Origin of the sequence: Dyadobacter subterraneus (genome assembly GCF_015221875.1) — a bacterium.
Lineage (GTDB): Bacteria > Bacteroidota > Bacteroidia > Cytophagales > Spirosomataceae > Dyadobacter > Dyadobacter subterraneus.
Genome location: NZ_JACYGY010000001.1, coordinates 115,343 through 230,685, shown reverse-complemented (window position 1 = coordinate 230,685; position 115,343 = coordinate 115,343). Strand labels below are relative to the sequence as shown.

General features: G+C 39.4%; 116 protein-coding genes (1 of these 116 cut by a window edge). 57 read left to right on the top strand and 59 right to left on the bottom strand.

What is annotated here, in order from left to right:
- Both IEE83_RS01055 and IEE83_RS01050 read left to right on the top strand, forming a co-directional pair.
- Positions 1-56: the final stretch of a Gfo/Idh/MocA family protein gene (locus IEE83_RS01055; protein ID WP_194123243.1), read on the top strand. The gene continues 1,213 nt to the left of window position 1, outside the view; the window shows 56 of its 1,269 coding nt (coding positions 1,214-1,269); the start codon falls outside the window, past its left edge; its stop codon occupies positions 54-56.
- Positions 25-1,014 carry a sugar phosphate isomerase/epimerase family protein gene (locus tag IEE83_RS01050; protein WP_228101619.1) on the top strand — a complete coding sequence of 330 codons (990 nt, stop codon included), beginning with the start codon at positions 25-27 and terminating at the stop codon, positions 1,012-1,014. The genes IEE83_RS01055 and IEE83_RS01050 overlap by 32 nt, the downstream gene beginning before the upstream one ends.
- A gap of 295 nt (positions 1,015-1,309) precedes the next feature.
- On the opposite strand, the gene IEE83_RS01045 is transcribed toward IEE83_RS01050, so the two are convergent.
- Entirely contained in the window at positions 1,310-1,756 is a 447-nt protein-coding gene (locus tag IEE83_RS01045) for a hypothetical protein (RefSeq protein WP_194118794.1), read from the bottom strand.
- Between the two features lie 244 nt (positions 1,757-2,000).
- Here IEE83_RS01045 and IEE83_RS01040 point away from each other — a divergent pair, with 244 nt between their 5' ends.
- From IEE83_RS01040 to IEE83_RS01030, 3 genes are all read left to right on the top strand, one after another.
- Positions 2,001-3,236 (top strand): nucleoside recognition domain-containing protein, encoded by a 1,236-nt coding sequence (locus IEE83_RS01040; protein ID WP_194118793.1) that lies wholly within the window; start codon positions 2,001-2,003, stop codon positions 3,234-3,236.
- Positions 3,237-3,347: 111 nt separating this feature from the next.
- Positions 3,348-4,844, top strand: a complete 1,497-nt coding sequence (locus IEE83_RS01035; RefSeq protein ID WP_194118792.1) for a TolC family protein — start codon at positions 3,348-3,350, stop codon at positions 4,842-4,844.
- A gap of 97 nt (positions 4,845-4,941) precedes the next feature.
- Positions 4,942-6,348, top strand: a complete 1,407-nt coding sequence (locus IEE83_RS01030) for an efflux RND transporter periplasmic adaptor subunit (protein WP_194118791.1) — start codon at positions 4,942-4,944, stop codon at positions 6,346-6,348.
- A gap of 156 nt (positions 6,349-6,504) precedes the next feature.
- Here IEE83_RS01030 and IEE83_RS01025 read toward each other — a convergent pair whose 3' ends face one another.
- Entirely contained in the window at positions 6,505-6,990 is a 486-nt protein-coding gene (locus tag IEE83_RS01025; protein ID WP_194118790.1) for a DUF456 domain-containing protein, read from the bottom strand.
- A gap of 220 nt (positions 6,991-7,210) precedes the next feature.
- Here IEE83_RS01025 and IEE83_RS01020 point away from each other — a divergent pair, with 220 nt between their 5' ends.
- Positions 7,211-8,428, top strand: coding sequence for a saccharopine dehydrogenase family protein (locus IEE83_RS01020; RefSeq protein WP_194118789.1), 1,218 nt, complete (start codon positions 7,211-7,213; stop codon positions 8,426-8,428).
- Between the two features lie 144 nt (positions 8,429-8,572).
- Here the strand turns inward: IEE83_RS01020 and folB are convergent, their stop codons facing one another.
- The 3 genes from folB to IEE83_RS01005 all read right to left on the bottom strand — a co-directional run bounded on the left by folB (position 8,573) and on the right by IEE83_RS01005 (position 10,954).
- Complete coding sequence (gene folB, locus IEE83_RS01015) at positions 8,573-8,923, bottom strand: dihydroneopterin aldolase (protein WP_194118788.1); 351 nt, start codon at positions 8,921-8,923, stop codon at positions 8,573-8,575.
- A gap of 6 nt (positions 8,924-8,929) precedes the next feature.
- Positions 8,930-9,949 carry a DivIVA domain-containing protein gene (locus IEE83_RS01010; RefSeq protein WP_194118787.1) on the bottom strand — a complete coding sequence of 340 codons (1,020 nt, stop codon included), beginning with the start codon at positions 9,947-9,949 and terminating at the stop codon, positions 8,930-8,932.
- 102 nt (positions 9,950-10,051) lie between these two features.
- Positions 10,052-10,954, bottom strand: coding sequence for a WD40 repeat domain-containing protein (locus IEE83_RS01005; RefSeq protein ID WP_194118786.1), 903 nt, complete (start codon positions 10,952-10,954; stop codon positions 10,052-10,054).
- A 221-nt stretch (positions 10,955-11,175) separates the two neighbouring features.
- Here IEE83_RS01005 and IEE83_RS01000 point away from each other — a divergent pair, with 221 nt between their 5' ends.
- Complete coding sequence (locus IEE83_RS01000; RefSeq protein ID WP_194118785.1) at positions 11,176-11,811, top strand: 4'-phosphopantetheinyl transferase family protein; 636 nt, start codon at positions 11,176-11,178, stop codon at positions 11,809-11,811.
- Here IEE83_RS01000 and IEE83_RS00995 read toward each other — a convergent pair.
- Positions 11,808-12,662 carry a transglutaminase-like domain-containing protein gene (locus IEE83_RS00995; RefSeq protein WP_194118784.1) on the bottom strand — a complete coding sequence of 285 codons (855 nt, stop codon included), beginning with the start codon at positions 12,660-12,662 and terminating at the stop codon, positions 11,808-11,810. The two genes, IEE83_RS01000 and IEE83_RS00995, sit on opposite strands and share 4 nt — an antisense overlap.
- Before the next feature lie 213 nt (positions 12,663-12,875).
- On the opposite strand from IEE83_RS00995, the gene galE reads away from it, so the two are divergent.
- The 7 genes from galE to IEE83_RS00960 all read left to right on the top strand — a co-directional run bounded on the left by galE (position 12,876) and on the right by IEE83_RS00960 (position 19,845).
- Positions 12,876-13,895, top strand: a complete 1,020-nt coding sequence (gene galE / locus IEE83_RS00990) for a UDP-glucose 4-epimerase GalE (protein WP_194118783.1) — start codon at positions 12,876-12,878, stop codon at positions 13,893-13,895.
- On the top strand, positions 13,892-14,947 hold the full coding sequence (gene rfbB / locus IEE83_RS00985; protein WP_194118782.1) for a dTDP-glucose 4,6-dehydratase: 1,056 nt from the start codon (positions 13,892-13,894) through the stop codon (positions 14,945-14,947). Before galE ends, rfbB begins: the two co-directional genes overlap by 4 nt.
- A gap of 72 nt (positions 14,948-15,019) precedes the next feature.
- Positions 15,020-15,886, top strand: coding sequence for a glucose-1-phosphate thymidylyltransferase RfbA (gene rfbA / locus IEE83_RS00980; RefSeq protein ID WP_194118781.1), 867 nt, complete (start codon positions 15,020-15,022; stop codon positions 15,884-15,886).
- A gap of 93 nt (positions 15,887-15,979) precedes the next feature.
- On the top strand, positions 15,980-16,624 hold the full coding sequence (locus tag IEE83_RS00975) for an O-methyltransferase (RefSeq protein WP_194118780.1): 645 nt from the start codon (positions 15,980-15,982) through the stop codon (positions 16,622-16,624).
- 34 nt (positions 16,625-16,658) lie between these two features.
- Positions 16,659-18,914 (top strand): LysM peptidoglycan-binding domain-containing protein, encoded by a 2,256-nt coding sequence (locus IEE83_RS00970; RefSeq protein ID WP_194118779.1) that lies wholly within the window; start codon positions 16,659-16,661, stop codon positions 18,912-18,914.
- Between the two features lie 15 nt (positions 18,915-18,929).
- Positions 18,930-19,514 (top strand): DUF3109 family protein, encoded by a 585-nt coding sequence (locus IEE83_RS00965; RefSeq protein WP_194118778.1) that lies wholly within the window; start codon positions 18,930-18,932, stop codon positions 19,512-19,514.
- On the top strand, positions 19,483-19,845 hold the full coding sequence (locus tag IEE83_RS00960; protein WP_194118777.1) for an MGMT family protein: 363 nt from the start codon (positions 19,483-19,485) through the stop codon (positions 19,843-19,845). The genes IEE83_RS00965 and IEE83_RS00960 overlap by 32 nt, the downstream gene beginning before the upstream one ends.
- 68 nt (positions 19,846-19,913) lie before the next feature.
- On the opposite strand, the gene IEE83_RS00955 is transcribed toward IEE83_RS00960, so the two are convergent.
- The 5 genes from IEE83_RS00955 to IEE83_RS00935 all read right to left on the bottom strand — a co-directional run bounded on the left by IEE83_RS00955 (position 19,914) and on the right by IEE83_RS00935 (position 24,285).
- Positions 19,914-20,321, bottom strand: coding sequence for a T9SS type A sorting domain-containing protein (locus IEE83_RS00955; RefSeq protein ID WP_194118776.1), 408 nt, complete (start codon positions 20,319-20,321; stop codon positions 19,914-19,916).
- Between the two features lie 462 nt (positions 20,322-20,783).
- Positions 20,784-21,188, bottom strand: a complete 405-nt coding sequence (locus IEE83_RS00950) for a T9SS type A sorting domain-containing protein (protein WP_194118775.1) — start codon at positions 21,186-21,188, stop codon at positions 20,784-20,786.
- A 223-nt stretch (positions 21,189-21,411) separates the two neighbouring features.
- A complete protein-coding gene (locus IEE83_RS00945) occupies positions 21,412-21,990 on the bottom strand; it encodes a hypothetical protein (RefSeq protein ID WP_194118774.1) in 579 nt (192 codons plus the stop codon).
- Positions 21,991-22,234: 244 nt separating this feature from the next.
- Positions 22,235-22,723, bottom strand: coding sequence for a GtrA family protein (locus IEE83_RS00940; protein WP_194118773.1), 489 nt, complete (start codon positions 22,721-22,723; stop codon positions 22,235-22,237).
- 104 nt (positions 22,724-22,827) lie between these two features.
- Positions 22,828-24,285: a sodium:solute symporter gene (locus IEE83_RS00935; protein ID WP_194118772.1), complete on the bottom strand. Its 1,458-nt coding sequence runs from the start codon at positions 24,283-24,285 to the stop codon at positions 22,828-22,830.
- Between the two features lie 107 nt (positions 24,286-24,392).
- Here IEE83_RS00935 and IEE83_RS00930 point away from each other — a divergent pair, with 107 nt between their 5' ends.
- The 3 genes from IEE83_RS00930 to IEE83_RS00920 are packed head-to-tail and all read left to right on the top strand — an operon-like array spanning position 24,393 to position 26,054.
- Entirely contained in the window at positions 24,393-24,668 is a 276-nt protein-coding gene (locus IEE83_RS00930) for an ATP-dependent Clp protease adaptor ClpS (protein WP_194118771.1), read from the top strand.
- A 34-nt stretch (positions 24,669-24,702) separates the two neighbouring features.
- Positions 24,703-25,317 carry a recombination mediator RecR gene (recR, locus tag IEE83_RS00925; RefSeq protein ID WP_194118770.1) on the top strand — a complete coding sequence of 205 codons (615 nt, stop codon included), beginning with the start codon at positions 24,703-24,705 and terminating at the stop codon, positions 25,315-25,317.
- Positions 25,318-25,343: 26 nt separating this feature from the next.
- A complete protein-coding gene (locus tag IEE83_RS00920; protein ID WP_194118769.1) occupies positions 25,344-26,054 on the top strand; it encodes a superoxide dismutase in 711 nt (236 codons plus the stop codon).
- A gap of 66 nt (positions 26,055-26,120) precedes the next feature.
- On the opposite strand, the gene IEE83_RS00915 is transcribed toward IEE83_RS00920, so the two are convergent.
- A complete protein-coding gene (locus IEE83_RS00915; RefSeq protein WP_194118768.1) occupies positions 26,121-27,467 on the bottom strand; it encodes a tetratricopeptide repeat protein in 1,347 nt (448 codons plus the stop codon).
- Positions 27,468-27,668: 201 nt separating this feature from the next.
- On the opposite strand from IEE83_RS00915, the gene IEE83_RS00910 reads away from it, so the two are divergent.
- On the top strand, positions 27,669-28,211 hold the full coding sequence (locus tag IEE83_RS00910) for a TlpA family protein disulfide reductase (RefSeq protein ID WP_194118767.1): 543 nt from the start codon (positions 27,669-27,671) through the stop codon (positions 28,209-28,211).
- Positions 28,212-28,277: 66 nt separating this feature from the next.
- On the opposite strand, the gene azu is transcribed toward IEE83_RS00910, so the two are convergent.
- Entirely contained in the window at positions 28,278-28,772 is a 495-nt protein-coding gene (azu, locus tag IEE83_RS00905; RefSeq protein WP_194118766.1) for an azurin, read from the bottom strand.
- Between the two features lie 102 nt (positions 28,773-28,874).
- A complete protein-coding gene (locus IEE83_RS00900; RefSeq protein ID WP_194118765.1) occupies positions 28,875-29,477 on the bottom strand; it encodes a hypothetical protein in 603 nt (200 codons plus the stop codon).
- A gap of 104 nt (positions 29,478-29,581) precedes the next feature.
- Between IEE83_RS00900 and sucD the strand changes: the two genes are divergently transcribed.
- From sucD to porN, 8 genes are all read left to right on the top strand, one after another.
- On the top strand, positions 29,582-30,460 hold the full coding sequence (gene sucD, locus IEE83_RS00895) for a succinate--CoA ligase subunit alpha (RefSeq protein WP_194118764.1): 879 nt from the start codon (positions 29,582-29,584) through the stop codon (positions 30,458-30,460).
- A gap of 61 nt (positions 30,461-30,521) precedes the next feature.
- Complete coding sequence (locus IEE83_RS00890) at positions 30,522-31,703, top strand: DUF4271 domain-containing protein (protein WP_194118763.1); 1,182 nt, start codon at positions 30,522-30,524, stop codon at positions 31,701-31,703.
- A 42-nt stretch (positions 31,704-31,745) separates the two neighbouring features.
- On the top strand, positions 31,746-32,528 hold the full coding sequence (locus tag IEE83_RS00885) for a uroporphyrinogen-III synthase (RefSeq protein ID WP_137340421.1): 783 nt from the start codon (positions 31,746-31,748) through the stop codon (positions 32,526-32,528).
- 132 nt (positions 32,529-32,660) lie between these two features.
- Positions 32,661-33,638 (top strand): PorP/SprF family type IX secretion system membrane protein, encoded by a 978-nt coding sequence (locus IEE83_RS00880; protein ID WP_194118762.1) that lies wholly within the window; start codon positions 32,661-32,663, stop codon positions 33,636-33,638.
- Positions 33,639-34,004: 366 nt separating this feature from the next.
- Positions 34,005-35,075 (top strand): T9SS ring complex lipoprotein PorK/GldK, encoded by a 1,071-nt coding sequence (porK, locus tag IEE83_RS00875; RefSeq protein WP_194118761.1) that lies wholly within the window; start codon positions 34,005-34,007, stop codon positions 35,073-35,075.
- 115 nt (positions 35,076-35,190) lie between these two features.
- A complete protein-coding gene (gene porL, locus IEE83_RS00870) occupies positions 35,191-36,009 on the top strand; it encodes a type IX secretion system motor protein PorL/GldL (RefSeq protein WP_194118760.1) in 819 nt (272 codons plus the stop codon).
- Positions 36,010-36,105: 96 nt separating this feature from the next.
- Positions 36,106-37,698, top strand: coding sequence for a type IX secretion system motor protein PorM/GldM (porM, locus tag IEE83_RS00865; protein WP_194118759.1), 1,593 nt, complete (start codon positions 36,106-36,108; stop codon positions 37,696-37,698).
- 50 nt (positions 37,699-37,748) lie between these two features.
- Positions 37,749-38,795 (top strand): type IX secretion system ring subunit PorN/GldN, encoded by a 1,047-nt coding sequence (porN, locus tag IEE83_RS00860; protein ID WP_194123241.1) that lies wholly within the window; start codon positions 37,749-37,751, stop codon positions 38,793-38,795.
- Between the two features lie 248 nt (positions 38,796-39,043).
- Here porN and IEE83_RS33235 read toward each other — a convergent pair whose 3' ends face one another.
- Both IEE83_RS33235 and IEE83_RS00850 read right to left on the bottom strand, forming a co-directional pair.
- Positions 39,044-39,646 carry a hypothetical protein gene (locus tag IEE83_RS33235; protein ID WP_262893213.1) on the bottom strand — a complete coding sequence of 201 codons (603 nt, stop codon included), beginning with the start codon at positions 39,644-39,646 and terminating at the stop codon, positions 39,044-39,046.
- A gap of 142 nt (positions 39,647-39,788) precedes the next feature.
- Positions 39,789-40,451, bottom strand: coding sequence for a DUF4230 domain-containing protein (locus IEE83_RS00850; RefSeq protein ID WP_310588459.1), 663 nt, complete (start codon positions 40,449-40,451; stop codon positions 39,789-39,791).
- Between the two features lie 50 nt (positions 40,452-40,501).
- Between IEE83_RS00850 and miaA the strand changes: the two genes are divergently transcribed.
- A complete protein-coding gene (gene miaA / locus IEE83_RS00845; RefSeq protein ID WP_194118757.1) occupies positions 40,502-41,416 on the top strand; it encodes a tRNA (adenosine(37)-N6)-dimethylallyltransferase MiaA in 915 nt (304 codons plus the stop codon).
- A gap of 56 nt (positions 41,417-41,472) precedes the next feature.
- Here miaA and IEE83_RS00840 read toward each other — a convergent pair whose 3' ends face one another.
- The 4 genes from IEE83_RS00840 to IEE83_RS00825 all read right to left on the bottom strand — a co-directional run bounded on the left by IEE83_RS00840 (position 41,473) and on the right by IEE83_RS00825 (position 45,123).
- On the bottom strand, positions 41,473-41,778 hold the full coding sequence (locus IEE83_RS00840) for a rhodanese-like domain-containing protein (RefSeq protein ID WP_194118756.1): 306 nt from the start codon (positions 41,776-41,778) through the stop codon (positions 41,473-41,475).
- Positions 41,779-41,804: 26 nt separating this feature from the next.
- Entirely contained in the window at positions 41,805-43,685 is a 1,881-nt protein-coding gene (locus IEE83_RS00835) for a T9SS type A sorting domain-containing protein (protein ID WP_194118755.1), read from the bottom strand.
- Positions 43,663-44,460 carry a PASTA domain-containing protein gene (locus IEE83_RS00830; protein WP_194118754.1) on the bottom strand — a complete coding sequence of 266 codons (798 nt, stop codon included), beginning with the start codon at positions 44,458-44,460 and terminating at the stop codon, positions 43,663-43,665. Before IEE83_RS00830 ends, IEE83_RS00835 begins: the two co-directional genes overlap by 23 nt.
- Positions 44,461-44,529: 69 nt before the next feature.
- On the bottom strand, positions 44,530-45,123 hold the full coding sequence (locus IEE83_RS00825) for a riboflavin synthase (protein WP_194118753.1): 594 nt from the start codon (positions 45,121-45,123) through the stop codon (positions 44,530-44,532).
- A gap of 209 nt (positions 45,124-45,332) precedes the next feature.
- On the opposite strand from IEE83_RS00825, the gene hisB reads away from it, so the two are divergent.
- From hisB to IEE83_RS00805, 4 genes are all read left to right on the top strand, one after another.
- Complete coding sequence (hisB, locus tag IEE83_RS00820; RefSeq protein WP_194118752.1) at positions 45,333-46,457, top strand: bifunctional histidinol-phosphatase/imidazoleglycerol-phosphate dehydratase HisB; 1,125 nt, start codon at positions 45,333-45,335, stop codon at positions 46,455-46,457.
- A gap of 355 nt (positions 46,458-46,812) precedes the next feature.
- Positions 46,813-47,091 (top strand): hypothetical protein, encoded by a 279-nt coding sequence (locus IEE83_RS00815; RefSeq protein ID WP_228101618.1) that lies wholly within the window; start codon positions 46,813-46,815, stop codon positions 47,089-47,091.
- A 130-nt stretch (positions 47,092-47,221) separates the two neighbouring features.
- A complete protein-coding gene (gene can / locus IEE83_RS00810; RefSeq protein WP_194118750.1) occupies positions 47,222-47,875 on the top strand; it encodes a carbonate dehydratase in 654 nt (217 codons plus the stop codon).
- Between the two features lie 35 nt (positions 47,876-47,910).
- The gene (locus IEE83_RS00805) at positions 47,911-49,488 is read left to right on the top strand and encodes a SulP family inorganic anion transporter (RefSeq protein WP_194118749.1); all 1,578 of its coding nucleotides are present in this window, start codon (positions 47,911-47,913) and stop codon (positions 49,486-49,488) included.
- 91 nt (positions 49,489-49,579) lie between these two features.
- Here the strand turns inward: IEE83_RS00805 and IEE83_RS00800 are convergent, their stop codons facing one another.
- From IEE83_RS00800 to IEE83_RS00760, 9 genes are all read right to left on the bottom strand, one after another.
- Positions 49,580-50,056: a hypothetical protein gene (locus IEE83_RS00800; protein WP_228101617.1), complete on the bottom strand. Its 477-nt coding sequence runs from the start codon at positions 50,054-50,056 to the stop codon at positions 49,580-49,582.
- Between the two features lie 19 nt (positions 50,057-50,075).
- Positions 50,076-50,516 (bottom strand): hypothetical protein, encoded by a 441-nt coding sequence (locus IEE83_RS00795; RefSeq protein WP_194118748.1) that lies wholly within the window; start codon positions 50,514-50,516, stop codon positions 50,076-50,078.
- A 55-nt stretch (positions 50,517-50,571) separates the two neighbouring features.
- Entirely contained in the window at positions 50,572-51,114 is a 543-nt protein-coding gene (locus IEE83_RS00790) for an RNA polymerase sigma factor (protein WP_194118747.1), read from the bottom strand.
- A 237-nt stretch (positions 51,115-51,351) separates the two neighbouring features.
- Positions 51,352-52,308: a transketolase family protein gene (locus IEE83_RS00785; RefSeq protein ID WP_194118746.1), complete on the bottom strand. Its 957-nt coding sequence runs from the start codon at positions 52,306-52,308 to the stop codon at positions 51,352-51,354.
- A gap of 63 nt (positions 52,309-52,371) precedes the next feature.
- Positions 52,372-52,959 (bottom strand): Uma2 family endonuclease, encoded by a 588-nt coding sequence (locus IEE83_RS00780; RefSeq protein WP_194118745.1) that lies wholly within the window; start codon positions 52,957-52,959, stop codon positions 52,372-52,374.
- Positions 52,960-52,976: 17 nt separating this feature from the next.
- On the bottom strand, positions 52,977-53,834 hold the full coding sequence (locus IEE83_RS00775) for a transketolase (protein ID WP_194118744.1): 858 nt from the start codon (positions 53,832-53,834) through the stop codon (positions 52,977-52,979).
- A 121-nt stretch (positions 53,835-53,955) separates the two neighbouring features.
- Positions 53,956-54,414 carry a thioredoxin-dependent thiol peroxidase gene (bcp, locus tag IEE83_RS00770; protein ID WP_194118743.1) on the bottom strand — a complete coding sequence of 153 codons (459 nt, stop codon included), beginning with the start codon at positions 54,412-54,414 and terminating at the stop codon, positions 53,956-53,958.
- Positions 54,415-54,417: 3 nt separating this feature from the next.
- Positions 54,418-56,370 carry a M23 family metallopeptidase gene (locus IEE83_RS00765; RefSeq protein WP_194118742.1) on the bottom strand — a complete coding sequence of 651 codons (1,953 nt, stop codon included), beginning with the start codon at positions 56,368-56,370 and terminating at the stop codon, positions 54,418-54,420.
- 30 nt (positions 56,371-56,400) lie between these two features.
- Entirely contained in the window at positions 56,401-57,012 is a 612-nt protein-coding gene (locus IEE83_RS00760; protein ID WP_194118741.1) for a fumarylacetoacetate hydrolase family protein, read from the bottom strand.
- A 262-nt stretch (positions 57,013-57,274) separates the two neighbouring features.
- Between IEE83_RS00760 and IEE83_RS00755 the strand changes: the two genes are divergently transcribed.
- The 3 genes from IEE83_RS00755 (at position 57,275) to IEE83_RS00745 (ending at position 60,920) form a co-directional block, all read left to right on the top strand.
- Entirely contained in the window at positions 57,275-57,913 is a 639-nt protein-coding gene (locus tag IEE83_RS00755) for a C40 family peptidase (protein ID WP_194118740.1), read from the top strand.
- A 128-nt stretch (positions 57,914-58,041) separates the two neighbouring features.
- Positions 58,042-59,262 (top strand): hypothetical protein, encoded by a 1,221-nt coding sequence (locus IEE83_RS00750; protein ID WP_194118739.1) that lies wholly within the window; start codon positions 58,042-58,044, stop codon positions 59,260-59,262.
- Positions 59,259-60,920, top strand: coding sequence for a DUF8832 domain-containing protein (locus IEE83_RS00745; protein ID WP_194118738.1), 1,662 nt, complete (start codon positions 59,259-59,261; stop codon positions 60,918-60,920). The genes IEE83_RS00750 and IEE83_RS00745 overlap by 4 nt, the downstream gene beginning before the upstream one ends.
- A gap of 217 nt (positions 60,921-61,137) precedes the next feature.
- Here IEE83_RS00745 and IEE83_RS00740 read toward each other — a convergent pair whose 3' ends face one another.
- A complete protein-coding gene (locus tag IEE83_RS00740) occupies positions 61,138-61,797 on the bottom strand; it encodes an HAD family hydrolase (RefSeq protein ID WP_194118737.1) in 660 nt (219 codons plus the stop codon).
- A gap of 345 nt (positions 61,798-62,142) precedes the next feature.
- On the opposite strand from IEE83_RS00740, the gene IEE83_RS00735 reads away from it, so the two are divergent.
- The 4 genes from IEE83_RS00735 to IEE83_RS00720 all read left to right on the top strand — a co-directional run bounded on the left by IEE83_RS00735 (position 62,143) and on the right by IEE83_RS00720 (position 64,959).
- On the top strand, positions 62,143-62,595 hold the full coding sequence (locus IEE83_RS00735) for an RNA polymerase sigma factor (RefSeq protein WP_194118736.1): 453 nt from the start codon (positions 62,143-62,145) through the stop codon (positions 62,593-62,595).
- Positions 62,596-62,607: 12 nt separating this feature from the next.
- Positions 62,608-63,087: a hypothetical protein gene (locus IEE83_RS00730; protein WP_194118735.1), complete on the top strand. Its 480-nt coding sequence runs from the start codon at positions 62,608-62,610 to the stop codon at positions 63,085-63,087.
- A gap of 203 nt (positions 63,088-63,290) precedes the next feature.
- On the top strand, positions 63,291-63,779 hold the full coding sequence (gene ispF, locus IEE83_RS00725) for a 2-C-methyl-D-erythritol 2,4-cyclodiphosphate synthase (protein WP_194118734.1): 489 nt from the start codon (positions 63,291-63,293) through the stop codon (positions 63,777-63,779).
- A gap of 37 nt (positions 63,780-63,816) precedes the next feature.
- A complete protein-coding gene (locus IEE83_RS00720; RefSeq protein WP_194118733.1) occupies positions 63,817-64,959 on the top strand; it encodes an amidohydrolase family protein in 1,143 nt (380 codons plus the stop codon).
- A gap of 76 nt (positions 64,960-65,035) precedes the next feature.
- Here IEE83_RS00720 and IEE83_RS00715 read toward each other — a convergent pair whose 3' ends face one another.
- Positions 65,036-66,154 (bottom strand): tetratricopeptide repeat protein, encoded by a 1,119-nt coding sequence (locus IEE83_RS00715; RefSeq protein ID WP_194118732.1) that lies wholly within the window; start codon positions 66,152-66,154, stop codon positions 65,036-65,038.
- 147 nt (positions 66,155-66,301) lie between these two features.
- Between IEE83_RS00715 and IEE83_RS00710 the strand changes: the two genes are divergently transcribed.
- Both IEE83_RS00710 and IEE83_RS00705 read left to right on the top strand, forming a co-directional pair.
- Positions 66,302-67,546, top strand: coding sequence for a M16 family metallopeptidase (locus tag IEE83_RS00710; protein ID WP_194118731.1), 1,245 nt, complete (start codon positions 66,302-66,304; stop codon positions 67,544-67,546).
- Between the two features lie 83 nt (positions 67,547-67,629).
- Entirely contained in the window at positions 67,630-67,950 is a 321-nt protein-coding gene (locus IEE83_RS00705) for a hypothetical protein (RefSeq protein WP_194118730.1), read from the top strand.
- A 363-nt stretch (positions 67,951-68,313) separates the two neighbouring features.
- Here IEE83_RS00705 and IEE83_RS00700 read toward each other — a convergent pair whose 3' ends face one another.
- The 3 genes from IEE83_RS00700 to IEE83_RS00690 all read right to left on the bottom strand — a co-directional run bounded on the left by IEE83_RS00700 (position 68,314) and on the right by IEE83_RS00690 (position 72,089).
- Complete coding sequence (locus IEE83_RS00700; RefSeq protein ID WP_194118729.1) at positions 68,314-69,240, bottom strand: glycoside hydrolase family protein; 927 nt, start codon at positions 69,238-69,240, stop codon at positions 68,314-68,316.
- A 30-nt stretch (positions 69,241-69,270) separates the two neighbouring features.
- Positions 69,271-70,590 carry a purple acid phosphatase family protein gene (locus tag IEE83_RS00695; RefSeq protein WP_194118728.1) on the bottom strand — a complete coding sequence of 440 codons (1,320 nt, stop codon included), beginning with the start codon at positions 70,588-70,590 and terminating at the stop codon, positions 69,271-69,273.
- A gap of 209 nt (positions 70,591-70,799) precedes the next feature.
- Complete coding sequence (locus IEE83_RS00690) at positions 70,800-72,089, bottom strand: M16 family metallopeptidase (RefSeq protein WP_194118727.1); 1,290 nt, start codon at positions 72,087-72,089, stop codon at positions 70,800-70,802.
- 185 nt (positions 72,090-72,274) lie between these two features.
- On the opposite strand from IEE83_RS00690, the gene IEE83_RS00685 reads away from it, so the two are divergent.
- The gene (locus IEE83_RS00685; RefSeq protein ID WP_194118726.1) at positions 72,275-73,270 is read left to right on the top strand and encodes a glycosyltransferase family 9 protein; all 996 of its coding nucleotides are present in this window, start codon (positions 72,275-72,277) and stop codon (positions 73,268-73,270) included.
- A 39-nt stretch (positions 73,271-73,309) separates the two neighbouring features.
- Here IEE83_RS00685 and IEE83_RS00680 read toward each other — a convergent pair whose 3' ends face one another.
- The 13 genes from IEE83_RS00680 to IEE83_RS00620 form a co-directional block, all read right to left on the bottom strand.
- Positions 73,310-74,716: a tetratricopeptide repeat protein gene (locus tag IEE83_RS00680; protein ID WP_194118725.1), complete on the bottom strand. Its 1,407-nt coding sequence runs from the start codon at positions 74,714-74,716 to the stop codon at positions 73,310-73,312.
- A 77-nt stretch (positions 74,717-74,793) separates the two neighbouring features.
- Positions 74,794-75,792 carry an NAD-dependent epimerase/dehydratase family protein gene (locus IEE83_RS00675; RefSeq protein ID WP_194118724.1) on the bottom strand — a complete coding sequence of 333 codons (999 nt, stop codon included), beginning with the start codon at positions 75,790-75,792 and terminating at the stop codon, positions 74,794-74,796.
- A gap of 15 nt (positions 75,793-75,807) precedes the next feature.
- On the bottom strand, positions 75,808-76,299 hold the full coding sequence (locus tag IEE83_RS00670) for a hypothetical protein (RefSeq protein ID WP_194118723.1): 492 nt from the start codon (positions 76,297-76,299) through the stop codon (positions 75,808-75,810).
- On the bottom strand, positions 76,292-77,353 hold the full coding sequence (locus IEE83_RS00665) for an AAA family ATPase (RefSeq protein ID WP_310588457.1): 1,062 nt from the start codon (positions 77,351-77,353) through the stop codon (positions 76,292-76,294). The genes IEE83_RS00670 and IEE83_RS00665 overlap by 8 nt, the downstream gene beginning before the upstream one ends.
- Before the next feature lie 144 nt (positions 77,354-77,497).
- Complete coding sequence (locus IEE83_RS00660) at positions 77,498-78,067, bottom strand: carboxymuconolactone decarboxylase family protein (RefSeq protein ID WP_194118721.1); 570 nt, start codon at positions 78,065-78,067, stop codon at positions 77,498-77,500.
- A gap of 106 nt (positions 78,068-78,173) precedes the next feature.
- Positions 78,174-79,322 (bottom strand): DUF3179 domain-containing (seleno)protein, encoded by a 1,149-nt coding sequence (locus tag IEE83_RS00655; RefSeq protein WP_194118720.1) that lies wholly within the window; start codon positions 79,320-79,322, stop codon positions 78,174-78,176.
- 86 nt (positions 79,323-79,408) lie between these two features.
- Positions 79,409-80,656, bottom strand: a complete 1,248-nt coding sequence (locus tag IEE83_RS00650) for an MFS transporter (protein ID WP_194118719.1) — start codon at positions 80,654-80,656, stop codon at positions 79,409-79,411.
- A gap of 18 nt (positions 80,657-80,674) precedes the next feature.
- The gene (locus IEE83_RS00645) at positions 80,675-83,446 is read right to left on the bottom strand and encodes a TonB-dependent receptor (RefSeq protein ID WP_194118718.1); all 2,772 of its coding nucleotides are present in this window, start codon (positions 83,444-83,446) and stop codon (positions 80,675-80,677) included.
- A 25-nt stretch (positions 83,447-83,471) separates the two neighbouring features.
- Positions 83,472-84,032, bottom strand: a complete 561-nt coding sequence (locus IEE83_RS00640; RefSeq protein ID WP_194118717.1) for a carboxymuconolactone decarboxylase family protein — start codon at positions 84,030-84,032, stop codon at positions 83,472-83,474.
- A gap of 40 nt (positions 84,033-84,072) precedes the next feature.
- Positions 84,073-84,612, bottom strand: a complete 540-nt coding sequence (locus tag IEE83_RS00635; RefSeq protein ID WP_194118716.1) for a carboxymuconolactone decarboxylase family protein — start codon at positions 84,610-84,612, stop codon at positions 84,073-84,075.
- A gap of 221 nt (positions 84,613-84,833) precedes the next feature.
- Positions 84,834-85,340, bottom strand: coding sequence for a hypothetical protein (locus IEE83_RS00630; RefSeq protein ID WP_194118715.1), 507 nt, complete (start codon positions 85,338-85,340; stop codon positions 84,834-84,836).
- A gap of 198 nt (positions 85,341-85,538) precedes the next feature.
- Positions 85,539-85,739, bottom strand: coding sequence for a helix-turn-helix transcriptional regulator (locus IEE83_RS00625; RefSeq protein WP_194118714.1), 201 nt, complete (start codon positions 85,737-85,739; stop codon positions 85,539-85,541).
- A complete protein-coding gene (locus IEE83_RS00620) occupies positions 85,736-86,137 on the bottom strand; it encodes a hypothetical protein (protein WP_194118713.1) in 402 nt (133 codons plus the stop codon). Before IEE83_RS00620 ends, IEE83_RS00625 begins: the two co-directional genes overlap by 4 nt.
- Before the next feature lie 364 nt (positions 86,138-86,501).
- On the opposite strand from IEE83_RS00620, the gene metG reads away from it, so the two are divergent.
- Complete coding sequence (metG, locus tag IEE83_RS00615) at positions 86,502-88,574, top strand: methionine--tRNA ligase (RefSeq protein ID WP_194118712.1); 2,073 nt, start codon at positions 86,502-86,504, stop codon at positions 88,572-88,574.
- A 99-nt stretch (positions 88,575-88,673) separates the two neighbouring features.
- On the opposite strand, the gene IEE83_RS00610 is transcribed toward metG, so the two are convergent.
- The 3 genes from IEE83_RS00610 to IEE83_RS00600 form a co-directional block, all read right to left on the bottom strand.
- Complete coding sequence (locus IEE83_RS00610; protein WP_194118711.1) at positions 88,674-89,009, bottom strand: hypothetical protein; 336 nt, start codon at positions 89,007-89,009, stop codon at positions 88,674-88,676.
- A gap of 189 nt (positions 89,010-89,198) precedes the next feature.
- Positions 89,199-89,603, bottom strand: a complete 405-nt coding sequence (locus IEE83_RS00605) for an Hsp20/alpha crystallin family protein (RefSeq protein ID WP_194118710.1) — start codon at positions 89,601-89,603, stop codon at positions 89,199-89,201.
- A 328-nt stretch (positions 89,604-89,931) separates the two neighbouring features.
- Complete coding sequence (locus IEE83_RS00600; protein WP_194118709.1) at positions 89,932-90,207, bottom strand: Rdx family protein; 276 nt, start codon at positions 90,205-90,207, stop codon at positions 89,932-89,934.
- Positions 90,208-90,719: 512 nt separating this feature from the next.
- On the opposite strand from IEE83_RS00600, the gene IEE83_RS00595 reads away from it, so the two are divergent.
- The 5 genes from IEE83_RS00595 to IEE83_RS00575 all read left to right on the top strand — a co-directional run bounded on the left by IEE83_RS00595 (position 90,720) and on the right by IEE83_RS00575 (position 94,204).
- Positions 90,720-91,109: a hypothetical protein gene (locus IEE83_RS00595; RefSeq protein WP_194118708.1), complete on the top strand. Its 390-nt coding sequence runs from the start codon at positions 90,720-90,722 to the stop codon at positions 91,107-91,109.
- A gap of 186 nt (positions 91,110-91,295) precedes the next feature.
- Positions 91,296-91,826, top strand: a complete 531-nt coding sequence (locus tag IEE83_RS00590; protein ID WP_228101616.1) for a hypothetical protein — start codon at positions 91,296-91,298, stop codon at positions 91,824-91,826.
- A complete protein-coding gene (locus IEE83_RS00585) occupies positions 91,813-92,673 on the top strand; it encodes a sensor histidine kinase (RefSeq protein WP_194118707.1) in 861 nt (286 codons plus the stop codon). Before IEE83_RS00590 ends, IEE83_RS00585 begins: the two co-directional genes overlap by 14 nt.
- Before the next feature lie 12 nt (positions 92,674-92,685).
- The gene (locus tag IEE83_RS00580; RefSeq protein ID WP_194118706.1) at positions 92,686-93,333 is read left to right on the top strand and encodes a response regulator transcription factor; all 648 of its coding nucleotides are present in this window, start codon (positions 92,686-92,688) and stop codon (positions 93,331-93,333) included.
- Positions 93,334-93,523: 190 nt separating this feature from the next.
- On the top strand, positions 93,524-94,204 hold the full coding sequence (locus tag IEE83_RS00575) for a type 1 glutamine amidotransferase domain-containing protein (protein WP_194118705.1): 681 nt from the start codon (positions 93,524-93,526) through the stop codon (positions 94,202-94,204).
- Between the two features lie 42 nt (positions 94,205-94,246).
- Here the strand turns inward: IEE83_RS00575 and rfbC are convergent, their stop codons facing one another.
- Positions 94,247-94,789, bottom strand: a complete 543-nt coding sequence (rfbC, locus tag IEE83_RS00570) for a dTDP-4-dehydrorhamnose 3,5-epimerase (RefSeq protein ID WP_194118704.1) — start codon at positions 94,787-94,789, stop codon at positions 94,247-94,249.
- Positions 94,790-94,898: 109 nt separating this feature from the next.
- Here rfbC and pyrF point away from each other — a divergent pair, with 109 nt between their 5' ends.
- Together pyrF and lysA are read left to right on the top strand one after the other, a co-directional pair.
- The gene (gene pyrF / locus IEE83_RS00565) at positions 94,899-95,726 is read left to right on the top strand and encodes an orotidine-5'-phosphate decarboxylase (protein WP_194118703.1); all 828 of its coding nucleotides are present in this window, start codon (positions 94,899-94,901) and stop codon (positions 95,724-95,726) included.
- A gap of 48 nt (positions 95,727-95,774) precedes the next feature.
- Entirely contained in the window at positions 95,775-97,010 is a 1,236-nt protein-coding gene (lysA, locus tag IEE83_RS00560; RefSeq protein WP_194118702.1) for a diaminopimelate decarboxylase, read from the top strand.
- 113 nt (positions 97,011-97,123) lie between these two features.
- On the opposite strand, the gene IEE83_RS00555 is transcribed toward lysA, so the two are convergent.
- The 5 genes from IEE83_RS00555 to IEE83_RS00535 form a co-directional block, all read right to left on the bottom strand.
- Positions 97,124-98,506, bottom strand: a complete 1,383-nt coding sequence (locus tag IEE83_RS00555; RefSeq protein ID WP_194118701.1) for an aldehyde dehydrogenase family protein — start codon at positions 98,504-98,506, stop codon at positions 97,124-97,126.
- A 30-nt stretch (positions 98,507-98,536) separates the two neighbouring features.
- On the bottom strand, positions 98,537-99,310 hold the full coding sequence (locus IEE83_RS00550; RefSeq protein WP_194118700.1) for a glucose 1-dehydrogenase: 774 nt from the start codon (positions 99,308-99,310) through the stop codon (positions 98,537-98,539).
- 304 nt (positions 99,311-99,614) lie between these two features.
- Positions 99,615-100,994 (bottom strand): glutamine synthetase family protein, encoded by a 1,380-nt coding sequence (locus IEE83_RS00545; RefSeq protein ID WP_194118699.1) that lies wholly within the window; start codon positions 100,992-100,994, stop codon positions 99,615-99,617.
- A gap of 13 nt (positions 100,995-101,007) precedes the next feature.
- Positions 101,008-101,631, bottom strand: coding sequence for a DUF4230 domain-containing protein (locus tag IEE83_RS00540; protein WP_194118698.1), 624 nt, complete (start codon positions 101,629-101,631; stop codon positions 101,008-101,010).
- Between the two features lie 47 nt (positions 101,632-101,678).
- A complete protein-coding gene (locus IEE83_RS00535; RefSeq protein ID WP_194118697.1) occupies positions 101,679-102,686 on the bottom strand; it encodes a bile acid:sodium symporter family protein in 1,008 nt (335 codons plus the stop codon).
- Positions 102,687-102,878: 192 nt separating this feature from the next.
- Here IEE83_RS00535 and IEE83_RS00530 point away from each other — a divergent pair, with 192 nt between their 5' ends.
- The gene (locus tag IEE83_RS00530; RefSeq protein ID WP_194118696.1) at positions 102,879-104,081 is read left to right on the top strand and encodes a hypothetical protein; all 1,203 of its coding nucleotides are present in this window, start codon (positions 102,879-102,881) and stop codon (positions 104,079-104,081) included.
- 8 nt (positions 104,082-104,089) lie between these two features.
- Positions 104,090-104,911: a glycoside hydrolase family 16 protein gene (locus tag IEE83_RS00525; RefSeq protein WP_194118695.1), complete on the top strand. Its 822-nt coding sequence runs from the start codon at positions 104,090-104,092 to the stop codon at positions 104,909-104,911.
- Positions 104,912-104,966: 55 nt separating this feature from the next.
- Here the strand turns inward: IEE83_RS00525 and can (IEE83_RS00520) are convergent, their stop codons facing one another.
- Entirely contained in the window at positions 104,967-105,599 is a 633-nt protein-coding gene (gene can / locus IEE83_RS00520) for a carbonate dehydratase (RefSeq protein ID WP_194118694.1), read from the bottom strand.
- A 360-nt stretch (positions 105,600-105,959) separates the two neighbouring features.
- Here can (IEE83_RS00520) and ileS point away from each other — a divergent pair, with 360 nt between their 5' ends.
- The 5 genes from ileS (at position 105,960) to IEE83_RS00495 (ending at position 111,768) form a co-directional block, all read left to right on the top strand.
- Entirely contained in the window at positions 105,960-109,391 is a 3,432-nt protein-coding gene (gene ileS, locus IEE83_RS00515; RefSeq protein WP_194118693.1) for an isoleucine--tRNA ligase, read from the top strand.
- Positions 109,392-109,632: 241 nt separating this feature from the next.
- Entirely contained in the window at positions 109,633-110,085 is a 453-nt protein-coding gene (locus IEE83_RS00510) for a DUF6934 family protein (protein ID WP_194118692.1), read from the top strand.
- Between the two features lie 11 nt (positions 110,086-110,096).
- Positions 110,097-110,282, top strand: coding sequence for a hypothetical protein (locus tag IEE83_RS00505; RefSeq protein ID WP_194118691.1), 186 nt, complete (start codon positions 110,097-110,099; stop codon positions 110,280-110,282).
- 26 nt (positions 110,283-110,308) lie between these two features.
- Positions 110,309-111,088, top strand: coding sequence for a 3-hydroxyacyl-CoA dehydrogenase (locus IEE83_RS00500; protein WP_194118690.1), 780 nt, complete (start codon positions 110,309-110,311; stop codon positions 111,086-111,088).
- 524 nt (positions 111,089-111,612) lie between these two features.
- Entirely contained in the window at positions 111,613-111,768 is a 156-nt protein-coding gene (locus IEE83_RS00495; RefSeq protein ID WP_194118689.1) for a hypothetical protein, read from the top strand.
- On the opposite strand, the gene IEE83_RS00490 is transcribed toward IEE83_RS00495, so the two are convergent.
- The gene (locus IEE83_RS00490) at positions 111,765-112,514 is read right to left on the bottom strand and encodes a DeoR/GlpR family DNA-binding transcription regulator (protein WP_194118688.1); all 750 of its coding nucleotides are present in this window, start codon (positions 112,512-112,514) and stop codon (positions 111,765-111,767) included. The genes IEE83_RS00495 and IEE83_RS00490 overlap by 4 nt on opposite strands.
- A gap of 117 nt (positions 112,515-112,631) precedes the next feature.
- Between IEE83_RS00490 and IEE83_RS00485 the strand changes: the two genes are divergently transcribed.
- Complete coding sequence (locus IEE83_RS00485; protein WP_194118687.1) at positions 112,632-113,171, top strand: 5' nucleotidase, NT5C type; 540 nt, start codon at positions 112,632-112,634, stop codon at positions 113,169-113,171.
- 85 nt (positions 113,172-113,256) lie between these two features.
- On the opposite strand, the gene uvrB is transcribed toward IEE83_RS00485, so the two are convergent.
- A complete protein-coding gene (gene uvrB / locus IEE83_RS00480) occupies positions 113,257-115,275 on the bottom strand; it encodes an excinuclease ABC subunit UvrB (RefSeq protein ID WP_194118686.1) in 2,019 nt (672 codons plus the stop codon).
- Positions 115,276-115,343: the final 68 nt, after the last annotated feature.

The window sequence follows — 115,343 nt, the reverse complement described above, 5'->3', positions numbered from 1 at the left end:
ACATGAAGCCTCCAATCGTTGAAGTTGCGAAACCTGGTATCACTGCTTTCTCTTGATATCAGTATGGATAGAAGAGATTTCCTTAAAAATACGGCTTTTGCGACGGCTGCCTCCACGGGCGCTGTAATGGGAATCGGTGCAATGACTGACGTTGTTGCATCTCCTTCCAACATTATTCTTCCTGAACAAATCAGTTCAGCCCCTGTTGCCAAAGCGATGATCAAAAAAAGCTTGAAATGGGGTATGGTAAAGGAAGATATGTCTGTAATGGACAAATTTAAAATGTTAAAAGATATAGGGTATGATGGCGTAGAGCTGGATTCTCCTAATGATCTTAACATGAAGGAGATTTTGGCTGCCAGAGATAAAACAGGACTTGAACTTCCGGGAACGGTTAATTCGAAGCACTGGAAATTGCCTTTGTCGGATCCTGATCCAAAGAAACGTGCTGAGTGTGTGAAATCGATTGAGCAGGCTTTGTATGATACGAAACAATATGGCGGAACTACGGTTTTGGTTGTTCCGGGTGTGGTAAATGCAGAAGTTTCCTATTCCGAAGCTTACGAACGTTCACGCGCTGAACTAACCAAATTGTTGCCAATCGCTGAAAAGACCGGCGTGAAAATTGCTCTGGAAAATGTCTGGAATCAATTTTTGCTCAGTCCGATGGAAGCTGCAAAATATGTTGACGATTTCAAACACCCTATGATCGGCTGGTATTTTGACGTAGGAAATGTGCTGCGTTACAGCTGGCCGGTTTCCTGGATTGAAGCTTTGGATAAACGTATTTTAAAGATTGATTTAAAAGAATTCAGTTTCAAAAAACAGAATGACCTTGGTCTTTGGAAGGGTTTCGATGTTGAATTCTTTGAAGGAGACTGTAACTGGCCGGAAGTTAATAAGGCTTTGCAGAAAGTCGGATATTCTGGCTGGGCATCTGCCGAAGTTAGCGGCGGCGACCGGAAAAGGTTGCAGACGATAAAGGATTTTATGGATAAGATTTTTGCGGCGTAAATTGTAGGGGCGCCCCTAGTGGGCACCCTTTTTCAGCAAAGCAATCATTCCGGGCAACCGTTGGGGCAATCCCTCGTGGTTGCCCTCTTTCTTTATCCGGGATACCTTTTTACTATCCGAAAATTATCCTTATCCGGTTTTTCGGCTTTATTTTCTTGGGGATGCTTTTCGGAGTTTTCCGGGCGACCACGAGGGGCGCCCCTACCATTTCCAAAACCAATATTATCGAAACATTTTGGATTTATTTTCCCAGGGATGCTTTTCGGGGTTTTCCGCGCGACCACGAGGGGCGCCCCTATCGCATGCTATAACTCTTCGTTTGACGGATTTTTAATTCGTCACCGATTATTTCTACACGCTTTAATTCTTTGAACACGTTTTCTTTATCCATAAAACCGATCACACAGGTCAACGGCTCTTTTCCTTTTTGCACTTCAACTTTGGGTTCAATTCCAAAATTTGGGATAACCAAATCATCCTCAGCTTCCAGCTCTTTGTATTTTACTTTAATTTTATATTTGAATGTTTGATCTGTTTCAAAAAGACTTACCGCAAATTTCCAGTCATTCAATCCGTCTTTATCTTTCACCGGTTCAGTATAACTTGACACAGCTTCCGGTTTCACTGCTTTCCTAACTTCTGAAATTTCAGTAGCCGAATCACTGCTATTTTCACCAGATTCATTCTTTTTGTTACAAGCCAATAATGCAAGCACGAAAAACAGGTAATAATACTTATTCATATTAGTGATGAAAGATAATGTTGTAAAAAGTGGAAGATAGGAAATCGTCTTTTAAAAGTAATTAGTAACCTGATGAATATTTCATTAATATTCAAAATTTGAATCAGTCCATAAAAATCTTTATCACCTCCATATCCGTTTACAGCTGAATAACTGCAATCTCAGGAATTTGCATTATTTTAGACCCTAATAAAAATCCCAACCAGCGTACCATAACCCTGTCGACTAACTTTTACCTCAACACATGGCCCTTAATTATATTTTCATTGCTTTTTTTACAATTGCTTTTGTCGTTGCGTTCGCTAAATTCCTTCTCTTCGGTGATGCAGAAACTTTAAAGCTCGTTGTGGAAGGTATTTTAAGTTCGTCAAAAGTAGCTGTGATGGATATTGCTTTGCCTCTCGCAGGAGTAATGACATTTTTTCTGGGGATATTAAATGTAGGCGAAAAAGCCGGAGCGATTAATATTCTGGCCAGGATTATCGGTCCCTTTTTTAGCAAATTATTTCCTGAAATTCCGAAAAATCATCCGGCAAACGGGCAAATGATTATGAACTTCGGAGCGAATATGCTGGGTTTGGATAATGCGGCGACGCCTTTTGGTTTGAAAGCCATGCAAAGTCTTCAGGATTTAAATCCAAGTAAAGACACCGCTTCCAATGCGCAGATTATGTTTTTAGTTCTGCATACTTCGGGGCTTCAGCTTATTCCGCTGAGCATTATCGCGCAACGCGCCATTCTGGGAGCTACTGATCCTTCTGATGTTTTTATTCCCTGTGTTGTAGGTACATATATAACTACGGTCATCGCTTTGATTATTACAGCAGCCTGGCAAAAAATTAATCTTTTTAACAAAACAGTAATACTTGGTTTAGGTGGTGTAACAACGGTTCTTGCTCTCTTATTATGGTATTTATCAAGTTTACCAAAAGAGCAAATTGAAACAATTTCCGTCGTTTTTGGAAATTCGGTACTGCTTTTTCTTATCACGTCATTTCTTCTCGGAGCACTTTATAAAAAAGTAAATGTCTTTGAAGTTTTTATTGATGGAGCAAAACTGGGTTTTGAAACTTCTGTCAAAATAATGCCTTATCTGGTAGGAATGCTTGTTGCGATCAGTGCTTTTCGTACTTGCGGCGCTATGGATTATTTGATAAACGGACTTCGGTATATAGTAATCAGTTCCGGGATCAATAGTGATTTCACAGATGCACTTCCCGTGGCCTTAATGAAGCCTTTAAGCGGCAGCGGCGCCCGTGCTTTGATGATCGAAGGTATGACTAAATTCGGCCCGGATTCTTTTGTTGGACGACTAGGTTGCATTTTTCAGGGATCAGCCGACACAACACTTTATATAGTAGCACTTTACTTCGGATCTGTCGGGATTAAAAACTCCCGTTATGCCATTGTTGTAGGCCTCATTGCCGATTTAGTCGGTGTGATTGCTGGCATCTGGCTGGGATATTTATTTTTTCACTAAAATTATTTATTGTAAAATACCCATTTACCTACTTATGCAACCGTCCGTACTAAATGGATGGTTGTTTTTTGTAGCATCATGTAATATTGAACATCTAACACAGAATAACATATGATGAATTCGTTACCAAAATCCGCATTCCTTGCGTTTATGTTTTGTGGACTTGTCTTGTTTCAATCTGCTTATGGACAAACGAATGTTCCAAAAAAAGCGGACAATACATATTCTCTTGAAGATTGTATCCGCATTGCTTTGGAAACAAATCCGCAGGTTAAGCAGTCTGAAATTCAGGTTCAGCGCGATAACAACATTCATGAGCAATCACGCTGGCAGCGTTGGCCGAGCTTGAGTTTTAATGCCGCGCAAGGTTTTAACTCGGGTCGGAACATCGACCCCTTTACCAACCAGTTTGTTCAGCAAAATATTAGCCAAAACCAGTTTCAGCTCGGTTCAAGTGTAATTTTGTTCAGCGGATTTCAGTTGAAAAATACGGTGAAACGCAACGAAATCAATATCATGGCAAGCCAGAAAGATCTGGATGCTGCCAGAAATGATATTATGCTGAATGTTGCACTTTCTTACTTGCAGGTAATCAGTAATGAAGAATTAATCGGTGTGGCGCAGCGCCAGGTCGACGCGTCTAACTTACAGGTCGGCCGCACACAGAAACTTGTGGAAGCAGGTACCCTGGCCGAAAGTAATTTGTTTGATTTAAAAGCACAGCTTGCCAATGACGAATTGACGCTTGTTAATGCGCAAAATAATCTGGAAACGGCAAAACTTAATTTGAAACAACTAATGAATATGCCAGGAAGCGATCCGATTAATTTGATAAAAATACCGGTTGCTGATCCAAATCTTCGTGCTTACGACGCTACAATCCAACAAATTTATGAAACTGCCATGAGCAATCTCCCTCAGATGAAAGCAGCAGAATTACGCACCGAAGCGGCCAAGAAAAACATTGAAATCATCCGTGGCAGCGCAATGCCAACATTAAGCTTGAACGGCGGGATCAATACTACATTTTCGAGTGTGGCTCCAAAAGAGAGATTTATTTCTGACGGCTCACCTAGTCAAACGCAGACTGTAACATCTACAACGGATTATATTATCGTAAATGATCAGCAGTTTCCAATTGTGCAAACCGTTTCAACACCCGGAGGATCACTCAGACATTTCGGATACCTGGATCAGCTTAATTTCAACAGAAACTCTTCTATTAATTTAAGTTTAAGAATTCCTATTTTTACAAATTTCCAGGTTCGTTATAATGTTGCAAATGCCAAATTGCAACAGCAAACTACTGAATATCAGGCGCAGCAAGTTCAGCTTACGATTCGTAAAAATGTTGAACAGGCTTATATTGATATGAATAATGCAGCCAAACGTTATTCTGCAACGGCCAATCAGGTTAGAGCCTTAACCGAAGCTTTCCGCATATCTCAGGTTCGTTTTGATGTAGGCGCTATCAATTCAGTTGAATACAATATTGCAAAAGCCAACCTTGACCGCGCGAATGGAAATCTTATCCAGACAAAATACGATTACGTTTTCCGCACAAAAATCCTCGATTTTTATATGAACAGACCACTGTCTGATTTTTAAATAAAAATTGAAACCTGTCTTAAAAAAGATAAAAAAATAATCATAGCAGAACTTCTGCTGGCCTGAAAAATAAATAACCGTAAACCAACAACGAATTATGGCGCGTAAATCTTCAAATCGAATATGGTGGATTGTAGGAGGTATTGTAGTACTTCTTGTTGCCGGATTATTCGGAGCAAAACAGGCAGGATATATCGGACAGCCGAAACCTGTCGAGGTAGAATTTACAAAGGTCAAACGCGCAGACATTATTGAGCGTGTAAGTGCATCCGGAAAAGTTCAGCCGGAGGTAGAAGTAAAATTAAGTCCGGACGTATCCGGTGAAATTACCAACCTTTATGTAGCGGAAGGCGATTCTGTTGTGAAAGGACAGTTGCTTTTGAAAATCCGCCCGGATAATTATGAATCCTTAATGGCCCGCGCACAGGCCGCAGTAAATTCCAGCAAGGCAAATCATGAACAAACCAAGGCATTGGTTTTACAGGCTGAAGCTAAATTATCCCAGTCAAAAACAATTTACGAACGGAATAAAAAACTTTTCAACGATAAAGTAATTTCTGCATCCGATTTTGAACAATTCAGTTCTAATTATGATGTGGCAAAACAAGATCTTGAATCTTCAAAAGCAAACGTTTCTGCGGCTTTATATAATATCAAAAGTGCAGAGGCAAGTTTACGTGATGCTGCCGAAAACTTACGTAAAACAACCATTTTTGCTCCTGTGAGCGGAATTATTTCCTTGTTGAACGTGGAAGTTGGAGAACGCGTCGTTGGAACTTCGCAAATGGCAGGAACTGAAATGATGCGTATTGCCAATTTAAGTAATATGGAAGTTCGCGTGAATGTTAACGAAAATGATATCGTCCGCGTTACCTTAGGCGATACTGCGGAAATTGACGTTGACGCTTACAGTTCGTCAGGACGCAAATTCAAAGGAATTGTAAAAGAAATTGCCAACACCGCCGCCGGTCTTGCCTCATCAACCACAACATCCGCAGCGAGCACTTCCACCGATGCTGTAACAGAATTTGAGGTTAAAGTTAAGATTTTGAATACGTCGTTCAGCGATCTTATGTCTAGCCGCAGCAAAAGATCTTACCCGTTCAAACCTGGTATGACGGCGTCAGTAGAAATTATCACAAACAGAAAAGATAAAGTTATTTCGGTACCGATAGCAGCAGTGACTACCCGAAACAATAAACCGGCTGAGGACGACAAAGATCCAAAACCAGAAGGTACCGAGCCGGAAAAACCAAAAGGACAAAAAGAAGAAGCGGTTAAAGAGGTTGTTTTTGTGGCTGTAAATGGAAAAGCTGAGATGCGTGAAGTAAAAACCGGAATTAGTGATTTTGAAAATATTGAGGTATTGTCGGGATTAAAAGAAGGTGATGAAATTATCTCCGGACCCTATATCGTTGTGTCCAAAACACTAAAAACAGGAGACTTAGTAGAAAAAAAGAAAGAAGAAGTGAAAAAAGATGAGAAAAAATCAAATGAAAACTAGAACGCATGCGTTACAAATATGTAATAAGTTCGATTTAGTTTAGGTTAAAAAAGAAATCCTTGCGGCTTTGCTGCAAGGATTTTTTATTTAATCTATGATTTTGAAACGCAATTAAGGTTTTTGCAGAATAATCAACAAAGATTACTACGTTATTTTCTATCCTATATTCTTCCAAAGTTCGGCTACTGCAAAACCAATCATAACCAGACAAAGCAAAACCTGGATTACGATACCGGTCAAAAATCCGACGAAAGAACCTAACGCTGATTTCAGAGCAGCATTTATTTTAGCTCCTCCTATTAATTCTCCCAGTAAAGCTCCAAGAAATGTTCCGATGAAAATACCGATTGCCGGAACAAAAAGAAAACCAGCCAGTAAGCCAAGTGTTGCACCAATAGCTCCATACCGCGTCCCTCCAATTTTTTTCGTTCCCCAAACAGGAATGTAATAATCCAGGACACCAATAACTAAGGTGATAAATCCCAAAGTATAAAGTGTTGTATGACTAAATTCAGCGAATTTACTGATATGTAATAAAACAAGCCCGGTAAAACTTAAAGCCGGTCCGGGCAGTGGCAGAATTGCTCCGGCAAGACCTGTAAACAAACATGCAATCCCGGCAACAAGCAGCAAAATATCCATGACTCCGATGTTAAATTAACAATGAATTAACAAAAAAACATTTGGCCGTCCTATCTTTGCAAATTGAAAAGACGATTAAGTTAACAGAAAGCTTTCAGCCTATTGTTTGAAATTAATCGTCTGCAATTGTGAACAAGTGATAGCTGGCATTCATTTTATTAAGATGCTGGTAAAGAATCACTCATTCAATCATTCACGCAATCATTCATTAAAAAAACAAATGTCCAAAGTTCTTATTATTGGTGCCGGCGGCGTCGGAAGTGTGGTGGCGCACAAATGTGCACTGAACAGCCAGGTGTTTACAAGCATTATGCTTGCAAGTCGCACAAAATCAAAATGCGATAAAATTGCAGCAGAAATTAAAGAAATGCATGGTGTTGACATCGAAACGGCGCAGGTTGATGCTGATATCGTTGCAGAAACTGTAATGCTCATCAAACGCTTCCAGCCAAAATTGCTGATCAACGTTGCACTTCCTTACCAGGATCTGACCATTATGGAAGCTTGTCTTGCGACTGGCGTTCATTATCTGGATACGGCCAATTACGAACCAAAAGATGTTGCCAAATTTGAATATAGCTGGCAATGGGCATATCAGCAACGCTTTAAAGAAGCTGGTTTGATGGCTTTGCTTGGTTGTGGTTTTGACCCGGGCGTTACGCAGGTATTTACTTCGTACGCCAACAAACACTATTTCGATGAAATGCATTATCTGGACATTATCGACTGTAATGCCGGCGATCATGGAAAAGCATTTGCAACGAATTTCAATCCTGAAATCAATATTCGTGAAATTACCCAACCAGGTCGTTATTGGGAAAATGGAGAATGGGTTGAAATTGAGGCTATGTCAATTCACAAACCAATTGAATACCCAGGCATCGGACCAAAAGAAAGTTATGTACTTTACCATGAGGAACTTGAATCGCTGGTAAAAAACTTCCCGACTTTAAAACGTGCACGTTTCTGGATGACATTTGGACAAGCTTACATTACGCACTTAAACGTGCTTGAAAATGTAGGAATGACCAGTATCAAACCGATCAAATTTAACGGTATGGATATTGTTCCGCTTGAATTTTTGAAAGCAGTACTTCCTGCTCCTGATTCATTGGGCGAAAATTATTCAGGACAAACTTCAATCGGTTGCCAGATTAAAGGAACAAAGGACGGTGAAGAAACCACCTACTACGTTTGGAATAACTGCGATCACGCTGAATGTTACAAAGAAGTTCACGCGCAGGCAGTAAGTTATACAACAGGCGTTCCGGCCATGATCGGTGCGATGCTTATGCTGACAAATGAAGAATGGATGAAGCCGGGTGTCTGGAATTGCGAAGAGTTGAATCCGGATCCATTTATGGCACTCTTGAATACCCAAGGTTTGCCATGGAACGAAAGAATCAACATCCCGCTCCCACACGAATATCCGGCGTGATAAATATATAAGTGAAGAACAAATTCTAAAACCAGAAAAGCCAACTCAAAAAGTTGGCTTTTCTTTTATAAAAACTATTTTATACCCAATCAATTTCAAATTCCAATCATTAACAATTAACCCTTAACAATTAACCATTAAAAGCTATCCTTCCATTGTAATCGTCGCCCTCGTACAAACCCCACCAATCGGCGGATTGAATTTGGAAACCCTTACTGTCACCTTCTGTACATCCGGATAATGTTCTCTTACACTTGCGATTACCTTAAAACCAATATGCTCCAATAATTTCGCGGGTTCCTGCATCACTTTTGCGGCAATCTGGTACAATGTTTCATAATTGACCGTCGCACTTAATTTATCTTTGACCGCCGCCTCAATAAAATCAGTATTGATGGTGATGTCCAGCGCGTATTTGTTACCAATTCTTTGTTCTTCCGGGTAGTAGCCGTGATAGGCGAAAAACTCCAGGCCTTCTAATGATATCGTACCCAATGTAAATTATATTTGGTCAAAGAATGATCCGCCTGTACTTTTTGGCAAAACTGGTTCCTGAGGTTTCTCTCTAAATGTATTTACAGCTTCGCGCTGCGTATTTTCACGAGGTCTTGTTTCACGTTCATTTTCACGTGTTTCGCGTGATTTTCTCAATTCAGCAAGAGCCTCGGTTGCTGCATCTGCTGCGCTTAAATCCTCTTCTTTAACAGTTGGTACCGAAATTTCTTCTATCTCTTCAACAACTGCCTCAACCTCTACCTGTTTTAAAACGGTGACCGGCTCTTCTTCGACAATCTCTTCTTCAACCAAAAACGGTTCTTCCGCTTCTGGTGTTGAAACAATTTCAAATGCTACTTCTGGTGTCTCATCTTTCAGAATAACTGCTGCTTCCTGAACCTCAGGTTCTGATTTTTCAACTTCACTAGGAAAAGTTAGCTTTTTAGGAATCTCGATTTCGGCAACATGCTGCTTAATTTCTTCCATCTTGTTCAAGACAGATTCCTTATCGTATTTATTCTCAAATCTTTCAACCGTTTCAATTGTATTATTGGCAAGTGAAGAAAGCTGCACGACAAGATTATCCCTGAAATTTTCAATTGCACGGAAATCACGTTCCTGATTTTTTATTTCAACCGCAAAATCCTCTTTGAATTTTTTAAGTCGGTTTTCAGTTTCCAGAATGATCTGATTCGTTCTTTGCTCCGCTTCCGCTATCAGCGAATCCGCTCTTTCTTTGGATTCCTCAACCCTTTTATCAGCAGATTCAATGGCTTCTTTTTCAATCTGCTTACTAACATCCTCTGCCGACTTTAATGTGCGAAACAGCGTGGATTCGATATCTTTTAACTTGCTAAGTTCTTTTTCTGCATAATCCAACTGCATTTTCAGCATGCTGTTTTCACTGGAAAAGCGCTCCCATTCCTGCGACAATGAGTTGAGAAATGCATCAACTTCATCGGGATTGTAACCTCTGAAAATCTTTTCAAACGTATGTTTACGTATGTCTATTGCTGAAATTTTCATGATGGATATATGCTTTTAAATTTAAATCGTAACGGTCGTCTAAGATAAAGACATATGACCAACATTTCAAAGTATTTAACTGAATTACACTTTTAAACCATATTAAATGGCTACTTCCCATACCGAAATCATTCGATCGTCACTGCAGGATACCAACTGATTTTCAAAGCTTGTCCAGAGCAATTTGTTCACCGAAGTGGCGTGCCCGGCCAAACGGGAGCGGTCTATTATTTTTTTCAGCCTGAATGTTTCTGAATCCCAAAGTTTAATGGATTTGTCCATACTGCACGTTGCAAAATGTTTTCCATCCGGACTGAAAGTGATATTGTTAACTGCATACATATGCGCAGCTACATCTGTTACAGCCTCATATTGGTTTCGAACATCCCAGATTTTGATGTGCGCATCCCTTCCGGTTGTAAAAAGAAAATTCCCATCCGGAGAATATTGAACGGAAAAAACCGAATTAGTGTGTGCAGAAATTGTTTTTTTTAATTTGAACCCTTCAAAATCAAAAATGTGAACATTCCAGTCACTATCTCCAACAGCAAATTCTCTCGTAACCGGATTTATTGAAATAGACCTCACACTATTTGTAGCAACCTTGATATGTTTTTGAACAGAAAGCGAGGGAACATCCATTACCTCAATCACACCATCGCCCAATGCAAGCAGTGCTTTATTCTCCCAGATTTTTATATCGAAAATCGCCGAAGCCGTAACTTTTGATGCATATTCAATTTTATTATTGGCAATATCAAGAACCTGAATTCCTTCAAAATTTTGTCCGATCCACAAAAAATTACTGGTCACGTCCAGACAAAGTGAATAAACTGAAACACCCGCTTTTGCAACCAGTTTCCCCATATCCGGTTTTTTCAGATCCCAGTGGATAACGAATCCATCACCGCCGGAAGAGTAAAATCCATGATCTGTATTATCTGAAATAATTGTATAAACGCTGTCGCGATGACCGGAAAAAGTGTCTACTTTGCGAATTATCATTGTGCGAAGCTTTTGGCTGTTAGCTATGAGCACTTAGCTTTTGCCATTAGCATTAATAGTAAAAAAAACAGTAACCTGCTTTTGTAAATTTATATAAAAATTAAGACGTCTTTTGTAAAAATTAAACAGTTTCAACCACTGTATTTACAATATAATAATCGTTTGAGCCACACTAAAAGCTAAATGCTAACAGCTGACCGCTCGATTTAAACACAAATTATATGCCGCTCGTTCATTCCGAAAAGATTGAAGAGAATAGTACTTTACTACTCTGGAAACTGACAGAAACTGAATCTGAATTACACGAAAGCCTTGGCTCTTTGTTTAATCTGGACGATCTGGAGACAATTTCTCATCCGCAGAAAAGACGCGAATGGCTGGCCAGCCGCATACTTATCAAGATTCTTGTTGAACGATTCGGATTCTTGTATGAAGGTACCCATAAGGATGAACATGGAAAAGCATTTCTTGTCAACAACGCTTCACATATTTCTATCACCCATACTTTCGATTACGTCGCCGCTGTGATTAATGCATCCGCACCTGTTGGCATCGATATGGAAAAAACCGATAACAAACTTCAAAGGACTTCCGGAAAATTCCTTTCTCCGCCTGAATTTGAACATGCAGGCAATCATCTGGAAGTTCTTTGCATGTACTGGTGCGCAAAAGAAGCGATTTACAAATTGTATGGAAAAAAGAAAATCAGCTTCAAAAATTCAATTTATATCAAACCGTTTGATAAGTCTGAATTGATTTTGGATGGAATTTTATCTGATGACGACGAAGATCTCAAAGTCAACTCCAATATCCACATTCGCTGGTTCGAAGATTATTGTCTGGCAGTTTCAGTTTAGATACTATCGTCGCCGAAGCTTTCCAAAGTTGATTTCAGAATATTTTCAATTTCCTTAATCTTCTCCTGTTCTCCTGTTTTTTCGTAAGATAAAATCAGGTTACGCAATACCCGCTGAATGATTTCCAGATTGGTACAGGGATTGTAAAAAATATCTTTCGGTTTGATATTTAACTGAGCGATATAATGATCAATATCAGTCTTTGAAAAAATAATTCCGCGATTGAAAACATTGATATAAAACTGTGTATTATGGCTTTTGTAAGTCAAAACAAACAGATTTGGAAGATTCACTCCATAAACCGGCAAACCGAGTTTACGCGCAATCAGCAAATAAATCACACATAAAGTAATTGGATTGCCCCGGCGGTTTTCCAAAACCACATTGATCATCGAATTTGAAGGCGAATGAAAACTTTTCGTATTCGCAGCAAAATTCATTGACCCAAAAAATATGCTATTGATCCGCTTGATCTGATCAATCGGATTCATTTCTTCTTGAAACTGGATCCAGATGTCATAGTAAAGCTGTTCAACAATCGTTTTAAGATTGTCGAGCGAAAGTTCAGGATAATGATAGGTGGACAAAATCCACATACCTTCCATCAAATCCAGACCGCCGCCGTTTTTCCATGACTGCAATCTCTCGTTCATAATGCTCAATTGGAGCTCATGAATTAGTTCTTCTATTTTACGCTGAAGATTCGGGTTAAAGCTTTCTTCCCATTCTGTTTCCAGAAAAGGAATCACATTTCCACCTAATGATAAGATCTTCCCCTCAACGTGCTGAGTTACTTCATGATCTTCATCATCAAGTAAAGATATCAGCGCCTTTATTTCTCTCTTGTTCATTTTCTGTCGAATCTGCTTTTAACAACCAACGGATAAATAAAAACATTTTTTTTTTATGGACGTCAAATTTTCTACTTTTGCCCGGAAAAAAATTGTATTTTGAAGAGATATTTCACAGTTGATATCGCTTCAAAATTCGGTTTTGGAAGTACAAAAAGAAACTTTTAGATATAATTTTCATACTTACCACAAATTTCTTTTAAGATCATTCCTATGAAAATTCTTGTTACCGGCGGAGCGGGCTTTATTGGTTCACATACCGTTGTTGAACTGCATGAAGCCGGTTTTGAGCCTGTTATTCTTGACAATCTTTACAATTCAAATCGCGAAGTACTCAACGGAATTAAAGGCATTACGGGCAAAGATTTCCCCTTTTATGAAATTGACTGTAATGATATTGAAAAAGTAAGAGCTGTATTTGAAAAAGAAAAATTTGACGGTGTAATTCATTTCGCAGCCTACAAGGCGGTGGGAGAATCAGTTGAAAAACCGTTAAATTATTATGAAAATAATATTATTTCCTTGCTTGTCTTATTAAAGGTAATGAAGGAATTCAACGTTGACAAATTTGTTTTCTCTTCTTCCTGCACCGTTTACGGTCAGCCCGATGCCTTGCCTGTGACGGAAAGTACGCCTCGCAAACCTGCCAATTCTCCATACGGAAATACCAAAGCAATTGCCGAAGACATTATTCGTGATCACGTTCATTCTGCTCCGGGTATCAAAGCAATTTCCCTCCGTTATTTCAACCCCATCGGAGCGCATAAAACTTCTCTGATTGGTGAATTACCAAACGGCGTTCCGAGCAACCTGGTTCCTTTCATCACGCAAACAGCCGCTGGACTTCGTGAGTCATTAACGGTTTTTGGCAGTGATTATGATACGCCGGACGGAACTTGTGTACGCGATTTTATTCACGTAGTGGATTTGGCAAAAGCACATTTGAAAGCGTTACAATTGCTTGACGAACAAACAGACGGTAATTATTACGATGTTTTCAACGTAGGAACAGGACAGGGTTATACTGTTTTGGAACTTATCAATACATTTGAAAAAGTAAGCGGCGAAAAACTTAATTATTCTATCGGACCGCGGAGAGCTGGTGACGTGGAAAAAATTTATGCACAATCAGACAAAGTAAATTCTGTCATGAAATGGACTGCTGAAAAAACAATGGCAGATGCACTTCTTGACGCATGGAATTGGCAACTAAAAATCACACCAAAAAAATGAAAAAGATCTTAATTACCGGAGGTGCCGGCTTCATTGGCTCTCACGTCGTTCGCCGTTTTGTAGTTCACCATCCTGAATACCATATTTATAATCTGGATGCCCTGACTTACGCAGGAAATCTTGAAAATCTTCGTGATATTGAAAATGCACCAAATTACACTTTTGTAAAAGGTGATATTGTTGATGCGGAATTTATTGACAAGTTAATTTCAGAAACTGATTTTCACGGAATTATCCACCTTGCCGCAGAAAGTCATGTTGACCGTTCGATCTCTGATCCAATGTCATTTGTAATGACCAATGTAGTTGGAACTGTGAATCTTTTGAACGCTGCGAAAAAAGCATGGAAAGAAAATCTGGCTGATCATCGGTTTTATCACGTTTCTACGGATGAAGTATATGGTGAATTGCATGATCCGGGTACTTTCTTTACTGAAACGACAAGCTACGATCCGCGTTCTCCATATTCTGCTTCAAAAGCATCTTCTGATCACTTTGTAAGAGCATACCAGAATACTTATAATCTTCCGGTTGTTATTTCTAACTGTTCAAATAATTATGGCCCGAATCATTTCCCGGAAAAGCTGATTCCGTTGATGATCCACAACATTATTCAAAATAAACCGCTTCCAGTTTATGGAAAAGGCGAAAATGTTCGTGACTGGCTTTTTGTTGAAGATCACGCGATTGCGATTGATACCATTTTCCACAAAGGGAAAAATGGCGAAACATATAACATCGGCGGACACAACGAGTGGAAAAACCTTGACCTGGTTTTATTGCTTTGCCGCGTAATGGATAAAAAATTGGGTCGTGAAGAAGGTGAGACTGAAAAATTAATCACTTACGTTACTGACCGCGCCGGACACGATCTTCGTTATGCTATCGATGCTACGAAACTTTCGGAAGAACTTGGATGGAAACCTTCATTGCAGTTTGAAGAAGGCCTGGAAAGAACTGTAACCTGGTATCTTGACAATCAGGAATGGTTGAATAATGTTACCTCAGGCGAATACCAAAAATATTACGACGGAATGTACTCCACCAGATAGTTCGTATGTTTGGGCGATTGTCTTTTTTGACACTCGCCTAAAAAACAACTATACAAACATTAAAGAAGTAAAATGAAAGGAATTATTTTAGCTGGTGGATCCGGTACAAGACTTCATCCACTTACGTTGGCGGTGAGTAAGCAGCTTATGCCTGTTTATGACAAACCGATGATTTACTATCCGTTATCAATTTTAATGCTGGCCGGAATCAAAGAAATCCTGATCATTTCTACACCACACGATTTGCCTCATTTTGAGAAATTGTTAGGTGACGGAAGTCGTTTGGGATGTTCAATTTCTTATGCCGTTCAGCCAAGCCCGGATGGACTGGCGCAGGCGTTTATTATTGGCGAAGAATTTATCGGAAAAGAAAAAGTAGCACTTATTCTGGGCGATAACATTTTTTACGGATCAGGACTTTCGCAATTACTACAATCCAACAATAACCCTGAAGGCGGTGTTATTTTCGCTTACCAGGTTCAGGATCCTGAGCGTTATGGTGTTGTTGAATTTGATAAAGATTTCAATGCTTTGTCAATTGAAGAAAAACCGGATGTACCTAAGTCAAATTATGCAGTTCCCGGTTTGTATTTTTATGACAATCAGGTGGTTGAAATTGCAAAAAGCATACCTCCCTCCCCACGTGGAGAATTGGAAATTACGGATGTAAACCGTGTTTATCTTGAAAAAAACCAGTTGAAGGTGGGCGTTCTGAACAGAGGAACTGCCTGGCTTGATACCGGAACTTTCCAGTCTTTAATGCAAGCGGGACAATTTGTTCAGGTTATTGAAGAACGTCAGGGTTTGAAAGTGGGCTGTATTGAAGAAATCGCCTATCGTATGGGCTTCATTAATGTTGAACAGCTGCGTGAAATTGCCAAACCATTGGTTAAAAGTGGTTATGGAAAATATCTTTTAGGCCTTGTGGCCAATCTTTAAATATTGAAAAAAGCAGTTGTTGGCGGGTTATAAGAGTAAATAATTCAATAACAGCTGCTTTTCAATTTGTAATCCTTAAAATTCATTCAACAAATGAAGTTTCTGGCGGAAGAAATAGAATTGTATTCCGAAACTCATACTGAGAATGAAAACGAATTGCTAAAATCTCTTAACCGGGAGACACACGCTAACGTACTCAATCCCCGTATGCTTTCCGGGCATTTGCAAGGGCGGTTTTTATCCATGATTTCCCGCATGATTTGCCCTGAGAAAATTTTGGAAATAGGTACTTACACAGGTTATTCAGCGCTCTGCCTGTGTGAGGGATTAAAAACCGGGGGAAAACTTATTACCCTCGATATTAATGAAGAGCTTGAAACCCTTACCCAACGTTATTTTGATCAGTCCGAATTCAGTAATCAGATCGATTACAGAATTGGCAATGCGCTGGATATTATCCCGACGTTGACAGACACTTTTGATCTGGTGTTTATGGATGCTGATAAAATCAATTACATGAACTATTTTAACCTTTGTATTGACAAAGTCAGGCCGGGAGGATTTATCCTTGCCGACAATGTTTTGTGGAGTGGAAAAGTAGTGGACAAGGAATTAAAGAAAATAGATAAGGATACTCAAGCGTTATTGGATTTCAACAACATGGTTCATGAGGATGAACGCGTTTCCAATATCCTGCTGCCCATCCGTGACGGACTCATGATCCTTCAAAAACTATAACTCGCAAATCTAACAAGCCAAGCTTTCATCATTTATGAACAAAATTTCCAGCACATACTTAAAAATAACCACACTGGTTTTCTTCTCGTTTGTTTTTCAAATTCAACTGGCAGGAGCTCAAAGCAATTCGCCGGAAATTCCATCGAGTATTATGTTTGGGGGAATTACGGTAAAATTTGACAGAAGCGCGCAAAACCTGATTGAGGAAGATATCAAAAGCCTGATGTCAAACAAGAAGTTCTGGGAAGAAAAAATGGACCGGGCAATACTATATTTCCCGATTGTGGAAAGTATTCTGATGGACGAAGAAGTTCCTATTGATTTCAAATATCTGGCCGTTCAGGAAAGTTCCTTCAAGCCTGATGTTGTTTCAAGTTCCAATGCAGTTGGTTTCTGGCAATTTAAACCTGAAACAGCACAGGAATTAAATCTTCGTGTTGATAAAGACGTTGATGAAAGAAAAAATATCAGTTCTTCAACACACGCAGCTGCGTGGTATCTGAAGAAAAATAACCAACAATTAAACAACTGGGTTTCTTCACTTTATTCTTATTATCAAGGTGTAGGTGGTGTTAAAAAACTGGTTCCGGCAAACTGGTCGTATGCGAGAGAAGTTACTTTGAACGGAAAAACGGATCGTTACATGCTTCGCTTTTTTGCACATAAAATTGCATTGGAAGCTGGTATTGAAAGATATCGCACGACCAATTCCATGGTTCTGATTGAATCAGAATATGGTAAAGGAAAAACATTTTCTGAAATTTCAAGTGAATTGGGAATTCAGGAAAGAGATTTAAAAAGTTATAACCGCTGGGTAAGCGATGAAAGAATTCCTACTGACAGAGAATATCTTGTAACCTTGCCGGTACCTTCAAACTTAGTTGCTTCGGTACGTTCCAAATTATCGCTGCCTGCACAAAGTCAAGTTGTTTTGGCTTCATCTTCATCGGCAACATCGGCTTCCAACGCAATTCCTGACGAAACAGGTTTTCCGATTTTGAAAAAATCAAATGCAAAATCCGGCGACAAAAACGGATATGCCTTTTATGAAATAAATGGTTTGCCTGGTATTGAAGCGAAAGCCGGAGATGATGCAAAAAGTATCGCCAAAGCGGGAAATTTAAGAAGACCGAGATTTTTGAAATACAATGATATGTCGGTTGATATGCCGATTATTCCTGGAAATGTTTATTACCTGGCTCGTAAAAACAAGAAAGCCGCTACGCCATTTCACACAGCAAAAACAGGTGATTCATGGCAAAGTATTTCTCAGCAATATGGTCTGAGATTGGTTAATCTTTTAAAATATAACCGTACGATCAGCAAAACCTATCCGCTTCAAACCGGACAAGTTGTTTGGCTGAACAAAAAACGTCCGAAGAAAACACCAATTGAAATTATCACGCCGAAACCAGGTGACAAAACGGTTACTGATCCAATCATTGCTTCAACTCCGGCACAGCCTCAGTCGGGCAATAATATTCCTGCAAATGCTTCCGGAAGAAAAAAATATACGCCGGTTTTGGTTGATAAAAATCAGAGCAGTATCGCAAAGGAAGATCAGAATTTTCAACCTGGGGTAGTACCAAACGTTCCATCACCATCAACCGTTGAAATTCCGGCCGTAGCAGCTGCTCCATCTGGAAATACAAATGACAGAGTTGTGATTATTACACAGGATGGAAGTGATGGCTCTTTCAAACAGGCACAGGAACCAAAAGCAGTTCCAAGTAAACCTGCTGCAAAACCTGCCGCTGGCAAGGCTGTGGCTAAAAGAACGGATAGTAATCCATTCTCAACACCATCGGAAAATGCGTCACGTACGCCTGCCAATACACAGCCGGCAGCTTTTGATAATCCTTTGCCGCCTGTTAAGGAGAAACCTGCCGTTACCGCAGTTAAGGAAACCACAAATTTTCACACAGTTCAGGCTGGACAGACGTTTTACAGCATTTCCAGAATGTATAATTTATCTGTAAAAGAGCTGCTTGCGATCAATCATTTGAATGATATTGTAAAATTAAGTGTTGGCCAAAAACTGATTGTTGGAAAAGAAGCAGCGACTGTTTCGGAAAGTGAAACGAACAAAGTTTCCGGAAATACAAAAGCCATAGCAGAAGAGCGTGCACCGCAGCGTTCAGGGGTAACAACTCATACGGTAGCGCCAGGCGAAACACTTTTCCGGATTTCCCAGAATTATCATGTTGGGATTGAAGAACTTCAAAAACTTAACAAATTGTCCGGAAATACTGTTATCGTAGGTCAGAAACTAAAAATACCACAACAATAATAAACAAAAAACAAAGTGATACTCATTGACAATACCTGCATCAGCGACGATATTGAAGACCAGCTTTTTGTCTGTAATTTGGACAAATGTATGGGCGCGTGCTGCGTGGAGGGAGATTCGGGCGCTCCGCTGGATCCCGAAGAATTACCTATTCTGGAAAGTATTTACAAGCATGTAGAGCCATATCTGACCGAGGAAGGTAAAAGAGTAATTGAAACCGAAGGTACTTATACAACCGATTTTGATGGTGATTATGTAACACCGGTCATCAATGGAAGAGAATGTGCTTACGCAATTTACGATGAAAGAAAGATACTGAAATGCGGAATTGAGCAGGCTTATAACGACGGAAAAATCGATTATAAAAAACCGATTTCCTGTCACTTGTATCCAATCCGTGTTACAAAATATGAGCAATATCACGCGCTGAATTATGACCGCTGGGAAATTTGCAGTCCGGCTTGCAGTTTCGGACAAGAACTTGGCGTTCCGCTTTATCAGTTTTTAAAAGAACCTTTAATTCGCGCTTACGGGCCGAAATGGTATAAGGAACTAACGCAGGAAATCGATGAGCGCAAAGAAGCAAGAAACAACATATAGTCCGGCGACTAATGATTTTTTCGGGAATGTTTATGATGTCGTTCGTTTAATTCCAAAAGGGCGCGTTACTTCATATGGTGCAATTGCTGCTTATCTGGGCTCCAAAAGAGGTGCAAGAATGGTTGGATGGGCTCTTGGCAATGGCTACACCCAAAATGATCTTCCTGCCCATCGCGTTGTAAACAGAAACGGTCTATTAAGTGCGAAACTTCAATTTGGAACGCCTACCGCTATGCAGGAAAAACTTGAAAGTGAAGGTGTGCAAGTGAAAGACGATAAGGTCCAGGATTGGCATAATAAATTCTGGGATCCTGAAAAAGAATTATCCTGAGTATCAAAATATTCAGACATAAAAAAATCCCGGCCATTTCTGGCCGGGATTTTTTTATGTCTGTTGTTTTACAAAACCACCTCTTTGTTATTAGAAGTTTCGATTTCCAATTTTTTGATAATTTTATTGTCCTTGTTATACAGTTCGAAGTGATACGTTCCGTCTTCCATTCTTTCCACATCAAAAACGCGACGGTATGGGCGATCTTCGTTTTTCTTTAATACTTCCTGATAAACAATATTTCCTTTGCTATCTCTCAATAATACATTTACAGAAGCTTCCGGAATTTTGTCGATAGCTAATTTTACTTTGTTTGTATTGGCTAATTTGTACAGAGAGGCGTCAAATGTTGCTACGGATGCTTTTACTTTTTTGTCAGTTTTCTCCGCCTTATTTTCTTTGGCGTAAGAGAATGATACAAGAGAAAAAGCTAGTGTCAAAGACAAAACGAATTTGGTAATTGCTGAAATTTTCATGGCTGTAATTTTTAAAATTTGATTATTTATTTAACATGGTTACCTGACTACTAAAAAAGCCCGTGCCAAATAAAATTTCGCTATGCCAAATAAAAATATTATCAAACAAACGTTTGATAATCAATAGTTTATGTAAAATTAAAATCACATTTCAAAATTTAAAAAGTGTTCATTAACGAACAAAATATTCCGATACTGAACATTTTGGACTTATTTGGAATATTGTGCCGATTTCACAATAATTTCTCCTGCGTATGAGCCCCATGAGGTTACATTATTTTTTTGAAGTTTAGGTTAGATAAAGATCTAAAATCAAGAAAATTAAATTTCTTACACGTTAAAATCGTATCAGACAGATACACTGTTTTCTTCGATAACATCATTTCAAAATCGCATAGGCATCATAACAAAAAAGCTCTGCCTGGGATGGCAGAGCTTTTTGTAATTAAGAAAATTGTCTGTTTACAAAACCACAACTTTGTTACTAGAAGTGGCTATTTCAAGTTTTTTAGTGATTTTACGGTCTTTGTTATATAGTTCAAAATAATAAGTACCATCTTCCATTCCTTCAAGATTAAAGACGCGACGGTATTGGTGGTTATTATCTTTCAGAGCCTCCTCATAAATGATATCCCCATTGGTATTTCTTAGAATTACATTAACAGTAGCATCTGGCACTTTATCAATGGCAAGATTTACTTTGTTTGAATTCGATACTTTGTAAATCGACGCGTCGAAAGCAACTGCGGATGATTTGGTTTTTTTGTCAAGTTTTTCACCTTCATTTTCTTTGGCGTATGAAAATGAAACAAGAGAAAAAGCAAGTGTCAATGACAAAACGAATTTGGAAACTGCTGAAATTTTCATGGCTATAATATTTAAAATTTGAATGTTTATTTAACATTGTTATTTATCAATTAAAAAAGTCCGTGCCAAATAAAATTCGGTGTGCCATTCAATGCCAACAAAATCACATCTATCTAACTATCAATATTTTATATGAAAACCAAATAAATCATATCGAACAACCGGTGTTCATAACCGAACATAATTTTCCGATTCCGAACAATCCGGACGAATTAGCAACTATTCAGATTTTGGTTTTACCTCCGCTTTCATTGGCGATTCTTTGTATTTGCGGTAAGCGGCTGGCGGGGATAAGATGTTTATAGTCCCAAAAAGCGGAAACACAGACAATTTTCCATTGCCCATTTATTTTTTCCATCAGTCTTACTTCTTTACTATGGTGGAAATTTTTTTCAGGTTTGTCGCTGTTAAATTGATCCCAGGTAAGATAAGCAACATTGTCACCATAGAATTTATACTTCATATTTTTTCGTTCCACCTTGGGATGGCTGGAAACAGGCTCGGGATTTTCCGAAATGTATTTACCGATTTGTTTATTGATATCGTTCCAGCCGACATTGGAGTCAAAAGTTCCGTCATCGTTGCTCCATGCCTGAAATGCGTAATCGGTTTGGGCATAATTTGATTTCCATGCCTCATAATCTCTGGCGAAAAAGGATTCGGTTTCCTTTTCGATCGTAGCCGTTATGGCTTTCTTTTCATTTTCAAGATTGTTTTCCTTTTCGGAATTATCTTTTTTCGGAGTTTCGTAACACGCAGCGCACATAAAAGCTGCAATGAGCATTAATGATACTGTTTTCATGATCCAGAAGTTTAAACTTGTTTAACTAAGGTTCTCTTATTCTCTTCATTCGAATTCAAATATTTTGTAAAATAAACTTACTTTTTATCACCGTTTACTGGAAGAAAGTTACATTATTAATAGAATTAAAACAAGATAAAAATTACCTATTTCAACTAAATAAATAAAAATATACAGCACAGAATCTCTCCATTCACAGTTTTTAGAACTGCGGGATTAGTTTTGAATGAAGAAGGATGATTTCTTACTTGCTCAGCAAACTTTTCAGCCTGTCGTAAAAGCCTGTATCCTGGAAAGTAAATCTTTTGTGAAGAATATAATTGCTCATAAAACTGATTCCCATACAGGTTAACTGGCTGAATAATTTATTGACATCAACCAGTTTAACAGAATAAGGTATTCGCAATTTATATTGTCCGACCAGTTTTAATGAAAGCTGAAATAAGGCATCGGAACCATAAACCGTTATACAAAATGAAAGAGCTGCGACCAAAGCGAATTTGATCATCTCTCTTTTACTCTTTGTTTTGTTTTTGGTATTAAAGGCAAATATTTTGGTCAGAAAAAAGCCGGCGACAAAAGCGACCAGATATCCCACCGTCAAAGATTGTAAGTAAGTGATAGTAAACCAATCCTGCGCCAGTGTGCCAATAACCAACTGTATCAGAACGCCTGCGGCCGCTACGAGAAAATAGGCGAAGATATCGCGCAGGTTTAATAAGTCATTTTTCATAGTATGTGTTTTACCGAAATTTTATTTTCAAACCGTATTAAAAAAATAGGATCGACTGAAAGCTAAACTATCAGTCAATCCCATTTTTTAAATTTCGCTCCAAACTAAGCCAATTTTTTTGCCTTTTTATCGGTCAGAATCCAAAGTCCAATAAAAGTGATCAAGCCGTTAATGATCAATCTTTCAAAACCAAACTTGTATCCGTTAAACCATTCTTCTGAATGATTATTGATATAATAAGTTAAAATCGGAGCGACGATACAAACAAAAGGAACATAACGATCCATTACCGGCCTTTTCAGATACAGACCAAAAGTAAATAACCCCAGCAAAGGACCATAAGTATAACCTGCCAGATCGAAAATTGCCGTGATCACTTCTTTATTATTCATCCGGTTAAAAATCAGAATAACAATGTAGAACAATACAGAAAATCCGATGTGAACCCAGAACTTGATACTAGAACGTTTTTCTTCCGGTTTTTTCTCAATTTCCATAAAATCGATACAAAAGGCTGTTGTAAGAGCTGTAAGCGCAGAATCTGAACTGGCGTAAGTTGCGGCGGTGATACCTAACAGGAAAGTAATACCAACAGCTAACCCTAAATGGTTAAGCGCAAGCATCGGATAAAACTCATCCGTTCTGGCCGTAGCAGGAATTCCTTTCGCTGCTGCATATACGTAAAGCAACGCCCCAAGAGACAAAAACAGAAAATTGACAACAACTAAAACGGCTGTAAACCAGAACATATTCTTCTGCGCTTCGCCGATATTTTTACAGGTTAAGTTCTTCTGCATCAGATCCTGATCCATTCCTGTCATCACAATTGCAATGAACACACCGGCAAAAAATTGCTTCCAGAAGTTTTTAGAATCATTAAAATCCCAATAAAATACTTTGGAATATCCGCTGCTCTGCACCGTATTCCAGACATCCGAAAGTCCATGCAGATTTAATTCCTGTGAAACCAGAACGATTGTCAGGATAACTGCGGTAATCAGGAAAAAGGTTTGAAGTGTGTCCGTAACGATGATCGTTTTCACCCCTCCTTTGAAAGTATAAATCCAGATCAAAAGAATTGTAATGGCCACTGCAACTTCAAAAGGAACGCCAAGCGGCTTGAATAATGCCAGTTGTAAAACCTGTGCTGCTACGTACAAACGAACAGCCGAACCGACCGTTCTTGACAAAAGAAAAAACGCCGAACCTGTTTTATAAGACCAAAATCCGAAACGCTGTTCCAGATACGAATAAATGGAAATTAAATTCAATCGGTAATAAAGTGGCATTAATACGGTACCAATAATTATGTATCCGAGAATATATCCGATAACTACCTGAAAATATGAAAACTGGATATTGGCAACGGCTCCCGGGACAGAAATAAATGTAACGCCGGATAAAGAAGTACCGATCATCCCGAAGGCAACCAGATACCAGGGTGATTGTCTGTTGGCGGTAAAAAAAGTATTAGTATCGGCTCCGCGAGAGGTGTAAACCGACACCGTAATCAGCATTGCGAAATAGACAACGAGAATAATTAAAGAAATGTAGGGATTCATTCACCTGTGGGTTTTAAGAAAGCATGAATAATAAAAGAGGTGATAAAAGACTTCGAATAATCTCCACTTTTGATTAGATTTGCTAAACAAACAGAAATTTGGTTGTTATGCAAGTGCTAATAGAAACAGATACAGAAATTCTCGAAAAAACGGTTGAGACCGATTTGATGAAGCTGGTCGTTTATAATGATGATATAAATACATTTGACTGGGTTATAGATACTTTGATTGAGGTTTGTAAACATACCAACGAGCAAGCCGAACAGTGTACCCTGATCATCCATTTTAAAGGAAAATGTTCCGTAAAAGAGGGCGAATTTGAAGAACTTGCCGGCATGAGGAATGAAATTTGCAGGAGAGGTATTTCAGCAGAGATTCATTAATTTAAAAATCGGCGGTTACTTACTTTATTGCTACATGAATTATCCGTCCCGTCTTATTGAGGATGCAGTCAGTGAAATTTCCCGGCTTCCTGGAATCGGAAAGAAAACAGCGCTCCGCCTTGCCTTGCACTTATTAAAACGTGACGAGCAGCAAACGCGCGGACTTTCAGAAGCGCTTTTAAAAATGCGGACGCAAACCTGCTACTGCGTTCAGTGCCATAATATTTCAGATGAAGAATTTTGCAATATCTGCAAGAATCCTAAACGTGATTCTTCGATAATCTGTGTCGTTGTGGATACCAGGGATGTTTTGGCCATTGAAGCTACAAGTCAGTTCAAAGGTTTGTATCATGTTTTGGGTGGAATTATTTCACCTCTCGAAGGAATTGGTCCGTCTGATCTCAACATTGATTCGCTTATAAAAAGGATAGAAAATTCTCCGCAGGATGAGCGTGTGCAGGAAATTATTCTTGCGCTGAGCCCGACGATGGAAGGCGATACAACTGCTTTTTATTTACAGAAAAAACTAAAACCCAGCGAAGTTAAGGTAAGTACCATTGCCCGTGGAATTCCCATAGGTGGTGATCTTGAATACGCTGACGAAATAACACTTGGTCGCAGTATCGTTAGCCGGGTGGCTTACGATTGAAATGTTTATCTAAAAATCAAAGTATCATGAATAGAACAGATTTTTTGCGCACATTAGCCGGAGGCTCTTTGGCGGTTGGCGCACTTGCTGATTTTGCATTTGCAGAAACTTCATCAGGAATATTATTGGAAACTGCCCCTTTCAAACAGGCTCCGCTACCTTACGATTTCGCAGCGCTTGAACCGAGTATAGATAAATTGACGATGGAAATACATTACGGCAAACACCACGCCGCTTATGTAAAAAACTTGAATGATGCTATAAAAGGCACAGAATACGAAAAGAAATCACTTGAAGAAATTGTAAAAACTGCCGGAAAAGCACCAGCTGCAATCCGTAACAATGCAGGCGGACACTGGAACCACACTTTCTTCTGGGAAGTAATGGGTGCCGGAAAAGGCGGTGTTCCAAAAGGTGCTGTTGCTGATGCGATTAACGCACAATTCGGTTCTTTCGATAAATTTAAAGAAGCATTTGGTAAAGCTGCAACGACCCGTTTCGGATCTGGCTGGGCTTGGTTGACTGCAAATGGCGGCAAGCTTGCTATCAGTTCCACTGCAAACCAGGACAATCCGATTATGGATATTGCAGAAGTAAAAGGAACACCAATTTTAGGATTAGATGTTTGGGAACACGCATATTATCTGCACTATCAAAACAAACGCCCTGATTACATCGCTGCATTCTGGAATGTAGTAAACTGGGATAAGGTTGCTGAAAACCTCAAAAAGGCTTAATTTTTAGTTATTAATGGTTAATTGTTAATGGCTGATCATTAACAATTAACCATTAATAACTAACCATTAATTACAATAAGTGCTGATTACCTTGTAAGAAGGCATATAACCCAATTCCCCTGCTCTGCTCAAATCAAGGCAACCTTCATTTACCTGTCCAAGGCTGTGTTTGATAATTCCTCTGATATAATATGCTTCCGGGAAATTTGATTTTAGTTTTATTGAGCTTGAAAAATCCAGCACCGCACCCATTTGTTCTCCAATTGATGATTTTATCAATCCTCTTGAAAAATAAGCATCTGCGTAAGTTGGGTTTAATTCCACTGCCGTACTGATATCAATTAACGCTCCTTTACTATCACCACTTTTTGACTTACTCACACCACGGATATAATACGCTTCCGAACGCTCGGTTGTCAGGTCATCAATTTTGACATGTTCTTTCACTTGATTACGCAATTCGTCCAGAACACTTTTCGTTATTTTTCCTTCGTAAACGATCTTTTTAGGATCTGAAACATACAGGTTTTTTATTTCAATCGCTTTTGTAAGATCGACAACTGCACCACGCTGGTCATTTAATTTTGTTTTGGAAAAACCTCTTCCATAATAAGCTTCGTAATTTTCCGGTTCAAGCTGCAACGTTTTATCATAATCAGAAATGGCGCCCTGAAAATCCTCAATTTTGTTTTTGGCAAAACCTCTTTTGTCATAATACGAACTTTCATTCGGGCTTAATTCTATTGCTTTGGTAAAATCAGCTGCTGCACCGGCGAAATCATTTAATTCAATTTTAGCATTACCCCTACCCGCATACGCTCCTGCACGTTTAGGACTCATTTCGATCACTTTGGTAAAATCGGCAAGACTTCCTGCATATTCATGTAAACGCTGTTTGCAGTTTCCACGTGCATATAATGCGGCCACATCACCCGGATCAAGTGTAAGCGATTTGTCCAGATCGGCCATGGCGCTACGGTGATTTTCCAGTTTGGCATAACTTACTCCACGGTTGTAATAAGATTTTGCATCTTCCGGACTTAATTCAATTGCTCTGGTGTAGTCCTGAATTGCCGCCCTGTAATCATCCTGCATACTTTTACTTACACCACGACTTTGATAATAAAGTGCCTCTTTGGGATTAATTTCAATCGCACGGTCATAATCCAGGATTGCTCCACGGTGATCTTTCAGATTGGCTTTTGCCAAGCCCCTATTGAAATAACTCGGTGCATGTTCAGGATTGATCGAAACCACAACACTATAAGCCTGAAGTGCGCCGGCAAAATCACTTGCACGGGCTTTGGTATTTCCTTCTTCAAAATATTCGGCTGCTGAACGTTGTGCAAAGGTTTGAGAAGGCAAAATCAAAACTGTAAAAAGAAGAGAAAGAAGGACTTGTTTAACTTTCATGAATGTATAGTTTTTCAATAGATTACGGATTTATAATGTTAATATTGATATAAAAGTATTCAAATTATGACTGCGATTTGCAAACAAGTTCTCTATTTTTTGCAGCCTTGCATAGAATTAATATCTAACATAATATAACTACTTTTACAGATAGAAAAATTTCTAACATTCGTTGTATCAATATTATTACGCATAAGAATTATGACCAGCACACCCAAAAAGTTTCTAATCTTCGGTTTATCCATACTAGCTTTCGTTGCCATTTATTTTGTTGTTTTTGCTCCAAAAACTGATATTCCGGCAAACCAGATTGAGGGAGCTACATCAGAAGTTCCATCCTCCGTTTACTTGCCTTCCGTCACAGATCTGAAAGGAAATGCTGTTACGATGGATGAGAATAAACTTATTTTTCTGAACGTATGGGCGACCTGGTGCGGACCGTGTAATATGGAAATGCCTGGAATTCAGACTTTATACAACAAATATAAAAACAACAAAAAAGTTGATTTCTTTATCGTTTCTGATGAAGATGCCGAAACGGTTAATCCTTTTATCGCACGCAAAGGATACCAGCTTCCTTTTTATCAATTTGCCGGACCATATCCACCTGCGTTGGATGGAAATGCAATTCCGAGAACCTACATTATTTATAAAGGAAAAATCCTGACGCAGGAAATCGGAGCTTCTCAATGGGACACGCCGGAAATAAACAGTTTGATCGAAAAACAGCTGGCTGAAATTTAACAATATGCATAAAAAAAACGGTCTGGAAATTCCAGACCGTTTTTTTTATGCATTAACTTCTAATGATTACTCAACGATGAAAGTACCTTTCATCAAAGCATAATGACCAGGGAAGCTGCAAATGTAAGTGTAAGTTCCTTTTTTAGGAGCTGTAAATTCTATGGTATCACTTTCTCCGCCACCAACTAATTTAGTGTGAGCAATGATGCTAGCCTCTTCCGACTTAGGAATATATTCTGTTTCTCTTGCAGCAGCAGCTTTTGAAGCAAACGCAGCGATATCTGTACCAGGTTTTAGCAAAACAAAGTTGTGACCCATTGCAGCTTTGGCCAATTTACCAGAGTGCGTAAGTGTCAATTTAATTTTTTGTCCGGCTTTAACTTTAACTTCCTTAACGTCATATTGCATAGCATCACTACCTTTAATTTCGATAGTTTTTACTTGCTTAACATCGCGTACTTCGGTAGTACCAAGTGATTTCGCCTGTGACGGGCTAACAGAAACCGCTCCGAAAGCCAAAACTGCGGCAAGAAGCAAGGCGCTGGACTTAATCATTTTCATATTAGGATATGGATAAACTTTGTTTATTGAAATTTAACTGGCGCAAGTTAGTATACAGAACAATAAAAAAAGAATGCATTAACAATTGTTTGGAATAAAATCTCAGAAAAGAATTTTATACTGGTCCTGAGCCGCCCGGCCAACGCAGATTATTGATAAAACTATGATGTAATGGTTTAAATCAAGCGGATGCATCGGCAAAGGGATAGATTGGGATTTTGCCGAGACAGCAAGTAAGGTCATGGCAAAAACTACCCAAAGCGCACTTTTTTGTCTGTATGCAAGTCCGAGGCAAGAAATACACAAGGTAACGATTATGCAAAATGGCTGGATGATCAGTCCCAGATAAGGAACCTTGTACAAAAGGATACTTAAAAATAGAGTTAATCCCAGTGCGAGCGTAGATATCATCACCATCACCGATGGCACGTACTTTAATATCAAACCAAATGAAGCTACTACCATACAAATAGCTCCCAGGGTCATTTCGGCAGCCTGCGTTATTATATGTACCGTTTCCAGTTTTTCAACACCGGCAAAAACCAGCAATTCTACCGCTGCATTTATTGAAATACTTAACAAAAAAATCCCCCATAATAAACGGCTTTGTATTGTCTGAGCCTTGAAATATTTCAAAAAAACAAGGACGCCGGCAATACTTAAAACCAGATTGGAAAAGATATGGGAATTCGTCAGTATATTCATGGGCAAATTTGAAGATTATCGATAAAGCAAGTTACAAATTATAGTTTCATTTTGCTACTTCGTGCTTTTCGAGCTACTTTTACCAAAAAAACTGATTTACCAACATGAGCGTTTTAGTTAATAAAAATTCTAAGATTATAGTTCAGGGATTTACGGGTTCTGAAGGTTCTTTTCATGCCCAGCAAATGATCGAATACGGAACTAACGTAGTAGGCGGTGTTACACCGGGCAAAGGAGGACTTTTCCACCTTGACAGACCTGTATTCAATACAGTAGAACAGTCTGTGCGTGCAACAGGCGCTGACGTAGCGATCATTTTTGTACCGCCGGCTTTTGCCGCTGATGCTATTATGGAAGCAGCAGACGCAGGTATTGGTGTAATCGTTTGTATAACTGAAGGTATTCCTACAAAGGATATGATGCAGGCGAAACAATACATCCAAGGTAAAAATGTTCGTTTGATCGGCCCTAACTGTCCGGGTGTTATTACTGCTGAAGAATGTAAAGTTGGTATCATGCCAGGTTTTATCTTCAAAAAAGGAACAGTAGGAATTGTTTCCAAATCCGGAACATTGACGTACGAAGCGGTAGATCAGCTTACACGTGCAGGTCTTGGACAAACAACTGCAATCGGTATCGGTGGTGATCCAATCATTGGTACAACTACAAAAGAAGCAGTTGAATTATTGATGAACGACCCTGAAACAGAAGCAATTGTAATGATCGGTGAAATTGGCGGAAGCATGGAAGCTGACGCAGCCAACTATATCAAAGCAAGCGGAAATCTTAAACCTGTTGTAGGATTTATTGCTGGTAAAACCGCTCCGAAAGGCCGTCGCATGGGCCATGCAGGTGCGATTATCGGTGGAGCTGACGATACAGCAGAAGCTAAAATCCGTATCATGGAAGAGTCAGGCATTTTTGTAGCAGAATCTCCTGCACTGATTGGTGAAACCATGCTTACAGCGCTTGGAAGAAGATAATTCAAAATCAACAATATAATTTTATGAAAGGGCTGGGGAAACCCCGCCCTTTCTTGTAGCAATGAAGTCTATTCATTCACTGCTGTTTTGGATCGTAACCGCGATTTTACTTTTCTCCGGAATTCATGCCCGGGGAGCCGCAAAGGCATTGCCTCCTGAACAATTTTTCCCTGTTTACGATTATCAAAACGACTGGCTGGTATACAGTAATCAGTACAAAAACTACGTTCCTTTTTCAAAAGGAATTAACGAAGGGACGAAATCTGTAAGCTTATATATTGATTTACTAAAAAACAGAAGATATTTTCTGCTTGTAAAGGCGGAGAATGAAAGCTATCTGTTTTTGGAAGGCGCGCTTCAAAAAAAAATAGTAGCAGATCAATGGCTGGAATTGAGCATTGACAGTCTGTTTCGCACCTATAAAAAGGAAGAACTATTACTTTCCATTTATGGAAACGCAGGCATTGATGATAAAAACGTTTTGATATGCCACAAAAAATCCCAGAACGCCGGTGGTATTATTGAGAAAACAGCATCAACGCTTATCAACATAAAACCAATTAATTTTTCGCCTTTTGGAAATTTTTCCATCCTGGCAATGCTCGTCATTCTGATATTGAATGTATGGATTTTTAATGTCAATCCGCTTGCATTTTCAAGGCTGATCAACCCGCTTGAACTTTTCAATAACGATCCGAGGGAGCAACTTTCAAAACTGAATAAACCATATAGCAACACGGTCATTTTCCTGGTCATAATTGTGTCCATGCTTATGGCTTTTATGCTGGTATTTTTTGCCAACAACAAGCTTAATCTTTTTTCTGTTTCGGCTATTCTTTCTGAGGAATCAAACCTGATTCAGTTTCTTGTGGATTTTTTCATGCTTTCAGCAATCTTTTTTTTGCTGACCTATGGTAAATTTATTTTCATGGTTTTGGTAGGACAAATGCTCAATCTTGACAAGCTTGTTGAAACCATATTCCTAAAAATAATCCAATCTTCTTACTTCTTTTATGTCGCCCTGTTTCTTCTTGTTTTTATGCTAAGTCTGAACAATGCCATCTGGCTTGTTCCGCTGCGTCCATATATCATGTTTCCGTTCCTGATTTTTTACGTGACCCGGTTCATTACGCTTTATGTTGTGACTAAGCCGCCGGCATCATTTATTAATCTGTATTTATTTTCGTACCTTTGCGTCATCGAAATAATCCCGTTGATTATCGGCATAAAGTTCGCTATGTAAGTTTCAGGGATGATTTTGAAATTAAACTAATGAGAATTATACATGAGTGAGACCATCAAATTTGATCAGGATCGGCTCAAAAAGGTTACCAGCATTCTGGTAAGCCAATCTAGGCCGGCCGACGAAAATTCACCTTATTTTGAAATAGCTAAGAAGTACGGTATAAAAGTGGATTTTCGGCCATTTATCCAGATAGACGGAATCTCTTACAAAGAGTTTCGTAAGCAAAAGATTAATATCCTGGATCACACGGCAGTGATTTTCACCAGTCGTAATGCCATTGACCATTTCTTTAGAATTTGCACAGAAGGGCGCATAGAAGTTCCGGCTACTATGAAATATTTTTGTATTTCAGAACAGACAGCAAATTATCTTCAGAAATACATCGTTATCCGCAAACGTAAAATCTTTGCAGGAACGAAAACTGCTGTTGAATTAATTGAGCTGATCCGTAAGCACAAAAAGGAAAAATTCCTTTATCCGTGCTCTGATGTTCGAAAAAATGAAATCCCGGAATTTGCTGATACAGAAGAGTTTCAGTTTACTGAAGCAACGATGTATCAAACAGTATCCGCAGATCTTTCTGATCTTGAAGATGTTTACTACGATATCATCGCCTTTTTCAGTCCATCCGGAATCAAGTCACTTTTTGACAATTTCCCGGATTTTAAACAAAATGTGACACGTATTGCCGCATTTGGTCCTACAACAGCAAAAGCTGTGGAAGATGCCGGTTTAATTCTTGATATTCAGGCACCTTTACCTAACGCACCGTCAATGACCGGAGCGCTGGATCTTTACATCCGCAAAGCAAATAATATTTAGCATAACCTGCTGACTAAAAAGGCCGAGAAATTTTCCCGGCCTTTTTTATTATTATATCAATTTTTTTCCAGAATATGCGTTATGAAATAAACCTCTTAAGCACTCAAGTGTTCTTTAACCTAATCCATACGCATGACCTTGACGTTTATCTATCGTAATACTAAACTGGGCTATATATTTGGGATATTAATACTGACAATATCTTCTACTGCTTTCGCACAAACGGATGCTCAATTCAGCCTTTTTTCGTTAAATCAGCTTTATCTTAATCCAGCAGCCGCAGGTGCAGACGGGTTAACTAAATTCCAGCTTACACACCGTACACAATATGTTGGCTATCAGGGTACAAATAATGATGAAGGAGGTGCGCTTTCTACGCAGCTTTTTTCTTTTAGCATGCCTGTGAAAAATTTCGGAATTGGTTTTTATGCCCTCAACGATAAAACAGGACCACGAACCAATCAGGATTTCAAATTATCGGCATCCTATCATTTCCCGCTTGCAGGTGGAAATCTGCATGTTGGTGCCAGTGCAGGTTTATTCAGACAATCAATTGATTACGATAAATTAAGACCACGCGATTCAAATGATCCTTTAATTCAGACAGGTACAATTGCCGAAATGAATCCGGATTTTGCAGTTGGTGTGCGTTATGTAAGTGATGCCTTTTATGTGGGTGCTTCTTTAAATCATTTGCTTGAACCCAAATATAAGCTCGGGTCTTCAACCGCGACAAATCCTTTACCTAAAACCGTATATCTTAACGCCGGCGTAAATCTTGAATTAGGATATTTACTTGACGTTCAACCTATTGTTTTGGTTAAGTCTGATATCACAACTGTTTCAGTTGAAGGAGGCGCAACAGTAACGTATAATAAAAGATATTGGGCCGGAGCAACTTACAGACAGCAGGACACGTACTTTATTATCATGGGCGGAATTTATTTATTATCCGACCAGTCTTTACGGTTATCCGGTGCATATGACCTCGTAATAGGTGGAAATAAAGCAAAATCACCATCTTCTTTTGAAGTAATGTTATCCTATGCACTTCCTTCTCCTAAGTTTGGCAAGAAAACGATAATCAGGACTCCTCGTTTCAGATTTTGATTTTAAAAGACAAATATGAGATTTTGACAAAATCATAATTATGTACAATCAAAAAGCAAAACATTGCTATTTGATAAGAAAAAGGGCTTTTAATTTATTTTATTTTTAATAATAGCCCGAGGAACTTGTCACTCAGTTTGCAAAACTTTGATTTATATTTGTAAAATTTTCAAGTCTTATACCAACGGCATACGTTCCAACGTTAAGTCGAATAAATGATGAGAGTAGAATAAGCAGTTATTTCCTTTTCAACTTTATCATTCATTTAAGTGGTTTGTTACTTTTGTTTTTATTTTAAGTATACTATATATTAATCGATTGACGTTTTTAGGCTAACATTTATTATTTCAAATATCAAAAACCACTATGAATGTTAAAGTGATCTATCGGGATGGAGTCAAAAGTTTGCTTTTGATAGCTGCTCTTATGCTGATGCAAAGCTGCGGATTTATCAAAAATAAATTTGGCAAGGGAGGAAAAGAAGACGTCGGGATTTCGAATGGAGAAATCACAGCAACGGCGCGTAAAGGGTTCAAACAGACAACCCCGGCGGGAATGGTAATGATACCTTCCGGTTCGTTTACAATGGGGCAGGCCGATGAAGATATTGCATCTTCAATGAATAACATGAACCGTCGCGTTACGATCAGTTCTTTCTTCATGGACGACACCGAGATTACGAATAACGAATATCGTCAATTCGTTAATGCACTTCTTGTTGACTCAGTTTCTGTACTGGGCGAGGAAGAAATTATGACGAAATACTATCCTGATACAACTGCATGGAAAAAAGATTTTGCTTATTCCAACGGTGATCCTTTTGTTGAATATTACTACCAGCATCCTGGCTTCGATACTTACCCTGTTGTAGGTGTTAGCTGGTTGGGCGCTCAGTATTTTGCAAAATGGCGTACAAATCTTTATCACGATTATCAAAATAAAGAAGGCCAGTTCAATTCAACTGCTTTCCGTTTACCTAGCGAAGCAGAATGGGAATGGGCAGCACGTGGCGGCCGCGCAGTAGCGAAATATCCATGGGGAAATCCATATACAATGAATACAAAAGGTTGCTTCCTTGCAAACTTTAAACCGCAGCGTGGAAATTATGACGCTGACGGATATCCATACACAGCTCCTGCAAATGCATATAACCCAAATGATTTTGGCTTGTATAATATGGCTGGAAACGTAGCGGAATGGACACTTGATGCATTTACTGATAATGCTACTGCTATCGTTTGGGATATGAACCCAAGATATGACAATCCTGATGAGCCTCGCAAAGTGGTAAAAGGCGGATCATGGAAAGATGTTGCTTACTTCCTTCAAACCGGAACACGTACTTACGAGTACGAAACTGAACGCAGAGCCTTCATTGGTTTCCGTTGCGTGATGGATAATGTTAACGGTCGTGCTGGTGGACGTTCTCGTCGCTAAGAAAATTTCGCAAAGAAGTAGCAGCGTTTTGTGACACTGCCCTCTTCTTTGCGTCATTATTTTATAAATACAACAATTTTATTATCACTATTCACTATAATTTATTTCAATTCGTATGGCTAAGAGTAACGGATCTAGTTTTTTATGGGACAAACTAGTACCAACAATATACAGCGCAGGTGCTGCGGTTGTTATTATGGGAGCTTTATTTAAAATTCAGCATTGGGATGGAGGAAGTGAAATGCTAACGATAGGTCTTGGGACAGAAGTTGGTATTTTCTTATTATATGCATTGCAAACAATAACGCAGTCAACAAATTCAGAGCCGGACTGGACCCGTGTCTATCCTGAACTTGCTGACGATTATAACGGACCAGCGATCACTCGTGGTGGAGGTTCGGCAGGAAGCGGCATTACTGCCAAATTGGATACTATGCTTGACAATGCAAAAATTTCTCCGGACGTTTTTGACAGCCTTGGTAAAGGATTTAAAAATCTTTCTGATACAGTAGGAAAAATCACTGACCTAACTGACGCAACAGTAGCAACCAATGATTACGCGAAAAACGTGAAATCTGCTTCTCTTGCCATGAATGATATGAACAAATCTTACGGTGTTGCTATCACTGCAATGACTTCTATGGCTGATGCAACCAAAGATGCTCAATCATACCGTGACCAGTTTCAGCAGATCACAAAAAATATGGGTGCCTTGAATGCTGTTTATGAACTTGAACTTCAGGACACAACAAAACATCTTAAAGCGATGAATGCTTTCTATGGTAACCTTACAGCTGCTATGGAAAATATGGCTGATGCAACCAAAGAATCACAAATATTTAAGTCTGAAATGTCAAAATTGACTACCAACATTTCTTCACTTAACGGTATTTATGGTAATATGCTTACTGCCATGCGTGGCGGAAACGCGTAACATCAACCAGGCAAACAGTGTTGTAAACCCTAACAGGATCTTATTATTGTTTGTTATCTTAACTATTTAATCACTGATAACTGATTACTGAATAATATGGCAGGTGGAAAAGAAACACCCCGTCAGAAGATGATTGGAATGATGTATCTGGTTCTTACGGCAATGCTCGCATTGCAGGTAAGCTCAGCGATTATCGAAAAATTCGTCCTACTGAACAATTCTTTGGAACTATCTTCGGGAGCAGCCAATAAAATAAACCAGGAAACCGTACTAAAAATAAAAGCAGCAGTTGAAAAGTCAGGCAGCCGTGCAGCGGATGTTGCAGTGTTAAAGCAGGCTGATGACGTACGGAAATCTTCGGCTGACATTATAAATGAAATTAATGCGCTTAAACAGGAGATCATTACGAGTGCCGGTGGCGGATTAAACGAGCAGGGCGGTATCAAAAACCCTCAGGAAGAAGCTAAAGTTGGTGAATTAATGATTGGCGGAAAGAAAAATGGAAAGGCATACAAGCTGAAACAAGATCTTAATGCTTTTACTGATCGCCTTAGTTCTTTGAATCCTACCAAATTCCAGTCTATTGCGATGGACGGTAAGGAAGATCCGGTTACTAAAACAAGTGTTGATCAAAGAAATAAAGATTTCGCTGAATTGAATTTTGCTGAAACGCCTGTTGCTGCTGCTTTGGCAGTTTTAAGCCAGAAGCAAACGGATATCCGCAGAATGGAAAGTGAAGTGTTGAGCTATCTTGCAAGTAAAGTAGGTGCAGCTGACATTAAATTTGACAGAATTCTTGCTATGATCAGTGCTGATGCAAAAACAGTTGTTGCCGGTACTAAATTCAAAGGAGATATGTTTATCGCTGCTTCGGCGAGTGGTATCACGCCTCGTATGAGTTTGAACGGCGCAGGTGTTAAGGTTGAAAATGGTGTTGGTAAAATTGAATTTACCGCACAAGGTGGTGGATACAATGCAGAGGGTATTGCCCGTCGTGAATTGACAGGAGCAATCTCCTTCCCTACTCCATCAGGTCGTGATACCACGGTAAATTTGAAACAGGAATATTTTGTTGTTAAACCTACCTATCAGATCGAAACAGGAACTTTACCTCCATTGTATCTGGGTTGCGCAAATAAACTAAGTATTCAGAGTCCTGCTCTGGGTGCACTTTGGGCTCCTACTTTTACGACGGACGGTGGTGAAATCATTCCTAGCGGACAAAAAGGTAAATTTACAATTGTTCCTAATCGTGCACAGTTAACTTTGACTGTGAGCAACCAGGGAAGTGTTTTAGGAACCGATGGTTTCCGTGTGAGATTAGTACCAAAACCAACGATTGAAATTCGTGTTAACGGAGCTGCATTAGATGAACGTCGTGGTATAGCTGCAAGTGCTGCCCGTAGCGTTCAGGTTGTAGCGTTGGCTGATGAAAGCTTCAAAACGTTCTCTCCTGAAGATGCTCGTTTCCGCGTTTCCTCAATTCAGGTTTCATTGGCAAGAGGATCGAGACGTATAGGAAACCCTATCAGTTTGGGTGGTGGTGGATCAATTTCATCACTGGCACAACAAGCAGAACCGGGTGATCGTTATGTGATTGAAGTATTAAAAGTTGAACGTCAAAATTTCAAAGGAAATGTAAGTGAAGTTGAAATGGGCCAGATTATCAGATCTGTTCCTTTGAACTAATAATATACAATTGCTGATTGGATAAGATAAAAATATAAGCAATGAGAAGAATGAACGGAAAAACAATTGCATGGTCAATATTGTCCCTAACGATGGGGTCTACCATGGTATTTGCTCAGGAGAAGGAAGACTCTACCGCGAATCAATTTTCGTCACATCCAATCAGTGAGGGTGATGTGATGATGAAAAGAACATTGTGGAGAAGAGTAGATCTTAAAGAGAAACAAAACTCTTCCATGTTCTCTAAAAATAATGAAATTACAAGATATTTGTTAGAAGCAGCAAAAGCAGGCCTTATTGATGCTTATACTAATGATTCTTGTACAACCAAGTTATCAAGTGATTTAATCCATAAAAAACTGCTTATTCCTAATCAGACAGCTGGTTTGTCTGCCGAAGAAATTGCGGCCGGTTTTGGAAAACCTGCTGCTGATGCAGGTGGATGGGATGATAAGCCAAAGGTAGATCCTAAGAAAACCGAAAAAACAGCTGCGGCTGATGACGGATGGGGAGCACCTGCTAAAAAAGCTGCTGTTGAAGATGATGGCTGGGGAGCACCTAAGCCAAAAAAATCAACTAAAAAAGGAGCAAAAGGCAAAGTGGTGAAAGAAGAGCCGCCTGTTGTTGCAGCAGTACCGGTTGATACTTTTCAGGTTGCAGCGACCATGGCAACAGAAGAAGAATTTTTCCCTGATCAGATAAACCTGATGGAAGTTAAGGAAGACTGGACTTTTGATAAAAAACGTTCTCGTTTGTACATGGATATCCAGGCAATCACACTTTTGATTCCTTCTGATATGAATGCAGCAACGGGTCTTGAATTGCCGATCGCTTCATTCCGTTACAAAGATGTTGAACGTTTGTTCAGAAGCGATCCTAAAAAATACATTTGGTATAACAACAAGAACACCGCTCAAAACAAAAATCTTGCTGATGCCTTTGATTTGCGCTTGTTCTACGGTCGTATCACTAAGTATTCAAATGCTGCTGACAAGTCATTTATTGACATTTACAAAGGAGATAAAGAAGCATTGATCAAATCTCTTAATTACGAACAAGAGTTAATGGAACTTGAACACGGTCTTTGGGAATATTAATCCAAACCTGATATAAAATAAGAAGGCGAAGGTACCATGCGGTGCTTTCGCCTTTTTCGTTGTGAGGGTATCGTATATTTGATAATATTTATGCGCTGAATATTAATTAATCCCTAAATGCCATTTGTGTTTTTAATACAAGATGTCAATCATTCCCTGGATCTATTCATTTTGAATTATGGTAAGACATAAAAATTCCCCGCCACTTTCGTAACAGGGAATTCATAAATTGATGGAATTTTCTATATCTATTTCTTCTTATACAAACTTGCTTTTGTAAGACTCACGTCTGTCAATCCCAAAGCCTTAATTGTTGCGTCATAGCTGCTCCAATTGATATCTGCGGATAATCTTGCACCAGTATCCGGAATTAATACAACCCGGATATCATCGAAACTTCTCGTTGGCGCCGTTGTAGCCCCTTCCGAATTTCCTGTTGTGAAAATATCTACAAAGAATGTATTGCTATCAATTCCGTGAACAAAAGTAAAGCCACTAACCGCATTATTCGCAAACTGAACGTTACCAGGAAGCGGCCACCATACACCCAGTGATTTAGCATATACCAAAACCGCAACACCGTTATCGTAAAAATCAGCTTCATCGGCAGTAAGACTATCAACAAGGGCAAAAGACAAATCACCATTTGTTCCGGTTCCTGTTATCGCATTTGTGTTTAAAATAATTGCTGACGAACCACCAGTACCTGCTGGTCCTGTCGCACCTGTTGCGCCCGTAGCTCCTGTTGGACCCGCAGGACCTGCCGGACCTACTGCTCCATCGTCACCTTTACAACCAGCAAGGAACACTACGAAACAAACACATATCACCGCTAATAATTTTCTGAACATAATCGTAAAGTTTAAGAATGAATATTGAATTAAAAGATTGAATTAAAAGATTGAATTAAAAGATTGAATTAATAATTTGGATTTATAGCTTATACGCGATTTTTTAACAAAGTGATGAAGTAAGTTGATAAAATATTTTATTTTATTCCGTTTTCTTGTTGAGAGATTCTATTCCAGCTTCCACTGGTTTGTAAGCAGAATATTCGTCAATGCTGTTTTTATTGCCTTCTGGTAATTGCATATCAATATTCCAGTTCATTGTAGCAGCTAACTGGAACATCATTAATTGAACCTGGTTTGTCGCTATCCGGGGAAGGTCACTTTGCAGCGCCTTTTCATTCATCGTCTGCTTTGCTTCGTTTAAAATTGAAGTGTAATCATCACTTTGAAAACGATTTAACCAGCCCTGTTCAATATCATAAAATTTATAATCCGTGTCCATCGAAAGGACTTCCGGCTCAGGAAAATAATCAATTACTATTTTTCGATTGATTCCTTCCACATGAAAACGCAGTTTACCAAAATCATACCCGACCAACACTTTCGCTTTTGCAATAACCAAAGCTTTTTTCTTATCTTTTATCAGATTCCAGAAATTTTTATCGTGTTGGTAATTGTATATCTCTGTAAAATATCCCTCCGCCATGACCACTTTAAAAACTTTTTCTATTCTTTCCAGCAGAATTGTGGCTTCACGTTGTGGTTCGGATTTTAATTTGTGCCTACCCGACCAAAAGTAATAGGCACCGGCGCCAAGTGCTCCGCCTAAAAAAACAGATAAAATAAAGAAAAGTAGTGTGCTCATTTCCATGATGTGTATTTTTGTGTTTACTAAAATCACATAAAAAGTCCAGAATGCCAAATAGCCAGGTAAAATACCTGATCATCATCGCAGGCCCCACAGCAGTAGGAAAAACAGAACTTGCAATCAGGCTCGCCAAGACGTTAAAAACGGAAATTATCTCCGCAGATTCACGTCAGATTTTTCGGGAATTATCAATTGGAACTGCGAAACCTTCCGAAGAAGAGTTAAATGAAGTCCCACATCATTTTATAAATTCTCATTCCATCACCGAACAGTACAGCGCAGGAGATTTTGAGCGTGACGCCTTAGTGTTACTCGAATCCTTATTCCAAAAGCATGACTTTGTAATAATGACTGGTGGCTCAGGTCTTTATATTAAGGCAGTTTCAGAGGGTTTGGATGCTTTGCCAGCTCCAGAAGATGGTCTCCGGCAATTGTTAACAGATCGTCTATTAAATGAGGGTTTGGAAAAATTACAGGAAGAAATCAGAAATATAGATCCTGCTTTTGCTGAAACCAAAGAAATATTCAATCCGCAACGCGTTGTACGGGCACTGGAAGTTTTCCATACTACTGGTATACCAATCTCACAATACCAGCAAAAAAACTTACAAAGCCGGCCATTCAAACAAATATCCATCGCGCTTGATCGCGACCGCGCTGAGCTATACCATCGCATTGATACCAGAATGGATCAAATGCTGGCTCAGGGATTGGTGAATGAAGCTAAAAGCGTAATTGAATTTCGTGATAGCCATGCACTGCAAACGGTAGGATATAAAGAAGTTTACGGTTGGCTGGATGGCTTGTATAATGAAAAGGAAATGGTGCGCCTATTGAAGCAAAATTCAAGAAGATATGCCAAAAGACAGTTAACCTGGTTCCGACATCAAGGAGATTTTCAGTGGTTCAAACCCGAAGAATTTGATAAAATCCTGAGTTATATCAAATCAGAATCAGTTTAAAATAAAAATAGCTGGCTGTTTATTAAACAACCAGCTACTAAATTGCGTTGAGCATTTTAAGCCTCTTCTTCCAATTCGCGGTAAGCAAGAATTCCGCCTATCACGTTGCGTACATTTGTAAATCCACGCGCTTCAAGGAATGCCTGTGCTTTTCCGCTTCTGGCACCTGAGCGGCAATGGATGATTATTTCTTCGTCTTTCAAAGGTTCAAGTTCGTCCAGATGATCTGGCAGTTCAGCAAGAGGAATCAAAGTAGCACCCAAATTGTCTTCTTCATATTCATGCTCTTCGCGAACATCGTAAAAATTCAAAGTTTCTCCTTTATCTAAACGTTCTTTTAATTCTTCAACTTTAATATCCATGATAATCAAATTATAAATGTTATACGCTATTTTACTATCAACATTTTTTGGGCGAAAGATCGTTTCCCATCCGACGCTTTAAATATATACATACCATCTGATAATTCATTAACGGTTGCCGATCTGCTATTAGTTTCGACCAAAATTGTTCTTACCAAATTACCCTGAACAGAATAAATTTCTACTTTTTTGATCCAGTCCTCATTCCAGCCAATAATACCTTTATTAGGATTGGGGAAAAAATAAGTGTTATTGTTTGTGACTGGTTCAGTACCTGTAACTGTCTCTCCAACACTTCCTCCCATATAAGGACGAATAATAACACTTCCTTTTAGAGAAGTTTCCTGCACCCATTGTGTTCCCAGGTTATAGAAAATATTTGTGTTGCCAAGTGTAGAATTACGATCATAACCCAAACTTAGTGGCTGTTCATTAACCTGGATCCAGCCAACGTAAAAGGTGTCCTTTAAAGCAACCGGTGTCCCAAAAGTAAACTGGATCAAACTGTCACGAGCCGATGCATATTGCACAGAAACTGCTCTTTGGGCCAAAACCTGGTCCGGCTTTCCGTTTTTATTACTTAATATTTGAATGGTAAATGATTGTCCGGTAACATTTGTATTGAACGGTACAATGGACATTCTAACGCCACTTAACGTATCAGGTTGAGCTAATGCAAAACGAACTGCGACCCGTCCGAGCACCTGATTAACCTGAACACCATATTCAGCACTCCCGTCATCATAAGCATAATAGTCGCTCAGATTTGTAACAGCACTTATGGTATCATTTCTCCTGAGATTTACGGATGGAATGGTTGGATTCTGGTCATCCGTTGTGATCAGATTTAACTTATATTTAAGTTTCAAAGCCTTTAAAGATTTATCAACCGGAATCGGAGAAACGGCCATTCGTTTCAGCTGTGTTCTTTCTCCGCCAATAAAAACCGCGGCCGTTGCACTATAATTTGTAAATTCCTTTCCAGAAATTTCGTCTTTAACGGTAAAATTGAAGGTTGTAAAATTGAAATTATTGAAAAGATTAATTATTTCGGTCCCAACTGAATCCGTTGTAGCCAGTGCAGGATTTGCCCTATATTGCTTTATTGGCATGGCAGTGTATTTTCTCAAAAAAGGAGTCAACGGCGTTCTGACAGCAATATCTTTAATAAAGCGGTCTGTAACAGATCTGCCTTTGTTTAAATACAAATAATCCAGATGCCAGGTATCATACGGCCCGGAAAGTCTTCCATACGCTCTGAACCTGAATTGGAAATTGCTATGAAAAAAAACGGGATTCGTAACCGCCACAAACTGTCTTGTAAAAAGAGAATCAAATAGTGGTCCCGTTGTTGACCACATCGAAACCCATTGTTGATCCTGTCCCAGAAATTCAAGACGCAAAGTGTCACCGTCGTCCGGCAATTCTCCCAGTCCTTTTGCGAGCCAGTAAAAACTTAAATAAACGGAATCGGAAGGCGACAGACCTGCAAGATTAATTGCCTGTGAGGTAAGCGTATCAGTGTGTCCCTGTGATAATTGGTTTGTATAATTATAAGGAACGCCATTCGCGTCGAGCCCGTCAAATGTCGCCATGTTCACAGAAGGCTGTGTCGTGGCTTCGGTATTATTAATATAAACGCCACTTCCAGGCATCCAGAAAGCGGAATCCGGATGCGAGGTGGCAGTTGTAGATAAATCATCGAAAAATGGCAAACTCAATGCCTGGATTCTGGCTGATGCATGGGATTTCGTTTCTGCACCAGTGCTTTGACGATTAACAAGCGGTACCAGTTTGAGCTGTCCATATACATTATTAAGCTGACTGGAAATCAGAATTAATATTGTTAGAAACAAAAATTTGTCAATCCCGGATAATACGTTTTTACGGTTGTGTGTTATCTTCATTTGGGGCATTTGGTTCAGCGCCTGCCGGAATTACCCACAGGTCAATTACATCGCCGATTCGAACTTTATTTCCTGATTCAGGATTCTGCTTCACAACACTTCCGGGAATTTGTCCCTCTTCCGCTGCAACCTGCATTACCTGACCAACTTTTAATCCTGCACCGACAATCTGGATTTTGGCTTCATCCAATGGCATACCAATAACAGAAGGCAACTCAAACTGGGCAGATCCCAAACCTTCACCCAGTTCCAGATCGATTTTCGACCCTTTTGCAATCGGCTGTCCGGGTAAAATTTCAACCCCTTTATACATTTGTCTGAGAACGGCATTTTGCGCCATATCCGGAACGTAAGATATTGTTCCTTCTTCCAAACCTAAACTTTTAAGCTGCATCTGCGCACTTCTGTGCGTCATGTCCGTCAGCTTTGGCATTTTTATAAGCGGAGCCGTTAGAGAAACTACGGTAACATATATTTTTCTGCCTTCCTTAACCTTTGCTCCCGGTTTTGGATATTGCTGAATAACGGTCAAAGGAGGCAAATTGGGCACATAAGTGGAGTCAACCTCAAAACGTAGATCCCGGCTGTCCAGAAAATCTTCCAGCTCGCTCAAATTTTTCTTGCGAAGATCCGGTACCGTAATCGCCTCTCCGTGATTTGTTGTGAAAGGCAGATAAATAAAGAAAAAGCCTAGAAAAAATACCAGTATAAGTGATACTACAATGCCAATATGTATAAAAAGATCCTTGCGGGATTGGGTGCTAATTTTTGCCATGGACGTACATGCTGCGGGTAATTTCTAAAAATGGTAAAAATAGAAGGAATAATTCAAGATGCAAATTAGTTACATCGTATATGAACCAAGAATTCGTTTGATATATTTTCCAAGAATATCAAATTCGAGATTTACGGTCTCGCCTTCCTGCAACTGGTGGAAATTTGTAAATGAATAAGTATAAGGGATAATGGCAACTCGGAATGAATTCTCCTCCGAATTAAAAACAGTAAGACTCACCCCATTGACACAAATTGATCCTTTTTCCACTGTCATATTTCCAAGTGCGGCATCATATTGAAAATCAAATAACCAGCTTCCGTCTCTTTCTTCAATGCGTGTGCAAATTGCGGTTTGGTCTACGTGTCCCTGTACAATATGGCCATCAAATCTGCCATTTGCCGGCATACATCTTTCCAGATTTGCCTTGCTGCCTTCTTTTAAACTTCCAAGATTGGTTTTATTCAAAGTTTCTTCAATCGCAGTAACCTGGTATGTGTCTTCTTTCAATGAAACTACGGTAAGACAAACACCATTATGGTTTAAACTTTGGTCAATTTTCAATTCAGGAGCCAGAGTCGAACGTAAAGTGAAAGTTTTGTTGGTACCTTCTGTTTCGACTTTTAAAACTTCTCCAATGGTTTCTACAATTCCTGTAAACATTCTGCTTTAAAAATGAATTGGTTTATCATGTAAATGTACAACTTCTTTGCCGACCTTTTTGTTGCCAAAACTTCAAGTATCGTTATTTACTTCGTATAAATCTTTTCAATACCATATAGTTTACGAACTTTGCGGGAGCAAAACGGCAGCCGCCATTTTTTCTGCATTGAAGTTTGTTTAAAACCTTTGATTCTTTGTATCCTTTTTAAATGAAAAAAGTATTATTTATTGATCGTGACGGAACGATCATTATTGAGCCGCCAACGGATTTTCAGGTTGATTCGCTTGAAAAACTTGAATTCCTTCCGAAAGCGATTTCAAATCTTCGGAAGATAGCCGAAGAAACGGATTACGAACTGGTAATGGTAACCAATCAGGATGGTTTGGGTACTAAATCTTTTCCGGAAGATACTTTCTGGCCGGCACACAATAAAATGCTTCAGATTCTTGAAGGAGAAAATATACATTTTACAACGGTTCATATCGACAAAAGTTTTCCGGAAGATAATCTTCCAACCAGAAAACCCGGTATCGGTATGCTGACTTCCTATTTTTCGGACGAATATGATCTTGAAAACAGTTATGTGATCGGTGACCGTTTGACTGACGTTCAATTGGCTGTAAATCTTAAAGCGAAAGCCATTTTGTTAAAAAATGAGCTTCCAAAAGAAGATGTGACACCTGAAATGAGCAAAGCAGTTTCTTATATTTCATTGGATTGGGATGCGATTTATGAGCATTTGAAATTACCTTCCAGAACAGCAAGTTTTCAGCGTAATACCAAAGAAACCCAGATTCATATTGAATTAAATCTTGACGGAAGCGGAAGATCTGATATTCATACCGGTTTAGGATTTTATGATCATATGCTGGATCAATTGGCCAGACATTCCGGCGCCGATTTGACAATTCACGTGGAAGGTGATTTGCATATCGACGAACATCATACAATTGAAGATACTGCTCTGGCGCTTGGTGAAGCATATAGAATTGCCATTGGCGACAAACGCGGAATTAGCCGTTACGGGTTTTTATTACCGATGGATGAAGCGCTTGCACAGGTTGCAATTGATTTTTCCGGACGTCCATGGCTGGTTTGGGATGCTGAATTTAAAAGAGAGAAAATCGGAGAAATGCCGACAGAAATGTTCTATCACTTTTTCAAATCGTTCTCTGATACGTCTTTATCCAATTTGAATATCAAAGTGGAAGGCCAGAATGAGCATCATAAAATTGAATCAATCTTTAAAGGATTTGCGAAAGCAATAAAAATGGCCGTACGCCGTGACCTGAAAGCGCTCGATTTTATGCCATCCACCAAAGGTGTTTTATAATTTTTTGAAGTGAGAAGTCGGTCGTTGGCTTTTTTTGCATATTTTTGTTCTATTCAATCAAGACCTAATCAGATATTATTATGTTCATGACGATTGTAATGATAGCTTTTTATGTAGTTCTTTTAAGCTCAGCCTTTTTGGTTGGACGCTGGTTAGAGAACCACGAGAAAAGTTACAAGTCTTAATATAAAAGGGATGTTTGAAACATCCCTTTTTTTATACCTTTCAATTTGCCGCTCGTACAAAAAATTAGATTTTATAAAATAAAAGAAACCATTTTTAGTTTTATTTGTGTTATGAAACGTATAGTCCAGTTTTAAATCGTCTGATTATTTTGTTCAAAAAACTTTGCCTTTTGCTGTTAACGGTCTTCCTCATCTGTAAAGCCACAGATGTTGCAAGCATTCTGTTGGCTAAGGAAAAAGTAAAAGTAGTTTGCACTGATGGTACTTGCGACAATGAAAATACTGAAGTTGAAAAAACAATGGATGATGATCAGATCCTGATCCCAAATCCAATTACTTTCCATAAAGTTACGGTTTCCGTTCTTCTAAAAACCGTATTTTCTTACACGATTGCGTGTGAAAATGAGATTTATAAAAATCTCTTCTCTCCCCCACCCGAGTTATCCTGATTTATTTCATCTGTTTTTATTAATGACATTTGCTTGTCAGGCATAATCTTTTCAATATTTTATTGATCTGATTTATAGTCTGTTATGTAAGTATTTATTATATTTTTTTCAACAATAAATAATTAGAATCATGATTAAGTCATATAAAAAGCTTTTCGACAATAACCAAAAGTGGGTACAGGCAAGAGTAAGCGAAAATCCGGATTTTTTTAATGAGCTGGCAGAAAGACAATCTCCACAGTTTTTATGGATCGGCTGCTCAGACAGCCGTGTACCTGCAAATGAAATAACCGGAACAATGCCAGGAGATATTTTCGTGCACAGAAATATCGCCAACATGGTAATTCACACAGATATCAGCATGTTGAGCGTACTGGATTATGCTGTCAATGTGCTTGAAGTAAAACATATTATTGTCTGCGGACATTATGGATGTGGCGGTGTAAATGCTGCAATGGGCAACAAACAAGTTGGCTTAATAGATAACTGGCTTCGTCATATCAAAGATGTTTATCGTCTGCATAAGGATGAACTGAATGCGATTGAAGATATGGCCAAAAGAAGTGACCGGCTTGTTGAGCTTAACGTTCTTGAACAAGTTCACGATCTTACCAAAACCTCAATCGTTCAAAATGCCTGGGCTAATGGGAAATCCCTTCATGTCCATGGTTTGGTTTATGACATTAAAAATGGCTATCTGCAAGATCTGAATATCACTGTTGGCGACAATGTAGATATTGAAGATGTGTATAAACTGGATGCATTGGAACACACAATCAGCTAGTTAGCAATCGTAAAAATTTCTCCCGAACCATTCCTATGTCAACGAATAAAAATAATCTGTTTTCGAATCTCAGATTCGATTTCCCGGCAGGACTAGTCGTTTCTCTGGTCGCATTGCCATTATGTTTGGGTGTAGCCCTGGCCTCAACCGGAAGGCCGGATCTTCTGTTTTCCGGAATTATCGCCGGTGTAGTCGGAGGAATTGTTGTAGGTTTTTTAAGTGGTTCTTCTCTTGGAGTTGCCGGTCCTGCGGCGGGTCTGGTTGTGATTGTTTTGACGGCCATTAAAACGCTCGGAAGTTTTGAAGCATTTTTACTCGCAGTTGTAATAGCAGGAGCCATTCAGCTTCTCGCAGGATTTCTGAATGCCGGGATTATTGGCTACTATTTTCCTTCATCGGTGATTAAGGGAATGCTGGCAGCCATTGGTATTACACTTATTTTAAAGGAAATACCACATGCATTTGGCTATGATGCCGACTTCATGGGCGATGAAGCTTTCAGCCAAAAAGACGGACAGAATACTTTTACAGAAGTGTACAATGCAATTCGGTATAGCAGCACAGGAGCAATCATTATTTCCGTCGTTTCACTCGGGCTTTTGTTATTATTCGACAAACCTTTCATGAAACGGATTGAGCTCTTCAAGTTTCTTCCGGGTGCTTTATTTGTAGTTTTAACAGGAATTTTGCTCAATACCTTTTTTGCGAATTATTATCCGGAAATCGCTATGGGTGGCGAACATCTGGTTCAGTTACCCGTTGCATCCAGCGTTTCCGAGTTTTTCAGTTTTTTCAAAACGCCGGATTTTAGCGCCATTAATCGGGTTGAGGTTTATACAGTTGCCGTTACCCTTGCCATAGTGGCGAGTTTGGAATCGCTATTGTCGGTGGAAGCTACGGATAAACTTGATCCATATAAAAGAACTACACCAACAAACCGTGAATTAAAAGCGCAGGGTATCGGGAATATGGTTTCCGGACTGATCGGAGGTTTGCCGATTACGCAGGTAATCGTTAGAAGTTCTGCCAATATTGAATCTGGTGGAAGAACAAAAATGGGAACCATTATTCATGGATCTCTTTTGCTGCTTTCAGCGATTTTTATTCCAAAATATCTTAATCATATCCCACTTGCATCTTTGGCCGCGATACTACTTTTGGTAGGTTATAAGCTTTCCAAATTCTCACTTTACAGCGGAATGTATAAATTAGGTAAAGAGCAGTTTCTCCCTTTCATCGTGACTGTCGTTGCTATTTTGAGCACAGATTTATTAAAAGGAATTGCCATAGGAATGGTTGTTGCGATTTATTTTATTTTGAGAAAGAACTACAAACACTCTTATCACTATAAAAAAGAGGAATACAAAGACGGCGAAGTAATTACCATTCTTTTATCGGAAGAAGTTACCTTTTTGAATAAAGGGACAATCGGAAGTACGCTGGACAGTTTACCGGAAAACTCAAAAGTAATCATCGACGGTACCAAATCTTATAATATTGATTATGACGTTTTGGAACTCATTCAGGAGTTCAGAAAACATGCCGCTCCGATGAAAAATATCACTGTGGAAACAGTTGGAATTGAAAATGTGGCAACCGTCGGTGGACATTAATAAATATCGTAACCTGAATTGAATCGTCAGCAAACAAAAATCCCCATAGCCGCTGTGGTTATGGGGATCATTTTTTCATTCAGTTTGAAAATCATTCATTCGGTTTTCCCTGTCTTTGTTTCAACCGCTGAATTAACATATCGTTAAAAGTTCGTTCTGCTTTATAAAGTTCAACAACCTGGCTTGCGGAAATCACCTTTAAAAATCTGGTTTGATATTCCTTTTCAAGATCCAGTTCTTTTTGTTTCAGATCCTGTACCTCTTTCAAATTATTTAAAACCTGCTCGTCTGTTTTCCCTTCCGCTTTTTTGTCATTGATGATTTTACGCTGGGCACGGTGGATTTCCCTTCTTTTTTGAGAATACTCATTATACACCGGCCAAAAACCTGTTGATTGCTCAGGTGTTAAATTAAGCCGGTTTGTAATAATTGCAATCTTGGCATCCTGAATGCGCTGCATTTCTTCTCCCGATGGACGTTGTGCCCAGGCCGTTGCCGTAGAGAGAAGGGTAAAAAGCAAAATCAGACTTATTCCCTTAACGTTGTTTAAATTTTTTGGTGAGTTCATTTTGTTAGTTCAATAAATGTCAAATTTTCTCCGAACCGGAACCAGTTTCAAGGATTTGCTGACGAAGAAATTCCTCGTCCATACCATCCAGATAGTTCAAAACAGTTGAGTCCGTATCAAAAGCCTTTTGGACAACCTGATGTTCGCTAAGATCATAATAACTGATATTCTGATCTTCCAGATAACTTACTATCGAAGCATCGCTGATTTTACTCAGCGGCTCCTGCCCCAGTGAACCCTGACGTTCCGGAAATGTAACCCAAACCATGACCAGTAAAAAGCTCATCGCCGCTACTAATCCGGCAGATCTTTGCCAGGTCCACCGAATTAACGGCTTACGAACAACTTCATTTGGTATCCTCGACTGAATGAGTTGGGGTAGATTTTCAAAATAGCCATCAGGTACCGAAAAAGGCGTTTCCTTTTTCAGATCGTCTAACCGTATGTGCTTTTTGTCCATGACTATACGTGTTTCTTTGTCTTACTGATCTTTGACTTAATCGATTACAAATGGTTTAATCTGTTTCGTTTAAAAAGTCTTCTATTTTTTTAACGGCCCAGTGATAGGATGCTTTCAGCGCTCCGACAGATGTACCTGTGATCTCCGAAATCTCCTCGTATGGCAATTCTTCGTAGTATTTAAGGTTAAATACCAGTCGTTGCTTTTCGGGTAATTTTAATAAAGCTTTCTGAAGTTTTAATTGAATTGCATCTCCGCTTACCAAAGGATCGGCTTCAAGTTTTTCACTCAATTCACTTTCAACATCATAAATTGATACAAAAAACCGTTTGCGTTTTTTGTTCAAAAAGTTGATGGCTTCATTACTTGCAATGCGATATAGCCAGGTATAAAGCTTGGAATCACCTCTGAAATTTTCCAGTGCCGTCCATGCTTTTATAAATACATCCTGCGTAATATCATTGGAATCGTCATGATCCACCACCATTTTACGAACCAGCCAATACACCTTTTGCTGATACTTGCGCACCAGTTGGTTGAACGCATTTCTACGCGTCTCGGGGTTCTGAAATAATGCTAATAATTCTTCGTCAGACATTTAATACTCAGTCCTAGTCTGATTGTTTGATAAAAGGGCTAAACCTTCAAGGATTTACCTTTTCAAAATACAATGGTGGTTATTGAATCTTCACTAAGAATCAATAATAGTTTATTTTTTTGTTCAGGGCAAATAAAATTCGAGTCTTGTACATAAGAAGAAAGTTATCTTACTTATATACAAGACTCAAAGGCACTCCAGTTCCAATGGTTACTTTAATTTACCAATGGCAACTTATTATTTTTTCTTGGCAATGGCGCGTTTTGCAGCAGCAACAATGTCAGCGGCAGTCAAACCGTATTTTTCCATTAACTGAGCAGGTGTTCCACTTTCTCCGAAACTGTCGTTTACAGCAACATATTCCTGAGGAACAAGGTCATTTTTAACAATAACCTGCGCAACGCTATCACCTAAACCACCGATGCGGTTATGCTCTTCGGCAGTAACAGCACAACGTGTTTTTGCAATTGATTTCAGAATTGCTTCTTCGTCAAGCGGTTTGATTGTATGGATATTGATGATTTCAGCGCTGATACCTTCCGCTTCCAATTGCTCACCAGCCTGGATTGCTTCCCAAACCATGTGGCCTGTTGCGAAGATACTTACGTCCGTTCCTTCGCTTACCATCCATGCTTTACCAATTTCGTAAACCTGATCAGCAGCTGTGAAAATTGGAATAACCGGACGACCAAAACGTAGATAAACCGGTCCGTCGTAATCTGCGATAGCGATCGTAGCCGCTTTTGTCTGGTTGTAATCGCAAGGATTGATTACGGTCATACCAGGAAGCATTTTCATCATCCCGATATCTTCAAGGATCTGGTGTGTTGCACCATCTTCTCCCAAAGTAAGACCTGCGTGAGAAGCACATATTTTTACGTTTTTGCCAGAATAAGCAACGCTTTGACGGATCTGATCATAAACACGGCCCGTAGCGAAGTTGGCAAAAGTAGTTGCAAAAGGAATTTTACCACCGATAGTCAAACCAGCTGAAACGCTGATCATGTTTGCTTCAGAAATACCACACTGAACAAATCTTTCAGGATTTTCTTTGATGAAAGCTTCCAGTTTCAAAGAACCAACAAGGTCAGCACAAAGTGCAACCACATTTGGGTTCTTCTGACCAAGTTCATGCATCCCGGCGCCAAAGCCCGAACGGGTATCTTTTTTTTCGGTGAAGGTGTATTTTTTCATTATGAATAATGTCTACAATATTTTAAATATCTATTTGGAAAAGCCACAAAAATGTCAATAAATTCAATCAACAAAAACATCATTAAGATCCACTACTAATCCAGGTAACACAAAGGAACTCATCTTTTCTTCCTCAGTAAAAGGCCGCTTGCCAATATATTTTCCCTCCTCATTCAACGTGTAAACCAACACAATTTTATCAGCAGGTTCAACCAGCCAGTATTCTTTTACACCGGCTTCCTCATACACCTGAAATTTTTCGAACATTTCCTTTTTCGTATTTCCGGGAGATAGTATTTCAATAATAACATCGGGCGCTCCGATACAGCCGCGATCATCCAGTTTTAAGGGATCACTAACAATACAAATATCGGGTTGAACCACAGTCATTATTTCATCATCTCCGTTTTTGTTACGACGGGGTAAACGTACGTCAAACGGTGCTGTATACCACTGGCAGGGAAGATCGAGCAAGTATTTATCAATTTGCCTCCCAAGATTTCGTGAAATATCCTGATGACGACGAGCCGGAGCGGGCGACATTTTGTAAATGTACCCTCTGATCAGTTCCAGACGTTCCTGAAATTTCCATTGCAGATAATCCGCATAGGTATATTGCCGCGAAAAGTCCAGTTGATCTATGCTTGTCATCTTTCAGATTTTTGATCTCAATAATCCCCCATCGATTCTTCCAACTGCGCCAATGCTGCCGCCAATTGTTCGTCGTTTGGTGCAACACCGTGCCATTTGTGGCTTCCCATCATGAAATCCACACCATAACCCATACCGGTATGAAGAATGATCATGATTGGTTTTGCATGTCCGGCTTTGCTTTTTGCTTCGTAAAGCGCTTTTACAACAGAAGCCATATCATTTCCTTCTTCCACTTCCATTACTTCCCAACCGAATGCTTCGTATTTAGCACCAAGATCACGGTTGTCCATAACTTTCGCAGTTGGACCGTCAATTTGCTGACCGTTTAAGTCAACGATTGCAATCAGGTTGTCAACTTTGTGATGCGGAGCAAAAGTTGCTGCTTCCCAAACTTGTCCTTCCTGCTGCTCGCCATCGCCCATCAGGACATAAACAAGGCTGGTATCATTATTCAGTTTCTTAGCCAATGCAGCACCAATCGCTACAGACATTCCCTGTCCTAATGAACCGGAAGCAATACGAATTCCTTCCAAATGTTCGTGGGGAGTCGGGTGGCCTTGAAGTCTTGAATTCAGTTTACGGAATGTAGCCAATTCAGAAACAGGGAAATAACCTTTACGGGCTAAAACGCTGTATAACAGAGGAGAAATATGACCATTGGAAAGGAAGAAAAGATCTTCTCCTGCTCCATCCATGTCAAAAACGACTTTGCCGTCTTTCTCATTCAACTTCATGCGTTCAAAATACAACGCAACTAATAAATCAGTACAGCCAAGTGATCCTCCAGGGTGTCCCGATTGGCAACCATGTACCATGCGAACGATATCCCTGCGAACTTGTGCTGCTACTTTTTCTAATTGTTCAATTTCCATTTCTTGATTTTATTATTTTATTGGAGCGTAAAACAGCTGGATTAAACTTCCGCGTCATTCACAAAAAAACTTAAATGAACTGCGAATTTCGGATTTATATAGATCAGTAATTGACTTTTAATTACTCAGTTTTACTCAGAATTTGATCAGTATGGTTTTTGGTATCCACTTTCTGGATTATTTCGGAAACAATACCATTTTCATCTATGACGAAAGTTGTACGCGCTGTCCCCATATAAGTTTTGCCATACATGCTTTTTTCAACCCAAACGCCATAAGCCTCCACAATCGCATGATCAGTATCGGCTAATAATGGAAATGGAAGATCGTATTTTTTGATAAATTTCTGATGCGATTTTTCGTTATCAACGCTCACACCCAAAACTACAAATCCGTTATTTAAAAGCGATTCGTAATTATCACGAAGATTGCAAGCCTGCGCCGTACATCCCGGTGTATCGTCTTTTGGATAAAAATAAAGAATCACTTTTTTGCCCTTGAAATCGGAAAGTTTTACATCATTCCCGTTCTGGTCTTTTGCTGAAATTTCCGGTGCTGCCTCACCAATCTGAAGTCCCATAATTTATTTTCGTTTTCGTTTTTTGGGTGTGGTAACAGGTTCAACTAAATCAGTTTGCAAGATAGTACTATTTCCGGCCCCATCTTTAACTTCTAACATCAGATCGCCTTCAAAAAGTTGGCTTTCATCCATTTTTTCCGACCAGATAAACCCTGTTTTAGCATCATAATTCATCAAAACCCATTCTCCGTTTACATACGCTTTAAAATTGTCAATCCCGGAAACCCCGTCACCGATGTATGCCCGAATCCGTTTTTTACTATGTTCAACCAACCGGACTCTCGGTGGAATCGTATCTTTTTGAATAACAAAAGTCCCAAGTTCTCTGGTCTTAAAAGTAATTTCATTATCCTTCCACGTCCCTCCTATAAAGCGATAACCATAACCAGTATACCGATAAATACCACTTCTTTCTTTATTAACAGGGACTTCTTCCGGTTTAAAGGAAATTGTTACATAATCCCGTAATGCAGTTCCTTTATCATTAATAGTCAGCGAATTATAATTTTGCTGACCAACAACATATAAAGTATCAAACAAAGTATTCGTATCAAATTGAAGCGACCATCTGTCTGCCTGATACGTTGTTAACTTACCCGGGCTAATCTTTGATCTCAAATAAGTCCGTGCCGTTGTATTTCCAATTTTAACAGAATCAGGAATATAATCTCTCAGATCAGTGAGAAAAACAGCTGTTTCGTTTTCATACAAATCAGGCGCTTTTTTCACTTCCTTTCCATAAACATAAAAAGTGGCCAGCGGCATGGTGCTGCGATAATATTTCGCTCTCACTTTTAATGTATTATCAGAAATCTCACTTTGGATCCATTCCGGTTTTACTTCCATATCATAAACCGGAAGCGGAGGATTTGGAACTTCCCCTTTTATCGAAAAAGTCAGAACTGATGAGTTTTCGTAAGAATCAAAAATCTTAATTCTTACCTGATGTGTTAAGGTATCACTGATAAAAAGTTTCCCTTGGTAAGCACCTGTTTTATATAGATCAAACTGATTTCCGTCCGGTACGTAACATTTCAAAAAACGTTGTCCGGTTTCCTGTTCCGTTTCGTAATCAATCAGATTGTTATAATCTCTTGTAGTTGCGTTTGGGAAGATTTCCATATTGTAAGCGAAAACCTCCTGATCATCCATTTTGATTTCAATACACTGCAAACCGTAACGAAAAGGTGTGCCGGTCATCATATCATAGGCAAGCAATTCCAAACCAACAGTTCCGGTTGCTGAAATTGTTGCCGGAATATGATAAGTTCCGTCTTTCTGACGAACCGGGGAATAGGCTTGTCTTTCAAACTTTCCGTTTATTCTGCCATTAATATTAGTAGGACGGATAGCGACATTGACAAATTTTGGCGGTGTAACATCCTTAATTTCATTAAACCCAAAATAAAGCGGATTCAAATAATTATCCTTCGAATCACGGATTTCAAAATGCAAATGCGGACCGGCAGATCCTCCGGTATTACCCGAAAGCGCTATGACTTCACCTTTTCTGAAAGCATATTTTCCCGCTTCCGGAAAAAGATCAATTTCAAAAGTCTGTTTTTTATATTGCTCTGCGCGAACATAATTGGCCAGCGAATCACTGAATTTCAGCAAATGTCCGTAAACAGTCGTTTGTCCGTTTGGGTGACGCAAATAAATCACATTTCCATAACCACTTCTTTGCACAGCAACTTTGTAAACATATCCTTCCGCAGCCGCATGAACCGGCAAACCTTCTACCTGCTGCGTACGAATATCCAGACCGGCGTGAAAGTGATTTGAACGCAGATCACCTAATCCGCCAGCCAAAGAATTGGCAAGTCCAGGTCTGATCGGAAACTGGTAATAACCTTGCGGATACGACTGTTTCTGAGCAAAAACAGAAAGAAATGAAAACAGGAAAACTATGAAAATGAAACTCGTTCGTCTGATAGCCAATGGATTATAAAACATGAATTGAATTGATAAATAAACTTCTCCCCTCTACTTCACCGACAATTCTAAAAGTTTTTTACCTTCAATTGAACAAGTTAACCTGTCGCCAATTTTTACAGATGACACGCCTTTTGGTGTTCCTGTAAAAATAAGATCTCCTTTTTTCAACATAAAATATTTTGAAACGAAAGAAATCAGGTAGTTAATTCGGAACAACATCATCGACGAATTGCCCGACTGGCGGGTTTCTCCGTTTACATCCAGACTGAAATTGATGTTCTGAATATCTTCAAAATCTGAAATTGGCAAGAATTCTGAAACCGGTGCAGATCCGTTAAAAGCTTTTGCCAATTCCCACGGCAACCCTTTGCTTTTCAATTCTGATTGAAGATCACGTGCTGTAAAATCAATGCCTATTCCGATTTCGTCATAATATTTATGCGCAAACCGTTCTTCTATATTTTTACCAACACGGTTTATTTTGATGACCAGTTCAACTTCGTGGTGAATATCTTTTGAAAAATCAGGATAGAAAAATGGCTCTCCCGGACGAATCTGAGCAGTTTCTGGTTTCAGGAAAATAACCGGCGAATCAGGGCGCTCATTTTTCAGCTCTTCAATATGTTCCGTATAATTACGGCCTACACAAATAATTTTCATTAAAAAAGATTTGAGATTTAAAGGATAGTAAGATCAGAAAATCAATTCTGATTAAAGACAAAACTACTGACAAAGCCGGCTCCCACATAATATTTCCTTCATTTTTTCAATCTGAAAAATATGTTTGAAATTTGAAGTTCAATGTATTAACGAGTCAGCTCATCCTTTTTCAAATTTTGATTCAACAATTTTTCACAGAAGTATCGTTATTTGTAAGTGTTATGGTAAGATTGAAATGAAATTAATCAACAAAAAATTAGACATGAAGAAGCAGATTTCCTTTTCTTTATTCACTACGATTTGCCTTTTCGTTTTTACCATCATACTATTTTCCTGCGACACACTTCGTAAAAATCCTGCCCCGGTAGCGCAGCCAAGAAGAACAAATACAACAGCAAATAACCGCAGACCAGCATCCGCACCGGCTAGAAAACCGGTTAGCAGTCGCCCAACGCCAGCGAAAGAAAAACCAGCTTATTCAAGTACCAGTCCGTCTGGAAATTACAACCGTGAAATTCCTCAGGTCGTGGAAGTCGCCAGAACTTATTCCGGAACTCCCTATCGTTCAGGCGGTAATGACAAAAATGGCATTGATTGTTCAGGATTAATCTGCTCCGTTTATTCGGAAGTTGGAATTAAGGTCCCAAGAATTTCCTGGCAGCAGTCTGAATTTGGGACAGAAGTGGCAAGTATCCAGGAAATCCGCCCAGGCGATTGGGTATTTTTTGTTCCCGAAGCTGGAAAAGAAGGGTATGTTTCCCATGCCGGAATTGTTACGGATGTTCGCAATCAGCAGGAAATATTTTTCATTCACGCTTCCACTTCAAAAGGCGTTCGGGAAGACAATCTTTTTTCTACTTATTTTAAAGGACGGTTTGTAAAAGCTATGCGCCCATTTTAAAACTAGCCCGACTTATCTTGTTTTGAGTAACAATAAATATTCTGTATCTTTTTATTCTCAAAAGGAATATATAAGCGTTTTTGCATTAATTACTCATTGATAAATTACCCCCCAACCACTTTAACAAAATGCAAAATACATTAAGTCCGCCGCCAGCTCCACCCGGGCGCGTCGTTGCACTTCACGGTAATCAGGGAATTCCATTTTACATTTTCGCAATCGTATTTTCTTCCTTTTGTGTCATCACCGGATTGATCTGGGATATTTGCTGGCACATGAGTATCGGTCGTGATGGACTTTTTTCTCCGCCGCATTTAATTATTTATCTTGGCGCAGTCGTTTCCGGGATATTTTCAGGATATGAAATATTGAGAGTTACGTTTTGGGGAAGTCCGATCGAAAAAAGTAAAAGTGTAAAAGTCTGGGGCTTTTTTTACAGTTCTTTGGGCCAATTATTTTGTGTTTGGGGCGCTTTGGCAATGCTGACTTCCGCTCCATTTGACGATTGGTGGCACAATACCTATGGACTTGATATTACCATTCTTTCTCCACCGCATACAATTCTGGCTTTGGGAATTATCAGCGTTCAGTTTGGTGCGATGATCAGCGTTATCTCACTTAAAAATCAGAATAAACCTTTCTTCAACGACAGTCTAGACAAAAAGAAAAACATAAACAGAATCTTGTTCTGGCTATTTTCCCTTTCTGCCGGATTTTTATTAACGATGTGGTATACGCTGCTTTCGGAAGAAATGGGAATCAGGAATACGCACAAATCCGATTTTTATGTCGTTGCCTGCATTGTATTTCCTTTTTACCTGATGGCTTTGGGGAAAGCAGTAAAAAACAAATGGACAATAACGGCTGTAACGGCGATTTACAGTTTGCTAATGCTGCTCACTTTATGGATTATTCCACTTTTCCCGGCAGAACCAAAACTGGGTCCGATCGTTAATCATATTGATCATTACCAGGGATTTAAGTTTCCAATCTTGCTAATTGTACCGGCATTTCTTGCCGATATTTTAAGAAACAAATTTGCCTATCTGAACGATTGGATTTTAAGTCTGATTTTAGGAACCGCTTTTCTTTTGACATTTTTTGCAGCACAATGGTACGCCGGATCATTTCTTGTTGAATCTCCATATGCCAGAAACTGGTTTTTCGGAAGTCACTACTGGTATTTTGGCAGCAATCCGAATTGGGAATTTCGATACAAATTTGCCGATTGGGCGCTTGATACAACTTCTGATTTAATTAAAGGACTGGGAATAGCCCTGGTTAGCAGCGTGATTTCCACGCGGATTGGTTTGAAATGGGGAAACTGGATGAACAAGATTCAACGATGAAAAAGATATTTTACCTAATAATTCTGCTTCTGATTTCCGTTCAGATTTCTTCTGCACATGTTGGAAGCTCAGGCGTACTTTTGCAAGGACAGGCTGGTCCATACAAAGTTTTAATTGATATCACACCGCCGGAAGTAATTCCCGGAACAGCCAGCATTACTGTTTTTGTTGAAAATGGAGATCCGCAGAAAGTTCTTGCCAGACCTATTACATTCCGTTTTGGAAGTCAGGGAGCACCATCTGCTGACGAAATCCATGCCGTTGCCGGTCAGCCCGGACAGTTTCAGGGAGTCGTATGGCTCATGCAAAGCGGATCTTCCAGTGTACAGATTGAAATATCAGGAAAAGAAGGAAAGGGAGAATTCATTGTTCCTGTTGTTGCTGTTTCTACTGCAAAAGGAGTTATGCCAAAGGGACTTGGCTTTGGTCTTTCATTACTTGGCGTTCTGCTTTTTTTATTGATGGTCACTGCTATTGGTGCCAGTGTAAGCGACGGATTAATGCGTCCGGGCGAAGTTTTATCATCCAGACAAAAAAGAAAAAGATGGATGAATATGGGCATTGCGACCGTCGTTTGTGCCTTAATTTTATATGGCGGCAGCAGCTGGTGGAATAGCTGGGCAGCGCGTTACAACAGGAACATTTACAAACCATTAAAAGGAAATTCGTCTATTAGTAATGAAGACGGACAGCGTATTTTCCAACTAAAAATTGATACCACCAATTGGGAAGAAAAGAAACGTGGTAGTATGTTAAGTACATTAATTCCTGATCATGGAAAACTAATGCACGTTTTTCTCGTGCGGACTCCTGGTTTGGATGCTTTTGCCCACATTCACCCTGAAAGAAAAGATAGTGTAACTTATCAGGCTTATTTGCCAAATCTGCCTGCCGGCAAGTATTTGATGTATGCTGATGTAGTTCAGTATTCCGGTTTTGCAGAAACTATTGTAGATACCTTGGAAATTCCTGATCCTGCTGTACAAGGAAACGAAATAAAAAAAACGGCGGAGGAAGATACCTATGTAGTAACGGATGCGATCAATGCGCCAGGCAAAATTCCGCTGGATGAAAATGTTGTGATTTGTGGAAAGCCCGGAACAAAAACCGTTTTTAAAGATAGTTCTTATGCAGTTTGGGAGGGAAAACCGGACAAACCGCTGGAAGCCGGAAAACCTTATTTGCTAAATTTCGAAATATTTAATCCTGATGGAACGCCAACATTTCCGGAACCCTATCTGGGTATGATGGGACATGTCGCTGTGCTTCGTTCAGATGGCTCTGTGTATATTCATTTGCACCCTTCCGGCACTTTTGCCATGGCTGCGGAACAAACTTTGAAAAACAGACTGACAGATACTACAAAAATTATGCAGAGGCCTTCGCCGGCCATTTTTCGTGACAGCATTGATCGATATATGGCAAAACTTAAAGCCATGTCGACTATTGAAAGGGAAGAATTATTGATGACTGAAATGGGTATGTATAAGCAAAATGAAACGGGCGGAATGAATGCGATGGACCACAGCAACCGGATTTCTTTTCCTTATTCATTTCCAAAAAGCGGACGGTATAGAATATTTCTTCAGGTGAAAAGAAACGGACAGGTTTTAACGGGTGCGTTTGATGTTCGGGTGAATGATATCGCCAAAATATAGGATACGGTCGTTGGGGTAACCCTCGTGGTTACCCGGAAATCCCCAGATATTTAATCAATCCAACATTCCGGATAATTCGAGGGCGACCACAAGGGTCGCCCCTACGGTTGCCCGGAAATCCCCAGATAATTCAACCAATATAATATTTCGGATAATTCGAACAGGGCGACCACGAGGGTCGCCCCAACGGCCACCCCAACGGGAGGCACGAAACAAATTATTGAAACAATTCTGAAACCTTTAAAAACGACATTTCAGAATAATCCTTAATATACAAATTACAAGGAGGCAATTCTTCAATCGTATGCGAAGTAAGCACACCAACTACTTTCATTCCCGCATTCAACGCGGCAGAAACACCTGAAAACGAATCTTCAAAAACGACACAATCTTCCGGCGAGACACCCAGATTTTTTGCAGAAGTAAGATAAACTTCAGGATCAGGTTTATGTTTTGTAACATTCTCACTGGCCAGGATCGATCCCATTTTTTCTCGCAAAGGCACCTTGCTAAAAACGAGGTCAAGATTGGCAACAGGTGCAGAAGTTGCCACGCCCAGCTTTACTTCATTTTGATATAAATCGTCAATAAAAGAAAGTATACCGGAAATTGGATCAATGAAAGGTTCATAAATTTTCCTGAACAAACTTTCCTTTTCATCCTCCAAAGCCCGTAATTCCTCGCCTTCAATCGTCCTTTCCAGAAAATGTGAAAGAATATAGCTATTGCTTTTGCCAAACATATGCCGGGCGAAATCCTCATCAGATGGGTTAAGATTTCGGCTCGAAAAAAATTCCCGGAAAGCTCTGGAATGATATGGATTAGTATGAACGATAACACCATCCATGTCGAAGATAACTGCAATGTTTTTTCTCATTTGGCAAAGTTAGTTAATAACATCTTTTTTTACTAAAGCAATATGTTACAACCACAAGTTGTTGTCCAGCACCTGCTTAAATAAAATGATATTAGCGGAACAGCTGCAAAATCTTCGTTAAATGGATAATTAAAGCACTTTATAAAACATTAGCAATAAAATGGCAGACATTATGATGATTTATCAAGAGAACTTTTTAATTTAGCCCAGACATTTTATTAAAAAAAGCAGTAATATTTCTACAATCTAATATTTCTCACCTGGATAAGATTTTAATTTATTAACCATCATCTTCAAAATTTTCACCTTACCCGTAAATCTCTATCCGTTAAAAGTCAGCGTTATATGAATGAACTTGAACGTGCAAATGATAATTCTGGTGGCCAGTCGGCAATCAGGACATCTAGCCCCCTGACGACACTTGAAGTCTACGATCAATACGGTGCAATGGCTTACGGGATTATTTTACAGATCATCCCCCAGCCACATTTAGCACAGGAAATTCTGGTCAATGTATTTGCATCCCCACTTCTTCAATCGTGTAATAGTTATCCATTTACTTTTGCTGTTTGTGTGATCAAACTTGCCAGAGCCAAGGCCGTAGAAGCAAAAAGGAAAATTATGGCCATTGCGCCACATAATGAGAACCATTCGACGCCTGAAAGTACGCCGGAATTGATATTTGATCTGGCTTTTCGTCAGGGTTTTTCACCTGATGAAGTTGCCGAAAAATTAAAAATTTCAAAACCGGAAGTGCTGAAAGCATTTCACGAATTTTTCAAATCTCCAAACGCATAATCATAACACACATTGAAAACTCACGAATTTATAGAAAGCGGGATCTTAGAGTCTTATTTGCTGGGTATGACGACTGAGGCGGAAGAGCATGAGGTGAATCAGATGATATTGACGCATTCTGAGATTTCAGATTATATCATTCGGTTTGAAAAAAATATTCAGGGCTATTTTCTGCAAAATTCAGTTCCACCGCCTGATGAAATAAGAAATGTAATTCAGCTTCGGACGAACAAAACGCATATTCAGAAAAAGGGAAATCATACTTATTATGACATTCCAAAAGAAGATACCAAAAGGAAAGATGAATACCTGGATATTGAAGTTAACGATACCTACATCAAGGTGCACAAATGGTGGCGTCCGGCTTTTGTAGCAGTGTTTATACTATCAAAGATATTCCTGATCGCTGGACTTTACTATTATTTTAAAGCTGCCAGCCAGGAAGAAGAAATTCAAAAACTAAGGACAGAAATTGCTGCGCCGAAACGTTAGCAAGCATAAATAATAGAATGTAAAAATCTCCGTCATCTTCCAGATTTCGGAGATTTTTGTTTTATATACCAGGCAAAATAAAATTGTCGTCGGATCATAAAATTGTTATCTATCCTTCATCGGCAAAAAATCCGTCGGACGGAGGTTGTCTTTAACAAATTCAATCACCAACTTGCGGCTACTATTTATTAATCAAATTTCGCATGTTTCCTTTTCGGATTGGACAAGGTTATGATGTTCATCAATTAGTTGAAAACCGCCCGTTTTGGCTTGGCGGCATATTAATTCCACATACGCACGGCGCAAAAGGACATTCGGATGCGGACGTAGTTTGTCATGTACTTTGTGATGCACTTTTGGGTGCTGCCAATATGCGCAATATTGGCTTTCATTTTTCAGATACAGATCCGCAATGGAAAGGTGTCGACAGCAAAGTTTTGCTGGCAAAAGTATTGGAAATGATTCGCGAAAAAGGTTTCGAAGTCGGGAATGTTGATGTCACGATCGTGCTTCAAAGACCAAAATTAAATCCGTATATTCCTGAAATGAAAACCTGTCTTTCCAGAGTCATGAATGTTTCAGAAGAAGATATTTCTATCAAAGCGACAACATCGGAGCATTTGGGATTTGTTGGAAGAGCAGAAGGAATTGCTGCACATTGTGTCGCTTTGATTTACAAACCTGAAAAGTGATCGCTTTTCTTTTTGACTAATTTTCAAAACCATTCCTATGAAATTAATCAGACCTTTACTTTTCTCATTATCCTTTGCTTTTACTTTTGGAGCTGTTGTGGAAAGTGCAAAAGCCCAGAATGCTGTTGAACCGCTTGGTTTTGAAGAATACGATCCGGTTTCAACTTTAAAGGTCGAAGAGCACAAACTCAGACGTGCCAAATTCCCTTTCATTGATGTGCATAATCATCAGTACCAAATGCCGACTCAGGATCTGAAATTCCTGGTTTCTCAGATGGATAGTCTGAATATGGGTATTATGGTCAATTTGAGTGGACGCGGATGGAGTGATAATTGGGAAGAAGGAACAGCAACGTTAAAAGGTTCACTTGAAAATGTTGCCAAAAACGAACCGAAGCGTATCGCCATTTTCACCAATCTACAATTTAAAGGATTTGGTGATAAAGACTGGACAGAAAAAGCGGTAAAACAACTGGAAGCCGATGTAAAAATGGGCGCCAAAGGTTTGAAAATTTATAAAAGTTTAGGTTTCAGCGGTATTAAGGATGATAAAGGAAACCGCGTAGCGGTAAGCGATCCTCGTCTGGATCCGGTTTGGAAAAAATGCGGAGAATTGAAAATCCCCGTTTTAATTCACACCGCCGACGTTCCCTCTTTTTGGGATCCCATGGATCGTTATAACGAACGATGGCTGGAATTAAAAACACATCCAGGCCGTCGCCGCGGACCGAATGATCCGGTACCATTTGATTCATTAATTTCTGAACAACACAAGATTTTCAGAGATAATCCAAAAACGACTTTCGTCAACGCTCACATGGGCTGGTATCCGAACAATTTGAAAAAGCTGGATAGTCTGATGATTGTTTTTCCAAATATGTATGTTGAAATCGGAGCCGTAATTGCAGAACTCGGACGCCAGCCAAGAGCAGCAAAAAAATTCTTCGACAAATGGCAGGACAGAGTATTATTTGGAAAAGACAGCTGGGTTCCCTCCGAATATGCTACTTATTTCAGAGTACTTGAAACCGAAGACGAATATTTCCCCTACCACAAAAAATACCACGCCTTCTGGCGTATGTACGGCATGGGACTTTCAGATGAGGTTCTGAAGAAACTTTACTATAAAAATGCACTGAACATCATCCCAGGCCTTGACAAATCACAATTCCCAAAATAAAATAATGGAAAACGGGTTGCAGGAATATTCCTTGCAACCCGTTTTCCATTAACAATTGACCATTAATAATTAACAACTATTTAAACGCTTTCGCCTCCTTAATAATCGATTTATACTCCGCTTTTTCCAGCGCCTTTTTATAATATTCTTTCGCCTTTCCCTTATCACCTGCCCTGTTCGCGATACGCGCCAAACCTGCGTATGCCATCGCATAATACTCACGGGTGTACTGATCGTCGTGTGGCGTACGAAGTGCGGTTAAATATGATTTTTGGGCGGCGGTATCGTTTTTAGCATCTTTTTCAAAAATGATTCCCTGGAAAGTGTTGTAGGCAATTGGATAGAATCCTTTGTTATTCGCTTTCAATTTTTCCATTCCCTTTCCGGCTTCATCATAATGTCCGGTTAAAAGCAAAGTTTCCGTGTTTACCATGTTGAAAATATGATTTTCAGGATACCAGGCAGCCAGTTTTTGCGTGTAAGTCAGTGCTTTGGGAAAGTTGGATTCGTGTTCCAGATAGATATGAGACAAATAAAAACAAGCCTCAGCTCTGGTAATTACGCCTTGTCTGGTGGCTATATCGATTTGTTTTAAACCCAACGCTTTATCTCCGTTTTTAAAGAAAATCATTAAAGGTTTAACAATCCCGTGATCTTCCGGATAATATTCAACATAATAATTATACATCCCGGAAGTAAAATAAAACTCAGGATTTCTTTCGGTAAGTTTCAATCCTGTGATCAATGCGTTATAAGCTTTTTTAGCTTCACCAGCAGCACTCATCAATTCTCCGTTATAATTGTACATCATTGCGATATAACCTCTCGCCACAATGGTATAGAAAACAGCTTCCGGATCCTTGCTATCCTTACCATATTTTTTGGTAATCGCATCCAGACACTGATTTAATTTGCTGACATATTCTTTCGATTTAGCAGGATTATCTTTTATCGGCAGATATTTCCAGTACATCACAAACGAATCCAGAATATATGAAACGGGATGATTCGGATATTTCTTTTCAACCTGATTTAATATGGCATCCGCTTCGGCGTATTCGTAGTTATAAATGTGATCAAGGCCTTTTTGAACCAGTTTCAAAGTGACCGGATCATTGAGCAATTGTGCCTGGGAAAGTTTGGGGGAGAACAGAAAAAGTAAACACAAAAAACAAAACTGCAAAGTAAATTTCATGACTATCAGGTATATCGGTATAAATGGTTTGGTGGAATCCCACCTGAGCATTAGCTTTGTTCATAACCACAAAACCTGCGTACGGGTTTCTCCATATTTTGATTATTTTGGAAAGAACCGTGCCGTTACTACTAATTGACCTGATTTATGATTCGATACGAGCACTTTACGCTGGACAATGGTCTGAAAATATATGTTCATGAAGACTTTTCGACCCCGATGGCGGCGGTTAATATTTTGTACAATGTTGGGTCGCGCGACGAGGATGAAGAGCGTACAGGATTTGCGCATCTTTTTGAGCATCTGATGTTTGGAGGTTCTAAAAACATCCCAAATTATGATATTCCGGTACAAACGGTTGGAGGTGAAAACAACGCTTTTACTTCGCCGGACATAACCAATTACTATATCACATTGCCTGCCGATAATGTAGAAACTGCTTTCTGGCTGGAATCTGACCGGATGATGAGTCTATCTTTTGATCCAAATGTGCTGGAAGTACAGCGCAAAGTGGTTATTGAGGAATTCAAGCAGCGTTATCTGAATCAGCCTTATGGAGATATGTGGCTAAAATTGCGTCCGCTTGCTTACCAGAAACATCCATACCGCTGGGCAACGATCGGAAAAGATATTGAACATATCGAACGTGCGACGATGGAAGATGTTGAGGCATTTTTCTGGCGTTTTTATCGTCCGAATAATGCGGTGATGGTTGTGGCTGGTGCTGTAAAATTGGAGCAAATTAAACAACTTTCTAAAAAATGGTTTGAGGGAATTCCTGCCGGTGCTCCTTATGTAAGAAATCTGGAAAAGGAACCTAAACAAAATGAAGCGCGCCACCTGGAAACTTCGGCGGCTGTTCCGCTGAATTCTTTAATTAAAGTTTTCCATATGCCGGGACGGTATGATGAAAATTTTTATGCGTCGGATTTGTTGAGTGATATTTTGGGAAGAGGAAAATCTTCGCGTTTGTACAGTGCGCTTTTAAAAGACAAAAATCTTTTCAATAGCATCAGCGCAAGTACTACTTCTTCGCTTGATCCGGGATTACTTTTGATCAAAGGAAACCTGAATCCGGGCGTTACTTTGGAAGAAGCGGATGAAGCTGTTAAAGACTTGTTGAAGGAGATAGTGACTTCCGGAGCAACAGACGAAGAGGTAACGAAAGTTAAAAATCAAACCGAAGCCACGTTAGCGTTTTCAGAAGTGGAACTTTTGAACCGTGCGATGAACCTTGCTTTTGCGGCAAATGCCGGCAATGTGGATTGGGCGAATGAAGATGCCGAGATTATCAGAAATATGAAATCGGAGGATCTGCATGAAGCTGCCAAAAACATTTTGAGACCGGAAAACAGCTCAACGCTTTACTACCGTGCAGAAGAAAGCGTGTAGTTAATAATATATTTCACAACAAAAGAGATTGGGAAAAGACGAATATCTTAACCCAATCTCTTTTCATTTTACTATAAAACACAATGTCAATACCTGAAATTTATTTACAAACAGCCTGGGGCGATTCAATCGATGATGTAGACATGGAAGATATCCGTGATGTCATTGAAGAAACACTTGAAATGGACGAAGAAAATGGTCGTTTCTGGGTCGGAATATTTGTTGGTGATAATGAGGTCGTTTTGGAAAGTCGTAAAAACATGACGGTTCTGGGCATCTTCAACGACAGTGAGGAAGAAGAAATCGAAGCGCAGTTTGACAGCTGGACAGAGATTGAAAGTTTATATGAGTTGTTTTTAGCAAAAGATTTTGCTCAGGTGGCTGCGATAATGAGGAAAAAGTAATACGTTATTTCTCGATATTACGGTGCTCTGCACCTTGGTATGATAAAGAGACCATTTTCTTTGCTACAAGTATTGCGGTGCTCTGCACCTTAGTGTGATAAAGAGACAATTTTCCTTGCTACAAATATTCCGGTGCTCTGCACCTTAGTATGATAAAGAGATTATTTTTCCTTGCTACAAATATTCCGGTGCTCTGCACCTGGACAAATCACGGTTAATCTTGCTTTCTACAACTATTTCGGCGGACTACGCTTTGCTAGAAAAGGCGCGGAGCGCCGAAATAATTGTAGAAAGAGACGAAAACTACGACACATGCCAAGGTACAGCGTACCGCAATATTTGTAGCAACCAGATAAAAATCAATTAGTGAAAGTAAACATTCACCTCCGGGTGCATGGTATAAAATCTGAATTCCTTCCCGTCATTCACCGTAAATCCGCTGGATTTATTTCCCTTCAAAATCGGATTTTTGTCATACTTTTTCCAGTGGATCAAATCCTTTGAAACGGCAACATTTGTCGTCCATTCATGCCAGTCTTTGAAAGCTGATGCGTGGTAATAAGCGTAATACAATCCTTTGTATTTGATAACCTGATTGAAGGCAACAGCAAATTTGTCATACGTTTCCGGTCCGGAATTTAATACCGGCTCATCCTGCACATTGGTCCAGACTTTCAGGTCTTTTGAAGTAGCAAGCCAAACATCCGAGTCATTTCTTTCATAAAATAAATACCAGATATCCCCTTCTTTCCAAACAGCAGGCGTTCCGAAAGGTCCTTTTGAAATCGGATTTCCATTTTTCAGACGAATATCCAATGCACCTTTGTCGTCCCAGTTAATTTTGTCTTTTGAGGTGAGCAGTCTTGCAATATCATCTTTACTTTCGGCGAACATGTAATATGTCCCGGCAGATTTCAGTACAAACATATCTTCCACCCAGTTTTTTTTATGAATCGGATTGTTAGCGTATCGCGTCCATTTTAAGCCATCCGGCGAGGTTGCCAGTCCCAGGTATTTTATTTCTTTGCCCGTCTTTTTGGTATAGCCGCAGTACCACATGTAATACGTTTTATCTTCTTTCAAAATAAAACCTCTTTCCCGGATTTGCTCGTCCCAGGTTGCGGTATCGCCGGTTGCTTTAAAAACCGGATTGCCCTCATAAGCTTTAAAATCTATAATTTCAGAAGGAAATTCTTTTTCCTCTTTTTTCTTCTTATCCTCATTTTCATCCCGCACATTCCAGCTCACCAAGGCGAAACCTGCCCAAAGCAAAAAAATATATCTTTTCATTTTTACAGTTTTTTGAATTTTCAAACTGGATTATCTTCTTTCCTGAACATTCTGAGGTATGCCGTCAATCAGCTTGTTAATTTTACCTTTTTGTTTGATCAAATCAAAAGCATCGTACAATTCTCCCGTAGCCGTTAATGTTTCAAAACTCAGTTTGTCATGATCAACTGTGACTACATGGTAAAATTGTGTATAAAGCGCAGACCGATCCATCCAGTCACGTTTTTCTACATTTGAATCTGTCATTTTCGGACCGCTTACTGATACCACATACATAGTTCCTGAAGTTGCACCTTTCTGTGCCATTGGAATTTTCGCCATTCCTCTTGCATAGGTATGATCATGACCTTGTAAAACCAGATCAACTTTATATTTATCAAAAATCGGTTTGAAAGTTTCCCGCATGCGTTTATTATCACGGGTTGATTTTGGAGAAAAGATCGGGTGATGGAAAGTTACGACCGTCCATTTATTTGGATTGTTGCTTAAAACTTTTTCTATCCAAACACGCTGTTTTTCCAGGTACTCATCAGATTCCTCGGCTCTATCCGAGTTCAGAGAAATGAATCTGGTTCCCTGAATATCGGCGTAATAACAGGTCTCTTCTAAATCAACCGGTCCATTTTCTGGTAGTGTAAATTGCGGTCGCCAGAAGACAGAAGTCAGCGGTTTTCCGTTTGGTCCTTCATAATGATCATGATTTCCAGGTGTTGGAAAACCCGGAATCATGCTGTGAATAAATCCGCCAGCTTGGAACCAGTCGCCCCATTCCACATCGCGATTGGCTTTATTGATTAAATCTCCTGCATAAATCGCCAGTTTCGCATCAGGCGCTTTTCCAAAAGCTTCACGCGCCACACGCGACCACATGGACCGGATATTAACCTGAACATCACCATAATAAAGAAATGAAAACTTCTCTCCCACTTTCCCGGCTGTATTGAAATGAATCCACTCGCTCCAATTTTCGCCTTGCCCAACCCGGTAAGCGTATTTTGTATTTGGTTTTAAATTGTCAAAAACAACAGAATGATACATCGCTGTGGGTGTTTCGTTAAAAACCACTTTTTCTGATTTCGCTTTTATTCGCTTTACTTTATCAACAAAACGAGGATCTGCGCTCGCAACAGCGATCTCGGCGAAACTTTCAGTAACCGATTCCTGCGTCCGCCAGTTAACGGCCATGGACGTCGAAGGATCTTGCGTTGTATTTAAAATAATTCTATCAGGTAATTCAGCAGGAATATATGGATTAGAAGCCTGTTGAGCTTTTGCTGTCAAAAAAGATATGGCAAGAAATAAAATCAGGAAAGGTTTGGAAAAGTAATTATGAAAGTTTGAAAACAGCATTGGAAAGGCAATTAAATTGAAATAATAAACCAGGCGAAACGATAATCTGTATCGCCCGGTTACATGAAATCTGACACTATTATTACGCCTCAAAAAAGGAATCAGGCTATCAGGATTTCTTTGAGATATTGATAAAAGACAATTCGGCATAAAAAAACAGTTACCAGCTTTCGCCGATAACTGTTTTCAATAACAATATTTAAACCTGATTATTCAGGAATAAAAGTCAGATAACTGAAGTTTTCCGGATTGAACATATCCTGAGCAATCGTCTGCAATTGCTCAGATGTAATTTCCTGAATTTCCGAGAAAATTTCCGGCAAAGTATCAACCCGTCCGGTATCCAGCAAACTCTTCGCCATCATCAGCATAAAACTCATATTGCTTTCTTCTGACATCGCCAATTGTCCCATCAGCTGCACTTTTGTCTGATGCAATTGCAGAGTTGACAAAGGAATTTCACGCACTTTTTTAAGCTCCTTGTTGATTAACGAAATACTTCTGGCCAGTTGTTTCTGCTCAGTTCCAAAGAAAATCCCTAAAAAACCAGTATCCAGATATGGTGTATAATTTGCTTCAATGGAATAGACAAAACCATATTTTTCACGAAGCGATAAGTTGAAACGGGAGTTCATTCCTGGTCCGCCCAGTAAATTTACGAGCATGAAAAACGGCAAACGTCTGTCGTCTCCAAGTGCATACGCTGGTTGTCCCATCGCACATTGCGCCTGTGTGATCGAGCGTTCTTTTTCCTGAATTATCGGCGAATAATTTCCAGGCGCCTGACGAATACGTGTCGTTTTTTTAAACGGAACGTTTCCTAAATATTTCTCAGCCACCTTTATCACTTTTGAAAAAGGCAACCGGCTAACCGAAGAAATTACAATTTTTTCGGTATCGAGATTTTCATTGATAAACTGAAAAAGTTCTTCTCTTCCAAAGGAATTAACGGTATCCGGCGTTCCCAGAATATTATTTCCCAAAGCATGATCTGCAAAAACCAGCTGGTCAAAATCATCCTGAATCGCATCTTCCGGCGAATCGTTATACATCGACATTTCCTCGATGATTACATTTCTTTCGCGTTCAATCTGCTTATCCGGAAAAACGGAATGGAATGCGATATCTGCTAAAAGATCAACGGCTTTATCAAAATGATCATCCAGAACGGAAGCGTGGAAACAGATTTTTTCCTTTGTTGTATACGCGTTTAATTCCCCGCCTACGTTTTCAAGACGGTTGATGATATGGTATGAACTGCGTTTTTCTGTGCCTTTGAAGGCCATATGTTCCCAAAAATGCGCCAGTCCCTGTTGGTGAGGCTGTTCATCGCGACTACCGATATCGAGCATAATCCCGACATGCGCAATCTGCGTGTAAGGAACTTGTTTATGCGCTATGCGTATTCCGTTAGCTAAGGTGTGTAACTTATATTCTTCTGTTAACGCTAGTGAGGGAGTTTCGGCATTCGCACGTTTATGCATATTATTTCTCTTCATTCCTTATGAACACAAATTACCTGTCAATAATTTTCGGTACTGTCTGCAAAATTACAGACTTTTGTTTGAAAGAAAGTTTTTTAAGGACTTTCGGCTGTCGGCAATCGGCAATTTACATTACAACAAATTGTATATCAATTCTTTATATAAAATTGAATTGATATTTATTTTCTAACTGCAATAAAATGATTCCGAAGCGAATTCTTGTTATTCAAACTGCTTTTATAGGCGACGTAATTCTGGCAACTTCGTTATTGGAAAACTTACATCAGGGCTTTCCTGATGCTCAAATCGATTTTTTAGTAAGAAAAGGAAATGAAGGTTTGTTTGAAAACCATCCATATTTGTCCAACGTTTTAATCTGGAAAAAGAAAGAAGGAAAATTCAAAAGCCTTTTTCAGTTATTAAAACAAATCAGAAAAACGGAATACGACTGGGTTATTAACCTGCAAAGATTTGGCAGTACCGGATTATTAACCGGTTTTTCAAAAGCTGCAAAACGTACAGGATTCGATAAAAATCCCTTTTCATTTCTCTTCACTGACAAATTTCCGCATCAAATTGAAAACGGCGTACATGAAGTGACACGTAATAATGCTTTAATTAAAAATGAAGTTTCCGGGGCCATTTCCAAACCAAAGCTTTATCCTTCCAACGCTGATTTTGATTTTGTAAAACCTTATCAATCCAAACCCTATATCTGCATCGCTCCGGCTTCTGTATGGTTTACAAAACAATATACAAAAGAAGGCTGGGTTCGGTTGATTAATAAAATTGATGATCAGTATCAAATCTTTCTGTTGGGCGGACCGGGAGATAATACATTAGCTGAAAATATTCATAACCAGATTATTTCAAAAGACAAGATTCAGAATCTTTGTGGCAAACTTTCGTTTCTGCAATCTGCTGCGCTAATCAAAAGTTCTGTTATGAATTTTGTCAATGATTCCGCGCCCATGCATATCAGTTCTGCTGTGAATGCTTCGGTTACGGCTGTTTATTGTTCCACAGTTCCTGAATTTGGCTTTGGCCCGTTATCAGACGATTCACATATTGTTGAAGTTTTGGAGAAACTGAATTGTCGTCCCTGCGGACTTCATGGTCACAAGGCTTGTCCGGAAGGCCATTTCAAATGTGCGGTTGATATTAAAACAGAACAGTTTCTTGAATTACTGCCTTAGCAGATTCAAGAAACTGTTTATATTCAATTCAATAAAAATCTACTTTTCTCGGTACTGCTCAATAATTCTGAACAATGCCTTTTGTTTCTCCAATTCAGGAAAAAAGTCGAATAACTGCAAATGCCCATCATAATCGAGCGTCAAAGCAACTTCCAGATTAATCAGCGCTTCACGATAATCACCGGAATGAATTTGGTAAACGGCCATACGATAATAAAGATCAGCCTCTTCCGGCATTTCTTCAATCGCCGCAGTTAACAAATCACAAGCTCTGGCATAATTTCCCTGTTCAAAAAGAACAAACGACCATTTAAGCCAGATATCAGGATTTGACGGTTCAATTTCTGCTGCTTTTTCAAAAGCTTCAAAAGCCGAAACTACGTTACCAACCCGGAATTCCGTTTCTGCCAGTGCCAGCCAGTAATCAGGATTTAATTCTGTGATCTGTATTGCTTTTCTTAAAAAACCAACAGCTTCATACCAGCGACCCAATTCACTAAAACAAATTCCCAGACCATACCAGCCATCATCCCACTGACTATCCATTTTCACCGCTTCACGGTAATATTTGATCGCCGTTTCGTATTCACCTAATTTCTCATAACAAGTCCCCAGACAGCAGCAGGTTTCTGTCTGTTTGCCTTCCAGTTCGATGGCTCTGAGATATTGTATTTTCGCCTGTTCATATTGTTCCAGGCTCATGTAAGAATTTCCCAACTGGAAAAAAGCAGACGCAAAATCGTCCTTAACCAGCGTAGCATATTCATATGCATTTACTGCATCTTCATAGCGTTCAAGTTTGCTGAAAGCGATGCCCAGATTGTACCAGGCATGATGCGAAAACGGATTATTGTCGACCAGCTCGTGATAATAAGCCAGATGACTTTCCAGTTCACCGATCAGGTCAAGACAGTGCGCCAGTTCATACAAAGCGCTTTCATTATTAAGATTATTGCGAAGAGAAAGCTTGTAATGCTGAATTGCCTCATCATATTTTCCCCAGTTCTGATAAGTCTGTCCAATCTGGAAATAGACTTCATCTTTGTCTTCCAAACGGTTTAACAGGCTTTCCAGAACGGAAATTGCTTCCTCATATTCGCCCATCATATTGGAAATTCCGACCTGCATGAAAGAAATTTCAACATCTCCCGGATGAAACAGAGAGGCACGCTCCAATATTTCCATTGCCAGATCGTGTTCTCCGCGATTGGCATGAATTTGTACTTTATTAAGCAGAAGATCAAGTGAATATGGAAAATCGGTCAACCCAAGCTCACAGGCCTGAAAAGCCTTGTCCCAGTCACCCTTTTCCAGAAAATACTCCGTCACCTTCTCGTATGCATCCAAATCAAAAAACTCCGACTCATTGGTTTTAAGCATTCGCTCAAACCGGAGCAATGTTTCTTTCATGTAATCTTTTCTTTCCCCGAAGTTTTTCTCCATCATACGGATTAGTAGGTTAGAGTTGAGGGTATTTTACACCACACAATAATAAAAGAAAGTTAAAAATAAATCCGGTTTATTCAAATCCTGCCGGTTAAACTTTCGCAGACACGCGCGATCGTTTTCTCAATTGGCTGAAATTCAAACCCGATTGCCTTTTGAATTTTATCACTGTTGTAACGAAAGCGACGAGCACTCGATTGTGCAGTTTCTTTGGTGATCAACGGCTTGGTTCCCATCAGCCAGGTACGTACTGCTTCTACACGCCATATGACGGCGGCCAGACCAGAACCTACTTTAAAGGATGGTCTTTTCTTTCCCATAGAATCAGCGATATTGAAAAACAGAGATTTATAAGAAATACTTCCCGCATTCAACAAAAACCGTTCCCCGGAAATATCTGAAAAAATGAGTTTATAAACGACCTGCGCAACATCCAAAACGTCTACATAATTTGCTATTCCTTCTGTATAAAAAGGTTTTTCATTATGTACATAACGGAAAATCTGTGTGCTGCTTTTAGCCCAGTCGCCCTCACCCAATATTAATGTAGGATTTACAATTACGGCATTCAGTCCCTCGGCAATACCGCGCCAAACTTCCAGCTCGGCCAAATGTTTGGATTTTGCATATTCCGAATTTTCAGGAGAATCTTCCCAGCGCTGTTCCTCATCAATAATAAAGTCTTCACCAGAAGTAATTTTTCGCGAATCAGGTCGGCCCAAAGCTGCAATGCTACTGACGTGACAAAGCTTTTTTACTTTATTTTGAAGGCAAACATTTACAACATTGGCAGTGCCCTCCATGTTGACTTTATACATCATCTTACGGTCGCGGGGCACAAAAGAAACCACTGCTGCGGTATGAATTACGAAGTCGACATCTTCAATTGCTTTTTCCAGTGAACCGATATCGAGTACATCACCTTCCACCCATTCAACTTTATTCTCCACATCCGCCAGAAGACTTCTGTCGGAACCCGTACGAAAAAGCGCAAGAACTGTATGATTTTCTTTAAGAAATAGCCGTGCAACAGCACTTCCAACTAAACCTGTGGCACCGGTAATAAGGATTTTCATTAAAGTAATTTTATTTTACCCGACAAGCTCGTTTAATATGCTTCTTATTTTAACAAAACCTGGGGCATTTTGGTTGTCCAAAGCAGCAAGTAAAATCTGAAAATTCTCATCTTTTTCAATCTGTAAACTTTTCAGCCTGTTTCCTAACAACTTGACATCTCTAGGAAACCCGAAATTCGTTAAATCAATTCCAACCTGATCTGCGTTCCAAAGAAGAAAGGATTCAATCGCTTTTTGAATAATGATCAGATATTGATCTTTTTCCAATTTTTTCTTCAAAATGACTTTATCTCCGGAATCAATAATTTCAAAATCATCAAAATATGGAGGAACTCTTTTATCGTCATCCACAAATCCTATTAGTGTGATGTTATTATTTGCCTTACGCATTGTAACGCCCACTTCCGGATAACCTGGCGCATGAATAACACGAGGATCATTATTTGTAAGGAATAAAACCAGCGTTGTATCTGCATGACATTCCGGAAGAAATCGAAGGTCAGGCATTGGGTTCGAATTTATTTAGGTTGAAGAAAATATCAATGCTGTAATCCTGAACTTCCCGTAGCTCGGCAGCAGTCAATACTTTGACATGAGTTTGAAAATCTTTGTAATAAGTTAGAATTACATTCAATTCCGAATCGTCCAATTCTTCCACAAGCGTCTGTAGCATGTAGGGACTGTGTGTACTTATAAAGTATTGATTATCCTTTTTTGAAACAATTCTCTCCGCAAGTTCTTTAACATAGGGAGGAAAAGAATGAACTTCCGGCTCTTCGAAAATCAATACGGAATTTGTATTCGATTCTATCGCTGCGAGGTAAAATATGAAGCGTTGGAAAGTATCTGCTACGGATGAATAAGGATATTGATAAATATAACCGTCTACCAATTTTTGAACAAAAAACTTCTTATCTATTTTGGAAAAAACAAATTGCAAGCCATAGTCATTTTTGAAGAGTTCGACGATTTTTTGTTTGAGGCTATCGATACCCGTGATTATGTCAAAAAGATTACTGGCATCCCAGGTAAGGGAATCATTATCTATCTTTTCATTTTCAAATAAAAAATCACTCTTAAATTCATATTTAATAATGGAAAATAAATCATTCATTAACTTTTCTCCATCATCACTTTTAAAAAAATCATTTGTTATTAAATCAAAATCATTTTCAACAACTTTAAATCGTAGCGTTCCTCTTGTTATATCTTGAAGTCCTGGTAATTTGTACATAGGAATTAGCACACTAGACTTTTTCCCTTGTTTCTTTGCACGGATAGAACTTATATCCTGATAAACGATATAAATTCCTGGTACAACTTCTTGACTGTTTTTCCCTATTTTAAAAAGATCAAGTTTATATAATAATCCTTCATTTATTTCAATTCCAACATATACATTATTATTTTGATCATTGTCAAAGTGAAGTTCATTTATTCCCTCAAATCTGACTGCCCTTTTTTTACTGGAAACTGCATTTAAAAGTTTGGGATTCAAAAGTCCAATTCCTTCCAAAATATTTGACTTTCCCACATTTGGTTTACCAATAAAAACATTCACCCGTTTACAATCAAGTTCAAGTTCCTTGATTGATTTGAAGTTTTTTATTTCCAGACGGCTGATTAAATTATTCATGAAGAAGTTTCTTACATTATTTTCAAAACTTCGAAAGATACATAAAATCTAGGTTTTAAGATTTGCTTCTTACTTTCCAATACTCTTCAAAGCATCAAACCCGGCATAACCCTCTGCTGCAATCCTGATTCCGCGTGGAATATAACTTTGTTGATCTGTTGATGCCCAGGTTCCTAAACCATCAACATAACGATTGAACATGCAAAAAGCGGCGGCGATCAGAACCGTGTCGTGGATTTCAGAATCGGTGGCACCTTCATTTTTAGCATTTTCAATTTGATGCGGCATTACATGCTTTCCGCCTTTCTGAACACTGGCTGCTATTGATAGCAAAGCTTTCATTTTATCCGAAACAGGTGCATCCTGGTATTTTTGTTTTACCTGATTGATTAATGTTCCATCATCTTCCAGATAACATTGTGCGGCCGCTCCATGTACACTTTGGCAAAATAAACAGTCGTTCAAAAAGGAAACATAAGTGGCTATCAACTCCCGGTCACCACGTGTCAGATCATTATCCGTTTCTCTCAACAAAGCCTCGGCCAGTAAATTAAGCGGACGTGCAGTTTCCGGCCTGAAAGCCATAAGTCCGCGAATGCCTGGAAGCTGCTCTTCTTCCGGAATTGTTATGTAGGCCATTTTTAGTTAAAAGTAGAAAGTTAAAAGTTGAAAGTTAAAAGTTGAAAGTTGAAAATGGTCCGGTTAAAAGTTGGTTGCATGGCTAATAAAACACATATCTTTCTAATTAGTATTTTTCTGTTTCAGGATGAAAAGTTTGCCAGCTGTGCCAGAATTCCTGGTAGGCATTGATGGCTTGCAGATCGGGATTTTTTTCGGGACTGATGTTTTTTCCCAATAGATTATAAGATTTGGAGCCGAGATAAAGTGTATCATTTTTAAGAATGACTCCCTCCGATTCTGACGGCCTTGCAAAGGCGAAAAAACTTTTATCGTCTGAGGCCAGCACAAGTGTCGTGGGCTGATTTCCTACCATGCTATTGATTATCCTTTCTCTTCTCAAACGGTTCCAGTCAAAGGCTTTGCTTGCTTCTCCATTTTTAATACCGACAACCCAGGATTTATCTTTCCAGGAAAGTGAGTCGGTTTTGGTAAGTGCTGATTTTCCTTTTCCACTTTCATATTTGGTCATTCCCTCATATTTTTCCTGAAACTCAGGATCTGGCTGCATGATCAGCGTATTCGGATGCAGGGCAATCCACTCGGATAAGGAAGTTTGCGTACTGTGAATTTCAGGTAATGTTTTCCCTTTTGACGAACCCGTAATGGCTTCACCATTCGCTTGTCGCCACCAGCTGTGGGTTGTTTCGTCTTCAAACATCGCATTGAAATGATCCATACCAACAAGGCGGAAAAGTTCCGGTTTATTATCAACAAGCGGTTCAAAAACTCTTCCGGTGCGGCAAACCGTACAATAAGTGACGATAATAGGTTTTCCGTTCAGCTTATCCTGAATCTGATGATGATAACCTATAAACTGAATTGGATAGGCTTTTGCTTCTCCATTTTCCGTAACGCCAATAATTAATCTATCCTTATCAACTTTATTTTCAGAAACATTTTTCAACGACAATGTTTTAGGTTGATAAAACATGGTATCCGCTGCCATTTCATAATTGGCCGCATAACTTATACCAATCGTTAAAAGAAGAAACAGGGCAGGAATCCATTTTCTTTTTGCCTTAAAAACACCTGCCGCTCCAATGATGATCAGCAGTGTGAAGAAAATCCGGAATGGCCAGCGCCAGGTATACAGGAAATAAGCAAGGTCAATGCTATTCATACGCTGACTTCCAGGCATGGGCATAATGAAGTAGACTTTGGCTATTTCAAATAAAATAAGACCGATAATTCCAACGTAAAATAATTTTTTCATTTGATTTATTTTGAAATCATTAAGTTGATGTAGTTTAGAGAAACGGACTCGTCAAATGACAAGTCCGTTTGCTTGAATTAATTAACCTATGATAAATTCTTTATATTGCTTTCCGGGTCTCTGCTGAGCCAGGCAGTAATGAATGCGATCAGAAATGGTATTGAAAAAACCAGTAATGCGTTGCCAAAACCTCCTAAAACGGTTACCAGAGCTCCGATAAAAAAGACAGCAGTAGCAGTAAAAAACCGGCCGATATTGAAACAAAATCCAGTTGCAGTCGCTCGGATAATTACTGGAAATAATTCCGGAATGTAACTGGATAATGAGCCCTGGCTTATCCCGAAAAACAGCGCTAATAAAGCCGTTTCGAGATAAACGATTTTGGAAAAGGTATGATTGGTAATGAACAACAGACAACAAACAGTAATACAACCTGCAAAGGTGATCAACAATGTTTTTCTGCTTCCCAATTTTTTAACTAAAAAACCGGATAAAATCCCTCCAATAATTCCACCCATTCCTAAAAGAACCATCGTTAGTCCACGTTCTTTTTGTCCGTCCTGGCCAACGGCAAGTAATGACTGAACCCAAGTAGGAAGCCAGGAAAATATCCCCCAAAGCCCGATTAATACTGCGCCGAAAATGACAGATCCTTTGATTAAGTTTGAACGGTTGGTTCCATCAAAAACACGATCAGAATTCCTGGAAGAAGATTTTATCGTTTGCCATGAATGTGATTCAGGAGCCAGAAACAAAATTAACAATGCAATAACAACCGGAAGTATTCCAAGCCCGAAAGCTGGCCTCCATTCCGAAAAGATAATGTTCAAACTTCCCGTAGCTACAATCCCGATCGGAAAAGAAACTGCCAGGATTCCCAGCATCACAGGACGCGTTTTCTTTTCCCAGATTTCAGAAATATAAACTGTTGAAACCAGAAGTACTCCGCCAACACCCATTCCGGTAATAAAACGTAAGCCCATTAATGAATACCAGTTTGGCACGATAACAACCAGGCAAGTACCAATACCGTAGAGTCCGGTGCAAAATGCCAACGTTTTCACTCTGCCAACCCGGTCGCTTACCAGGCCAAAAAGTAATCCGCCAAACATCCAGCCATAAAGAAAAGTAGCATTTATGAATGCGCCGATCTCCCCCATTTCCGCTTCCGAAATTTCACGGTGCATCAGATCCGGAATTGCAACAGGCAGATAAACCGACATTAATGTCGATACTGTTCCGCTGAGAATGTAAGCCAGCATACAAAGACTAAATGCTATCCAGTTTCTGGTTAGTACAGGACTTTTTGTTTCATTTAATTCCAGAATCTCCATATCTGAATTTTATATAACCTATCTGAATAACTGATCAAAATTTAAGCTCACATAATATAATCCACCTACCGACGGAGATCCGAATGCTTGTACCACGTAATGATTAGTCAGGTTTGAAGCACCCAATTTCACCGTAGTTTTCAAGGATGGAACCTTATAACTTACCTGTGCATCCAGCAAGCTATATGCTGAAATTCTTCCGGGACGCAATTCTGTAAATGTTCCATACCAGTCAAATGCATTTTGCCAGTGCCAGGCCACGCTGAAACCAAGTTTATCGGTCAGACTCGCATTGCTAAGCGTAAGATTTGTTTTCCAGGTTGGCGTATTAAACGCAGGAATATTATTAGGATTCGCGTTGCGCAAATTGAATTCAATCCAGGTCGCATTTGCACTGATGCGATAATTTTTTGGCAGCGAATAGGTTAATCCTGTACTTACGCCCTGAATCGAAACTTTATCTGCGGCGTTGGTATATAATTGAAATGCCTGTGTTTTTCCATTCAAAATTTCAGTAGCCGCATCCGGGTTAATCTTTCCGTCAGGAAGTAAAACATTTGCTGTCGGGCGTATTACCACCGTGTTGATGATAAAATCAGTATACTCACTGAAATAATAATTTACATCGATCAGCAACTTTTTACCAACGATACCTTTATATCCAACTTCATAACTTTTCACTTTTTCCGACTTGATGTAAGGCACGTTTGACTTCACCAATTTGTCTTTGTTATTTGCCACAGCCTGAGGAAAAGGTGTTCCTTGCGCCACCTGTGCCGCAAATCCACTTGCAAAAGCACTTACCGAAGAAGAAGTGAATGAGTTTTCATAAGCGTTTAATCCAGCAGAATTCACAGGAACGCCACCTAAAATAATGATCGGTCCAACGTTCAGTTTTATATACTGATCGCTGATGGTTGGGTTCCGAAATCCTGTTTGGTATGAAGCTCTGAAATGATGATTTTCGCCCGGAGAAAAAACAGCGGAAGCGCGCGGAGTGAAACGTCCGTCGAAATTCTGGTTTTTGTCATAACGACCTGAAACTGTCAGTTTCAACATATCTTTGAACAATGATTTGGATGCCTGAGCGAACATGCCAAATTCATCATTTGTCAGTTTTTTGTTTAAATCATCCAGCAAAGTACCGCCTGTATCCAGATTGTATTTTCTATAATTTCCACCAACCTGCAAACTGAAAACATGCAAAAGCGAGCTTAAATCGTACATCGCTTCTACATGACGCAGACTGCATTTGCTCAAAATCCCGGCACCGGCCAATCCTCTTGTTTTAATTAACTGCTCTTTATCCGCATCGAATTCCGCAGTTCCCGGAAGGATCCTTCCCTGATCTGCAAAAGCACGCGCAGCGGTTGGATCATTTAAAGTAACTCCCGAAATTGATCCGTTATAAGCGGCAGCATAACGCTGAAACCAGGTGGCATCAGCAACATTTGGTGCCACCGTATTTCCATTCAAATCTTTGACCCACAGACGATTGATGAGCTGTCCAAGTGCACGTGAGTTGTAAGAATTCGTAGAAAGCTCCTGATTAGAATACGCGCGAACGTAGAAATTGCTTCCTTTTACTTCAAAACGATGTTGAATAAATTTGAAATCATTGATCACGAACCGGTTACTGCCCGTATATTGTGCTGTTCCCTGATTGAAATTTCCCTGATAAATGGCTTCAATTTTATCCGTAATCCGGTAATGTATAGCACCGTTTAATTTCAGACTGTATACGCCATACGTCGCCAGATCTTTTTCCTCATAGCCCGTACGTGATACACGGCCAATATTTGGTAAAGTTTGCGCCACTTCATCTCCATAAATATTCACCGCATTTCTCCCCGGATTATTCGGGCCTCTGTTGGCTGCCGGTGTATTAGGGTCAATATCTGTGTAATTATTTGCATACCAATCCGTTCCTGTCAGGTATGATGCATTCAGTTTAAACGCCAGTTTGTTATTAAAAGATTTCGCATAACGAACTGCCATATCATACATCGGCTTGGCACCAAGACCGGTACCGTCGTTGATGTGATTGACTCCAAATTTTGTCTGCACGCTTAATCCCTGATAATCAAACGGATTTTTTGTGCGTGTGTAAAGCATTCCGTTGAAAGCCACCGGTCCGTAAAGTGCAGAAGCCGCACCAGGAATCAGCTCAACACTTTCCACATCAATATCATGCGGACCAAATAAATTTCCCATCGCAAATCCCAAACCGGAAGGCTGGTTATCCACACCGTCAACAAGCTGTAAGAAACGGCTGTTTCCTGTGCTGTTGAAACCACGGGTATTTATTTGTTTATATGTCAAACTGCTCGTTACCATATCCACCGATTTCATATTGACCAAACCATCGTAATAATTTGCTGACGGTGTTTGCTGAACACCTCTGATATCCATTTTTTCAATACTTACCGGCGAACGAAGAATATTTTCTTCCACACGAGAAGCTGAGATTACAACCTGATCCAATTGTTCCGAAGCAATTTTCAAAGAAACTGTAATAGATGAATTGTTATTAATTTTTACTTCCTGACGTTCATAACCTACAAGAGAAATGACCAGGGAGGCTGGCGTGTTAATGTTTATTTCAAAATTTCCGGTCGCATTGGAAATGGTCCCTGAAAGATTTCCCTTCACAACAACGGATGCACCGGCCAAAGGCTGTTTGGTTTCCGCATCAAGGATTGTCCCTGCAATTTTGACGGTCTGGGCATTTGTTATTTGTGAAAACAACAGACTTAGTATTACTATAAATTGGTAAAAGTTTCTTTTCATATAATTTGATAAGGAGAGTCGTTTTTTATTTTTTTAAATGATCATAACCTTGTGGAAGCCTGTTGTAGCCGTGGTTTACAATTCTTTCTCCCAGATATTCATAGAATTCGGGATTAGCGGGCGTAACACTGGCAAGTCCGTCAACATAGCGGTTGTACAAACAGAAAAGTCCGGCTATAAGAACCGTATCATGGATCTCTTCATCGGATGCTCCGTTTTCTTTTGCAGCAGCAACTGCTTCCGGCGTAACCGCTTTTCCACTGATCTGTACCAGTTTGGCAATTTTTAAAAGTGATTTCATTTTTTCACTTACAGGCGCAGAATCAATATCTTTTTTAACCATTTCACAGGTTTCAGATTCTCCTAAAAGCAAATCGGCCGCGGCTGTATGCGCCGTTGTGCAAAAAACACATTCATTATTATACGAGACCACAGTGGCGATCAACTCCCTTTCTCCCTTCGTAAGTGTTGACTCTCCCCGCAATAAAATCTGGGTAAGTTCACGAATTGGTCCGGCTGTATGCTGGCTGTATTCAAGCAGTCCTGTAATACCAGGCAAATGTGCCGGCAGTTCTATATATGGCATTTTGTTAACGGTTTAGATGCTGGGAAAAGAAAATTCAGATTTAGTAGCGGTTGTAACCGACAAAAGCCATACGCTCACCCATTTCGCGGTAAGCTTTATTTTCCTTAGGTGCCCAGGTACCTAATCCGTCCACATAACGGTTGAACATGCAGAAAGCAGCAGCAATTAAAACGGTATCATGAATTTCCTGATCTACTGCACCCGCTTCCCGTGCGGCGGCAATATCTTCTTCCAAAACATGTTTCCCGCCTTTTTGTACTTTCGCAGCGATATCAAGTAAAGCGCGCAGCTTTTCAGAAACCGGGATTGTGATGAAATCCTGCTTGATATCATCCAGCAAATTCACATCGCAGGATAAGTGAGCCATTGCCGCCGCACCGTGTGAGGTATGGCAAAAATGGCAATTGTTGAGATTTGAAACGTAGGAAGCAATGAGCTCACGTTCACCACTGGTCAATGGAGACGGCCCTCTTAACAAGACATCTGCCAAAGCTCCAAGCGGTTTTGCAGTTTCAGGTTTGAAATTAAAAAGTCCGACGATTCCGGGAAGTTCTTCGTTCGGTAACTGTATATGTGCCATTAGAAAATGCTCCATTTAATCAGCTATATGACAGCTGATCGTTCATTGACAAATCTGAAATTCTGTCAATTAACTAGTTTTGAAATAGTTATAAGAATTCATAAAACTATTTGCACAGACAAACGAGGCGATATAAACCGCATAAACGACAGCATAAAGAATGATTTTAAAATCATTCAAATAAGCCATGTGTAACTTAAATGTGCAAAAAGAAAGAAGACTTAAACTAAATCCGGAGGTGGCGAAGGAATGCTCAGGAGCGCTTTAAGCGGAGTTAAGTTTTGGTACGTTGAAGTGTAAATCGACTTTTCAGACCATTCCATTACATAGAAAACATGCTTCCTGCTGGAAGTCATATATTCTTTAAGGAAACTTTTAAGTATTGTTGAAGGAGATTTTTTATGCGTATCGGAAGTATTGCCCGAAACTTCATCGTTGATATGAGAAACAAGGCTCATAAAACGATCACGTGCGTTCTGATCAAATTCACAATGAACATACATCGTGTCATTAATCAGCTGTCTTGATTTCATCTGGTAATATTCACCTTCATGCTGAATTTTACCTTCGGCTGGCTCAGGATTATCCCATGATGTCTGGTAAGGAATTGCAACCGGGACTTTAATTACAATGTCTTTTGAGAACTCGTGTCTTTCAATAAAACTTTCATCTCCTGTGCTAACGGCATACTTGTCTTCCAACAAATAAACTACGGAATAGCCCATCATGTTGTAAAGCAAAAGCCCAAAAAGCAATATGGATAAAATGCGACCCAAGGTTACAATAGTAAAAGTATTACTTGCAATTGTGCAAATATATAGAAATGAATAGAATTTGCAAGTATCGCAATCCCGGAGAAGTTAAATTTTGGAAAATGTTCTCTATGAAGGGTATAAAAAGTCATTTTTATACAATTAAAGATTGTATCAATCCCCTTCCTCTAACTCAAAAACTTCATTTACAGTCTTTTCAAATTGTTGGGCAATCTTCATTCCCAGTGCCAGCGTTGGGGAATATTTTCCGGCTTCGATGGCATTAATTGTTTGTCGTGATACTTGAACAAGTTCGGCGAGATCGGCCTGGGTAATATTCAAAATGGCACGTTCAATTCTTATTCTGTTTTTCATGACAAACTCCTTTCTTTTTTTGCTTCAATGGCCGGCTCAATATACAATAACCAGTAAAACCGGGCTATAAAAATAATGAGTGGAGTAAACATGTTGTATGATAAAACCAGTAAAAATGATCCGCCGTAAATTAGCAGAATACACAAAATGAGTGTTAGATAATTGGCATAAACACCCCATTGCAAGGCTTCAAGACGTATTTGCGCGATCCTTTCATCTTCCACTTTTTGCCTTGAAAATGCCACAATAAACAATCCTGTAATCATCAGAATACACAACAATTCATCTGCAATATCTAATGTAATATTGCCTCCATAAACCTGTGGATCTAAAAAGCCTTTACCACTGGAAAAAGGCCAGGGAAAACTTATTTCAAGCTTAAAAGGAACTTGCTTCACCAATGAGTAATCCCCAAAGAATAACAGACAATCCCAAAGCTGTGGCAATCCAGCCAAAAATCTGGTAATGATGTGGTAGAAGATATTTTGTTTTCATAAATACGGAGGTTTTGAAAGTACATCGGTGTAACGTCATAAATGTAAACTATATTTGAATTAATGTAAAATATAGTTTACATTTTATCCAATAAACTATACATTGAATCATGTCAGAAAGAGCCTTTCATAAGTTGGTTTTTATCAGGCCCTTTCAATACAATTTGTCAACGACACTAACTTCCAATTTTTGTTGTTTTAAAACATGCCCTCACTGAAACCGATTTCACTAACTTTGCATCATAAACTAAATAAGAGTTAAAAATTAATGGCAATTATTGACCCTAAACGCTATACCGTCACCGCGGCATTGATTTATGCCAACGGACCTATTCATATTGGCCACCTTGCCGGATGTTATGTTCCTGCTGATATTTACGTACGTTACCTTCGTTCAAACGAAAAAGATGTTGCATTTATCAGCGGTACGGATGAACACGGCGTACCCATTACCATCCGCGCAAAAAAAGAAGGACTTACACCGCAACAGGTTGTAGATAAGTATTACACACAAATCGACGATTCATTTAAGCAGCTTGGCATTTCTTTTGACGTTTATTCACGCACAAGCAAGAAAATCCATTACGAAACTTCCCAGGAAATTTTCAAGGATTTGTACGATAAAGGTGTTTTTATTGAAGAAACAACCGAACAATATTATGATGAAACGGCTCAGCAATTTTTAGCAGATCGTTATATCGTTGGTACTTGCCCGGTTTGTGCAAATCCAAATGCATATGGTGATCAGTGCGAGCGTTGTGGTTCTGCACTTAGCCCGACAGAATTAATTGAGCCGCATTCCATGCTTTCAGGAGCAAAACCTGTTATGCGTCCTACAACCAACTGGTTTTTGCCATTGGATAAGTTACAGCCTCAGGTTGAAGCATATGTAAACAGTCATCCGGAATGGAAAACCAACGTTTTGGGCCAATGCCAATCATGGCTTAAAGAGGGTTTGAAGCCTCGCGCCATGACGCGTGATCTTGACTGGGGAATTCCGGTTCCACTTCCTGATACGGATGGAAAAGTTCTTTACGTTTGGTTTGAAGCACCTATCGGATATATTTCTGCCACCAAAGACTGGCTGATTCAGAAAAATGGTACAGACGAAGGCTGGAAAAAATGGTGGCAAAAAAATGAAGATGGTGTTGAAGATACAAAACTGGTCCACTTTATTGGAAAGGATAATATCGTTTTCCACTGTATCATTTTCCCGGCAACGGTTATTGCAGAAGGAAATCTGATTTTGGCTGATAATGTTCCGGCTAATGAATTCATGAATCTTGAAGGTGATAAAATTTCCACTTCAAGAAACTGGGCTGTTTGGCTTCACGAATATCTGGAAGAATTGCCAGACAAACAGGATGTTTTACGTTATGTTCTAACGGCAAGCGCTCCAGAAACAAAAGATTCTGAATTTACATGGAAAGATTTCCAAACCCGCAACAACAGCGAACTGGTTGGAATTTTTGGAAATTTCATCAATCGCGCGGTAGTACTTACACAGAAGTTCTGTGATAGTAAGGTACCTTCATTAGGTGAATTAACAGAAATTGATGAAACTGTTTTAGCCGAACTTGCAGCTTTCCCTGCCAAAATCGGTGAAGCGATGGAAAACTATCGTTTCCGCGAAGCGCTTACATTTATTATGGATCTGGCACGTCTGGGAAATAAATATCTTGCAGATACGCAGCCATGGCATGCGATCAAAACGGATCCTGAGCGTGTCAATACCATCATGAATATTGCCTTGCAGATTTCTGCTTCATTATCAATTGTTGCAGAACCTGTCCTTCCGTTTACAGCAGAAAAAATTCGTAAACAATTAGGCGTTGAAAATAAAAACTGGGCAGACGCAGGAAAATCTGATTTATTAAAAGCTGGCCAGGAAATCAATGAAGCAAGTCTTCTTTTTGAGAAAATTGAAGATCATGTCATTGAAAAACAAATCCAGAAACTGCATGACGCAAAACGCGCCAACGAACTTGAAGGAAAAGTAGTAGCAGAAGTAAAACCTGAAATCCAATTTGACGATTTTGCCAAAATGGATATTCGCGTTGCTACGATTCTGGAAGCTGAAAATGTTCCAAAAAGCAAAAAACTACTAAAATTAAAGGTTGATATCGGAAGTGAACAGCGGACAGTGCTCAGCGGAATTTCCGAGCATTTCAAAGCCGAAGAAGTCATTGGAAAAAAAGTACTTTATCTTGCCAATCTTGCTCCACGTAAAATGATGGGTATGGAAAGTCACGGTATGATCCTGATGGCTGAGGATAAGGACGGAAGTCTGGCATTTGTTCAGCCAGGTAAAGAAATCTGGAATGGCGGAACTGTTAATTAATTCCGTTGATAAAATTGAAAGAGAAAAGCCTGCCGCGATATTCTGCGGCAGGCTTTATAGTATAGGAGTTATTAGATTTTCAAGTTTAAGGAGTGAAAATCATTCAAATTCTTTTTTCAGTTTATCATACAAAGCATTCACGCGATCCACCAAAACCTTACATTCTACCTCGCTCATCTGCTCAATGGTGTTGGTTACCGCATTGGATACAATTCTTCCTTCTTCATTTATTTTAGCTCCGGACTTGCGCGTAGAACCAAGAATATTTTCCCATTCTTCTACTAAATCCTCAGAAAAATATTTTGGTTCAATAATGTTGAAGTAAGCGGCCTGTGATTTTAGCTGCTCTTTTAGTTTTCCTGCTTCCGCGGCCGTACGAAGGCCTTCTGCCAGCTTTGAAAATTCAATAAAGGCAAAAATATTAGACTTTTTCATATCATGTGTTGAGTAAGGGAGGTTCTAAGTAAACAAATATACACAGATCGCACTTTAATTTTTCATCAAATAATACAGGTTTACTATATCTTAACATTAACTATTAGATGAATACCATTCTAAAAACAAAAACCCCACAATTTCCAATTGTGAGGTTTTTAAGTTTGGTTAGTCTGGCATTTCCTAAATCTACCAACGCTCGATATCAACTTTTCTGCGGAAGTCATCTTGTTGGTGATTAAATGGAAGAAACAATACCAAATGACGTTTTACACTATCATATCTTGCGGTAATATTATCAGCATCCACTCCATCCGGAATTGCTATTGTGCTGATAAAACGCATTGTTTTCCACTGTTCCTCACTTTCTCTTTCCTGACGAAATATTGGCAAGAGATGATATAATCTCATTTTGTCTTTTACAATTTCCAATTGAAGGTCTTCTGATTCTATACCGGGTGCCTTCACTGTAACTTCGTAACCATCCGTTCCTTTTTCAAGATGAACGATCGGTTCGCTTATTCCTCCGTTAATGGTATTGGTAAAATCAATATGCATCAACATTTCCCGTGGTATTTTTATCTTGCTTTCCATGGTATTTTGCGTTTTGTGTTCACAGATATTCATTAAACAAAAAATAATGTACCAGTAATTCCTTTATTGTTTAGATAGTGTTTTTATCAAAAGGTTTAATCGGGATAAAGAATTTATAATCAGTACATTAAACTACTTATCTAAATAAGTAAATATTTGGATGTATTAATTAAAATTAGCCGAAGTGCCATTTTAACAGTACAATTTTCTGGAAGCGCCATTCTGTCATTAAAATGCTATTTGTAAAAATCTCCAAATATTATTCACCTTTAGACAATCCAGAAATCAATCAGCCAAATTTTATAACTGATATACGACAATACACTTATCATCGATCATTGTGTCCTAAATTACGTTCAGGTGCAATCTGATCACGAACACGCTGCTTCATTTCCTTAGGTTCAGGAAAATGTCCTTCCCTTTTTCTATCCCACAAGAGATTTTCATCCAGCTTAATGGTATACCTGCCGGCCACTTCGGATGGTACTAATGTTACCGCATATAGGTCGTCAGAAAAAGTTGTCAGAAGCTCCTGAGCCATCCATGCTGCACGTAAAAGCCAGCCGCATTTTGGACAATATTCTATTATGATCGTTGGTTTCATATCTTGTTTGAAATAATAAATTGATGCTATTCTTCAAAATTAACCGAATCTTCGAAAGAGAGGAATTCTTACAGAATTTATTGATGGCACAAGAGAAAATAGCGTGAATTTGTAAGTAATATTCGACATCAGGAAATTGAACATCAAACTTCAAAATAAAATCCGTTACACAATCTGTAAGGGCCATGTAACTGCTCCTGACCTGTTAACCATAATCTAAATGTGCCGGGGTAAGTTGATGACGTGCAACAAAGGTAAACAGGGCGTGCGTTGCATTTTAGCCTGAATCCACGCGATTCTTTAAAAGGTATGTGGCATTTTAACAAATCGTAATTACCCCTGATCTGGCAGGTAATATTACGTGTTTTACTTTTCGAGCATTTATTAATTTACTCAATTACAACAACTTATAAAAACAAAATTATCTGGCAAATTCTGGCATCTTGGCAATCGTGATAGTAAGAAGTAATTTTACAACAACTATTTTAACTCTCTTCTTAAAAAATACGAACATGGCAAAGTTCACCGGTAACGAAGGCAGGCTAATTTCTTCTAGGGAAGTAGCGCAGTTAACAAGTCCTCACCATACCCTGGAAAAAGAGATCAAGGCACGTGGTGAAAATTTTATTCAGGCAGAATTTTTCGGCTTAAATACTTTTAAAAAACTCATCGACCCACTTGGCAAAGACTGCGTTGGCTTTCGTGTATATTATGGTGCACAACATGAAGATCACGACGGCAAAGAAGTTGTAATTGGAATAGGAAAACATACATCAAGACTCATTATTGTACCTGTTGATTCCAATGGAAAAGACATTTCCAGGGGAATTGGCCTTAAAGATATGCCGGCAAGTGACGTTGCAATGGCTGGTGGACCTACCTGCCCATCTCATTGTAATTAACCGCATTGAATTATGTTGCTGATTGAATCTTACCTTACTTTCATTCACAACCATTTAATTGTGTGCCTTGCAGTTTTTGTGACAGTAATTCCTTTATTCCTGATTTTTTACAGAAAAGCAAACATTGATCCCTCATTTAATCTTCTTTTGATTTACCTGATATCGAAGTTGATAATTGACCTAATCATGTTTCACTATGCCACGCAGCGAACAAATAATCTGATATATTACAATCTGAGCGTTCCATTGCGTTATGCTTTATTAAGTGGTATGTTTTATTATAAAATTGAGTCTGTTGTATATAAAAGAGGTATTATTTATTCTATTATCGGATTTTTGATTTTTTCAATCTGGGATGTATTTCATGTTAATCCCGATATAAAAGATCTGCATAATCACAGTATGGTTGCCTATGCCACAACAGTGGAATGTTTATTGATGTTATTCTGGATACTTGTATATTTCTATGAGATAATCCGTATGCTCAAAATCCCGAATTTGCTGACGTTTCCGTTTTTTTGGGTTTGCTCAGGATTATTACTTTACTATTCAAGCTTCATTTTTATAGCACCAATTTTACACTATTCGGATAAATGGGAGAATCCTCTGTCTATTGGATTTCTGGATTTAGTTCCTTACATTTTTGAAACACTTTGCCTGTTATTTTTCAGCATCGGAGTTTGGATATTTTCAACGCGTTATTATGCAAAACAGTGACGGATTAACCTGGGCAATACTAATCGCTACACTTGCAATGTTGATGATGGCATTTTTTGTAATACTTTTTGTAATGTTTTATCAAAAGAGGCAATTGCATCAGGAGAAAAAACTGCACGAAATTGAAAAAGATTATCAGCGTCTTTTGCTTGATACAGCTTTAAATTCGGAAGAAACTGAACGCAGAAGAATTGCGCAGGATCTTCATGACGATATTGGTACAATGCTATCGCTTACCAAGTTAAGCCTCAATCAACTAAGCAAACTGGTCGCGGAGTCGGGGATCAAAGAGGACCAGATCATGCGAAAATCCCAGACGCTGGTTGAGGAAACAATTTTACATGTGAGAAGAATTACCCGCGATCTTGTCCCGACAACCCTGGAACGTTTCGGGTTGGCTGCGGCCATTGAGGAGTTTATCAATAAACTCGAAAATGGTAAAGATTTGAAGATTTCATTTGTATCAAATACGGAAGAATCTCCGCGCCAAAGTCAGAAAATTGAGCTCACTATTTACAGAATTATGCAGGAATTGGTGAATAATTCAATCAAGCATTCGCAATGTTCGCGGATTGAAATTAACTTGCATGTAAATAGCAAAATCATTGAACTTCAGGTAACCGATAATGGAATCGGTTTTGATCCTGATACTGTGAAAGACAACCACCTGACAGGCCTGGGATTACTTGGAATTGAAAGCCGGCTGGCGATTGTCGACGGTACAATTCACTACGAAAAACCAAAATCGGGAGGTTCAAAAGCATTTGCACAAGTACCGGTTGTACCCGCATCTCAGGCAAAACCTGAACCATTACATCCATTCCGCCGTCAACGCGTGACAATTTAACAACAAAAACTAATGAAACTGGGCATAGCCGACGACCATGAATTGTTCAGAAAGGGATTTATTTCCATGCTGAGTAATGTTCCGGATTTTGACTTTGTCCTGGAAGCGGCAAACGGACAGGAACTTTTGGACAAGCTTCCTGAAAATATGCCTGACATTGTTTTCATGGATTTACAAATGCCGGTCATGGACGGAATTCAGGCAACGGAGCTTGCATTCGAACGTTTTCCCGATATCAAAATCATTGTTGTTTCCATGTATAATGAGGATCGTTTTGTGATTCACATGCTGGAAAAAGGTGTTCAGGGTTATTTATTGAAAGATACAAGTCCCGACGAAGTTGAAAAAGCAATTCGTCGTGTAGCCGAAGAAGGCTTCTATTATAACGATTTTGTTTCAAAAGCGATGCACCGGAAAATGGTAAATCGCCAGCCAAACAAACATCCATTTTTCCCAAATTCCTGCAACGTAGCGCTTTCTGCACGGGAAAAAGAAGTGCTTCAATTAATATGTGACGGTTTGTCGACTGTGGAAATAAGTGAAAAACTATTTATCAGCGTGCGCACTGTAGAAGGTCACCGTTTGCGTGTTCTTGAAAAAACCGGCACCAAAACGACTGCGGCTGCCGTTGCTTTCGCTTATAAAAATCAACTTTTGTAGAAATAAATTTCACGCAAAGTTTTAAAAGATAAAAGTTAAGAACGCAAACTGCTTCGCGTGCTTTGCTTTTATCTTTTTCGCTTTGCGTGAAATCATTCTTCAATTTTATTTATCTTTCTAACTCATTCATGAATGACGAAATTAGTCATCATTCTATCATTCAAACTTCTCTCATTCAATCATTGATCAAATGAAAGTACTAATTGTTTGTACCAACCATGATTCTTATCCTTCCAAAGCGGGAAAAACAGGATTGTGGATGAGCGAGTTAACGCATTTTTACGATACAATGACAAGACGAAGAGTATTGGTTGATATTGTAAGTCCGAAAGGAGGCGTTATTCCAATCGATGAAAGAAGTTTTGATCTTAAAGATGAAATAAACCAGAAGTGTTTTAACGACGCTGCATTTCTTGCCAAGTTTGAAAAATCATTAAGTCCTTCCGAAGTGATCGCCAAAGATTATCGTTTGATTTTTTTCACGGGCGGAGATGGAGGTATGTGGGACTTCCCAGATAACACAGAATTACAGGAAATCACCAGGATTATTTATGAAAACCATGGCATGGTAACCGCCGTCTGTCACGGTGTAAGCGGACTTTTGAATGTGAAACTTTCGGATGGCTCTTATCTGATTGATGATAAATATGTTACCGGATTTTCTCACGTGGAAGATACCATCATGAGTTTTGTAAGTGAGATTCCGTTTCACTTGGAAGATAAACTTCGGGAACGCGGCGCGCATTACACCAAATCGATGATTCCTTTTATAGAATTTATCGAAATGGACGAAAGACTGATCACCGGACAAAATCCAAATTCTGCCGGGAAAGTCGCTTCCAAAGCTTTGGAAGAGCTTTTTGAAAAATAAAAAAAGACCGCTTAATAATTCAAGCGATCTTCTTCAAATATCTTAAACGTATTTTTCAAATAACGTTTTAAAAGTTGGCAATATAATATCCTTTTCAGAAACGATCGGATTTTCTACGCCCCAGTCAATTCCTAAATCAGGATCATTCCATAACAATCCGGATTCTGCTGCTTTGTTGTAAACATTGGTACATTTATAACTGAAAACAGAATCTTCAAGCGCTACAAATCCGTGGGCAAAACCTTCGGGAACATAAGCCATATTATTGGTATCGCTGCGTAATTCAAAAACTTCATGTTTTCCAAAAGTTGGCGATTCCGGACGGATATCTACGGCTACATCCAGTACGCGACCGGAAATTACACGAACCAGTTTTCCCTGAGCAAATGGCGCGTTTTGAAAATGTAAACCTCTTACCACACCTTTGATGGAGAAAGACTGATTGTCCTGAACAAAGTTTGTCGGCAAGCCTAATTTCTTAAATAATTCTTCATTGTATGATTCAAAAAAGAATCCTCTGTCGTCCTGAAAAACGCGCGGGAAAATTTCTACTAAACCGGCAATGGAGGTTTCGCGGATCTGCATAGTTATGTTATAAATTATCTTTTTTAAAGATTGTTATCATTTAATGTGTGTGCAAATTTATGAATCTATTTGCAGAGGTTGTAATTTCGGCACATTATTTCGAAATAACATGACATACGAAGCGCTTTTTGAACACATTTCCCAAAAGAAATCCTATCTCTGCATAGGCCTGGATACAGATATACGTAAAATTCCCGCTCATTTATTAAAAGAGAGCGATCCGGTTTTTGAATTCAATAAACAGATTATTGACGCAACAGCCGATTATTGCGTTTCTTATAAACCGAATATTGCTTTTTACGAAGCTTTGGGAGCGAAAGGATGGGAAAGTTTACAAAAGACGATTGAGTATATTCCAAAAAGTCATTTTACAATTGCTGATGCGAAAAGAGGTGATATTGGAAATACCTCAGGACTTTACGCCCGTACTTTTTTTGATCCGTCATCATCCGGATTGAATTTTGACTCGGTAACTGTTGCGCCTTATATGGGCAGTGATTCTGTAACACCTTTTCTGGATTTTGAAGGAAAATGGGTGATACTACTTGCTTTAACGTCAAATTCCGGCGGTGCAGATTTCCAGAGACTTGAAACGAAAGATGGATTTTTGTACGAACAGGTTTTGAAAACTTCACAAACCTGGGCAGGTGCGGATCGGATGATGTATGTTGTGGGTGCGACACAAGCAAAAGATCTGGCCAATATCCGGACTATTGTTCCCGACCATTTTTTACTTGTTCCGGGTGTTGGTGCACAAGGCGGAAATCTGGAAGAAGTTTCCCGTTATGGAATGAATAAATCCTGCGGACTGCTTGTGAATGCATCCAGAAGTATTATTTACGCAGGCGATGGTTTGGATTTTGCAGAAAAAGCAAAAGAAGAAGCGCAGATATTACAAAAAGAAATGGCGGTTTATCTTGAAAAGTATTGTAACTAAATCAGGATTATTCATTTAAATCATAAACGATTATTATTTAATTTTCCAATGCAACTTTCAGAACAAAATACATATACAATACAAAATATTGATCCGGTTCAGCTCATTGAAGAATACGGAAGTCCACTTTATGTTTATGACGGCGGGACAATTCGTCGCAAAGTGCAGGAATTACAAAATGCTTTTTCAGGCATTAACATGAAAATCAAATTTGCCTGCAAGTCCAATACCAACCTTGCGATTTTACGTTTGATGCGAGAGATTGGTGTTGAACTGGATGTTGTTTCAACCGGCGAGCTGGAAATGGGAAAACTGGCTGGCTATGATACCAAACAAATCACATTCACGCCAAGCGGTGTTCCATTTCACGAAGTAAAAACAGCGGTTGAAGCAGAGGCTATTGTTAATGTAGACAGTATTCCATTGCTTGAATGGTTCGGACAAACTTATGGAAATACAAAACCATGTCTGATCCGCCTGAAACCAAATGTTGCTGCCGGTGGAAATATCAAAATCATGACGGCCCACGCAGATTCCAAATTTGGAATTTCTGTTTTGCTTTTGGATCAGATTCTTGAAGTTGTTAAAAAATATGATATTAAAGTAATTGGTTTACACCAACATACAGGATCGGATATTAAAGACGCCGAGCCATTTTTGCAGGTTGCTGATATCGTTTTTGAAGCTGCGCTACAATTTCCTGATCTTGAAATTATTGATTTGGGTGGCGGATTTAAAGTTTCTTACAAACCAAATGATCCGATTACGGATATGGAGCTTTTGGGAAATAAAATTTCAGAACGTTTTAAAAACTTCTGCGCGAAATACGGTCGTGAGCTGCAACTATGGTTTGAGCCAGGGAAATTCCTGGTAAGTGAATGTGGTTATTTACTGGTTAATACAACCGTCGTAAAAGAAGATCCGGCCCGTACTTTCGTTCATATCGATTCAGGATTAAATCACTTGATCCGTCCAATGATGTATGGTTCTTATCATCATATTTTAAATGTTTCAAATCCGTCAGGAGAAGAAAAAGATTATACAATTGTTGGTTATATCTGCGAAACAGACACATTCGCAACTGATCGTCCATTACCAGAAGTTCGTCAGGGAGATGTTTTGGCATTTTTAAACGCAGGTGCTTACGGCTTTACAATGAGCTCTAACTACAACGCCCGCTTCCGCCCAGCCGAAGTTTTAGTTGATAACGGCGCCGCAAAATTAGTTAGAAGAAGAGAAACTTTGGAAGATTTGCTGCGCACGCAGGTAGGTTTCACAGAGTAACACAGAGATTTCACAGAGAACCACAGAGAAAAAGAAGAGGTACATAGAGTTTAGTTAATAAACAACTCTGTGTACCTCTTCTTTACTCTGTGGTTCTCTGCGTAACCTAACAACTACCCAATTTTCAAGTGGAAAGATTTGGCTTTGGTTAAAGCTTCGTAACCCACTTTTGAAAGCGTCACTCCCCTGCCCGAATTTTTGACACCCGTCCAGGCCAAAGCCGGATCAAGATAATCGCAGCGGTTCATAAACCAGGTTCCGGTTTCCACCTGCGCTCCGATTTCCAAAGCCGCGTCAATATTGCTTGTCCAGATAGAAGCCGTCAAACCATATTGACTGTCATTCATCAACTGAATCGCTTCTTCATCACTTTTCACAGACATAATTCCAACAATTGGGGCGAAACTTTCTTCCGTCATCACTTGCATGGTATGATCTACATTGACCAAAACCTGTGGTGCCATATACGGCGTTCCTTCTTTGTGTGCCGGAAAAAGTGAGGTATCAATCAATGCTTTTGCACCTTGTTCTACTGCTTCTTCAATTTGTTTTTGAGCAAAAGCTGCGGCAGAAGTTCTTACCATTGGACCCAAGGTTGTGTGTGCATCAAGCGGATCTCCCAGCGTATACGTCTTTGTCAATTCAACAAATCCTTCAACAAACTTGTCATATACATCTTCATGAACATAAATTCTTTCAATTCCACAGCAAGATTGTCCGGAATTAAAGAACGAACCATCCACCAGATTTTGAACTGCATCAGCCAGATTTGCATCCGCACGAACATAGGCAGGATCTTTCCCGCCCAGTTCTAAACCACCAACAATAAAACGCTCATTGATTGATTTCTGAACCGCATGACCACCTTCCACCGAACCTGTAAAGGCTACATAGGAAGTTCTGGTGTCAGCAATAACCGTGGCTACCTGCTCATGACTTAAATGTAAATATTGAAAAACACCTTCCGGCAAACCTGCATATGCAAATGCTTCGGCATAACGCTCAGCGCAAAGCGGCGTTTGCTGGGCATGTTTTAAAATGACCGTATTTCCAGCCATAATTGCCGGAATAACCGAATTCACTGACGTCAAATAAGGATAATTCCATGGCGCAACCACGAAAACTACCCCAACAGGATCACGGCGGATAAATCTTTTAAAACCTGCGATTTCCTCGACTTCAACATCAGCCAAAGCCTGTTCCGCAACAGAAATCATGTATTTAGCGCGTTCCTGAAATCCTTTTTTTATTTCATTGGCGGTATAGCGAACGGGGCGACCCATCTGCCAGGTCAGCTCCAAACCAATTTCGTCAGCATTATTGACAAAATATTCTACCGCTTTCAAGCAGAAAGCTGCACGTTCCTGAACCGTCGTCTTTTTCCACTCTTTTTGTGCTTCGGTTGCTTTCGCCAAAGCACTTTCAATCATTTCATCCGTCGCCAATGGCCGTTCCAGATATACTGATCCGTCAATCGGGCTAATTGTTTTTTGCATAATTCAAAAAAGTTTGATCTTCTTTTAACCTTATAACGGTGTTACGTAAGCAGATGTAATTCCACCATCAACCAGAAAATCAGTACCTGTAACAAACGACGATTCGTCAGACGCAAGGAATAAAACAGCCGACGCCATTTCCTTCGCTTCACCAAAACGTCCCATTGGAATATGTACCAGACGACGTTGTTTTTTCTCTTCTGTATTCAAAAACTTCATCAACAATTCTGTACGCAGAGGTCCCGGACAAAGTGCATTGACACGAATATTTTCCCGTGCATGAATGATTGCCAATTCTCTCGTTAAAGCTAAAACTGCACCTTTACTGGCTGTATATGCAACTTGCGGAGTCGCAGCTCCCAAAATGGCTACAAATGAAGCCGTATTGATAATAGAACCCCCGCCAGCACGCTGAAGTGCAGGAATTCCATATTTACAACCTAGAAAAACACCCTTAGCATTGATGTTCATTGTTAAATCCCAGATGGATTCTTCGGTCGTCATCGCGTTATCATCATCGCTATGCATAATACCGGCGTTGTTGAACATGATATTCAATTTCCCGAATTTTTCTTCGGTAAATGCTACCATTGCTTCACAATCAGCAGCCTTGGAAACATCAGCATGAAGATAAAATGCTTCGCCGCCTTCGGCTGTTATCATATCTGCCGTTTCTTGTCCGGCAACATCATTTACATCTGTAATTACCAGTTTAGCTCCTTCTTTGGCAAACAAAAGAGCAGTTTCACGGCCAATTCCACCACTTCCTCCGGTGATAAGGGCTACTTTATTTTCTAAACGCATTGGGTTATGTATTAAGGGATTAAATTTTATAGTAATTGAGTTTTTGTATAGTTGGTTTTTTATAATAATGGTTAATCACAGGAGGCTCCGAAGGAGCCGAATCTTTTCTCGGTGATGATTTGTTTCTATAAACAGGAAGCCGCCCTGCGGCTGGATAATTCCTGATCTAAGAAATTAATTCTAATTCCAGAAATTCTATTTTCCAAAACCCCGCTCCATCGGAGCATCCTGTTTATAGCAATCGATTTTCCTCTGGCAAAATCCAGGCTCCTTAGGAGCCTCCTGCCCCAGTCCAAAATCCCCCTCAAATCCGTTCAAAATACCGCTTCCTCTCCCAATCCGTCACTGACATATCATACGCCCGTTGTTCGGTTTTGTAAAAATGCGAATAATGCTGAACGACATCTTCTCCAAAATTTTCCTTCGCAAATTCACTATGCTCAAAAAGAGTGGTAGCTTCTGCCAACGTGTATGGTACACGAGGTAAATGTGCTGCGGCATAAATGTCCCCCACGAAACATTCCGGCGGTTCAATTTTATTTTTTATTCCTGCCAAACCTGATGCTAATGAAGCAGCAAAAGCGAGATATGGATTACAATCTGCACCCGGAATTCTGCATTCTATGCGCATACTTGCTCCATGGCCTACTACCCGAAATCCGGCTGTACGGTTGTCATAGCTCCATGCAAGTCGGGTTGGTGCCCAGGAACCATCTACAAATCTTTTGTAAGAATTGACAGTCGGCGCATAAAAAGGCATTACATCCGGCACATGTTTGATCCATCCACCCAGAAACCAGCGGAAAATATCTGACCCTTTTACCGGACCAAACTGCTGATCTCCGGCAAAAGCGTTTTTACCATCCTTCCACAAACTCATGTGAATGTGGCTGCTCGAACCGGCTTGTCCGGTTGCAAATTTCGCCATGAAAGTAACAGAAAAACCCATTGCATCGGCCACTTCTTTCATGCATTGTTTGTAAATAACATGATTGTCAGCCATAGGCAACGCCTCAGCATAACGTACATTTAATTCATGCTGCCCAAGTCCCCATTCCCCTTTTGAGGTTTCAATTGGAACACCGGAATTTTTCAAATGTCGGCGGACTGTGGATGTATATTTTTCATTACGCGTTCCTTGCAGAATGTGATAATCTTCCAAATAATATCCGGCTGGTGTCAGATCCTGATAATGTTTTTGAAACGCGTCTTTATAAGTATTTTCTAAAAGATAATATTCAAGTTCCGATGCAGCAAAACATTTCAATCCACCAAAATCGGCGGCATTTTCAAGCTGCTTGTTTAAGATCGAACGTGGGGCAACAGGCACAGGTGCGTGCGTTTTTTCATCAAAAATATCACAAATAACTAGTGCCGTTTTTTCAAGCCAATCCGCCATTCTTAGCGTTGACAAATCAGGAACCATATGAAAATCACCATAACCCAACTCCCAGTTTGCATAAGTATAACCCGGAACAGGTTCCATTTCCATATCGGTTGTCAGCAAATAATCACAGCCATGCGTGCCAGAATCAAGAACACTATCTATGAAATAATCGGCATCCACCCGTTTTCCCATTAACCTTCCGTAATGATCAGTGAAGGCTACGATTACGGTTTCAATTTCTTCAAGCTTAACTTTATTTTGAAAATCTTCCTGGGTCAGAAATCCTTTAACGGGCATAGGAATGATATGATTAACGTAATTTATCTATTTTCGCATTCATCGGGAATTTCAGCATTACCTTTTTACCTGATGCTTTTTCAAGCATTGGCGTTAATATTTTGGTCGCATTTTCTTTTGTTTGTTCCAAAATTCCCATATCCAAAGCCGATTTTTGAATTTGTTTTTCGGCCTGTAAATATGCTTCATTTACCAGTTTCCCCTCCTCCATAAAAGCGTATTCTGTGTTATAAACTTTGGAATGTTCATGGTCAATTTTGAAAACACATAACTCCGGTTCTGGCATATGGACAACCAGCGTTTCTTGCTCCGAGGTAATATCTGCTATCTGGATTTTGGTTAAATCGACACAGCCAATTGCCTCTCCCTGCACAATCAGCACTGCTTTTGCATTGGGAAGCCAGGTTTTGACAACTTCCTGTTCCACCACATCTTTAAAATTGTATTTTACCAGTTCAAGTTTTCCCATCGCGCTCATTTCCTGCAACACCAAAGTATGAACTGTTTCTGTTTTATTTTTTCCTGAAACCCAATCCGGAATCCAGTTCCCTGAACTGAAATTATCCCACATCGACTTTAATCCTACCAGAATAAGTATAAATAAAATCAGACGTAAGATGAACGGAATCAATCGCATAGTAATCTGTTTTTGTTAAAAGTATCAATTTGTCAGAAAAATTCCGGCTATTCCGAATCCGCGATTTCCAAATTCTTTCTTGCCATTCTCTGCGCCAAAACACTGGCAGCAATGAGTTGCAAAGCATGATATAACATAATTGGCAACAACATTACACCCGCATAAGATGCTCCCGAAAACAGAACTTTTGACATAACTGCTCCCTGAATCAGGGATTTTTTTGAACCACAAAATACTGCTGTTATTTCATCTTCCCTACTAAAATGTAATAATCGACTAAAAAAGCTCAACAGCAGATAGATGGCAAAAAATAAAGCAATCATTCCCGCTCCCAGCAATACGATATCACGAATTTCAAATCCACTAAATAAATGCTCACCAAAGGATTCGCAAAAAGATGTGTAAACGATCAGTAATATTGTAAACTGGTCGAAATAACGGATTTTACTTTTGTACTTTTCCGCAAAAGCGCCCCATGATTTGTTCATCAATATACCCAATCCAACAGGTAGTATTACTTGCAAAGACAACTTTCCGACTACTCCCAGCAAATCATATTCCCCGGATGCATTGTCCAGCACAAGTCCCATCCAGAGCGGTGTTATAAAAACGCCCATCAAACTTGAAATACTGGCATTGAAAATCGCAGCAGGAATATTTCCGTTTGCAATAGAAACCATAACGACGGATGATGACACAGTAGATGGCAAAGTGGTCAGAAAAAATATAGACAACCACAACATTTCATTTTCTGAGCCTTTGAAAAGCGGACGAACTACAAGTGCGAGAAGTGGAAAAAGTACAAATGTTGAAAAGTGGATCATCGTATGCAGACGCCAGTTTGTCAAACCTGCTTTAAGTTTTTCAGGGCTTAATCTTAAACCATAAAAGAAGAAAATAACAGAAACGCCATAAGTCGCGATTTCTCCCAAAGGCACCGGACTGCTTTTCATGCCAGGATAAGGATAAATATACGCCAGCCCAATCATGCTTATCAGTGCAAGTAAAAAACCATCCAGCCCGGCCTTCCCCGCAATATCAATAATCTTCTTCATTATGGTTTAAACAATATATATTAACAAAATCTTATTACAGATAACAAGATTTGGCCGTTAAATAAATTAAAAGTCTAAAGAACAACATTAAAGCAAATTATGGACTGATCATGTCCAATCTTTTTGGAAATGAACTTGTAACTATTTTATCTTAGCGTACTACTTTCCGTTAGTACCTATAAATATTTAGCCATGCTTTTTGAAAATTTTTACCATTCGCTTATTGGGTGGATTGAGTTAAAATTGCGATCCAGACAATGGATTTTAATGCTGACCTTATTCTGCGTCGCCCTCTCAATTTTTCTGGCATTCCCTCCATACACCGTTTTATGGAATCATTTGAATCATACCGGCAATCTGGATGCCTGGACTTTTATAGCAAATCAGGCCGACAATCTGTTACATCCAACCGACATTGGCTACGGCGTATATGTGCGACGGGATGCTATGATTTACAGATGGACACTTCCTTTTCTTTCTTATGTAACCCGTCATAATGTTGTTTTAATTTTACTTTTCCAGGGTCTTATTGGTATTGCTTTTATTAACCAGATTGCAAAATATGTATTCTCGGTTTCAAATGATAAAGTAACAACCTGCCTGTTCATCTTATCTCTTTCCAACATTTTTATCGGTGTCTGGCCCTATGCAGATATTCATGGTTATGGTGACACATTTGCATATTTTTTCCTGTTGAATGCTTTGTTGACGCGTAAACACGCCGCCGTTTTCTTTCTAATGCTGGCGGCTTTTTTTACGGATGAACGTGCAGTGATTGCCGGAGGCTATGTTTTGCTGTGGTGGATGCTCAACAAGGCTTATGAGACCGGTGATTTCAAATTATGGTCTTTGATCAAAAATGCTTTTGCCGGACGAGGTTGGGTGGTCTGGCTGAGCTGGATTATCTATTTTACCATTCGCATATATATTGGAAAAACCTATTTTCCGGATCATCGGTATACTTACAATTGGGCTCCTATCCTGTTGCAGGACGGTAATCGTTATGGTTTGGGCAGTAGTCTCTGGAGTGTTTTTGAAGGTATGTGGCTGCTGCTCGGCGCGGCTTTTCTAGCCTTGTTTTTAACAAAAAAATACGCCTTACTTTTTGTCCTTTCCGTCGGTTTCGTTGTCTTGACATCAACGGGAATTTATGTGCATGATATCGACAGAGCTTTGTCTTATGGTTTCCCCTTTTTATTAATGTCCGTTTTTGTACTTTTTAAAAACGCCTCATTGAAATCAATCCGGATCATCTTCTTTTTCATGGCATTTATCTGTGTTTTACACCCGCTTGTTTTTACCATGGGTTACAACAGGATAATTTGGCTTGAACCATTACCACTTCGGGTAATTATGGGCCTTGACAGACTTTTTCACTGGAATCTGTTTAATTAATTGAAATCATGAAAATCAGCCGGTCGATCAAATTGTTATTACTTTTTTTCATTTCTATACATACCTTAAAAGCACAGGAAAAACTGGTCTGGTCCGACGAATTCAATGTTGACGGCAAGCCGGATCCCAAAAACTGGAAAGCTGAAAAAGGATTTGTAAGAAATCATGAAGATCAGTGGTATCAGGAAGATAATGCTTTTTGTAAAGATGGGTTTTTAATTATTGAAGGTAGAAAAGAAGAAGTAAAAAATCCCAACTATGTAGCCGGGAGCAAAAACTGGAAGGAAGAAAGGGCTTCTGCTCATTATACTTCCGCCAGTTTAATAACGCAAGGTATGCATAGTTTCAAATATGGCCGTTTTGAAATGCGTGCGAAAATTGATATCCGTTCCGGCTTATGGCCCGCTTTCTGGACCCTGGGAAATGAAGGCGAATGGCCGGATAATGGTGAAATTGACATTATGGAATTCTATCGTAATATGCTTCTTGCTAATGTTGCCTGGGGTTCCAAAGAAAAATGGAAAGCAACCTGGAATTCTGTAAAAAAGCCTATATCAGCATTCAAGGATCCGGAGTGGTCTTCAAAATTTCACATCTGGCGAATGGATTGGGATGAAAAAAGCATCAAATTATATGTTGACAACATGCTGATGAATACGCAGGATTTGGATAAAACCTTCAATATAATTGATCCAAAATCCAATGGATTTCGCCAGCCGCACTATATATTAATAGGAATGGCCATTGGAGGTGATAATGGAGGAGAGCTATCCAAAACAGAATTCCCTGCGCGTTATGAAATTGATTACGTTCGGGTTTATCAAAAATAAAAAATTTCAGACTTGACATAAAAATTGCGCAGCATTCACATACTGCGCAATTTTTTTATTCAAAATCATATCTGTAAATATCGGCAATTTCGGAGCCTGCCGGCAGGTCAATGATTGGCTTGATAATTCCATTATTAAGCCCGAATACCCAGCCATGCAAATGCAGATTCTGTCCACGATTCCATGCTTTCTGAACAATGGTTGTTTTCAAAAGATTGTTGACCTGCTCTACAACATTTAATTCAACCAATCGATTGGTACGATCAGTTTCATCTTCAATCGCATTCAGTTCGGGCGCATATTTCTGGTAAACATCTTTAATATTACGTAGCCATTTATTGATCAAACCAAGATCCTGATGCGTCATGGCAGCTTTTATACCACCACAGCCGTAATGGCCCACAACGAGAATATGTCTCACTTTTAACACTTCAACAGCGTATTGAAGTACGCTCAACATATTCATGTCCGTACTTACAACAAGATTTGCGACATTTCTATGAACAAACATATCGCCAGGGCGTGAACCTGTCAGTTCCTCAGCAGGCACACGACTATCAGAACATCCTATCCAAAGAAAATCAGGTTTTTGATCTGCGGAAAGTCTGTCAAAATAATTTTCATCCAGTTCCAGTTTTTTAACTGCCCAGTCTTTATTCGCTTCCAGAAGTCGGTGATATAATTCCATTTGATATTAAAGGTTGGTATTTCGCATGGCAATATACTAGAAATCTAGGTTTCTAGTATTGAAAGGGGTATTTTGATTCTGTTATCAAGACCGATATTACTTCTCTTCCCAGGAAAAATTACCCAAAATATCCATTTTTTATTGGTTAGATTTCGCCTGGCTGATCACAAGATTTTCCTCAATGATCTATTTATCTCCTATTTCTGTTACCTAATTTTAAAATGTTATTAAATCCAGCCAGCAATCATTATTACACGTCCTTCCCTTTCACCCAAAAAATCCGTAAATTTGCGGTCTGAAATTTAGGAAAGTGCCAAATAACGAAGCTTAAAGCGATAAGGCTGACAGCTAACTGCCAATATGAACTACAAAGAGTATAAAAACCTCAGTTATCCACAGATTGGTGATGATATACTGAAATTTTGGAAAGACAATAAAATTTTTGAAGCGTCGATCGACACGCGTGAGGGTTCGCCTTCCTTTACTTTTTATGAAGGACCACCTTCAGCAAACGGAACGCCGGGTATTCACCACGTAATGGCGCGTTCGATTAAGGATATTTTCTGTCGTTACAAAACCCTTCAGGGCTTTCAGGTAAAGCGTAAAGGGGGCTGGGATACGCACGGACTTCCGGTTGAATTGCAGGTTGAAAAAGAACTTGGAATTACCAAAGATGATATTGGCAAAACAATTTCAGTAGAAGAATATAACGAAAGATGTCGCCAGACGGTCATGAAATTCACTGACCAATGGAATGATCTTACGGAAAAAATGGGTTATTGGGTGGACCTGGAAAATCCATACGTAACCTACGAAAACGAATACATCGAAAGTCTTTGGAGCTTGCTTAAAAAGCTATACGACAAAGGCTTACTTTATAAAGGTTACACAATTCAACCGTATTCCCCGGCAGCTGGAACCGGACTTTCCTCACATGAATTGAACATGCCCGGCACATACAAAGATGTGAAGGACACAACGATTGTGGCGATGTTCAAGGTAAAAGCGGTAGAAAGCTATTCTGTTTTTGCGGATGTTGAAGGTTTGGTTGATCTGCGCATTTTGGCATGGACAACAACACCGTGGACTTTGCCTGCAAACTCAGCTTTGACGGTTGGAGCCAATATTAATTATGTATTGGTAAAAACTTTCAATCCTTACACTCATGAACCCGTTGAAGTGGTTTTGGCTAAGGATTTAATTGGTAAATATTTTACTGAAAAAGGAAAAGACGGAGATTTTGAAGGTTATGCTGCGAGCGATAAAAAATTGCTCCCATGGACTGTCTTGAAAGAATTTAAAGGAAAAGATCTGGAAGGTGTTGAATATGAGCAGTTGATGCCATATATCCAGCCAGACAAACCTGCTTTCCGTGTGATCATCGGCGATTTCGTTACGACAGAAGATGGTACCGGCGTGGTGCATACTTCTCCAACTTTTGGCGCGGACGACTTTCGGGTTTCTCATGCGAATGGTATTCCTGCCATTATGGTAAAAGATGAAACCGGAAAAGAGGTGCCGATCGTAGATCGGCGCGGACGTTTTGTGAAGGAAATTACAGATTATGCGGGCCGTTTTGTGAAGCCTGAATATTATTCAGCAGAAGAACAGGCTGATCCTGAATTCCGTGCAACGGACGTTTTGATTGCGATCAAACTGAAAGAAGAAGGAAAAGCGTTCAAGGTTGAAAAATACGAACATACCTATCCGCATTGCTGGCGCACGGACAAACCGGTTTTATATTATCCATTGGATAGCTGGTTTATCAAAACGACGGCGATGAAAGATAAGCTGGTTGAATTGAACAAAACAATAAACTGGAAACCGGAAAGTACCGGAACGGGCCGTTTTGGAAACTGGCTGGAAAACCTGGTTGACTGGAATTTATCGCGTTCACGTTACTGGGGAACGCCGCTTCCGATCTGGCGCAGTGAAGTTGGAGAAGAAGTTTGTGTTGGTGCGATCAGTGAATTGAAAGAATTGCTTGAAAGTGCAAATGCTTCTGGTAAATTATCAGCAGAACAAACTGAAAGCAATTCGTCTTATCTGGCAAAATTGGGTGAAGGAGATTTTGATCTTCACCGTCCTTACGTTGATAATATTTATTTCGTTTCTGCTCAGGGAAATATCATGTTCCGAGAGCCGGATCTGATCGACGTTTGGTTTGATTCAGGTGCGATGCCTTATGCACAATGGCATTATCCGTTTGAAAACAATGAAACTTTCAACGAAAGTTATCCGGCAGATTTTATCTCGGAAGGCGTTGACCAGACACGTGGGTGGTTCTTCACTTTGCATGCGATTGCCGGCATGTTGTTTGATTCGGTAGCGTTCAAAAACGTTGTTTCAACAGGTTTGGTTTTGGATAAAAATGGTAACAAGATGTCCAAACGTCTTGGAAACGCCGTTGATCCATTCGAAACACTTGGAAAATATGGTCCTGATGCAACGCGCTGGTACATGATCACCAATGCGGAACCATGGGATAACCTTAAATTTAACATCGACGGAATTCAGGAAGTACAGCGCAAGTTTTTCGGAACGCTGCTTAATACTTACAATTTCTTCGCTTTGTATGCAAATCTGGACGGTTATAACTTCCATGAAGCCACGTCTGTTCCTGTCGAAAGCAGAACGGAACTGGATCGCTGGATTTTGTCAAAACTGAATACGCTGATCAAAGAAGTTGGCGAGCAGTTTGACGATTATAACCCGACAAAAGCGGGACGTCTGGTTCAGGATTTCGTAACGGATCAGCTTTCAAACTGGTACATCCGTTTAAACCGTCGCCGTTTCTGGAACCCATCAAGCGAAAACGCTGGTTTGACAGAAGACAAAAAAGCAGCTTATGAAACTTTGCAGCATTGCCTTGTTACGGTTTCTCAGCTAATGTCACCTATCGCTCCGTTTTTTGCGGAATGGTTGTACAAAAGTTTGACGGACGGAATCAGAGAAGAATCGATCAAAGCGGATTCTCATTTGAAATACGACTCGGTGCATTTGTCCCATTGGCCGCATGTTGAATACAATGAAATCGACCTTGATCTGGAAGAAGCGATGGAAATGGCTCAGTCGATTAGTTCGCTGGTTCACTCGATCCGTAAAAAACATAAATTAAAAGTACGCCAGCCACTTTCAAAAGTTTTGATTCCGGCATTGACAGAAAAAACCAGTCGCCAGATCCATCAGGTTGCTTCGATTATTTTGTCAGAAGTTAACGTGAAAGACGTTGATGCAATCAACGACAACGACGGATTTTTTCATAAAAGAGCAAAACCGAATTTTAAGGTTTTAGGTAAAAAATTCGGAAAAGATATGCAGGCTGTTGCAGAGAAAATCAAACTTTGGGACAATACTGAAATCAAGCAACTGGAAAAAGACGGTCAGTATTTAATCACTGATCTTCATCCGGTTGCTGCGATTTTGATTGACGAAGTTGAAATCTATACCGAAGATGTTCCAGGCTGGTTGGTTGCAAGCGAAAATGGCTTGACGGTCGCACTTGATATTACCGTTACCGACGAACTTCGTCTGGAAGGTATTGCGCGTGACTTCGTAAACCGTGTTCAAAATCTTCGTAAAGATAGCGGATTTGAGGTAACGGATAAAATCAAAATCACGCTTCAAAACAATGATGAATTACTGGCAAGCGCAGTGACTGCGAACCGTGAATATATTTGTCAGGAAGTTCAGGCTCTGGATCTTAGCCTGGTCGGCGACCTAAATGGCTCGGCTAGTGAGATTGAAATGGATGAATTTTTGTTGAAAGTGAAGATTGAGGTTGTTTCTTAATCTGTTTAGGAAACGCAGAGTTAGAGGAGTTTAAAATAAGGAGTTTCACAGAGATTTTTTTCTTTGTGAAACTCCTTTTTCTTTTGGTTCTGTAACTTATGTTGATGGATTACGTATTAATAATGCAAAAGATTGGGAGGTGTCACTCTGATGGAAATCTTTACCTCTGAGATTCGTGCGGCTTACGTTCTTTTTTGCCCTGTGATATTCCGTGTAACCTAAAAAAGTTTATCAGTATGTAATGAATTACAAACCATACACATTAAACATAAGTGATAATAACACACGTTTTCAGTTCCAAAGTGTTGGGAAGCGAGGTGTTTTTGAAAAAGTAATACAATTTATGCAGTTATCTCCTGAATTATACAACCTAGCTTTATTAGACTATAATCCATTCACTGGCGAGGAAAATGATTTGTCTATTACAAACAATGGTGATATGCCAGAAATTTTAGCTACCGTCATGAATGCGATTATTCTTTTTACTATTGAATTCCCTGATAGGACAGTTTATTTCAAAGGTAGTTCAAAATCCCGAACACGATTATACCAGATTTCTATAAATAAAGTTTATCTTGATCTTCGGAAGGATTTAATTATATACGGATCAATAAATAATGAATGGGTTCCGTTTGAACCAAACTTGTCATTTGATAGTTTTTTGATTGTTAAAAATGTCAATAATTCAGATTAAACTACCTAAATATGAAATCGTTAGAATCAAAAGTTGTTGATAAAAAGCCAATGTATGGTGGAATTTTTATTGATAAATCTTTAAATGATGTACCGATATCTCCGGCGGCGCAGAGGAAAAACGATGAAGCCCGCGCATTCTTAGAAAAACACCCTATCCCGGACCATATATTGAATCGACATAGAAGTGATAAGTAATTAACAGTAATTAGCCTGCACACTTCATGCAACTACAAAACTCCACAGCACTTATTACCGGCGGAGCTTCCGGGCTTGGCGAAGCCACAGCGAGATTATTTCTTTCACAAGGAGCCAATGCTGTTATACTTGACCTCAACGAGACTTCGGGAAAATCACTTGAACAGGAATTTCCTGGCAAATTAAAATTTGTAAAAACAGACGTAGCAGATGAAGTTGATGTCAAATTGGCTATTAATTCTGCTTTGGAAATATTTGGTTCGATTCAGATTGTTGTGAATTGCGCAGGTATTGCAATTGCCCGGAAAACCATTGGAAAAGTCGATGGAATTTATGGACCACATTCGTTAGAAGCCTTTGAAAAAACGATTCGGATCAACCTGTTTGGGACATTTAATGTGATTCGTTTGGCAGGTTTTGCTTTGGAAAAAAATGAACCGAATATCGAAGGTGAGCGCGGCGTTATTATAAATACAGCATCTGTTGCAGCATATGACGGTCAAATAGGCCAAGCGGCTTATGCTGCCAGCAAAGGTGGTATTGTAAGTATGACTTTACCAATAGCACGCGAATTTGCAAAAGCAGGTATTCGGGTAATGACCATTGCACCAGGATTGTTTGAAACACCGCTATTAATGGATTTGCCGGAGGAAGCCAGAATTTCTCTTGGACAACAAGTGCCATTTCCATCACGTTTGGGAAAACCATCTGAATATGCTTTGCTGGCAAAATCAATCGTGGAAAATCCGATGTTAAACGGCGAAGTAATACGATTGGATGGTGCGATAAGGATGGGAGCAAAATAATCAAGATATGAAACAGAGACAAAATATCAACCTCAAAATCCCAATTTTCAGTTGGCTATTTTTCCTGTTTCTGTCATCCGGAATTTCTTATTATCAGAACAATCTTCAATTTGGAAAACCTGTTCTGATTGAACGAGTTGATCAGTTTAATTTAAATAACCAGAGAAAAGTTGCTGCGTTTTCCGTAATAACTAAAAGAAGTAATTTATATCAGAACCTCAATTCACAATATCCTCTAATAAAACTGCTTTCAGAAAGATTGGAGAATTTTGTTCAAATTACAATAAACAGACAAACTTGTCTTTTTCAAAAACTCCTTCAAAATACAATTCTTCGGTTCCGAGGCTTCAACCTTGCTTACAATTCCTCTGACGATTTCCCTGATTTCATTTCCTAGCAGGTTCCTTCTGCGGGATTTATAACATTCTTTTTGTCGAAAAGCAAAGCGATTATTGTTCTGGTACTCTTTATTTCCTATTCAGGAAGAAAGTCTTCGGCTTGTTTTATACTTCAATTCAGAAATCATGAAAATCAATAAAATAATACTTGCTGCCATTAAATGGCTCAGGTACTTCACTATTGCCTATATGTTGGGTTTTGCCAATGTTTTAAATCAGGAGACAAAAACGATAGACAATACTTTTCACAAGATCGAACAAACTTCTGAAGATGAAAACTAAACCATTTTAATTCCCATCGATTTATAGATTTCGAAAGCATCCAGATTGTCCGGCTGATCGGTTATAATTGTCGTTAACTGATTGGTCGGACAAACATAATATGCTTCGGCGGTTCCTAATTTCTCTAACGTTGAAAGCGCAATGATTTCTTTGGAAGACTCCACCATAGCTCGTTTGACTTCACTTTCTTCATAATCCGGACCTGTTACGCCAAGTTCAGGATGAATACTGCAAATTCCCGAAAAGCATATATCTACTCTGAATTTTCTGAAATATTGAATGGTTTCATTTCCGATAGTAACGAAAGAATTTTTTATCAGCCTTCCACCCGCAAATAAGACCTCCACTTTTTCATGTTCTTCTAAAATACTGGCAATTGGAAAGCTGTTTGTTACGACCGTCAAATGAATATCTTTTGGTAATGCCTGAGCAATTAACATAGCCGATGTTCCGCCATCAAAAATGGCAACCTGCCCGTCTTTTAGAAAACGTAAAGCCTTGTTTGCAATAATTCGTTTTTGCTCATTTCCGTATTCAATCCGATCCTTGAAATGATGCGGACCTGGTGAATGCGGCACGGCTCCTCCCCTTACAGATTTCAGAAGTCCCTGATCGGCAAGCTCCTTAATATCTCGACGAACTGTGTCCTCCGACACTTTTAATATATGGCTCAGATCGGTTAAATGAACCTTTTGATCTTGTCCAAGCTGGGTTAGAATTACCTGAAAACGTTCTTCTTTAAGCATAACATATTCAACTTTTTGCAAATATAATAATTAATTTAAATACAACATTGCAACTTATTGCAAATAATATTTACATTTGTTGCATAAAATCGCACAAAACAAAACCTTTAACATAAAATGAAGAAAACAGTAGCCATAGACATGGATAATGTCATAGCAGATATTGAAACAAACTGGATAAAATTATACGAACAAGAATTTGGAGTTCGCGTTGATAAAAAAGATCTGTTGGGGAAACCGGAAGATTTTGCTTTTCCGGAACCTGATAAGGCAAGAAGTCTTATATACAAACCGGGATTTTTCCGAAACGCGCCGCTTATAGAAGGTGCTGTTGAAGCACTGAAAGAATTGCAGGAAGATTTTGAAATTTATATCGTTTCGGCGGCCATGGAATTCCCAAATTCTTTGCTTGAAAAACATGACTGGCTGGCTGAACACTTTCCGTTTATTTCCTGGAAAAATATTATTTTCTGCGGAGATAAGAGCGTTATTGGCACCGACTTTTTGATTGACGATCACTTAAAAAATCTTGATTTCCACAAAGGAATGCCTATACTTTTTACGGCCGGACATAATATCAATGTGACCAAACACACGAGGGTTAATAACTGGATTGAGGCTGTGGAATTGTTGAAAAAGAATTTGGCAACAGTATAGTATTTTGAAATTGCTAATGAAAAAAAAGCTCTGCATCTAAACAGAAGATGCAGAGCTTTTTTTTGTAAAGACTAAATTACAATATTTAAACCTTCTCCTTAGCCCGCTCCTTCAACTGCAGCAACTCATCACGCAACCGCGCTGCTTCCAAAAAGTCCATATCCTTCGCAGCACTTTCCATTTTCTTCTGCGTTTCTACAATCAATTTTTGCAGATCGTTTTTACCCATGTATTGAACAACAGGATCAGCAGCTACCCGGATTTCGGATGGTTCAACATATATTTTTCTTGGTTTCGAATCGGCGACGGATGTTTGTTCCATAATTGCTTCTTTCGATTTCAGAATCGTTTTCGGAGTTATTCCATGTTCTTGGTTATAAGCAAGTTGAATTGCACGGCGGCGGTTTGTTTCACTAATTGCCTGTTCCATCGAACCGGTCATTACATCAGCGTACATCAAAACCTTCCCGTTTTCATTCCGTGCCGCACGACCGATTGTTTGAATCAACGAACGAATATCTCTTAAAAAACCTTCTTTATCCGCATCCATAATTGCTACCAGAGAAACTTCCGGTAAATCCAGACCTTCACGCAAAAGGTTAACTCCAACCAGAACATCGAAGACACCAAGACGTAATTCACGAAGAATTTCAACACGATCCAATGCTTTAACTTCTGAATGGATGTAACGACATTTTATCCCGACACGATCCAGATATTTACTCAGTTCCTCTGCCATTCTTTTGGTCAAAGTAGTGATCAGAACGCGGTCGCCTTGTTTGATACGGATTGTAATTTCCTCCAACAAATCATCGATCTGATTCAAACTTGGACGCACTTCAATTTCAGGATCGAGCAAGCCCGTCGGACGAATAATCTGTTCAACCACAACACCATCCGAACGACGTAATTCATATTCTGCCGGCGTTGCGCTTACAAAAATCGTCTGTGGCGTTAAATCTTCAAATTCCTGGAAAGTCAGTGGGCGATTATCCAAAGCTGATGGCAAACGGAAACCATATTCTACCAACGCTTCTTTTCTGGAACGGTCGCCGCCCCACATCGCTTTAAGCTGCGGCATAGTGGCATGACTTTCATCAACAACCATCAGGAAATCTTCCGGGAAATAATCCAGCAAACAAAAAGGGCGCTGACCCGGAATTCGGCGATCAAAGTATCTCGAATAGTTCTCAATACCAGAACAATAACCAAGTTCACGCATCATTTCCATATCAAATTCCGTACGTTCTTTCACACGCTCTGCTTCTGATACTCTTCCATTGCTGGTGAAATAATTGATCTGTTTGACCAGATCATCCTGAATTTCTTTAATGGATTGAGAAAGAACATCGCGTCCTGTCACGAAGAGATTAGCAGGAAAAATTGAAACCGCTTTTTCACTTGAAATTTTCTTTCCGGAATCCGGTTCAATACGCTGAATTTCTTCAATCTCATCTCCAAAAAAGATGAACCGATATGCGAAATCTGCATAACCTGGATAAACATCAACCGTATCTCCCTTAACCCTGAAAGTCCCGCGACCGAATTCTACTTCGGTACGACTGTAAAGAATTTCTACCAGTCTGAATAAAAACTGGTTGCGACTTACGATATCACCAAGCTTTGCTTTTACAATACTCTTTTTATATTCATTCGGGTTTCCGGCACCATAAATACATGATACAGAGGCAACTACCAAAACATCCCGGCGTCCGCTCATGAGCGAAGAAACGGTATGCAGTCGTAATTTATCAATTTCCTGATTGATCATCAGGTCCTTTTCGATGTACGTATTTGTGCTTGAAATAAAAGCTTCCGGCTGATAATAGTCGTAGTAACTAATAAAATATTCAACCGCGTTATTTGGAAAAAACTGCTTAAACTCGCCATAAAGCTGGGCGGCCAAAGTTTTATTATGGCTTAGTACCAACGTGGGACGATTTATTTCCGCCACGACATTCGCTACGGTAAAAGTCTTTCCCGAACCCGTTACACCCAATAGCGTCTGAGCGGGTTCTCCGGCTGCAATTCCCTCTAAAAGTTGTCTGATTGCCTCGGGCTGATCTCCCGTAGGCTGGTATTCGGAAGTGAGTTCAAAATTCATATCAAAACATAAAAGGAATACAAGTCATAACGCATTCCAAAGATAAAATAGTTTCTTTGGAATGCGTC

Bases quoted from the DNA above. Each gene is read 5' to 3' on its own strand.
- IEE83_RS00485 (WP_194118687.1), top strand. From the start codon at position 112,632: ATGAAGAAAACAGTAGCCATAGACATGGATAATGTCATAGCAGATATT.
- IEE83_RS00900 (WP_194118765.1), bottom strand. From the start codon at position 29,477: ATGAATATACTGACGAATTCCCATATCTTTTCCAATCTGGTTTTAAGT.
- IEE83_RS00575 (WP_194118705.1), top strand. From the start codon at position 93,524: ATGAAAGTACTAATTGTTTGTACCAACCATGATTCTTATCCTTCCAAA.
- IEE83_RS01010 (WP_194118787.1), bottom strand. From the start codon at position 9,949: ATGAAAATTTCAGCAATAGACATACGTAAACATACGTTTGAAAAGATT.
- porM (WP_194118759.1), top strand. From the start codon at position 36,106: ATGGCAGGTGGAAAAGAAACACCCCGTCAGAAGATGATTGGAATGATG.
- recR (WP_194118770.1), top strand. From the start codon at position 24,703: ATGAATTATCCGTCCCGTCTTATTGAGGATGCAGTCAGTGAAATTTCC.
- IEE83_RS00700 (WP_194118729.1), bottom strand. From the start codon at position 69,240: ATGAAAAGATATATTTTTTTGCTTTGGGCAGGTTTCGCCTTGGTGAGC.
- IEE83_RS00540 (WP_194118698.1), bottom strand. From the start codon at position 101,631: ATGCGATTGATTCCGTTCATCTTACGTCTGATTTTATTTATACTTATT.
- IEE83_RS00970 (WP_194118779.1), top strand. From the start codon at position 16,659: ATGAACAAAATTTCCAGCACATACTTAAAAATAACCACACTGGTTTTC.
- IEE83_RS00745 (WP_194118738.1), top strand. From the start codon at position 59,259: ATGAAAAAGATATTTTACCTAATAATTCTGCTTCTGATTTCCGTTCAG.
- galE (WP_194118783.1), top strand. From the start codon at position 12,876: ATGAAAATTCTTGTTACCGGCGGAGCGGGCTTTATTGGTTCACATACC.
- IEE83_RS01040 (WP_194118793.1), top strand. From the start codon at position 2,001: ATGGCCCTTAATTATATTTTCATTGCTTTTTTTACAATTGCTTTTGTC.
- IEE83_RS00635 (WP_194118716.1), bottom strand. From the start codon at position 84,612: ATGGCACATATACAGTTACCGAACGAAGAACTTCCCGGAATCGTCGGA.
- can (WP_194118694.1), bottom strand. From the start codon at position 105,599: ATGGAATTATATCACCGACTTCTGGAAGCGAATAAAGACTGGGCAGTT.
- IEE83_RS01045 (WP_194118794.1), bottom strand. From the start codon at position 1,756: ATGAATAAGTATTATTACCTGTTTTTCGTGCTTGCATTATTGGCTTGT.
- IEE83_RS33235 (WP_262893213.1), bottom strand. From the start codon at position 39,646: ATGTTCAGAAAATTATTAGCGGTGATATGTGTTTGTTTCGTAGTGTTC.
- IEE83_RS00625 (WP_194118714.1), bottom strand. From the start codon at position 85,739: ATGAAAAACAGAATAAGAATTGAACGTGCCATTTTGAATATTACCCAG.
- IEE83_RS00600 (WP_194118709.1), bottom strand. From the start codon at position 90,207: ATGAAACCAACGATCATAATAGAATATTGTCCAAAATGCGGCTGGCTT.
- IEE83_RS00545 (WP_194118699.1), bottom strand. From the start codon at position 100,994: ATGCCCGTTAAAGGATTTCTGACCCAGGAAGATTTTCAAAATAAAGTT.
- rfbC (WP_194118704.1), bottom strand. From the start codon at position 94,789: ATGCAGATCCGCGAAACCTCCATTGCCGGTTTAGTAGAAATTTTCCCG.
- IEE83_RS00670 (WP_194118723.1), bottom strand. From the start codon at position 76,299: ATGCCTGACCTTCGATTTCTTCCGGAATGTCATGCAGATACAACGCTG.
- IEE83_RS00750 (WP_194118739.1), top strand. From the start codon at position 58,042: ATGCAAAATACATTAAGTCCGCCGCCAGCTCCACCCGGGCGCGTCGTT.
- IEE83_RS00735 (WP_194118736.1), top strand. From the start codon at position 62,143: ATGAATGAACTTGAACGTGCAAATGATAATTCTGGTGGCCAGTCGGCA.
- IEE83_RS00930 (WP_194118771.1), top strand. From the start codon at position 24,393: ATGCAAGTGCTAATAGAAACAGATACAGAAATTCTCGAAAAAACGGTT.
- IEE83_RS00850 (WP_310588459.1), bottom strand. From the start codon at position 40,451: ATGAGCACACTACTTTTCTTTATTTTATCTGTTTTTTTAGGCGGAGCA.
- IEE83_RS00975 (WP_194118780.1), top strand. From the start codon at position 15,980: ATGAAGTTTCTGGCGGAAGAAATAGAATTGTATTCCGAAACTCATACT.
- IEE83_RS00790 (WP_194118747.1), bottom strand. From the start codon at position 51,114: ATGTCTGACGAAGAATTATTAGCATTATTTCAGAACCCCGAGACGCGT.
- IEE83_RS00720 (WP_194118733.1), top strand. From the start codon at position 63,817: ATGAAATTAATCAGACCTTTACTTTTCTCATTATCCTTTGCTTTTACT.
- IEE83_RS00880 (WP_194118762.1), top strand. From the start codon at position 32,661: ATGACCTTGACGTTTATCTATCGTAATACTAAACTGGGCTATATATTT.
- IEE83_RS00715 (WP_194118732.1), bottom strand. From the start codon at position 66,154: ATGAAATTTACTTTGCAGTTTTGTTTTTTGTGTTTACTTTTTCTGTTC.
- sucD (WP_194118764.1), top strand. From the start codon at position 29,582: ATGAGCGTTTTAGTTAATAAAAATTCTAAGATTATAGTTCAGGGATTT.
- IEE83_RS00705 (WP_194118730.1), top strand. From the start codon at position 67,630: ATGTCAATACCTGAAATTTATTTACAAACAGCCTGGGGCGATTCAATC.
- IEE83_RS00960 (WP_194118777.1), top strand. From the start codon at position 19,483: ATGAGCGCAAAGAAGCAAGAAACAACATATAGTCCGGCGACTAATGAT.
- IEE83_RS00740 (WP_194118737.1), bottom strand. From the start codon at position 61,797: ATGAGAAAAAACATTGCAGTTATCTTCGACATGGATGGTGTTATCGTT.
- IEE83_RS00765 (WP_194118742.1), bottom strand. From the start codon at position 56,370: ATGTTTTATAATCCATTGGCTATCAGACGAACGAGTTTCATTTTCATA.
- IEE83_RS00785 (WP_194118746.1), bottom strand. From the start codon at position 52,308: ATGAAAAAATACACCTTCACCGAAAAAAAAGATACCCGTTCGGGCTTT.
- IEE83_RS00945 (WP_194118774.1), bottom strand. From the start codon at position 21,990: ATGAAAACAGTATCATTAATGCTCATTGCAGCTTTTATGTGCGCTGCG.
- IEE83_RS00795 (WP_194118748.1), bottom strand. From the start codon at position 50,516: ATGGACAAAAAGCACATACGGTTAGACGATCTGAAAAAGGAAACGCCT.
- ileS (WP_194118693.1), top strand. From the start codon at position 105,960: ATGAACTACAAAGAGTATAAAAACCTCAGTTATCCACAGATTGGTGAT.
- uvrB (WP_194118686.1), bottom strand. From the start codon at position 115,275: ATGAATTTTGAACTCACTTCCGAATACCAGCCTACGGGAGATCAGCCC.
- IEE83_RS00580 (WP_194118706.1), top strand. From the start codon at position 92,686: ATGAAACTGGGCATAGCCGACGACCATGAATTGTTCAGAAAGGGATTT.
- IEE83_RS00915 (WP_194118768.1), bottom strand. From the start codon at position 27,467: ATGAAAGTTAAACAAGTCCTTCTTTCTCTTCTTTTTACAGTTTTGATT.
- IEE83_RS00840 (WP_194118756.1), bottom strand. From the start codon at position 41,778: ATGGATATTAAAGTTGAAGAATTAAAAGAACGTTTAGATAAAGGAGAA.
- miaA (WP_194118757.1), top strand. From the start codon at position 40,502: ATGCCAAATAGCCAGGTAAAATACCTGATCATCATCGCAGGCCCCACA.
- IEE83_RS00780 (WP_194118745.1), bottom strand. From the start codon at position 52,959: ATGACAAGCATAGATCAACTGGACTTTTCGCGGCAATATACCTATGCG.
- can (WP_194118750.1), top strand. From the start codon at position 47,222: ATGATTAAGTCATATAAAAAGCTTTTCGACAATAACCAAAAGTGGGTA.
- hisB (WP_194118752.1), top strand. From the start codon at position 45,333: ATGAAAAAAGTATTATTTATTGATCGTGACGGAACGATCATTATTGAG.
- IEE83_RS00935 (WP_194118772.1), bottom strand. From the start codon at position 24,285: ATGAATCCCTACATTTCTTTAATTATTCTCGTTGTCTATTTCGCAATG.
- IEE83_RS00610 (WP_194118711.1), bottom strand. From the start codon at position 89,009: ATGAAAAAGTCTAATATTTTTGCCTTTATTGAATTTTCAAAGCTGGCA.
- IEE83_RS01025 (WP_194118790.1), bottom strand. From the start codon at position 6,990: ATGGATATTTTGCTGCTTGTTGCCGGGATTGCATGTTTGTTTACAGGT.
- IEE83_RS00590 (WP_228101616.1), top strand. From the start codon at position 91,296: ATGTTTCACTATGCCACGCAGCGAACAAATAATCTGATATATTACAAT.
- IEE83_RS00550 (WP_194118700.1), bottom strand. From the start codon at position 99,310: ATGCGTTTAGAAAATAAAGTAGCCCTTATCACCGGAGGAAGTGGTGGA.
- IEE83_RS00640 (WP_194118717.1), bottom strand. From the start codon at position 84,032: ATGCCATATATAGAACTGCCGGCACATTTGCCTGGTATTACAGGACTG.
- IEE83_RS00645 (WP_194118718.1), bottom strand. From the start codon at position 83,446: ATGAAAAGAAACTTTTACCAATTTATAGTAATACTAAGTCTGTTGTTT.
- IEE83_RS00655 (WP_194118720.1), bottom strand. From the start codon at position 79,322: ATGAAAAAATTATTTTACGTTGGAATTATCGGTCTTATTTTATTTGAA.
- IEE83_RS00510 (WP_194118692.1), top strand. From the start codon at position 109,633: ATGAATTACAAACCATACACATTAAACATAAGTGATAATAACACACGT.
- IEE83_RS01035 (WP_194118792.1), top strand. From the start codon at position 3,348: ATGATGAATTCGTTACCAAAATCCGCATTCCTTGCGTTTATGTTTTGT.
- lysA (WP_194118702.1), top strand. From the start codon at position 95,775: ATGCAACTTTCAGAACAAAATACATATACAATACAAAATATTGATCCG.
- IEE83_RS00650 (WP_194118719.1), bottom strand. From the start codon at position 80,656: ATGGAGATTCTGGAATTAAATGAAACAAAAAGTCCTGTACTAACCAGA.
- azu (WP_194118766.1), bottom strand. From the start codon at position 28,772: ATGAAAATGATTAAGTCCAGCGCCTTGCTTCTTGCCGCAGTTTTGGCT.
- porL (WP_194118760.1), top strand. From the start codon at position 35,191: ATGGCTAAGAGTAACGGATCTAGTTTTTTATGGGACAAACTAGTACCA.
- IEE83_RS00690 (WP_194118727.1), bottom strand. From the start codon at position 72,089: ATGAAGAGAAATAATATGCATAAACGTGCGAATGCCGAAACTCCCTCA.
- IEE83_RS00805 (WP_194118749.1), top strand. From the start codon at position 47,911: ATGTCAACGAATAAAAATAATCTGTTTTCGAATCTCAGATTCGATTTC.
- IEE83_RS00835 (WP_194118755.1), bottom strand. From the start codon at position 43,685: ATGAAGATAACACACAACCGTAAAAACGTATTATCCGGGATTGACAAA.
- IEE83_RS00710 (WP_194118731.1), top strand. From the start codon at position 66,302: ATGATTCGATACGAGCACTTTACGCTGGACAATGGTCTGAAAATATAT.
- metG (WP_194118712.1), top strand. From the start codon at position 86,502: ATGGCAATTATTGACCCTAAACGCTATACCGTCACCGCGGCATTGATT.
- IEE83_RS00500 (WP_194118690.1), top strand. From the start codon at position 110,309: ATGCAACTACAAAACTCCACAGCACTTATTACCGGCGGAGCTTCCGGG.
- IEE83_RS00825 (WP_194118753.1), bottom strand. From the start codon at position 45,123: ATGTTTACAGGAATTGTAGAAACCATTGGAGAAGTTTTAAAAGTCGAA.
- IEE83_RS00995 (WP_194118784.1), bottom strand. From the start codon at position 12,662: ATGAACAAGAGAGAAATAAAGGCGCTGATATCTTTACTTGATGATGAA.
- IEE83_RS00695 (WP_194118728.1), bottom strand. From the start codon at position 70,590: ATGCTGTTTTCAAACTTTCATAATTACTTTTCCAAACCTTTCCTGATT.
- IEE83_RS01020 (WP_194118789.1), top strand. From the start codon at position 7,211: ATGTCCAAAGTTCTTATTATTGGTGCCGGCGGCGTCGGAAGTGTGGTG.
- IEE83_RS00630 (WP_194118715.1), bottom strand. From the start codon at position 85,340: ATGATGGGCTATTCCGTAGTTTATTTGTTGGAAGACAAGTATGCCGTT.
- IEE83_RS00555 (WP_194118701.1), bottom strand. From the start codon at position 98,506: ATGCAAAAAACAATTAGCCCGATTGACGGATCAGTATATCTGGAACGG.
- IEE83_RS00530 (WP_194118696.1), top strand. From the start codon at position 102,879: ATGCTTTTTGAAAATTTTTACCATTCGCTTATTGGGTGGATTGAGTTA.
- IEE83_RS00755 (WP_194118740.1), top strand. From the start codon at position 57,275: ATGAAGAAGCAGATTTCCTTTTCTTTATTCACTACGATTTGCCTTTTC.
- IEE83_RS00830 (WP_194118754.1), bottom strand. From the start codon at position 44,460: ATGGCAAAAATTAGCACCCAATCCCGCAAGGATCTTTTTATACATATT.
- porN (WP_194123241.1), top strand. From the start codon at position 37,749: ATGAACGGAAAAACAATTGCATGGTCAATATTGTCCCTAACGATGGGG.
- IEE83_RS00525 (WP_194118695.1), top strand. From the start codon at position 104,090: ATGAAAATCAGCCGGTCGATCAAATTGTTATTACTTTTTTTCATTTCT.
- IEE83_RS00890 (WP_194118763.1), top strand. From the start codon at position 30,522: ATGAAGTCTATTCATTCACTGCTGTTTTGGATCGTAACCGCGATTTTA.
- ispF (WP_194118734.1), top strand. From the start codon at position 63,291: ATGTTTCCTTTTCGGATTGGACAAGGTTATGATGTTCATCAATTAGTT.
- IEE83_RS00595 (WP_194118708.1), top strand. From the start codon at position 90,720: ATGGCAAAGTTCACCGGTAACGAAGGCAGGCTAATTTCTTCTAGGGAA.
- rfbB (WP_194118782.1), top strand. From the start codon at position 13,892: ATGAAAAAGATCTTAATTACCGGAGGTGCCGGCTTCATTGGCTCTCAC.
- pyrF (WP_194118703.1), top strand. From the start codon at position 94,899: ATGACATACGAAGCGCTTTTTGAACACATTTCCCAAAAGAAATCCTAT.
- IEE83_RS01005 (WP_194118786.1), bottom strand. From the start codon at position 10,954: ATGATAATTCGCAAAGTAGACACTTTTTCCGGTCATCGCGACAGCGTT.
- IEE83_RS00490 (WP_194118688.1), bottom strand. From the start codon at position 112,514: ATGCTTAAAGAAGAACGTTTTCAGGTAATTCTAACCCAGCTTGGACAA.
- IEE83_RS00605 (WP_194118710.1), bottom strand. From the start codon at position 89,603: ATGGAAAGCAAGATAAAAATACCACGGGAAATGTTGATGCATATTGAT.
- porK (WP_194118761.1), top strand. From the start codon at position 34,005: ATGAATGTTAAAGTGATCTATCGGGATGGAGTCAAAAGTTTGCTTTTG.
- IEE83_RS01030 (WP_194118791.1), top strand. From the start codon at position 4,942: ATGGCGCGTAAATCTTCAAATCGAATATGGTGGATTGTAGGAGGTATT.
- IEE83_RS00660 (WP_194118721.1), bottom strand. From the start codon at position 78,067: ATGGCCTACATAACAATTCCGGAAGAAGAGCAGCTTCCAGGCATTCGC.
- IEE83_RS00950 (WP_194118775.1), bottom strand. From the start codon at position 21,188: ATGAAAATTTCAGCAGTTTCCAAATTCGTTTTGTCATTGACACTTGCT.
- IEE83_RS00920 (WP_194118769.1), top strand. From the start codon at position 25,344: ATGAATAGAACAGATTTTTTGCGCACATTAGCCGGAGGCTCTTTGGCG.
- IEE83_RS00495 (WP_194118689.1), top strand. From the start codon at position 111,613: ATGAAAATCAATAAAATAATACTTGCTGCCATTAAATGGCTCAGGTAC.
- IEE83_RS00675 (WP_194118724.1), bottom strand. From the start codon at position 75,792: ATGAAAATCCTTATTACCGGTGCCACAGGTTTAGTTGGAAGTGCTGTT.
- IEE83_RS01000 (WP_194118785.1), top strand. From the start codon at position 11,176: ATGCCGCTCGTTCATTCCGAAAAGATTGAAGAGAATAGTACTTTACTA.
- IEE83_RS00955 (WP_194118776.1), bottom strand. From the start codon at position 20,321: ATGAAAATTTCAGCAATTACCAAATTCGTTTTGTCTTTGACACTAGCT.
- IEE83_RS00685 (WP_194118726.1), top strand. From the start codon at position 72,275: ATGATTCCGAAGCGAATTCTTGTTATTCAAACTGCTTTTATAGGCGAC.
- bcp (WP_194118743.1), bottom strand. From the start codon at position 54,414: ATGGGACTTCAGATTGGTGAGGCAGCACCGGAAATTTCAGCAAAAGAC.
- IEE83_RS00505 (WP_194118691.1), top strand. From the start codon at position 110,097: ATGAAATCGTTAGAATCAAAAGTTGTTGATAAAAAGCCAATGTATGGT.
- IEE83_RS00760 (WP_194118741.1), bottom strand. From the start codon at position 57,012: ATGAAAATTATTTGTGTAGGCCGTAATTATACGGAACATATTGAAGAG.
- IEE83_RS00910 (WP_194118767.1), top strand. From the start codon at position 27,669: ATGACCAGCACACCCAAAAAGTTTCTAATCTTCGGTTTATCCATACTA.
- IEE83_RS00585 (WP_194118707.1), top strand. From the start codon at position 91,813: ATGCAAAACAGTGACGGATTAACCTGGGCAATACTAATCGCTACACTT.
- IEE83_RS00535 (WP_194118697.1), bottom strand. From the start codon at position 102,686: ATGAAGAAGATTATTGATATTGCGGGGAAGGCCGGGCTGGATGGTTTT.
- IEE83_RS00775 (WP_194118744.1), bottom strand. From the start codon at position 53,834: ATGGAAATTGAACAATTAGAAAAAGTAGCAGCACAAGTTCGCAGGGAT.
- IEE83_RS00680 (WP_194118725.1), bottom strand. From the start codon at position 74,716: ATGATGGAGAAAAACTTCGGGGAAAGAAAAGATTACATGAAAGAAACA.
- IEE83_RS00800 (WP_228101617.1), bottom strand. From the start codon at position 50,056: ATGAACTCACCAAAAAATTTAAACAACGTTAAGGGAATAAGTCTGATT.
- IEE83_RS00885 (WP_137340421.1), top strand. From the start codon at position 31,746: ATGAGTGAGACCATCAAATTTGATCAGGATCGGCTCAAAAAGGTTACC.
- rfbA (WP_194118781.1), top strand. From the start codon at position 15,020: ATGAAAGGAATTATTTTAGCTGGTGGATCCGGTACAAGACTTCATCCA.
- IEE83_RS00940 (WP_194118773.1), bottom strand. From the start codon at position 22,723: ATGAAAAATGACTTATTAAACCTGCGCGATATCTTCGCCTATTTTCTC.